At 67.9% G+C, this 115,343-nt stretch carries 82 protein-coding genes, 2 tRNA genes and 1 pseudogene; 33 read left to right on the top strand and 52 right to left on the bottom strand.

Annotated features, from left to right (window positions below; all coding sequences use genetic code 11):
• Positions 1-949: 949 nt before the first annotated feature.
• Together ACGLYG10_RS11505 and ACGLYG10_RS11500 are read right to left on the bottom strand one after the other, a co-directional pair.
• Entirely contained in the window at positions 950-1,813 is an 864-nt protein-coding gene (locus ACGLYG10_RS11505) for a sulfite exporter TauE/SafE family protein (RefSeq protein ID WP_280173615.1), read from the bottom strand.
• A 32-nt stretch (positions 1,814-1,845) separates the two neighbouring features.
• On the bottom strand, positions 1,846-3,273 hold the full coding sequence (locus ACGLYG10_RS11500; protein ID WP_073331963.1) for a replication-associated recombination protein A: 1,428 nt from the start codon (positions 3,271-3,273) through the stop codon (positions 1,846-1,848).
• Between the two features lie 80 nt (positions 3,274-3,353).
• On the opposite strand from ACGLYG10_RS11500, the gene ACGLYG10_RS11495 reads away from it, so the two are divergent.
• Positions 3,354-5,729, top strand: a complete 2,376-nt coding sequence (locus ACGLYG10_RS11495) for an MMPL family transporter (protein WP_073331961.1) — start codon at positions 3,354-3,356, stop codon at positions 5,727-5,729.
• A gap of 35 nt (positions 5,730-5,764) precedes the next feature.
• Here the strand turns inward: ACGLYG10_RS11495 and ACGLYG10_RS11490 are convergent, their stop codons facing one another.
• From ACGLYG10_RS11490 to ACGLYG10_RS11475, 4 genes and pseudogenes are all read right to left on the bottom strand, one after another.
• Positions 5,765-6,382 (bottom strand): L-threonylcarbamoyladenylate synthase, encoded by a 618-nt coding sequence (locus tag ACGLYG10_RS11490; protein WP_073331959.1) that lies wholly within the window; start codon positions 6,380-6,382, stop codon positions 5,765-5,767.
• 73 nt (positions 6,383-6,455) lie between these two features.
• Positions 6,456-7,394, bottom strand: a complete 939-nt coding sequence (locus ACGLYG10_RS11485; protein WP_211483018.1) for a helix-turn-helix domain-containing protein — start codon at positions 7,392-7,394, stop codon at positions 6,456-6,458.
• Positions 7,395-7,472: 78 nt separating this feature from the next.
• Complete coding sequence (locus ACGLYG10_RS11480; protein ID WP_073331957.1) at positions 7,473-8,507, bottom strand: NAD(P)-dependent alcohol dehydrogenase; 1,035 nt, start codon at positions 8,505-8,507, stop codon at positions 7,473-7,475.
• Positions 8,508-8,586: 79 nt separating this feature from the next.
• Positions 8,587-8,961: pseudogene (locus ACGLYG10_RS11475) on the bottom strand (MFS transporter); the annotation flags it as partial.
• 356 nt (positions 8,962-9,317) lie between these two features.
• Between ACGLYG10_RS11475 and ACGLYG10_RS11470 the strand changes: the two are divergent.
• The 5 genes from ACGLYG10_RS11470 (at position 9,318) to ACGLYG10_RS11450 (ending at position 13,416) form a co-directional block, all read left to right on the top strand.
• A complete protein-coding gene (locus ACGLYG10_RS11470; protein ID WP_244542673.1) occupies positions 9,318-10,277 on the top strand; it encodes a DUF4232 domain-containing protein in 960 nt (319 codons plus the stop codon).
• 225 nt (positions 10,278-10,502) lie between these two features.
• A complete protein-coding gene (locus tag ACGLYG10_RS11465) occupies positions 10,503-10,733 on the top strand; it encodes a hypothetical protein (RefSeq protein WP_083565875.1) in 231 nt (76 codons plus the stop codon).
• The gene (locus tag ACGLYG10_RS11460) at positions 10,717-10,962 is read left to right on the top strand and encodes a DUF6290 family protein (protein WP_073331949.1); all 246 of its coding nucleotides are present in this window, start codon (positions 10,717-10,719) and stop codon (positions 10,960-10,962) included. Before ACGLYG10_RS11465 ends, ACGLYG10_RS11460 begins: the two co-directional genes overlap by 17 nt.
• A gap of 190 nt (positions 10,963-11,152) precedes the next feature.
• Positions 11,153-11,866: an ABC transporter ATP-binding protein gene (locus ACGLYG10_RS11455; protein WP_073331946.1), complete on the top strand. Its 714-nt coding sequence runs from the start codon at positions 11,153-11,155 to the stop codon at positions 11,864-11,866.
• A gap of 149 nt (positions 11,867-12,015) precedes the next feature.
• The gene (locus ACGLYG10_RS11450; protein WP_073332155.1) at positions 12,016-13,416 is read left to right on the top strand and encodes a DUF6297 family protein; all 1,401 of its coding nucleotides are present in this window, start codon (positions 12,016-12,018) and stop codon (positions 13,414-13,416) included.
• A gap of 4 nt (positions 13,417-13,420) precedes the next feature.
• On the opposite strand, the gene ACGLYG10_RS11445 is transcribed toward ACGLYG10_RS11450, so the two are convergent.
• From ACGLYG10_RS11445 to ACGLYG10_RS16710, 8 genes are all read right to left on the bottom strand, one after another.
• A complete protein-coding gene (locus tag ACGLYG10_RS11445) occupies positions 13,421-13,981 on the bottom strand; it encodes a hypothetical protein (RefSeq protein ID WP_139240965.1) in 561 nt (186 codons plus the stop codon).
• Positions 13,982-14,222: 241 nt separating this feature from the next.
• On the bottom strand, positions 14,223-15,941 hold the full coding sequence (locus tag ACGLYG10_RS11440; RefSeq protein ID WP_073331941.1) for a dipeptide ABC transporter ATP-binding protein: 1,719 nt from the start codon (positions 15,939-15,941) through the stop codon (positions 14,223-14,225).
• 20 nt (positions 15,942-15,961) lie between these two features.
• On the bottom strand, positions 15,962-16,930 hold the full coding sequence (locus ACGLYG10_RS11435) for an ABC transporter permease (protein WP_073331939.1): 969 nt from the start codon (positions 16,928-16,930) through the stop codon (positions 15,962-15,964).
• Entirely contained in the window at positions 16,923-17,849 is a 927-nt protein-coding gene (locus tag ACGLYG10_RS11430) for an ABC transporter permease (RefSeq protein WP_073331936.1), read from the bottom strand. The genes ACGLYG10_RS11435 and ACGLYG10_RS11430 overlap by 8 nt, the downstream gene beginning before the upstream one ends.
• Before the next feature lie 76 nt (positions 17,850-17,925).
• Entirely contained in the window at positions 17,926-19,539 is a 1,614-nt protein-coding gene (locus ACGLYG10_RS11425) for a peptide ABC transporter substrate-binding protein (protein WP_073331933.1), read from the bottom strand.
• Between the two features lie 149 nt (positions 19,540-19,688).
• The gene (gene aspS / locus ACGLYG10_RS11420) at positions 19,689-21,464 is read right to left on the bottom strand and encodes an aspartate--tRNA ligase (RefSeq protein ID WP_073331931.1); all 1,776 of its coding nucleotides are present in this window, start codon (positions 21,462-21,464) and stop codon (positions 19,689-19,691) included.
• 104 nt (positions 21,465-21,568) lie between these two features.
• Positions 21,569-22,282: a DNA-directed RNA polymerase II gene (locus ACGLYG10_RS11415; RefSeq protein WP_139240964.1), complete on the bottom strand. Its 714-nt coding sequence runs from the start codon at positions 22,280-22,282 to the stop codon at positions 21,569-21,571.
• Between the two features lie 40 nt (positions 22,283-22,322).
• On the bottom strand, positions 22,323-24,227 hold the full coding sequence (locus ACGLYG10_RS16710; RefSeq protein ID WP_234415846.1) for a hypothetical protein: 1,905 nt from the start codon (positions 24,225-24,227) through the stop codon (positions 22,323-22,325).
• A 672-nt stretch (positions 24,228-24,899) separates the two neighbouring features.
• Between ACGLYG10_RS16710 and ACGLYG10_RS11405 the strand changes: the two genes are divergently transcribed.
• Together ACGLYG10_RS11405 and ACGLYG10_RS11400 are read left to right on the top strand one after the other, a co-directional pair.
• Positions 24,900-27,263, top strand: a complete 2,364-nt coding sequence (locus ACGLYG10_RS11405) for a DEAD/DEAH box helicase (protein WP_073331926.1) — start codon at positions 24,900-24,902, stop codon at positions 27,261-27,263.
• A gap of 39 nt (positions 27,264-27,302) precedes the next feature.
• Entirely contained in the window at positions 27,303-28,901 is a 1,599-nt protein-coding gene (locus ACGLYG10_RS11400) for a cation:proton antiporter family protein (RefSeq protein WP_073331923.1), read from the top strand.
• 22 nt (positions 28,902-28,923) lie between these two features.
• Here ACGLYG10_RS11400 and ACGLYG10_RS11395 read toward each other — a convergent pair whose 3' ends face one another.
• The 3 genes from ACGLYG10_RS11395 to hisS are packed head-to-tail and all read right to left on the bottom strand — an operon-like array spanning position 28,924 to position 33,836.
• Complete coding sequence (locus ACGLYG10_RS11395; RefSeq protein ID WP_073331921.1) at positions 28,924-30,636, bottom strand: GTPase; 1,713 nt, start codon at positions 30,634-30,636, stop codon at positions 28,924-28,926.
• Entirely contained in the window at positions 30,633-32,408 is a 1,776-nt protein-coding gene (locus ACGLYG10_RS11390; RefSeq protein ID WP_073331918.1) for a dynamin family protein, read from the bottom strand. The genes ACGLYG10_RS11395 and ACGLYG10_RS11390 overlap by 4 nt, the downstream gene beginning before the upstream one ends.
• A 3-nt stretch (positions 32,409-32,411) precedes the next feature.
• Positions 32,412-33,836 carry a histidine--tRNA ligase gene (hisS, locus tag ACGLYG10_RS11385; protein WP_073331916.1) on the bottom strand — a complete coding sequence of 475 codons (1,425 nt, stop codon included), beginning with the start codon at positions 33,834-33,836 and terminating at the stop codon, positions 32,412-32,414.
• Between the two features lie 380 nt (positions 33,837-34,216).
• Here hisS and ACGLYG10_RS11380 point away from each other — a divergent pair, with 380 nt between their 5' ends.
• The 4 genes from ACGLYG10_RS11380 (at position 34,217) to ACGLYG10_RS16020 (ending at position 42,996) form a co-directional block, all read left to right on the top strand.
• Positions 34,217-35,665, top strand: a complete 1,449-nt coding sequence (locus ACGLYG10_RS11380; RefSeq protein WP_073331913.1) for a serine/threonine-protein kinase — start codon at positions 34,217-34,219, stop codon at positions 35,663-35,665.
• A 346-nt stretch (positions 35,666-36,011) separates the two neighbouring features.
• Entirely contained in the window at positions 36,012-37,520 is a 1,509-nt protein-coding gene (locus ACGLYG10_RS16030) for a hypothetical protein (RefSeq protein WP_139240963.1), read from the top strand.
• Positions 37,521-39,589: 2,069 nt separating this feature from the next.
• The gene (locus ACGLYG10_RS16025; RefSeq protein ID WP_139240962.1) at positions 39,590-41,272 is read left to right on the top strand and encodes a hypothetical protein; all 1,683 of its coding nucleotides are present in this window, start codon (positions 39,590-39,592) and stop codon (positions 41,270-41,272) included.
• Between the two features lie 302 nt (positions 41,273-41,574).
• Positions 41,575-42,996, top strand: coding sequence for a hypothetical protein (locus tag ACGLYG10_RS16020; protein ID WP_139240961.1), 1,422 nt, complete (start codon positions 41,575-41,577; stop codon positions 42,994-42,996).
• A 162-nt stretch (positions 42,997-43,158) separates the two neighbouring features.
• Here ACGLYG10_RS16020 and ACGLYG10_RS11375 read toward each other — a convergent pair whose 3' ends face one another.
• Positions 43,159-43,986 (bottom strand): MBL fold metallo-hydrolase, encoded by an 828-nt coding sequence (locus ACGLYG10_RS11375; RefSeq protein ID WP_073331910.1) that lies wholly within the window; start codon positions 43,984-43,986, stop codon positions 43,159-43,161.
• Between the two features lie 211 nt (positions 43,987-44,197).
• Between ACGLYG10_RS11375 and ACGLYG10_RS11370 the strand changes: the two genes are divergently transcribed.
• A complete protein-coding gene (locus tag ACGLYG10_RS11370) occupies positions 44,198-45,865 on the top strand; it encodes a DUF349 domain-containing protein (RefSeq protein ID WP_073331908.1) in 1,668 nt (555 codons plus the stop codon).
• Positions 45,866-45,975: 110 nt separating this feature from the next.
• On the opposite strand, the gene ACGLYG10_RS11365 is transcribed toward ACGLYG10_RS11370, so the two are convergent.
• The 4 genes from ACGLYG10_RS11365 to ACGLYG10_RS11350 form a co-directional block, all read right to left on the bottom strand.
• Positions 45,976-46,833, bottom strand: coding sequence for a TrmH family RNA methyltransferase (locus tag ACGLYG10_RS11365; protein ID WP_073331905.1), 858 nt, complete (start codon positions 46,831-46,833; stop codon positions 45,976-45,978).
• Between the two features lie 594 nt (positions 46,834-47,427).
• On the bottom strand, positions 47,428-48,066 hold the full coding sequence (locus ACGLYG10_RS11355; RefSeq protein ID WP_139240960.1) for a hypothetical protein: 639 nt from the start codon (positions 48,064-48,066) through the stop codon (positions 47,428-47,430).
• 110 nt (positions 48,067-48,176) lie between these two features.
• A complete protein-coding gene (locus ACGLYG10_RS16015; protein ID WP_139240959.1) occupies positions 48,177-48,806 on the bottom strand; it encodes a hypothetical protein in 630 nt (209 codons plus the stop codon).
• A 14-nt stretch (positions 48,807-48,820) separates the two neighbouring features.
• Entirely contained in the window at positions 48,821-50,845 is a 2,025-nt protein-coding gene (locus tag ACGLYG10_RS11350; RefSeq protein ID WP_073331898.1) for a DUF6571 family protein, read from the bottom strand.
• Between the two features lie 1,507 nt (positions 50,846-52,352).
• Between ACGLYG10_RS11350 and ACGLYG10_RS11345 the strand changes: the two genes are divergently transcribed.
• On the top strand, positions 52,353-52,976 hold the full coding sequence (locus ACGLYG10_RS11345; protein ID WP_073331896.1) for a hypothetical protein: 624 nt from the start codon (positions 52,353-52,355) through the stop codon (positions 52,974-52,976).
• 2 nt (positions 52,977-52,978) lie between these two features.
• On the opposite strand, the gene ACGLYG10_RS11340 is transcribed toward ACGLYG10_RS11345, so the two are convergent.
• From ACGLYG10_RS11340 to ACGLYG10_RS11255, 18 genes are all read right to left on the bottom strand, one after another.
• Positions 52,979-55,342, bottom strand: coding sequence for a RelA/SpoT family protein (locus ACGLYG10_RS11340; protein WP_073331894.1), 2,364 nt, complete (start codon positions 55,340-55,342; stop codon positions 52,979-52,981).
• Positions 55,343-55,391: 49 nt separating this feature from the next.
• The gene (locus ACGLYG10_RS11335; protein ID WP_073331891.1) at positions 55,392-55,946 is read right to left on the bottom strand and encodes an adenine phosphoribosyltransferase; all 555 of its coding nucleotides are present in this window, start codon (positions 55,944-55,946) and stop codon (positions 55,392-55,394) included.
• Positions 55,943-57,046, bottom strand: a complete 1,104-nt coding sequence (gene secF / locus ACGLYG10_RS11330; RefSeq protein ID WP_073331888.1) for a protein translocase subunit SecF — start codon at positions 57,044-57,046, stop codon at positions 55,943-55,945. The genes ACGLYG10_RS11335 and secF overlap by 4 nt, the downstream gene beginning before the upstream one ends.
• Complete coding sequence (gene secD / locus ACGLYG10_RS11325; protein WP_073331886.1) at positions 57,043-58,977, bottom strand: protein translocase subunit SecD; 1,935 nt, start codon at positions 58,975-58,977, stop codon at positions 57,043-57,045. Before secD ends, secF begins: the two co-directional genes overlap by 4 nt.
• Before the next feature lie 67 nt (positions 58,978-59,044).
• Positions 59,045-59,458 (bottom strand): preprotein translocase subunit YajC, encoded by a 414-nt coding sequence (locus ACGLYG10_RS11320; protein WP_073331883.1) that lies wholly within the window; start codon positions 59,456-59,458, stop codon positions 59,045-59,047.
• A 167-nt stretch (positions 59,459-59,625) separates the two neighbouring features.
• Positions 59,626-60,633, bottom strand: coding sequence for a Holliday junction branch migration DNA helicase RuvB (ruvB, locus tag ACGLYG10_RS11315; protein ID WP_073332150.1), 1,008 nt, complete (start codon positions 60,631-60,633; stop codon positions 59,626-59,628).
• Between the two features lie 40 nt (positions 60,634-60,673).
• Positions 60,674-61,297 (bottom strand): Holliday junction branch migration protein RuvA, encoded by a 624-nt coding sequence (gene ruvA / locus ACGLYG10_RS11310; protein ID WP_073331881.1) that lies wholly within the window; start codon positions 61,295-61,297, stop codon positions 60,674-60,676.
• Between the two features lie 57 nt (positions 61,298-61,354).
• Complete coding sequence (gene ruvC, locus ACGLYG10_RS11305; RefSeq protein ID WP_073332148.1) at positions 61,355-61,969, bottom strand: crossover junction endodeoxyribonuclease RuvC; 615 nt, start codon at positions 61,967-61,969, stop codon at positions 61,355-61,357.
• 105 nt (positions 61,970-62,074) lie between these two features.
• Positions 62,075-62,839 carry a YebC/PmpR family DNA-binding transcriptional regulator gene (locus ACGLYG10_RS11300; protein ID WP_073331878.1) on the bottom strand — a complete coding sequence of 255 codons (765 nt, stop codon included), beginning with the start codon at positions 62,837-62,839 and terminating at the stop codon, positions 62,075-62,077.
• A 308-nt stretch (positions 62,840-63,147) separates the two neighbouring features.
• On the bottom strand, positions 63,148-63,783 hold the full coding sequence (locus tag ACGLYG10_RS11295; RefSeq protein ID WP_073331876.1) for an NUDIX hydrolase: 636 nt from the start codon (positions 63,781-63,783) through the stop codon (positions 63,148-63,150).
• Positions 63,767-64,969: a PrsW family intramembrane metalloprotease gene (locus ACGLYG10_RS11290; RefSeq protein ID WP_083565869.1), complete on the bottom strand. Its 1,203-nt coding sequence runs from the start codon at positions 64,967-64,969 to the stop codon at positions 63,767-63,769. Before ACGLYG10_RS11290 ends, ACGLYG10_RS11295 begins: the two co-directional genes overlap by 17 nt.
• Positions 64,966-65,661 (bottom strand): hypothetical protein, encoded by a 696-nt coding sequence (locus ACGLYG10_RS11285; protein WP_073331871.1) that lies wholly within the window; start codon positions 65,659-65,661, stop codon positions 64,966-64,968. Before ACGLYG10_RS11285 ends, ACGLYG10_RS11290 begins: the two co-directional genes overlap by 4 nt.
• A 16-nt stretch (positions 65,662-65,677) precedes the next feature.
• Complete coding sequence (locus ACGLYG10_RS11280; protein WP_073331869.1) at positions 65,678-66,859, bottom strand: glycosyltransferase family 4 protein; 1,182 nt, start codon at positions 66,857-66,859, stop codon at positions 65,678-65,680.
• Positions 66,856-67,860, bottom strand: a complete 1,005-nt coding sequence (locus ACGLYG10_RS11275) for a phosphatidylinositol mannoside acyltransferase (RefSeq protein ID WP_073331867.1) — start codon at positions 67,858-67,860, stop codon at positions 66,856-66,858. The genes ACGLYG10_RS11280 and ACGLYG10_RS11275 overlap by 4 nt, the downstream gene beginning before the upstream one ends.
• Positions 67,857-68,495, bottom strand: coding sequence for a phosphatidylinositol phosphate synthase (gene pgsA / locus ACGLYG10_RS11270; RefSeq protein ID WP_073331864.1), 639 nt, complete (start codon positions 68,493-68,495; stop codon positions 67,857-67,859). Before pgsA ends, ACGLYG10_RS11275 begins: the two co-directional genes overlap by 4 nt.
• A gap of 8 nt (positions 68,496-68,503) precedes the next feature.
• Complete coding sequence (locus ACGLYG10_RS11265; protein WP_395994444.1) at positions 68,504-69,208, bottom strand: HIT family protein; 705 nt, start codon at positions 69,206-69,208, stop codon at positions 68,504-68,506.
• Entirely contained in the window at positions 69,201-71,243 is a 2,043-nt protein-coding gene (gene thrS / locus ACGLYG10_RS11260) for a threonine--tRNA ligase (RefSeq protein WP_073331862.1), read from the bottom strand. The genes ACGLYG10_RS11265 and thrS overlap by 8 nt, the downstream gene beginning before the upstream one ends.
• 92 nt (positions 71,244-71,335) lie before the next feature.
• Positions 71,336-72,589 carry a carboxylate--amine ligase gene (locus ACGLYG10_RS11255; protein ID WP_073331859.1) on the bottom strand — a complete coding sequence of 418 codons (1,254 nt, stop codon included), beginning with the start codon at positions 72,587-72,589 and terminating at the stop codon, positions 71,336-71,338.
• Positions 72,590-72,713: 124 nt separating this feature from the next.
• Between ACGLYG10_RS11255 and ACGLYG10_RS11250 the strand changes: the two genes are divergently transcribed.
• Positions 72,714-73,943, top strand: a complete 1,230-nt coding sequence (locus tag ACGLYG10_RS11250; protein ID WP_073331857.1) for a DegT/DnrJ/EryC1/StrS family aminotransferase — start codon at positions 72,714-72,716, stop codon at positions 73,941-73,943.
• A 13-nt stretch (positions 73,944-73,956) separates the two neighbouring features.
• Here ACGLYG10_RS11250 and ACGLYG10_RS11245 read toward each other — a convergent pair whose 3' ends face one another.
• From ACGLYG10_RS11245 to ACGLYG10_RS11230, 4 genes are all read right to left on the bottom strand, one after another.
• Positions 73,957-74,940 carry a GNAT family N-acetyltransferase gene (locus ACGLYG10_RS11245; protein WP_083565885.1) on the bottom strand — a complete coding sequence of 328 codons (984 nt, stop codon included), beginning with the start codon at positions 74,938-74,940 and terminating at the stop codon, positions 73,957-73,959.
• Positions 74,941-75,096: 156 nt separating this feature from the next.
• Positions 75,097-76,389 (bottom strand): carboxylate--amine ligase, encoded by a 1,293-nt coding sequence (locus ACGLYG10_RS11240; protein ID WP_073331851.1) that lies wholly within the window; start codon positions 76,387-76,389, stop codon positions 75,097-75,099.
• An 80-nt stretch (positions 76,390-76,469) separates the two neighbouring features.
• Positions 76,470-76,541: transfer RNA gene (locus ACGLYG10_RS11235), tRNA-Val, on the bottom strand.
• 1 nt (position 76,542) lies between these two features.
• Positions 76,543-76,615, bottom strand: a tRNA-Gly gene (locus ACGLYG10_RS11230).
• A 158-nt stretch (positions 76,616-76,773) separates the two neighbouring features.
• Between ACGLYG10_RS11230 and glgX the strand changes: the two genes are divergently transcribed.
• Positions 76,774-79,191, top strand: coding sequence for a glycogen debranching protein GlgX (glgX, locus tag ACGLYG10_RS11225; RefSeq protein WP_083565866.1), 2,418 nt, complete (start codon positions 76,774-76,776; stop codon positions 79,189-79,191).
• On the top strand, positions 79,188-81,722 hold the full coding sequence (treY, locus tag ACGLYG10_RS11220) for a malto-oligosyltrehalose synthase (protein ID WP_073331849.1): 2,535 nt from the start codon (positions 79,188-79,190) through the stop codon (positions 81,720-81,722). The genes glgX and treY overlap by 4 nt, the downstream gene beginning before the upstream one ends.
• A 25-nt stretch (positions 81,723-81,747) precedes the next feature.
• Here treY and ACGLYG10_RS11215 read toward each other — a convergent pair whose 3' ends face one another.
• Entirely contained in the window at positions 81,748-82,878 is a 1,131-nt protein-coding gene (locus ACGLYG10_RS11215; protein ID WP_139240957.1) for a lipid II:glycine glycyltransferase FemX, read from the bottom strand.
• Positions 82,879-83,111: 233 nt separating this feature from the next.
• Between ACGLYG10_RS11215 and ACGLYG10_RS11210 the strand changes: the two genes are divergently transcribed.
• Both ACGLYG10_RS11210 and ACGLYG10_RS11205 read left to right on the top strand, forming a co-directional pair.
• On the top strand, positions 83,112-83,666 hold the full coding sequence (locus ACGLYG10_RS11210) for a DUF3000 domain-containing protein (protein WP_073331846.1): 555 nt from the start codon (positions 83,112-83,114) through the stop codon (positions 83,664-83,666).
• A complete protein-coding gene (locus ACGLYG10_RS11205) occupies positions 83,663-84,949 on the top strand; it encodes an HRDC domain-containing protein (protein ID WP_083565865.1) in 1,287 nt (428 codons plus the stop codon). The genes ACGLYG10_RS11210 and ACGLYG10_RS11205 overlap by 4 nt, the downstream gene beginning before the upstream one ends.
• A 114-nt stretch (positions 84,950-85,063) precedes the next feature.
• On the opposite strand, the gene pflA is transcribed toward ACGLYG10_RS11205, so the two are convergent.
• The 4 genes from pflA to dxs form a co-directional block, all read right to left on the bottom strand.
• On the bottom strand, positions 85,064-85,942 hold the full coding sequence (pflA, locus tag ACGLYG10_RS11200) for a pyruvate formate-lyase-activating protein (RefSeq protein ID WP_073331844.1): 879 nt from the start codon (positions 85,940-85,942) through the stop codon (positions 85,064-85,066).
• A gap of 23 nt (positions 85,943-85,965) precedes the next feature.
• Positions 85,966-86,229 carry an autonomous glycyl radical cofactor GrcA2 gene (gene grcA2, locus ACGLYG10_RS11195; RefSeq protein WP_348520452.1) on the bottom strand — a complete coding sequence of 88 codons (264 nt, stop codon included), beginning with the start codon at positions 86,227-86,229 and terminating at the stop codon, positions 85,966-85,968.
• A 53-nt stretch (positions 86,230-86,282) separates the two neighbouring features.
• Positions 86,283-88,400 (bottom strand): formate C-acetyltransferase, encoded by a 2,118-nt coding sequence (pflB, locus tag ACGLYG10_RS11190; RefSeq protein WP_073331839.1) that lies wholly within the window; start codon positions 88,398-88,400, stop codon positions 86,283-86,285.
• 446 nt (positions 88,401-88,846) lie between these two features.
• On the bottom strand, positions 88,847-90,868 hold the full coding sequence (gene dxs / locus ACGLYG10_RS11185) for a 1-deoxy-D-xylulose-5-phosphate synthase (protein ID WP_083565864.1): 2,022 nt from the start codon (positions 90,866-90,868) through the stop codon (positions 88,847-88,849).
• A 228-nt stretch (positions 90,869-91,096) separates the two neighbouring features.
• Here dxs and ACGLYG10_RS11180 point away from each other — a divergent pair, with 228 nt between their 5' ends.
• Positions 91,097-93,103, top strand: coding sequence for an alpha/beta hydrolase family protein (locus ACGLYG10_RS11180; RefSeq protein ID WP_073331836.1), 2,007 nt, complete (start codon positions 91,097-91,099; stop codon positions 93,101-93,103).
• A 26-nt stretch (positions 93,104-93,129) separates the two neighbouring features.
• On the top strand, positions 93,130-95,022 hold the full coding sequence (locus ACGLYG10_RS11175) for a chloride channel protein (protein WP_073331834.1): 1,893 nt from the start codon (positions 93,130-93,132) through the stop codon (positions 95,020-95,022).
• Positions 95,023-95,041: 19 nt separating this feature from the next.
• Here ACGLYG10_RS11175 and ACGLYG10_RS11170 read toward each other — a convergent pair whose 3' ends face one another.
• Positions 95,042-95,521, bottom strand: coding sequence for a hypothetical protein (locus ACGLYG10_RS11170; protein ID WP_073331832.1), 480 nt, complete (start codon positions 95,519-95,521; stop codon positions 95,042-95,044).
• A 102-nt stretch (positions 95,522-95,623) separates the two neighbouring features.
• Here ACGLYG10_RS11170 and ACGLYG10_RS11165 point away from each other — a divergent pair, with 102 nt between their 5' ends.
• The 4 genes from ACGLYG10_RS11165 (at position 95,624) to ACGLYG10_RS11145 (ending at position 102,017) form a co-directional block, all read left to right on the top strand.
• The gene (locus ACGLYG10_RS11165; protein WP_073331829.1) at positions 95,624-97,201 is read left to right on the top strand and encodes a leucyl aminopeptidase; all 1,578 of its coding nucleotides are present in this window, start codon (positions 95,624-95,626) and stop codon (positions 97,199-97,201) included.
• A gap of 186 nt (positions 97,202-97,387) precedes the next feature.
• Positions 97,388-98,740: a dihydrolipoyl dehydrogenase gene (lpdA, locus tag ACGLYG10_RS11160; RefSeq protein WP_170866511.1), complete on the top strand. Its 1,353-nt coding sequence runs from the start codon at positions 97,388-97,390 to the stop codon at positions 98,738-98,740.
• Positions 98,741-98,804: 64 nt separating this feature from the next.
• Positions 98,805-100,175 carry a 2-oxoglutarate dehydrogenase, E2 component, dihydrolipoamide succinyltransferase gene (sucB, locus tag ACGLYG10_RS11155; RefSeq protein WP_073331823.1) on the top strand — a complete coding sequence of 457 codons (1,371 nt, stop codon included), beginning with the start codon at positions 98,805-98,807 and terminating at the stop codon, positions 100,173-100,175.
• Positions 100,176-101,039: 864 nt separating this feature from the next.
• A complete protein-coding gene (locus ACGLYG10_RS11145) occupies positions 101,040-102,017 on the top strand; it encodes a Clp protease N-terminal domain-containing protein (protein ID WP_083565863.1) in 978 nt (325 codons plus the stop codon).
• 126 nt (positions 102,018-102,143) lie between these two features.
• Here ACGLYG10_RS11145 and ACGLYG10_RS11140 read toward each other — a convergent pair whose 3' ends face one another.
• Complete coding sequence (locus ACGLYG10_RS11140; protein WP_073331818.1) at positions 102,144-103,640, bottom strand: serine/threonine-protein kinase; 1,497 nt, start codon at positions 103,638-103,640, stop codon at positions 102,144-102,146.
• A gap of 181 nt (positions 103,641-103,821) precedes the next feature.
• Positions 103,822-104,508 (bottom strand): lipoyl(octanoyl) transferase LipB, encoded by a 687-nt coding sequence (gene lipB, locus ACGLYG10_RS11135; protein WP_073331816.1) that lies wholly within the window; start codon positions 104,506-104,508, stop codon positions 103,822-103,824.
• 153 nt (positions 104,509-104,661) lie between these two features.
• Between lipB and lipA the strand changes: the two genes are divergently transcribed.
• The 8 genes from lipA to ACGLYG10_RS16005 form a co-directional block, all read left to right on the top strand.
• Positions 104,662-105,732 carry a lipoyl synthase gene (gene lipA / locus ACGLYG10_RS11130; protein ID WP_073331813.1) on the top strand — a complete coding sequence of 357 codons (1,071 nt, stop codon included), beginning with the start codon at positions 104,662-104,664 and terminating at the stop codon, positions 105,730-105,732.
• A gap of 36 nt (positions 105,733-105,768) precedes the next feature.
• A complete protein-coding gene (locus tag ACGLYG10_RS11125) occupies positions 105,769-106,491 on the top strand; it encodes a DUF4191 domain-containing protein (protein WP_073331810.1) in 723 nt (240 codons plus the stop codon).
• Positions 106,492-106,670: 179 nt separating this feature from the next.
• Positions 106,671-108,095, top strand: coding sequence for a type I glutamate--ammonia ligase (gene glnA / locus ACGLYG10_RS11120; protein WP_073331807.1), 1,425 nt, complete (start codon positions 106,671-106,673; stop codon positions 108,093-108,095).
• Positions 108,096-108,192: 97 nt separating this feature from the next.
• Entirely contained in the window at positions 108,193-109,140 is a 948-nt protein-coding gene (locus ACGLYG10_RS11115; RefSeq protein ID WP_073331805.1) for an ABC transporter substrate-binding protein, read from the top strand.
• A gap of 8 nt (positions 109,141-109,148) precedes the next feature.
• A complete protein-coding gene (locus ACGLYG10_RS11110; RefSeq protein WP_073332133.1) occupies positions 109,149-110,150 on the top strand; it encodes an amino acid ABC transporter permease in 1,002 nt (333 codons plus the stop codon).
• Entirely contained in the window at positions 110,147-110,965 is an 819-nt protein-coding gene (locus ACGLYG10_RS11105) for an amino acid ABC transporter ATP-binding protein (RefSeq protein WP_073331803.1), read from the top strand. Before ACGLYG10_RS11110 ends, ACGLYG10_RS11105 begins: the two co-directional genes overlap by 4 nt.
• Positions 110,966-111,045: 80 nt before the next feature.
• Complete coding sequence (locus tag ACGLYG10_RS11100; protein ID WP_073331800.1) at positions 111,046-111,381, top strand: CU044_2847 family protein; 336 nt, start codon at positions 111,046-111,048, stop codon at positions 111,379-111,381.
• Positions 111,378-115,343, top strand: a 3,966-nt coding sequence (locus tag ACGLYG10_RS16005) for a tetratricopeptide repeat protein (protein ID WP_211483017.1), incomplete at its 3' end; no start/stop codon positions are given. The genes ACGLYG10_RS11100 and ACGLYG10_RS16005, both read left to right, overlap by 4 nt.

The raw sequence follows: 115,343 nt of genomic DNA, 5'->3' as shown, positions 1-115,343 counted from the left end.
CACGCCCGCGGCGACCAGGCGGTGACGTGTCAAGGTCGGCACACCCGGAGGCGCCTGCGTCGGGATGTACACGAGTTCGCGTCGAATACACGAGTTCTAGAGGTTTGCGAGCGCAGGGCACATGCAAACCTCTAAAACTCGTGTTCATGAAGCAAACGCGTGTGCGTCTGCCGGTGTGTTCGTGCCTCCTCACGCTTGCGGGCGTGGTGATTCGGGCTCGAGCTGCAGTGTGGTGGTCGGGTTCGGGGCTCTGTTCGACGGGGGCCGGCCTACCAGGTGGTCGTGTTCGGGTCGGTGAGGTCGTTCTCGGTGGCTGCCGACCTGCCGAATACGACCTCGTCAGCCCGAAACCCTCCACATTCGGGAGGGTTTCGGGCTGACGAGGTCGTTTTGGCCGAGCCCGGGTCGTTGTCGGGCTGATGAGGACGTTCTCGGGGCGGCGGGGACGATGCCGGGCCGGTCGAGGGTGGCGTCGCGGGGTGGACGGTTCGTGTGTTCCGGTGACGGTTCGTCAGGTAGCACCAACGGTTCGGCATGAACGACGACGGTTCGTACCCCTACCCCACGAACCGTCACCGGATATGCCGAATCGTCGACCAGAACGTACGAACCGTCAGACGAAGGCACCGAACCGCTGGGCGAACACGCGAACCGTCGGGCTAAGGTGCCGAACCGTCAGAGGAACGCACGAACCGTCGGCTAAAGGCGTGAACGTCGGCCTGAACGCACGAGCCGTCGTGCCTGGCCCACCGTGGTCCAGCGCGCACCCCCAGCCAACGCGCACTCCCACCAATCGCGCCACGCACCACGCCGCCGGGACACGTACGCCAACACCACCCGGCGAACCGCCCCATCCGCCCACCAGATGCCCAAGCGCGGGGAGCCGGGCTTGACCGGGGTCGTCAGGCTCGACTTCGACGGACCTCAGCCCCAAGCGCGACGAACCGGGTTACTTCGGCTGCCCCTTGTGCGGGGAGGAGTGACGGGAGCGCAGCAGGGTGGAGATGATCACGTACACCAGGAACAGGCTGAACAGGATCGAGCCCGTGCGCGGGCTGACCAGGCCGGCGACGACGCTCCCCAGTGGAGAAGCCGCGGCCGACGCCACGCCCACGACGAGCCCCACGCGCACGTCGGCCACCCCGTGGCGCAGGTTGGTGACGGTTCCGGACAGGGCGGTGGGGAGCATCACCACCAGGGAGGTGCCGCGGGCCAGCAGGTCACCGATGCCCACGGCCAGCTGGGTGCCGGGCACGATCACGGCGCCGCCACCCACGCCGACGAGTCCCGACAGGATGCCCGCCACCAGACCCACCCCCACCAGGGCGGCGCCGCTGGCGGGCGTGAGACTCAATCCGGCGTCGCGCACCGGCACCATGAGCTGCTGGGAGACGATGACGAAGACCGCGAAAGCCACGAAGATCCACGGCAGGATGCGGGCCGGGAGCGTACGCAGCAGGCGCACCCCGATCTGCGCGCCGGTCAGGGAGCCAATGATCAGGAAGACGGCGGCCACGAGGGACACCTGTCCCTGCACCCCGTAGGAGACCGCCCCGACGATGGAGGTCGGCACGATGGCGACCAGAGAGGTGGCGGCGGCGTGGCGCTGATCCATGCCGGCGAAGGCCATCAGCGCCGGCACGATCACCAGTCCCCCGCCGACACCGAACAATCCCGCCAGGAAGCCGGCCCCCAGTCCCATCAGTACAATCGCCGGCCAGCGTCGGGCGGGCGGGGACCACGGTGCCGGAGCATCGGACCGGTTGCGGGCGGAGTCGGGATCGGGGGCTTCGACGTTGGGGGTTGCGGTCACCTACCGACCCTATCCCCGCTCGCGCGTTCAGCTCACCTGCCCTGCTCCCCTGCGGCGCCGTGGGTGATGCGCCGGATGGCCGCCAGCCGCCGGGTCAGCTGCTCCTCGAAACCGTTCGTGGTCGGCCGGTAGTACTCGGCGCCGGCCAGTTCGTCGGGCAGATACTGCTGGGCGACGACGCCGTGCGGGTAGTCGTGCGGGTAGCGGTAGCCGACGCCGTGGCCGAGGCGCTCGGCGCCCGCATAGTGGGCGTCGCGCAGGTGAGCGGGCACCTGCCCGCCGCGGCCCGCGCGTACATCCGCCGTGGCCTCACCGATGCCGACCGTCACCGCGTTCGACTTCGGGGCGGTGGCCACCGCCAGGGCCGCCTCGGCCAGGACCAGTTGCGCCTCGGGCATGCCGATCAGGGCGACCGCCTGCTGCGCGGCCACGGCCGTGGACAGCACACCGGGGTCGGCCAGGCCCACATCCTCGGCGGCGTGGATGGTGATGCGCCGGGCAATGTAGCGCGGGTCCTCGCCCGCCGCGAGCATGCGGGCCAGGTAGTGCAGGGTGGCGTCGGGATCGGAGCCGCGCATGGACTTGATGAAGGCGCTGATCACGTCGTAGTGCTGGTCTCCCTGCCGGTCGTAGCGGACGGCGGCGACGTCGGCGGCCCGCTCCACGTCGGCCAGCCCGATCCGGGGCGCGGCGGACTGCGCGGCGGCCTCTCCCCCGGCCCCGTCGGTGGGTGCCGGCGTGGCTGCCAGAACCGCGCCGGCGGCCGCCTCCAACACGGTCAGGGCCTTGCGCGCGTCCGAGCCGGCCATGCGCACGATCTGCTCGCGGGCGTCGTCGGCCAGCGTGACCGCGCCGCCCAGGCCGCGTGCATCGACCAGCGCCCGCTCCACCAGCGCACGCACGCAGTCGGCGTCCAACGGGTGCAGCGTCAGCAGCAGGGAGCGCGACAGCAGCGGCGAAACCACCGAGAAGGACGGGTTCTCCGTGGTGGCGGCCATGAGCGTCACCCAGCGGTTCTCCACGCTCGGCAGCAGCGCGTCCTGTTGCGAGCGGGAGAAGCGGTGCACCTCGTCGACGAACAGCACCGTCTCCTCCCCCGCGGCCAGGCGCCGTCGGGCGTCGGTGACCACCTGGCGGACGTCCTTCACCCCGGCGGTGACGGCGGACAGCTCCACGAAGCGGCGACCCGAGCCGCGCGCCACCAGATACGCCAGCGTGGTTTTGCCGGTGCCCGGTGGCCCCCACAGGATCACGCTGGACACCCCCGCGCCGCCGGCCGGTCCACCCGCGTCGGCGGCAGGCTCGACCAGGCGACGCAGCGGGGAGCCGGGGGCGAGCAGATGGTCCTGGCCGACCACCTCGTCCAGGGTGCGCGGCCGCATCCGCACGGCCAGGGGCGCGTGGGCGTCTCCGGGCAGGCCGACGGCGTCGGTTCCGGCGCTCTCAAACAGGTCCGTCATGTGCACGATTCAACACCCGTTTCGGCTCCGCCCGAGTGCCGGGACCGCTCAGCGCCCGGCGGTCTGCCAGACTAGGGCGCATGCTTGCCTGGCTTTCCCGCCGCGTCATCAAAGATGCCTGGATCATCGTCGGTGCGTGGCTGCTTCTCGCCGTCGCGTTGCTGCTCCCTTCCATCACGGGGCTGGGCGGCAACAACCTGTTCGAGCGCGCGGCCGCGGGGAGCACTTCGATTGCCGGCACCAACAGTGCGGAGGGTGAGCAGATCCTGGACACGCTGTCGGGTGATGCCGAGACGGTGACGCTGCTGGTCACCGACATGGACATCTCCGACACCGTCGCCCAGCAGACGGTCGCCGACGCACTGGAGGACGCGCACGCGGATCTGCGGGCGCTGGTCGGCGAGCAGAACGTGATCGATCCCTTCGTGGTCCCCGGCATGCTGAATGAGCCCGCCGCACAAATGCTGGCCTCCACCGACCTGGACGGCTTCCTGCTGGTGGTCACCGTTGATCCCAACGGGGACACGGTCGCCGACGCCGACGACAAGAAGTACGCCGAGCAGGTCGCCGAACTGGTCGGCCGGGTTGAAGCCCGCCTGGAACAGGTCCCGGACGAGCTGAGTCGGGTTGAACCCGGTGTGCGCGGCATTGTCTCCGACGACGCACGCATGTCCGCAGCCGTCAACGATCAGGTGCGCGCCGACCTGGTGCGGGGTGAGCTGATCTCCCTGCCGCTGGCACTGATCATCATGGTGCTGGTCTTCGGCGGCTTCCTGGCTGCCGGCATGCCGCTGATCGGTGCGCTGGCCTCCATCGCGTGCACCATGGGAGTGCTGTACTTCCTGAGCCTGGGCATGGACCTGCAGTCCTTCGTCATCAACATTGTCACCGTGATCAGTCTGGGACTGTCGATCGACTACGGGTTGCTGATCACCTCCCGCTACCGGGAAGAACTTGCTCGCTCCCACGACGCCGCCGGCGAGGACGCCGGGGGGCACCGGCGTCGTCGTCGCAGCGGACGACGGGACCCCCGCCTGGCGGCCTGCATGACGACGACGCTGGCGACGGCCGGCCGCACGGTGCTGTTCTCGGCACTGACGGTGTCGGCCTGCATGCTCGGCCTGGTGCTGATGGGACCGGCGGTGCTGCGGTCCATCGGCATCGCCTGCCTGGCCTCGTGCCTGATCGCGGTGGCGGCGGCGGTCACCCTGGTGCCGGCCGTGCTGGTGCTGCTGGGGCGGCGCCTGCTGCACCCGCCGCTGCTGCAGCGCATTCCGGTCCTCGGCGCCATGCAGCGACACCTGGGGGACGTGACCAGTGAGCGCGGAGTGTTCCGGTGGATCGCCCGGCAGGTGCAGCGCATGGCCTGGGTGGTGCTGGTGGCCTGCGTGGTGGCGCTGGTGGTGCTGGCCTCCCCGGCCCGCAACCTGCACCTGCTCTCCTCCACTACCGAGCTGCTGCCCACCGACTCCGACCAACGCACCTACCTGACGGTGCTGGAGGAGCGCTACTCCGCCGTAACCCAGCAGGACGCCACCATGATCATCGCCGCCACCGGTGAGCGGGTCACCGACTTCATCAACGAGCAGGTGGCTGCCGTCGACGGCGTCCAGGAAGTGTTGCGGGTAGCCACCGCCGGCGACTACACAGTGGTCTATCTGGAGCTTTCCGGTGATCCGACCTCCCGCGCCGCCGAAGACACGGTCACCTCCATACGCGCGTTGTCTGCGCCCGCCGACACCTGGACCACCGGTCAGGCGGCCAGCCAGCTGGACTTCCGTCAGTCACTGCTGGCGTCCCTGCCGTGGGTGGGCACGTTCATTGTGCTGGCGACCTTCGTACTGCTGTTCCTCATGACCGGTTCCCTGCTGGTTCCGCTCAAGGCGCTGCTGATCAACCTGCTGTCCCTGGCGGCCTCCGTGGGCGCGCTGACCTGGGTGTTCCAAGAAGGACACCTGACCGGGCTGCTCGGCTTCGCCCCCATCGGCGGGGTGGAGGCCTACGTGGTGGTCACGGCCGTGGGTGTCGGCTTCGGACTGGCCATGGACTACGAGGTCTTCCTACTGGGGCGGATCAAGGAGTACTGGGACGCCGGCGCCGACAACGACACGGCCGTCGCCAAGGGTCTGCAGCGCTCGGGCCGCATCGTCACCTTCGCCGCCCTGATTATGGTGGTGGTGTTCCTCGGCTTCGTCAGCGGCGAGCTGCTGATCGTCAAGGAGGTCGGGCTGGCGCTGGCAATCGTGGTTGCCCTGGACGCGACCGTGGTGCGCATGCTGCTGGTGCCGGCCACCATGACTCTGCTGGGGCGTTGGAACTGGTGGGCGCCGACGCCGCTGCAGCGCCTTCACGACCGCTACGCGCAGGTCGGCGTGCTCACCGGTGAGCCGGCGCCGTCGGGCCCCGAGTCACGGGGGCCGGCCGAGCCTGAGGCGACTGCGGCCGCCACCGAGTAGCCGCGGGTGGTAGCGCGGGCTACCGGAGACATGGCCTATAGCAGGCTGATGTCGCCCGCACCTTCGCGGGCGACCTCCGGCACGTCCTCGGTCAGGTCGATGACGGTGGTCGGCTCGGTGGAGGTGACCGGCCCCTCGATGACGACGTCGATCAGGTGGCCGAGTGCATCCTCGATCTCCCAACCATTGGACTCCGGCGTGGTTTGTCCCGGACGAATGAGGGTGGAGGACAGGATCGGGGCGCCGAACTCCTTCACCAGCGCCTGCGCGATGACGTGGTCGGGAATGCGCACGCCCAGGGTGTGCTTCTTCGGGTTCAAGGTCATCCGCGGCACCTCCTTGGTGCCCTTGAGGATGAAGGTCCACGGCCCGGGCGTGAGCCGCTTGATGAGCCGGAAGGCGTTGTTGCCGACGATCGCGAGCGGGCCGACCTGGGCGAAGTTGGCGCACACGAAGGTGAAGTTGTGCTTGGAATCCAGCTGACGAATCGTGCGAATGCGCTCCAGTCCCTCCTTGTTGCCGGGGGCGCAGGCAAGCGCGTAGCCGGAGTCCGTGGGGTAGGCGATGAGCTCACCGTTCCGGAGTCTGTCGACGATCTTGGTGACCAGTCGTGCCTGGGGGTTGACGGGGTGCAGCTCAATGTAGCGGGACATGGAGCACATTGTTGCACCGATCACCCCGTGTTGTCGTGCGCCACACGGCGAGCTGAGCCGTCGGCCGGCGCGCTCAGTCGCGGCGGCGGTAGGCGCTGGGCGTGGTGCCGGTCTCTTCCCGAAACCGGCGGTTGAAGTTCGAGAGGTTGGTGTACCCGCTCAATGCGCACACCCGGGTCACCGGCAGGTCGGTGGTGCGCAGCAGGTGGCAGGCCCGCGCGACTCGACGCCGCCGTACCAGTTCGGAGAAGGTGATCCCGGCGGTGGCGTGGAAGAACCGGGAGAACGCCGATGGGCTGAGCGCCACCAGTTCCGCGGCCCGGGTCATGGAGATCTCCTCCGCCAGGTGGGTCTCCACATAGTCCAGGACGGCGTTGATCCGGGAGGCGGTGGCGTCGTCGAGGCTGGGCACGTAGCCGGCGCTGGCGATCGGGTGCGCCTCCGCGGCGGGGGCGGCGAGGAAGACGCGGGCCAGTTCCAGCAGCGCGGCCAGCCGCCCCAGCGGGCCCTGCCCGCCCATGCTCTCCAGAATGGCGGCCGCCCGCTCACGGCTGTCCCCCGACAGCATGATGCCCCGGCGTGCGCGGTCGACCAGCGCCCCCATGGCGGCCAGTTCGGGCAGCTGCCCGGAAGCCGCCTCGAAGCGCGCGGGCAGCACCTGGCACAGCACGTCGCGTTCGGGCAGGCGTTCGCCGGGACCGAGGTCCGAAAGCCAGTTGTGCGGCAGGTGCGGTCCCATCAGAGTGACCTGTCCGGCTTCGAAGTCGATGGCGCGGTCGCCCGCGAGCATCTGCCCGGAGCCGGAGCGGATCAGGTGGAACTCGATCTCGGGGTGGTGGTGCCAGCGGGCAAGCGGGTCGGGGTATCCGTGCGTCCACCAGCGCACCGAGGTGCCGGCGTCGGGGACGATGACTTCCAGGTCGCCGACGTCGGCCTTCGTCCCCGGCGCGGGTTCGACGCCCGGGGTGGAGGGGCGTGGGGGGATGCCGGGGCGGGCCGATGGGGAGGACACGCGCTCATTGTGCGCGCCCTGCCCACCGGCCCGTCGCCGGTCGCGGTGGTTGGCCCTTTGCACGGCTGCGGCCTCGGGTCAGCCCACCGTGATCTGGAGTTTGACGTCGCCGGGGCGGCCCTCGGCCACCCGGTCGAAGACCTCCTTGGCGCGGTCCATCGGGAAGGTTTCGGTGATGAAGGGCTTGAGATTGATCTTGCCGGCCGCCACCAGGTCGATGGCGCGCTGGTAGACGTTGGCGTAGCGGAAGACGGTCTCGATACGGGTCTCGCGGGCCTGCACCTCGGTGACATCGACGGCGACCGGGTCCACGGGGATGCCCACCAGGACGGTGCGGTTGCCGGGGGCGCCCAGCTTCCACAGGTCCTCGTACGCGGACGGGTGGCCGGAGGCCTCGAAGACCACGTCTGCGCCCCAGCCGGCGGTGCGCTCGTTCACGACGTCGAGCAGGCGCTGCTCGCGCAGGTCCACGGTAACGACGCCGGGGATCTGGGAGGCGATCTCCAGCTTGACCGAGGAGACGTCGGAGACGATGGCGGTGGAGGCGCCGCCGGCGAGCGCGGCGGCGGCGGTGAGCATGCCGACCGTGCCACAGCCGGAGACGACGGCGACGTCGCCGGGGTGGATGGCGGCCTTGGTGGCCGCGTGCATGCCGACCGCTAGCGGCTCGAGCAGGGCGCCCTCCCCGTAGGAGACGTTGTCGGGCAGGTGGTAGGTGAAGGCCGCCGGGTGAATGACCTCCTCGACCAGGCAGCCGTCTACCGGCGGGGTGGCCCAGAAGGAGACGGCGGGGTCGACGTTGTACATGCCCATGCGGGAGGCGCGCGAGCTCATGTCCGGGACGCCCGGTTCCATGGCCACGCGGTCGCCGACGGCGAAGTCGGTGACGCCCTCGCCCACCTCCAGCACGGTGCCGGAGGCCTCGTGGCCGAGGATCATCGGCGCCTCGACGATATAGCGGCCGATGCGGCCGTGCGTGTAGTAGTGGACGTCCGAGCCGCAGATGCCGACGGTGTGCGGGGCGATGCGCAGCTGGCCGGGGCCGCAGACGAGGTCTCCGGGGACCTCGCGGACGTTGATCTCATTGCGCTTCTCTAGGACTACAGCCTTCATGGTTTCTTCTCCTCGTGGGTTGGTTGCGGTGACTTGGTGGTGGTGAGCGGGTTTAAGGATGGTCGGCGATTCGGTGGGTTCAGGCGTCCACCTCCGCGACGGGTCGGTCGGCGGTCTCCGGCAGACGCCGCCCATTGCGGTCGAAGCCGGGCTGGTCGGGGTGGATGAAGACGGTGATGAGGGAGCCCAGCAGGTACAGGGCGGTGTAGGTCCAGCACACTCCGGCGACGCCGATGTGCGGCAGCAGCAGGGTGACCAGCCCGGGGCCGACGAAGGTGGTCAGGCCGGAGGCGAGGTTGTTGGCGGAGATGGCCGCCCCGCGGTGTTCGGGGGCCAGGGCGGGGAATACGGCGGCCATGGGGACGAAGGCGGTCACGCCCATGCCCAGGAGGACGGCGGCCGCGCCGAGGGCGATCATGTTGCCGCCCAGGAACTGGGGCACGTAGTAGAAGCCGAGGGTGGCGGCGGCGCAGAACCAGCGATGAGCCCGGGGATCAGGATCTTCGGGGGTGCAAGGCGCATGGGTTCCACTCCGTCGTGTTGGTGCCGCGGCTCATTCCGCGGTTGCTGGCTAAAGCATCGCCCCGGGCGCGCACAGCGGTCTTCCGGCGCCGATGCCGAGCGCCGGTACTTTTTTGACCCCGCCGTGGACCCGACCGGCCCGGTAGCATCGGTCGCAGCCGCTTGAAGGGGGTGCTTATCTTGTCCGGCACGGAACCCGACTCGGGTGCGCCACGCGACGCTCGCAGCACCCGCGGGCCCTGGTGGTGGCGAGCGCTTACTTGGCCATGGCGGCACTGGTTGCCCATTGTGGCGCACCTGGTGGGGATCACGGCCACGCTGTTGACGCCGATAGCCTTCCTGTGGGCCGGTCTGAGCATGCCGACGACCGCCTTCGAGCCTGAGGACGCCGATTACCGGTGCGCCTACTTGCTGGAGCAGCCGGTGGTGGCCGTCCAGGCCCACGAGTCGTGGTTCTTCTCCTCGTGCGACATCCTCACTTCCGGCGGCGACCTGTTGGCGCGGGTACCCATGAGTCCGGGCTGGTGGCCCTGGGCGGCCGGAGGGCTCGTGCTGCTTAGTGCGAGTGCCGTGGTCATGGCAATTGTGGCTCTCGGTCTTCAGGGCGGTGAGCACAGAGCATCCGCCCGCGTGCTGGTGGTGTTGGCGCTGGTGATCGTGCTGGCTACTCCACGCGGCCTCACCTGGCTGGGTGAGCACGCCGAGTCGCCTGATGCCACCGCGTTGGCCCGGGCCCAGCAAATGACGATCCCCGAGCTAGCCGGAAACGGCCGCGTCGTGCCGATGAACAGCTTGATAGTAGAGGAGTGCGACCCCGCAGAGCTGAGCTACTGGCACATTTGGAACTCTGCCGCACTGGGCGGCCACGTCACCGCTGCAATCGCCGTACAGAACGACTCCAAGGCCGCTTGTCTGGTATCCGGCTGGCCCGACGTCGTCGTTGTTGACGAGCAGGGCCGGGACCTTGAGGTCTCTGTACTGCACGTGGACGACCAGGAATCCAGGTCACCGAGCACAAACGACCCGCCCGTGGTAGAGATCGGTCCGCGCGTACGGGCCGTCGCCACCCTGCGGTGGGACAACGACCAGAGCCGCCCCACCGGCACCCACCTGGCGGTGACGACCGCACTCGGCCGCCAGGCAGTCACGAAGGACCCCGACCCCAGGTACAAGGAATGGGGCACCGCCCACGACCTGACGATCCCCGAAGGCCATCTCGTTCTGATCTCCCCGTGGGAGCATGAATAGCCGCACCGCCGCCGACCGCGCGTTTCACGACCACCCGGGGTCGTGAAACGCACCCCAAGGTCGTGTTCGGGCAACACGAACGGCCCTCTTCAACGACGTAAGACGATGTACTACAATCCATGTATGACGCGGTTGTACTGGGACGCTGCCACGGAGCGGTATATTCGGAACCGCGCCAAGAGGTACCCGGGGGCAGTCGGCGTCACGCCAGAGCAGGCATGTGAAGTGCTGGACGACATCGACCTGGTTGCGCTCGAACCTGATCCAAAGTCTCATACTGGCGCCAGTCGCTTCATCGGCTATTCACCGAATGCGAAACGAGTACTTACCATTATTGCCTGGCGGGATCGCGACGGTGATCTGCATCTGGTGAATGCCTGGCGTGCGACCGGCGCAGACCTGCGCCTGTACAACCTCAAGGAGGACGAGGAGGACTTCGATGGCCAAGACGGTTGACGCTGAAATGATCGCCAAAATGCGTGAGGAATCCGAGGTGACCCGCGAAGCGGAGTACCCCGTGAATACCGTTCCTGTACGACCGAACCGGTCTCAGGTGTACTCGGTGCGGTTAACCCCGCAGGAACGCGAGGCGATCGAGGCGGTCGCTGAGGCAAAACATCTGCCCGCCTCGACCCTGGTGCGGGCATGGATACTGGAGCGTCTTGAGGCCGAGCACGCTGCTTGACTGGCGCTGGTCGACGATTCCCAGGGAGCCGCGCGTTTTACGACCTTGGGGTGCGTTTCACGACCACCCCGGGGTCGTGAAACGCACCCCAAGGTCGTGTTTTGCACCGGCAAGGCGGTGAGCCTCCTTCTACGGCGCGGCGTAGGGCCGGTAGCATCGAACGCAACCGCTAGGGTCGAGGAGGACCACGATGCCCAGGACACGCGCACCCGCCGCACGCGGCCAGGTGTTGGTTGCGGCTCGTGATCTAAGTGTTGGCTATGGCGAGCACGCCGTGTGCGGGCCGGCTACCTTCGTCCTCCGAGCGGGTGAGGCGCTGGCACTCGTGGGCGTCAATGGCGCCGGCAAGTCCACCCTGCTACGCACCTGTCTCGGCCTGCTTCCGCCCGTCGACGGCGAGGTGAGACTGCTGGGGCGCATCCCCGATCCGCGTTCGGGTCGGCAGCGCCGGGCGGTGGCACGCGAGTTGGGCGAGGAGTCCTTCTTCCCCGCCCTGACCGTGGCCGAGCACCTGGCACTGGTCTGCTTCGGGCATGCCGTGCCCGATCCGGAGCGGACCGCCAGGCAGCTGCTGGAGGAATTCGATCTCATCGACCTGGCCGACGCCCTGCCCGAAGAGATGTCCTCGGGACAGCGACGTCGCCTGGCTCTGGCCGCCGTGCTGGCCCGACCGCGGCGCATCCTGGTTCTGGACGAGCCGGAGCAGCGCCTGGACCATGTCACGCGCCGTGCCCTGGCACAGCGCCTGGTCGCCGAGCGGGAGACCGGTGTGGCCGTGCTTATCGCCTGCCACGACGCGGAGTTCGTGCGCACGGTCGCCACTAGTGTGCTGCTGGTAGGCGCCGACACCAACCTGCTTGATGTCTCCGCCGGGGTGCGCGCCATCACCGAGGGCCGGCTGTGACCGCGGCCGGCGGCAACTCCTCCCCCGCACCGCCCCCGGGTCGGGAACTACGCCGCTGGGTACGGGGTCATACCGCTAGTACACGCAGCCCCTGGGCGATTCTCGGTGATGTCTATGACACGTTGCTGTCCGCGGCGATCCTGGCTGCCATGACCGTCCCGTACCTGGCGCGGTTGGGGACCGGTGCCCCGGCGTCCATGCCCGGTATGGTCGCCGCAGACCCGGCCTGGGCGGCCATACTACTGGCGCTGGTACTGGTGGGGCTGCTGTTGGATCCGCTGCGGCGGCTGGGCCCGCTGTTCCTGCGGACCTATGAGGCGGCCTGGTGGCTGCCCATGCCCGGCGATCGGCGTGGCCTGCTGGCCCCCGTGGCGTGGGCGGAGATGGCGCTTGCGGTCGTCGCCGGCGGCACGGCCGGATTCTTGCTGGCGGTGGTGGCGGGCGGCGGAGCGGCGACGGCCTCCGGGACAATCCTGCTCGGCGGTGGCGGTGGGGCGCTGTTGTTATTGGCGCTGGTACATGCGCAGGTGGATGGTACCGGCCTTCTCGGTGCGAGAGTGGCACTGCTGGTCATGGCGGCAGCGGTGCTCGCGGTCGGTGCGTTAGGTGTGCCTTTTCCGCGCCGCGCGGCAGGAGTAGTGCTCACGCTGCTGGGCCTATTAGCGGATTTGGCGGCCGCCGCCTGGTGGTGGCGGTTGCGGGTCCGGCTGGTTGACATACCGGATTCGCACCTGCTGGAGGTGGCCGCCCGCAACCTGGGTGCGCAGGTTTCCTGGCTCTCCCTGGACACTCGCGCGCTCGGGCGCCTGCTGTCCGCCCCGGCTCGGCGTCCGGCCCGCCCATCACGCCTGCCGCTGGCCGGATTGTCGCGTCGGCTGCCGCGGGCGCTGGGTCCGGTGTTGGCCGTGGCTCAGGCGGACTGGCTGCTGCTGTGGCGCCAGCCGCGCCGCTTGGTGCAGCTACTGGCGGGCCTGCTCATTGCGATGTTCCCCCTGGTGTCCAGCGGTATCGGAGCGGTCGGCCAGGCCGTCTTCCATCTGGTCGGCGGCTGGGTTGCGGTCCTGGCTCTCGCCGAGCCCGCACGGCGTGCCTGGTTCGACGGCGCGGCGGACGCGTCCTGGCCGGTTGGCCCCATCCTGATCAGGTGCGGGCACCTGCTGGTGCCAGCCACGGCGATGACTCTTTGGGCGGCGGTGGCGGTGCCCGCCCAGCTACGTGAACAGGCATACTCGTTGACGCTTACCGGGGCGTGCAACATCATCGGTCTCGTGGTGGCGGCGGGTTGCGGCTGGGCCGGTGCGGCGTTGCGGTCGGGGTTCCGGCCCGCACCGGATTTCTCCCTGGGCCTGATCGCCTCGCCGGTCGGATCGCTGCCGCCGGGCGCGGTCGCGATGCTGGTAAACGGGCCCGATGCCGCCGCCCTGGCCGGAGCGCCGACCGCACTGCTGGCCGCGGGAGTGTCCCCGACGGCGCGACTGCTAGTCGCGCAGATAGCCGTCAGCGCCGTCGTCGTCACCTGGGGGCTGCTGGCCGGCCGCAGGCTGGTCTGAAGAACTAATCCCGTTGCTGCCAGGTCACCTTGTTCATGACGTCGAAGGAACTGCCATTCCATAAGAAGTCCGCTTCCCCATGCCCGGTGGCGCAGGCGGTACAGGCCTCATCGGTGGCCAGGAACTCACCGGCCCACTCCAGATGGAAACCGTTCTCAATCGACTCGAGGGTGCCCTCGACCGCGCTGATCGCATTGCTCTGGTAGGGACCGGCGGCGATCTGAATCCCGGTCTCGACGGCGGGCGCTGTGGAAGCATCGTCGTAGAAGCCGATGTAGTCGTAGGCCAGGTTCCCGCCGCCCCAGCAGGAGAAGACGACGGCCCGGTATGGCTTGCCGGCGAGGGTCACCACGGCGGTCTGCTTGACCGTCACGCTCATCTGAATAGTGCCGTCCTCCATGCTGGCAAAGCCGTCAACGAGGTTCACCCGACCGTCAGCGCTCCCCCAAAAGGCGCATTGTTCGGGCACGATCACCTCACCGTTAATGAATGCGGCCTCATCCGGGACCGTAGCGTCCGCAGCAAGTGGCTGCGGCGTCGACGTCTCCTGGGCCGGCTGCGCCAAGGGCGCATCCGTGCTTGCGGAAACGGTTGGCTCCTCAGTGCCCGCTGCCGTCCTAGTTGCCGCTGCGGCGGAGCTTGATGGCCCCGTCGCGGATGCAATCGGGGCGGCGTCCCGATTCGCCGGGCCGCACCCCAGAACGGAGCCGGCCATGAGCAGCATCGCGACGACGGCAATGGCGCGCGCCCCCGAAGCACGGTTGCGCGCAGATGATTTACCCATCGCACACCACATTTCTTGCAGCCTAGTCGGTTGCAGCGCGGTACAGGTCGATACCCGCGCCAGGAACCGCCTCGATAAGGCGCTTGGTGTATTCCTCGCGCGGGTGGGCGAACAGCTCATCACTCGGCCCGGCCTCAACGAGCCGCCCCTGCTCCATGACGACGACGTCGTCGGCCAGCAGGCGCACGACCGCCAGGTCGTGGGTGATGAACAGGTAGCTCAACTCCAGTTCGGCCTGCAAGCTCGACAGCAGTTTAAGAATCTGCGCCTGCACCAGCACGTCCAGGGCGGAGACGGCCTCGTCCAGCACGACGATCTCCGGTCGTAGCGCCAGGGCCCTGGCGATGGCCACGCGCTGTCGCTGTCCCCCGGACAATTCGCCGGGATAGCGGCGCATGGCGCTGCGCGGCAGTGCCACCATATCCAGTAGCTCGGCTACCCGGTGCTCCCGTTCCTTGCGCGTGCCCACCCGATGTACCCGCAACGGTTCCTCCACCGAGGAGAACACCGAGTACATGGGGTTCAGGGACCCGTAGGGGTTCTGGAACACGGGCTGCATGACACGCCGTAGCTGGAACAGCTCCTGCTTGTTCAACGTCGATAGGTCGGTGCCGTGGTGGAACACCTTCCCACTGGTCGGGTCGATGAGGTTCAGGACAATGTTGGCGACGGTGGACTTGCCCGAACCGGACTCGCCGACCAGAGCCAGGGTGGTGCCCTTGCGCAACCCGAAGCTGACGTCGTCGACGGCCTTGAGGGTCCTGGCCTGCCCCTTGGCGCCGCGCACCGGGAATACCTTGGTCAGGTGCTCCACGCGCAGCACGTCTTCGGTTGACACTCGGCCCATGCCGGCGCCCAACAACTCATCCTCGGAAACTTCCACGCCCCGGGCGTGCGCCTGCTCAATGCGGTGGGAGGCGAGCGAGGGGGCCGCTTGCACGAGCCGCTTGGTGTAGGGGTGCTGGGGGTCCTTGAGGATCTCGAGGCTGGGGCCGGATTCAACAACCCGCCCGCGGTGCATAACCACCAGGTGCTCGGCCCGCTCGGCCGCCAGCCCTAGATCATGAGTGATCAGCAGCATGGCGGTGCCCCGCTCGCGGGTCAAGGTCTGCAGGTGGTCGAGGATGACCCGCTGGACGGTGACGTCCAGGGCGCTGGTTGGCTCGTCGGCGATGAGCAGGCTCGGGTCGGCGGCCATGCCGATGGCGATCAGGGCCCGCTGACGCATGCCACCGGAGAACTCATGCGGGTACTGCTTCGCGCGGCGGGCGGCATCCGGCAGACCGGCTTCGGTGAGCAGTTCGGTTACTCGGCGATCCAGCCGGCTGCCGGGCACCACGTTGTTGGCCCGCAGTGTCTCCTTGACCTGGCTGCCGATGGACCAGACCGGGTTGAGGTTACTCATCGGGTCCTGCGGCACCAGGCCGATGCGCGCTCCGCGCAGCGCGGTCATCTCCTTGGCGGAGATGCGGGTCAGGTCGCGTCCTTCGAACAGGATCTGTCCGCCGGTGACGCGGCCGGTCCCCGGCAGCAGGCCGATGACGGCGTGGGCGGTGGTCGACTTGCCGGAGCCCGACTCCCCCACGATGGCCACGGACTGGCCCGGGTAGACGGTGAGGTTCGCCTTGCGCACCGCCGGGACCAGGCCGGTGGAGGAGCGGAAGGCCACCTCGAGGTCACGGATCTCCAGCAGCGGCTGGTCCGGATCCGGGAGCTTCTCCGCGGCGGGTGTGTCGGTCATGGGCTTGGCGTTCACTTCATTCACTTGCGGGCCTTGGGGTCGAGGGCGTCGCGCACGACGTCACCCATCATGATGAAGCCGAGCACCGTCAGAGCCAGCGCACCGGCGGGGTAGAAAAGGATCCCGGGAGCATTGCGCAACGAGGACTGGGCGGCGGAGATGTCCGCACCCCAGGACACGATCGTTGCGGGCAGGCCGATTCCCAGGAAGGACATCGTCGCCTCGGTGACAATGTATGAGCCCAGCGACACTGTGGCGGTGACAATGATGGGGGCCGCCGCGTTGGGCAAGATGTGTCGGAACATGGTCGCCCATCTCCCGGCGCCCAGCGCCGTCGATGCAATGACAAACTCGTCGTTCTTGACTGACATGACGGCGCCGCGGGTGATGCGCGCGATCTGCGGCCAGCCGAAGATCCCCAGGACCAGCACCACAGTGAACACCGAACGGTGGGATTTGAACATGCTCATCACCACTATGGCGGCAAGCATGAAGGGCACGGCGAAGAAGATGTCAGTGACGCGCGACAGCAAAGTATCGAACCAGCCGCCGAAGTACCCCGCTATGGCACCGACCATGGAGCCGAGTACCACCACGAGCAGGGTGGTCAGCACCCCGACGCTCACGGATGCGCGTGCGCCATAGACGGTACGGGCGTAAATGTCGCAGCCCTGCTTGTCGAAGCCGAAGGGATGGCCGGCGCTCGCCGGGGCCAAGGAATTACCCAGCTCGCAGAATCGGGGATCGGTGTTGGTGAACAGCCCCGGGGCGACCGCTAACGCCACGGCGGCGAGGATCAGCAGCGCGGCGATCCAGAACAAGGGACGTCGGCGCAGTTGCTTCCACGCCTCACCCCACATCGACGCCGGCGCGGACTCGTCTGCGACGGCGTCCACCGCCCCCAGGCCGGTCTCGTCGATGTCGGAGACGAAGCGCTCCTGGCCGGGGCGGGGGGCAACGGGCGCGCCTGGTTGAAGAGTGTCAGGCATAGCGGATCCTCGGGTCGAGGGCGGCGTAGAGCAGGTCCACGAGTAGGTTGGAAATGATGAAGACGAGCACGAGCACGGTGGTGAAGGACACCACGGTTGTGCCCTGCCCTTGAAGGATCGCCCGATACAGGGTTCCACCGACGCCGTGAATGTTGAAGATTCCTTCGGTAACGATGGCACCGCCCATGAGCGCGCCCAGGTCTGCCCCCAGGAAGGTCACCACCGGTATCAGTGAGTTGCGCAGAATGTGGTGAGTAACCACGCGACGTTCTGAGATCCCCTTGGCGCGGGCAGTGCGCACGTAGTCCGCCGCCAGGTTTTCTCCCACGGAGGTGCGGGTCAGCCGCAGTACATAGGCGAAGGAAACGGCCGACAGCACCATGGCGGGCATGAGCAGGTCCCTTACGCCAGGATTGCTTCCCGCCGTCACCGGCAGCCAGCCGGCCTTGATGCCGATGAGGAACTGCAGCACGAAGCCGATGACGAAGGTGGGAACGGCGATCACCGTCATGGACAGGACCAGCACCGTGGCGTCGAATGCGCCTCCGCGGCGCAGTCCGGCCAGCGTTCCGATGATGATTCCGAAGACGCCTTCCAGCACCAACGCCATCACCGCCAGTTTTATGGTGACGGGGAAGGCCTGCGCCATCACTTCGGAGACGGGCTGGTGGGAGAAGGTGGTGCCGAAGTCGCCGGTGAAGATGCCCTTGATGTACAGCAGGTATTGCACTATGAAGGGCTGATCCAGGTGGTATTCGGCCCGGATCTGGGCGACGACGGCGTCCGACAGGGCGCGTTCCCCGCCCAGGGCGGCAACAGGGTCGCCGGGCAGTGCGAAGACCATGGCGTAGATCAGGAAGGTGGCCCCGAAGAACACGGGAATCATCTGCAAGAGTCTGCGTCCAACATAGCGGAGCATAGTGAGTCTTCCGGTGAGTGGTGTCCATGCTGTCGGGGCCGGACGGGCGCCCGTCCGGCCCCGACAGCTGGGAATGTCAGGCCTTGCTGATGGCGTAGTAGAGCGGAACAGAGTTCCAGCCCCACTTGACGTCGGACACCAGGGTCGAGTAACCGCCGAAGCCGTTCTGGTACCACAGCGGAATGGCCGGCAGGTCAGCGAACAGCAGCGTCTGTGCCTGTTCGTACAGGTTCAGCGCTTCGTCCGCGTCCGTGGTCTGCGCCGCCTGGTTCAGCAGATCATCGAACTCCGAGTTGGAGTAGTGGGCATCGTTGGAACCGGCTCCTGTCTGAAAAACGGCGCCAAGGAAGTTGGACATGGACGGGTAGTCGGCCTGCCAACCGGTGCGGAAGCCCGACTTGATGGTGCGGGCATTGATGTCGTCGCGCAACTCCCGGAAGGTGGGGTAGGAGTTGCCGGAGGCCTCGATGCCGAGGGTGTTCTTAATAGAGTTGCACACCGCGTCCACCCAGGTCTTGTGCGGGCCGTCGGCATTGTAGGCGATCGTGAATTCGCCCTCGAAGGGGCTGATGGCGTCTGCGGCCGCCCATGCCTCCTTCGCCGCGTCGGGATCGTAGGCGACCACCTCATTGCCCTCGACGTCCGCGGTCCAGCCCTCGATCACCGGCGAGGTGAAGTCGGAGGCCGGTGTGCGGGTCTCGTTGTAGATGGTGTCGCAGATCTCCTGTCGGTTGATGGCCAGCGATAGGGCCTTGCGGCGCAGACGTCCCTCCTCGTCCATCTTGAAGTGCTCGGAGTCGACGTCGATGGAGAAGCACTGGACGACGGCGCCGGGCTGGTTGACCGCCCGGTCGCCCAGGTCGTCCTTGAAGGTGGCCAGGGCGGAGTCCGGAATGGCGTCCAGGACGTCGACGGCATCGGACTGCAGATCCGCGTAGGCAGCGTCATAGTCGGTGTAGAACACGAAGGTGACGCCGTCGTTGACGGCCTTGCGCGGGCCGGTGTAGTCGGGGTTGGCAACCAGCTCGGCCCGATCGTTGTGGGTCCAGCTGGACAGCGTGTAGGGGCCGTTACCCACCGGGTTCTGTCCGAAGGCGTCGATGTCGTCGTAGGCGGACTCCGGCAGCGGGTAGAAGGCGGAGTAGCCCAGGCGCAGTGGGAAGTCCGACTGCGGCTCGGTCAGAGTAATGGTGAACTCGGTGTCGGAGACCTTCTTCAGGCCCGTCAGCTCCGAGTCCTTCTCCTCCGAGAACCCCTCAATGGGCTCGTAGAAGTAGTTGGACAGATGCGCGTTGGAGGCCTTTGCGCCGTAGTTCCACGCATTGATGAAGGAGTCGGCGGTGACGGGTGTGCCGTCGGAGAAGGTCCAGCCCTCGTTGAGAGTGACGGTGAAGGTCTGGTTGTCTTCGGTGGTGACGTCCTTGGCGACCTCGTTGACGATGCCGCCGTCGGCGTCGTAGCTGTACAGGCCGGCGAAGAGCAGATCAACGATGCGTCCGCCGCCAACCTCGTTGGTGTTGGAGGGAATCAGCGGATTCTGCGGCTCGGTGCCGTAGGCGAGCACGGGATTGCCTGCGGTCGAGTCGTCGGAGGTGTTGTTGGATCCGCATGCGGCCAGTGACAACAGCACGGCCGTTGAGGCCGCCCCAATGCCGAAGGCGCGGCGCGAGATGACAGTTGTGGTGTTCATCGGTCCTCTATGGTGGTTGTACCGGTTGGAGTGAGCGCGTCGGCGCGTCCGCGGTGACGCGTGCAGGCGCCGATGCTGCCACATCGACGGCTGAGACTATTCACATGCGCCTGAGAATACACACGTCGACGTGGTAACAAATCAGATTGTCAGACGTCGGCGTCCGGGACGGCGTCGACGCCGGCCTCCTTGCGCTGCTCGGGTGTGATCGGCGCGGGCGCGTCGGTGAGCGGGTCGTAGCCGCCGCCGGACTTCGGGAAGGCGATCACGTCGCGGATGGAGTCCGCGTGGGTCAGCAGGGACACGATGCGGTCCCAGCCGAAGGCGATGCCGCCGTGCGGCGGGGCGCCGAACTTGAAGGCGTCCAGCAGAAAGCCGAACTTCTCCTGCGCCTCCTCCGGCCCGATCCCCATGACCTTGAAGACGCGCTCCTGCACGTCACGGCGGTGGATACGGATGGAGCCACCACCGATCTCGTTGCCGTTGCACACGATGTCGTAGGCGTATGCGAGCGCCGAACCGGGGTCGGTGTCGAAGGTGTCCAGGCACTCCGGCTTGGGCGAGGTGAACGCGTGGTGAACCGCCGTCCAGGCGGACTTGCCCAGGGCCACATCGCCTTCGGCCTTGGCCTCGGCCGACGGCTTGAACAGGGGCGCGTCCACCACCCACACGAAGGACCAGGCGTTGTCGTCGATCAGGCCGCAGCGCTTGCCGATTTCCAGGCGCGCGGCACCCAGCAGGGCCCGGGAGGCATCCACGGTGCCGGAGGCGAAGAAGATGCAGTCTCCCGGCTTGGCCCCGGCGGCCTGCGCGAGGCCGGCGCGCTCGGCGTCGGTGATGTTCTTGGCGACCGGCCCGCCGAGAGTGCCGTCCTCGGCGACCGTCACGTAGGCCAGGCCGCGGGCTCCGCGCTGGCGGGCCCACTCCTGCCAGGCGTCGAAGGTGCGACGGGATTGCGAAGCCCCACCAGGCATGACCACGGCGCCGACATAGGGGTTCTGGAAGACCCGGAAGGTGGTGTCCTTGAAGAACTCGGTCAGGTCCACCAGCTCGAGTCCGAAGCGCAGGTCCGGCTTGTCGGTGCCGTAGCGCTCCATGGCGTCGCGATAGGTCATGCGCGGAATCGGGGTGGGCAGTTCGTAGTCGATCAGCGCCCATACTTCCTTCAGGACGTCCTCGGCTACGGCGATGACGTCCTCCTGGTCGACGAAGCTCATCTCGACGTCCAGCTGGGTGAACTCCGGCTGGCGGTCCGCGCGGAAGTCCTCGTCGCGGTAACAGCGGGCGATCTGGTAGTAGCGCTCCATGCCGGCCACCATGAGCAGCTGCTTGAACAGCTGGGGGCTTTGCGGCAGGGCGTACCAGGACCCCGGTGCGAGGCGCGCGGGCACCAGGAAGTCACGGGCGCCCTCCGGGGTGGAGCGGGTCAGCGTGGGCGTCTCGATCTCCACGAAGTTGTGGCCGTCCAGCACGCGCCGGGCGGCCTGAGACACCTTGGCGCGCAGCCGCATGGCATGCTGCATCGGGGTGCGGCGCAGATCGAGGTAGCGGTACTTCAGGCGGGTCTCCTCCCCCACCTGACCGGAATCCTCGGCATGGTCGGAGACCTGGAAGGGCAGCGCCGCCGCGGGATTGAGGATCTCGACGTCGGAGACGACAACCTCGATCTCCCCGGTGGGCAGGTTGGGGTTGGCATTGCCGTCGGGGCGTGCGGAGACCTCACCGGTCACCTGGAGCACGTACTCGGCGCGCAGGTCGTGGGCGACCTCCTCACGGATGACGACCTGGGCGATGCCGGAGGCATCACGCAGATCAATGAAGGCGACACCGCCGTGGTCACGGCGGCGATCCACCCATCCGGCGAGGGTGACGACTTCTCCGATGTCGGCTGCGCGCAGAGTCCCTGCATCACGGGTTCGCATCACGGTGCTGTTTTCCTTCCGTTGGGGACGCTGAGCCGGCGTCCGGCGGGGCGCACCGCGAGACGGGCGGGCGCCGGCGGCGATACTACGCCGGGCGCCCGGCGCATTCAGCGCCTGGCCGCGTATTCGAGCTCGCGCTCGTAGGCGAGCAGGCGACGGCGCTCGATCAGCATGATCACGCTCAATACCAGCAGCACCGCCGCCAGCGCGAGCAGCACTGTGGTTACCACCGGCAGTGAGACCGAGGCCCAGCCGGTCCTTGCGGCGCCGGCGTCTCCCGAGTCGCCGCCGGCGGCGACGGCGGGGGCGGTGGGCTCGACCGAGGGGGTGGCGACGGTGGTGGGCGTTGGCGTGGAGGGCACCGTGGAGGCTCCCCCGCCAATGATGGTGACGTCCGCGACGGTGAAGTAGGGGCTCTTGTTGGTGTAGTCCAGAGTGCGCACGGTGTTGGTCGGAATGTCCTCCCCCGCCGTCACTATGAAGCGCAGCCAGTGGGCGCCCTTGGCCACATCGGCAGGCAACTCGACCGCGCCGGCGTAGGTGCCGTCTTCACCCACGGTCAACTCGCCGACCACACCGGGCTGACCGCCTGGGCCGGGGTCGGCGTCGTCGATGAGGATCGCGACTTCGGCTCCCTGGGGGAAGCCTGAAAGCGTGAAACTCAAGGTGCCGCCGACGGCGATGGTGGACGGACTCACGGTGGAGGCGGTACCGGTGGTCGAATCGCCCGTGAATGTGTCGGCCTGTGCGCCGACGGAGGGCAGCAGAACGAGCGCCGTGGCTATCAGCACCACCAGCGTCCGCAACCATGCACGTGGCACGGCCCCTCCTCCCGTTACCCGACTGTAACGAGCATACATGTTATCTGCTGCGGACTCGTGTCTTTGCGCCGCCGAACGTGGGAACCGCGAGCAGTATGAATGACGCCGCACCGATCACGAGCAGTCCCGCTGCACCGGCGAGTTTCCACCCGTCGGCGCCCAGCGCACTGTGATCGGCCAGGTCCTCGCCTGTGAGCAGGGTTACGCCTGCGGGTTCACCGCCCTCGTCGTTCGCAGGCTCGGTGATTTCCAACTGGGCCCAGCCCAGCAGTTGGGAATCGCGGTCCCCTACGGCAATCTTGTAACTGCCCGGATCCAGCGTGGAGATGTCCAGCGACACGGAATTGTCTGCGTCAACCTGGACCCACCCGCCGGTGGTGGCGCCGGGGTAGACGAATACGGCCACCCAGTCGCCCTCCTCGACCTTCGCCGACGGGAAGAACAGGGTGATGGTGGTGCCTTCACGGGTGCCCGATAGGGAACCGGCGTTACCGGGTACCAGTTCATTGGGGCTCCGCACGGGGGACGCCGGGGCGGTGCTCGGCCGTACGTTCGCGTCGGTGGCCGCTGGTTCCGCCGCCGCATCGACGGACGTGCCCGCGTCAACGGCGGCTGCAGCCGACCCCGGTGCCCCGGTGGTGGAGGGCACCTGCACGACCAAGGGGTCGACGTCGACGCCCTCGTTGAGAACCTCAAACCCAGAGCGGGGATTAACTGCGGTCGCCGAGCCGGCACTCGACGGGCCACCCGTGCCCTGGCCGCCCGGATGCTCCGCCGCGGTGCCGGTCGCGGCCGCCCGCGGTGTGGCCGCCGGCGTCGGCGCGACCGCTGCCGCAGTGGGTACCGTCGCAGTCCCCGGAGTAGTTGGGACGGGGGAAGTGGTGGGCTCCGCCGACGCCTGAGCGGTTGGCTCTACGGCGGGTGCGGTGCTGGGCGCAGCCGTTGGCTCCGCGGTGGGTGAGGCGCTCGGCAGCGGCGTCGGGGCCTGCGAGGACGCAGGCGAGGGCACAACGGTGGGTTCGACGCTCGGCACCGCGGTGGGTTCCGCGCTCGGCTGGGCGCTCGGCTCCCCGCCACCCGAGCCGGAGATGTGCACGACGATGGGTGCGGCCCCGCCGGCGGGCGTAGCAGAGATCGTGTACCCGTCGCCCACAGTTACGCCGGCGGCAGCCAGGGCCGCCGCGGAGACGGTGAATTGCCTGCCGGAGAACTCGGCGAGCACGGTCACCGAATCGGTATGCCCATCGGCGTCGGTGACGTCCAGTGCGACCTTGAAGGCACCGCCGATGTTGGTGCTGCGCCCGAATGTCCAGCCCGTACCGGTCAGCGTGCCGTCTGCGTAGCTGAGGGTCGAACCCGCTGTCGCCTCGGGCAGGCGCACGTCGACGGTGAAGGTATCGATGCTCTGCCAGTCCTGATCGGCCGCCCGGCGCCACTGCATGGTGAAGGTGTCCACATGCGGGTCCATGGCCTGGGTGAAGGGCCACAGGGGCAGGGCGTAGTCCGAGCGCCCATTGGTGAACACGGGGTAGATGGTGGCCGACTGTGCCGAGCCGATGGCGCTCACCAACCGCACCTGTACGGGGACCGACACACTGCCAGCGCTGCCGAGCGGCTGCCCCTGGGCATCCTGCCAGCCGGAGAACACCAGAACCGGCCGGTCGGTGCTGGAGGATGACACATAACTGGCGCCGGGGTTGCGCACGGTCACGGTCGCGCCTGCGGCGCGCTGCGGAGTCGTGGTTGCGGCGGGAGCGGCCAAGACCGCCTGCGCCGGCGTGGGAGAGGCCATCTCGCCGTCCGCGTCGTTGCCGATCGCGGCGGTGACGCTGGCGGTCACTGCGGCCGGCCCGCCCTGAAGCTCGGCCGCCTGCCAGTGGCCGACGGCGACCGCGGCGCCGGCGCCAACGGAGGTCGCCAGGATCACTCCGAGCGCAGCTGGCACCGTGAACGCGACCCGCAGCGCTGGTCTGTGGGTCGCGCGGGTTGACTTGCTGTGGCGCGGGAGATGGGTCATCTATTCGGAACTCGTCTGTTGGCCTTGGTCTGGTCGGAACCGCGCCGGCAAAATCGCCGTCGCGGCGTCGACGGGACGTAGCCCGCATGCACTTCCGGGCGGCCTCGGGAATCCTGACATACAGGACCCTCAGGGGCTCGGAGGAAATGCCGTGGGCTACCCCAACGGGTTTCGATAGTATCGCCCAATTTGCTTGCGCGACACTGAAATGCCGGGAGCGTGGGCGGATTCACCTGCTCGTTCCGATTCGGCTCGGTTCACCACGGCGTCGCGGGCCGCACCGCGAGACCGGTGTCACGTGTGACCTGATGCGCGCAGCGGCGGGGAGTCCTCAAATCGTTACCATACGTCCGTAAGCTATGACTCAGGAGTGATCCGTGCTGTGAGCCCCGTTCGCGGCTCGTTCTGCCGCTCCCCAATTGTGCGGCACCGAGCGTGATCCCGTGAGTTAGTACGTGAAGCCCGCAAGTCCCCGCCGGTAAGTCCACGCGGGTGCCGGGCGAGTGTGGTGGGTGCGGCGCGGCAAGAGCGGAGGCCGCCCGGTCTCCCCCACACTCCGCGACCGGTTCCCCAAGCGGAACCAGATACGGGAAACAGACGATGACAGCCACCCCGACTGGGGCATCTGCGCCCTTCGGCCCCTCCGACGACAACACCTTCGGCTCCGCCCTCGGCATCGACGACCTGTTCAGTGCCGAAATCGGCGGCGCCACTCCAAGCGCCCCCGCCGACGCCGACGACCAGGTAGCCGCACCCCACTCGACCCCCGACTCACCGCAGTCCGCCGCATCCTTCGACACGCCCGCATCCTCCGACTCTCCGGAGGACCCCGAGGGCCTGGAGGACGAGGACGAGGCCGACGATTTCGACCTGAACCTGCCCGAGTCCGATCCCGAGGACCCCGACTCCGACATCGACGAGTCCGATGAGGTCGACGACGACGTCGCCGACGATGAGGAGGATGTCGACGGTCACACCCCCTTCGTCGATGACGCGCAGGACGAGGACGCGCAGGACGAGCCCGCCCGCGCGCCCGAGGACGTCACCTTCGACGACCTGGGCCTGCCCGCCGACCTGCTCAAGGCCGTAAAGGACATGGGCTACACCACCCCCACACCCATCCAGCGCGAGGCGATCCCCGTTCTGCTGTCCGGCCGCGACGTCGTCGGTATTGCCCAGACCGGCACCGGTAAGACGGCCGCCTTCGGGCTGCCGCTGCTGGACGCCGTCGACGCCCATGACGGAGCGGTGCAGGCCCTGGTGCTGGCACCCACCCGTGAGTTGGCCCTCCAGAGCGCCGAGGCGATCACCGATATGGCCGCCCGCTCCCGCGGGCTCGACGTGGTAGCCGTCTACGGCGGCGCCCCGTACGGTCCCCAGATCGGGGCGCTCAGGGACGGTGCGCAAGTAGTCGTGGGCACGCCCGGGCGCATCATCGACCTGATCGAGAAGGGCGCTCTGACCCTGGATGAGGTGAAGTACTTCGTCCTGGACGAGGCCGACGAGATGCTGCGCATGGGCTTCGCCGAGGACGTGGAGACGATCGCCGCCACCATTCCGGCCGAGCGCCGCACCGCCCTGTTCTCCGCGACCATGCCGCCCGCCATCCAGGCGGTCGCGCGCCAGCACCTGGACAACCCGGTGCGAGTGGAGGTCTCCCGCCAGGCCTCCACCGTGGACACCGTCCGCCAGACCTACGCGGTGGTGCCCTTCCGTCACAAGATCGGGGCGGCCGCACGCGTGCTGGCGGTCACCGATGCCGAGGCCGCCCTCGTGTTCGTGCGCACCAAGTCCACCGCCGAGGACGTGGCCATCGAGCTGGCCGGCCGCGGCATTCAGGCCGCCGCCATCTCCGGCGACGTGCCTCAGCGCGAGCGCGAGCGGCTGGTTGAGCGCCTGCGCAACGGCACCCTCGATGTGCTGGTAGCCACCGACGTCGCCGCCCGCGGACTGGACGTGGACCGCATCGGCCTGGTCGTCAACTTCGACGTGCCCCGCGAGGCCGAGGCCTACGTGCACCGCATCGGCCGCACCGGCCGCGCCGGCCGCCACGGTGAGGCCGTCACCTTCCTGACTCCCAAGGAGAAGGGCAAGCTCCGCCAGATCGAGCGCCTGACCGGCGCCCGCCTGGAGGAGATCACACTGCCCTCCCCCGCGGACGTGTCCGAGCACCGGGCCGGCAAGCTGTTGGACCGGGCCGCCGCTCGGCACGAGCGCGGCCGCCTGGACATGTATGCCCGGCTGGTGGCCGCCAAGAGCGAGGAGCTCGGAATCGACGCCGACGAGCTGGCCGCCACGCTGCTGGCCCTCGCCGTCGGCGACGAGGGACCGCGCCGTCGTGACGACGGCGAGCGTCCGCGCCGCGGGAACCGCGAGGAGCGCCTGGACGACGACGGGACCTTCGTCTCCGCCTCCTTCGAGGGTGACCGCCGTGGCCGCCGCGGGGACCGCATCGAGGGCAAGCCCGGCGCCAGCCGCGGCGGCCGCCGCTATCACGACGAGGGCTCCGGCACCGTCTACCGCATCGAGGTCGGCCACCGCGACCGGGTGCTGCCCGGCGCGATCGTCGGGGCGCTGGCCAACGAGGGCGCCATCTCCGGCTCCGACATCGGCAAGATCGACATCCTGCAGTCCTTCTCCCTGGTCGAGATTCACACGCCGCTGAGTGAGGAGCAGTTGGAGCGTATGCGGCACGCCACCTTCGCCGGCCGGGAGCTGCGCATCCGCGTGGACGAGGGGCCGGGTTCCGGTTGGGACGAGGACCGCGGCGGCCGCTCGGGCGGTGGCTTCCGCGGGCGGAACAACGACCGTGGCTCGGGACGTTACGACCGTGGCGGATTCAAGCGGCGCTACGACCGCGATGACCGTCGTAACGACAGGAACGACAGGAACGGCCGCTGGGGCAACCGCGGTTGGAACAACGGTCGCAAGGGCGGATTCCGCGGTAATCGCGACGGGCGGTGACGCCCCCGGCCCGGAACCCGACCGTGGGGAGGAGAATGCATGATCCCTGCCGTGTATCTGCTCGCGGTGGTGGTGTTCGGCTTCGCCGCGACCCTGCTGCGTCTGCCTCCCCTGGTCGGGTTCCTCGCCGCCGGCTTCGTGCTGGGCTCCTCGCCGCTGCCGAACCTGGAGTTCGTTGAGGTCCTGGGCGACCTCGGCGTGGCGGTGCTGCTGTTCACGATCGGGCTCAAGCTCGACCTGCGGGTGCTGCGTCGCAAGGAAGTCGCGGGTACGGCGGTCATCGTCATGACGGTGCTTTCCGTCCTGAGCGCGGCCGTTGTGGCCGCGCTGCTGGCCCTGGGCCTGGACCTCGGCGCCACCACGCCGGGCGGTATCGCCGCCGTCGGCTTCGCCCTGTCCTTCTCCTCGACGGTCGTGGTGGTCAAACTACTCGAGGACCGCGACGACGCCGGTTCCCTGTATGGGCGGATCGCCATCGGCGTGCTTGTGATCCAGGACATCGCCGCGGTGGCGTACATGACGATCGCCTCCGGCCGGCTGCCCAGTCCCTGGGCCGCCGCCCTGGTGTTGCTGTGGCCGGCATCCCGACTGTTCGGCAAGGTGCTTGACCGCATCGATCACCGGGAGATGCGCGCCCTGTTCGGCATGTCGATGGCCCTGCTGCCCGGCTATCTGCTCTTCGACCTGGTCGGTATCGACGGGGATCTGGGCGCGCTGATCATGGGAGCGCTGCTGGCGTCACACCCGGCCGCGAAGGAGCTGTCCAGCGCCCTGTTCACCATCAAGGAGATCCTGCTGGTGGGGTTCTTCCTGGCCATCGGCCTGGACGGGGTCCCCGACACGGCCGCCTTCGAGTTCGCGGGCGCCCTGCTGCTCCTGTTGCCGGTGCGCTCACTGGTTTACACGCTGGTGGTGCGCGCGCTGGGTATGCGGCGACGCACCTCGGTGCTAACCGGCCTGGCGCTTACGGCCTACAGCGAGTTCGCGCTCATCGTGGTGGGCACCGCCGCCGACCACGGGCTACTCGGCGCGCAATGGCCGGCCGCCGTCTCCCTGGCCCTGGCACTGTCCTTCGTGGTTTCCGCACTGGTCAACCACAAGCCGGTCTCCCTGGTGCGCTGGCTGTCCGGGCTGCTCCCCCACCGCCCCGCCAGCACGCTGCACCCCGACGAGCAGCCGCTTCGGCTCGACGGCGTTTGCACCGTCGTCTTCGGCATGGGACGGGCGGGACGCTCCACGTACACCAGGCTGTACGCCGACGGGGAGTCGGGCGTGCTCGGCATCGACAACGACGCTACGAAGGTGGAGGAACTGACGCGCCAGGGCTTCAACGTGCTGGAGGCGGACGCCACCGACCAGCAGTTCTGGGAGCGGCTGGAGGCCGTGCACGTGTCCACGGTGGTGCTGGCCATGTCCGAGCCGGGCGCCAACGTACACGTACTGGACTGGTTGGACCGTTCACATTTCGAGGGCCGGGTTCTGGCGATCGCCCGCTACGACGACGAGGCCGCCTCGATGCGGGCGGCGGGCGTCGACGTGGTGATCAACCTGTACGAAGGCGCCGGTGAAGCGCTTGCCCGCGCGGCCGAGTCGCTCGATTCTGGATCATCAGCGCCCGACAGTAATGCCGGGCGCTGAACCGGTGCGCTGAGGCTCCGGTTCAGCGCACCGGCGGTGAGCACAGGCCGTCCAGCAGTGCCCGGACCTCCCCGATACGTGCAAGCTCCACATCCAGCGGCTCGACCAGGGTGGTTGCTAAGACCTCGGCCACCGCTTGGCGCAGGCGCCCGTTGACGCGTCTGCGCCGGCGTGCGGCGCCGACTCGCGCCAGGGCCGTACCGCTCAGCCCGAGTACCAGGCCGATCAGAAGGCCACCGAGCAGCAGCACGGTGGGCCAGGGCAGGTGCCCCCAACGCGGCGGCTCTGCCGCCAACAGCAGGTAGCGGTTCATAACGCGTAGGACCAGGAGCCAAAACCCACCAACCAGCGCCGTGAACGCCAGCAGCACCTGCAGCGCATTCGCGCACGTCCACCAGCGGGGGCGACTGTTCTGCTCCAGGTCCGTACGCCCGACGGCGGCGTCCAGCCGGTCATAGAGCTGCTCCGCCCGCGGGCTCAGCCGCTCGCACACCTGCTCCTGGGCGGTGGCCGGAAGCCGACTGGTCCGTGCTGCCATGTAGCCTCGGGCGGTTGCGCGCAGGGCAGCGTCGGCGGCCGCATCGGGAGCGGGCAGGGAGGTGCGCGGAACCGGCGGCGCCGCGGAGCCCGACGACGCCCGGCGGGCGTGGACGTCGTCTCCCAGATGCAGAGCCCGCAACGGGTCTCTGCGCAGACGTGCGAGCCAGCGCGCCGGCAACCAGCCCACGCGGACTGCCGCCCCCAGTCGCATGGAGTCGCCGACCGCATCGGCGACTCGATCCGTGCCCACCGCGCGGCAGGCCGCCTCCCGAAGGGCCACGAGGGCCTCACGCTCGCCGCTACCGGAGGATCCCGCTGCAGCCGCGGAGTCGGACTCCAGCCAATTGCGGATGCGAACGGCCAGCGCCCGAGCGTCGGCGGCCAGACGCGCCCGGCTCACGTCCTCGGCGGCGGCGACCTCACGGATACGGGCCCGCAACTCCTGCACGCCCTGCCCGGTGCGGGCACTGACTTCGATGACATCCACGCCCTCCAGGCCCTCGCGGGCCAGGAGGCGGGCGAGGTCATGGGTGGCCGCCGTCCGCTCGGCCTCGTTCAGGCGGTCGACCTGATTGAGGGCCACGACGGATACGGCGGCGTGCGCGGCCATGGGCGCTATGAACTCGTGGTGGATGACGGCGTCGGCGTACTTCTCCGGATCCAGGACCCACACCAGCACGTCGACCAGGCCCGCCAGACGCTCGGCAATCACCCGGTGCCGCCGGACGTCGGAGTCGATGTCCGGCAGGTCCAGGAGAATGGTGTTCTCCCCGACCCCGACGGAGGCGGGTCCCCAGGACGGGGACTCGGGCAGCCGCACCCGTGCGTCGACCGCGAGCCAGTCCAGTAGCCGCCCCGCCGCGCCGTCCGCCTCCGGTCCCGGTGAGGCGGGCAGTGCGGCCAGCGGCTGGGTCGTCGTCGGCCGGGTAACCGCGGTGGGTGCCGCGTCGACTCCGCAGATCGCGTTGAACAGGCTCGACTTGCCCGAGCCCGTCGCCCCCAGGAGCGCGACCACACTGATCCCCGGGGCGATGAGTCGGCGCTGTCCGGCGCGGTCAAGCAGGGCGCGGGCGGCCTCAAGGAGGTCTGCGGGCAAGAGCCCGTCGCCGGCCTCCACCAGGCGGGCGAGCATGACCAGCGGGTCCTCAGGGGTGTCGACTCCCGCATCGACCGGGGTGGGCTTGCGGATTCTCATCTGGCGTCCTCCCCCGTCAGCCGCCCGACGGCGCCGGTGACCTCCTGCAGGTGCTCCGCAAGCTGCTCGGGGCGCGGCGAGGGAGCCGGCAGCGCCTGGGTGAAGACGGCCTGCTCCTCTTGGAGGAAGGCCGCGACTCGCTCGTTGAGGGCTAGACGGGAGCGGCGGGCAAGGTCACGCATGGCCTGGTCGCCGAAGACGGCCTCCAGCAGTCGCTGTGCGACCACGGCGGCGCCGCCTGCAATCCCAACCTCCACGCCCGTCAGGCCGCCGGTGTGGGCGAAGACGACCACCATGAGGGCCACGCCGGTGCCGTTGACTCCCAGTGACACCAGCCGCGCGGTCAGGCGCTTGTCCGCTCCTTCTGCGCGGACCAGGTTCAACACGTCGCCCTGCCAGTCCCGTACCAGCTGTTCGGCCCGCTGCGTGCGCTCCGCCACCGTCGGCAGCGCGGAGATGGCACACGACAGTGGGTAGGCGGCGGTGCCGGCGCGCCGCCAGGTCTGCTCCGTCTCCAGGCGGGCGCGCTGTGCCTCGTTCACGAGCAGCATTGTCAGCGAGGACTCGATGGCCTCCTCGACGCGCTCGGCGGGTGCGGGGCGCCCCAATACCGCCGCGGTAACGCGGTCGCGCAGGCGGCTGACCTGGGACTCGAGCCCGCGCAGGAGCTCGCCCGTGCCGACCAGCTCCTGCCAGCGGGCAAGCACCTCGCCGCGCAGCATCGAGCCGTCCTCGGTCGCCTGGGTGACCCGGTCCAGGGCCTCCGCATGGATCGTCGCGGTGGCGTAGGCCAGACGGCCGCGTTCGGCCTCCTGGGCGCGGACCGCGTCCAGCACGCCGTCCATTCCGGCGAGGGCGGAGCCGAGTGCCCCGGTCAGGGTGCGTCGGGCCACGTCGCGCCGCGCCGCGGCGTCGACCGCAAGTGCGCCGAGCCAGTGCCGCAGCGGCGCCACATATTCGTCGGACAGGAAACCATCCGGGTCGAGTCTGGTCTCCGGGATTACGAAAACCGGGCAGGAGGACAGGCCGGCGGCGTCCAGGCGGCGGCGCAGGTCCTTGCCGACCGCCTCGTCGGCGCCGGCGGGAACGCGGTCCAGGACCACCGCCGTGACGATGTCGCGCGCGGCGGCGGCACGCAGGTGCTCCCATACGACGGCGTCGGCGTAGCGGGAGGCGGTGGTAACGAAGATCCACAGGTCGGCAGCAGCCAGCAGCGTGGCGGAGAGTTCCCGGTTCTCGTCGACGACGGAGTCCACGTCGGGCGCGTCCAGGAGCGCGAGCCCCGCGGGCAGGGTCGAACAGGAGCGAACCTCGACCTCGCGCGGCGTGTGCAGGCCCGCCGCCGTCGGCTCCGCGCCCTCCGCGACGCGCACGTGGGCGAGCGATCCGAGTACCCGGGATCCGTCGAACCAGGCGTCGTCGCCGGTGGCGTGCAGCAGCAGGGGACGGCGCGTCGTCGGGCGGATCGCGGAGGAGACGGCCACCCGTCGGCGCACGAGCGAGGACACCAGCGCGGACTTGCCGGCCCCGGTGGAGCCGCCGACCACGGCGAGCAGGGGCGCGTCCATCGCCTTCAGGCGCGGCAGGACGTAGTCGCCGAGCTGATCGCGCACGATCCGGGCCGTGCGGGCGGCGGTGTCCGCCCCCGCCAGCGCGTACGGCAGGCTGAGGCCGGACAGGTCGCCGCGCAGGCGGCTCAGGGCGGCCTCGGTGTCGCCGATACCGGCGGTGCCGAGCGGAGGAGGCGGCGCGGCCCCCGCGTCAGCACTCACGACTCAGCCCTGCTCACCCGCTTGGCCTGCCGCCGCGCCGACCGGGCGCAGACGCGGAGCGAGGTCGGCCTCGTCGGCGGGGAGCCAGGTGGCGGCGTCGGCGGGCACCTGCTCGCCGGAGCGGATGTCCTTGACCGAGTCGGGCTCGCCTTCGGCGCCGGGGAACCACACATAGGGAATGCCCCGCTTGTCGGCGAAGCGGATCTGCTTGCCGTACTTGGCGGCCGTCGGGGACACGTCGGCGGCAATGCCACGGGAGCGCAGCGCGTCGGCCACGGAGTCGGACACATCGCGGTGCTCCTCGTCGGTGACCGCAACCAGCACGGCCGTGGGCACGGCCCGAGTCACCTCCAGCATGCCGGCGCCAATCACCCTGGCCAGCAGGCGGGACAGGCCGATCGAGATGCCCACGCCCGGGAAGGTGCGCTTGCCGTCGGAGGCCAAGGAGTCGTAGCGGCCGCCCGAGCACACCGAGCCCAGGTCCTCGTGGCCGGCCATGAAGGACTCGTAGACGGTGCCCGTGTAGTAGTCCAACCCGCGGGCGATCTTGAGGTCGGCGACGATGGCGCCGGGGCGGCGGCGCGCGGCGGAGCGCAGCAGCTCGGACAGCTCGTCCAGGCCCTGGACCAGCAGCTCGCCGGGGTCGGCGCCGTTGAGCGCGGACAGCACGTCGGCACGTACCCGCTCGGCGTCGGCGCCCGTGATCTCCGCCAGCCGCAGGGCCGCGTCGGCCTGCTCCGGGGTGATGCCCACGACGTCGACCAGCTCGGTGGCGACCCGGCCGGCGCCGATCTTGTCGAGCTTGTCCACCACGCGCAGCACCTCCGCCAGCTGATCCTCGCAGACACCGACCGACTGGTAGAAGCCCTGCGCGACCTTGCGGTTGGACACGTGGATGGTGACGGCGGGGATCGGCAGCGCGCTCAGCGCCTCGTGCATGATCAGCGGCATCTCCACGTCGTGGTACAGCGGCAGGGCGCCATCCCCGACGACGTCGATGTCCGCCTGAACGAACTCGCGGAAGCGGCCCTCCTGCGGGCGCTCGCCGCGCCAGACCTTCTGGATCTGGTAGCGCTTGAACGGAAAGTGCAGGGTGCCGGCGTTGTCCAGCACGTAGCGGGCGAAGGGCACGGTCAGGTCGAAGTGGAGCCCGAGCTGCTTGGCCGGGTCGGTCTCCTCCGCCTCGCTGGGGTCCGCCTGGAGGCGGGAGAGCAGGTAGACCTCCTTGCTGGTCTCGCCCTTGCGGGTGAGCTCCGACAGCGGCTCAACGGCGCGGGTCTCGATCCCGCTGAATCCATGCAGCTCGAAGGTGCGGCGCAGGGTGTCGATGAACTGCGTCTCGACGATGCGGGCCGCGGGGAGCCACTCTGGGAAACCGGAGAGGGACGATTGTGCCTGTCGGACCTGGGCTGCTGTCATGGGCCGCATTGTGTCATGCCATCTCGCGAAACGTGGGAGCCGGATGCGCGGCCGCATGCGGCGAATCGTCGACTCCAACGGGACAGCAAGGCCCGGTCCCATGCCGGCGTCGGCCAGTGCAACGTGGTTGAGCTCCCGGAGGTGATCCCAGATCGCCCGCCGACCCCGGCACTCTGCCTGCCGCCCCGCCAGCACCCCATCCAGGCGGCGACGGCACCCGCGCCGCGGTCCCGTAAGCACACCAGAAACGGCGCCATCGCCCAACCGCACACCACACCGAACCTTAGTGTGCCACCCACCGTTGCCGTACCGAGACCGCAACACGCGCAATTGAGATACTTGCACCTGTAACATGCCTGCAAGCACGAACTCACCCCAACGAGGTTTCAATGACCACTTCGCCCATGTCAGCCTCACCAACTACACAGAGTTCTTCAGAGCCTTGGCTCCACCTCACCAAAGATACGACGGTCAATAACGGACGATATACAATCACTAGCGACGGCCCCATCCACATCTCCCCCGCCCATCGCCGCGCCGTCTATTATGCCATCGACAACCGTACCCAACCCCACACACAAGCGGCGATCAAACTATTGCCGCTCCATGACCCGAACTACCGCGATGAACTCGTAGGACTTCAACAAGGCGCCGATAGTCCATATATCGTCAATCTGCTGAACAACACTACTGACGACACATTGCACTGCCACTTGCTCGTCACCGAGCTAATCAATGGGCAAACACTTGGGGAATTACTTCAAGCCACCGACTCCGGGAGGTTGGAACCCGCACGTGCGATCCGCCTAACTCTGAATGTACTGAGCGCACTAGCGTGCCTCCATGGATCGAACAGCAGGACATCCCCTGTAATCCACCGCGACATCAAGCCTGCAAACATCATGGTAACCGGGCGAGGCACAGAGGAGCATGCCGTCCTGATCGACCTCGGGATCTCCGTCACCGAGCAGGCTGCACCATTCGCGCTTCCAGAGGGCTCGCTGCCATATACCTCCCCAGAACATAGCGTCCCCCACAAATTGACCCCTGCTTCCGATGTATTTTCAGTAGGCATCGTCCTATACGAATTGCTCACAGGCTCCTCCCCATTCGGCAGCGAGGGCGGAATGCAAAATCCGCTGCCGACCCCAGAACCTCTCCCCAAGGAAATCCTATACACCCTCGGAAACGCTGCGCCCCAGTTGCAAACAGTGCTACACAAGGCACTGTCACCTGACCCGGCTGATCGTTATCCTACGCCTCACCAGATGCAGGACGCCCTTCGCGAAGTACTTCGTGGATTCGATCCCTCTGCGACCACTTATATAAACGCCCCGACCGAGAGAATAGAGCACAGCACGGTCAGGTTTAACCCGGCCACAAACGCGGATGGGCGGCTCACTGCGTCGCCGGAGGCGGAACTGATCGCACATGACCTATACAACCAGATCGTCAACTCGCGCACAGTAGGGGAACGCGAGTTAGACGTAATGGCGTGGGTGCATTCTAAACGCGCTAGCACTGTCAGCGAGGAGTTCTCCAATACCGGCATCTTCAGCATCGCCAGTAAGGCCCATCTTGACAGCCCGATCGCTAAACATGTCGCGAGAATAGTAAACACCCAACTGGATAGCTTCACACTTACCGATCTTGAATCCGAAGAGATACGTGAGGCTGTGCGCCCATATACGCTCGCCGCACGCCTTGCGCAGCAGCTGGACGAAGACCGAACCATCGCCAGGTCCGAAGCTGAACGTCAGTTCCGGCGCCTCATTGCACCATCGGCACTGATTCTACTCGTTCTAGTATTCCTGGTCGTCCTCATAGTAGCGATCTGATCCTACGCAAACGAAACTAGTCAAGGAGCCCAACGTGCCAGCGAGCCAGACGCGGACACCCGATATCAAATGCGAACTATGCGACAGTCGCCGGAGTTGGTTACGGATCGACGTCTTTAGCGGAATCACCAAGAGCGTACGCATTTGGCAACAGCATCGAGGCCTCGGCTTCCAGCCCGATCAACCCCGATGCGAATCACGAGCACACGGCCCCACAGAACAACCCGATAAGGCATACGACGTCTGCTATTCGGGTCACATAACGCCCGTCGGCTCAGAGTCAAGCCTTAACAAGATATGCCTAATCGGGCCCGTTGGCTCAGGAAAGTCTCAGCTACTCTACGGAATGCTGAACCTCGTTCCGCCGCCATACGATACGGCCCCTCTACCAGGTGCCATACAGCGTCGCATCGTCAAAACACGCACCACCGTTCCCTACGGTGCGGTGATCCCCGTGCACCGAGAAGACATCCGTGCAACGGCCGCAGGAATTGAAAATAATCTGCGCGCAGGCCTCATACGTTTACTTGACGACGTCGGCATCACTCACATCGACTTCGTCGATAACGGTACTATCAGAACAAACGAGGCGACGAGCGTAGACGACGCCCTCGACATGTTGCTCGAGTCCGCAATTTTGAACACGCCGCCGTTCCTCGGGGCGCAAACACCTTCCAACATTGACGACATCGTCCAACAATGGGGCGGTAACCGCGCGCCGTTCATAAGCGAATTGGACGTCAAGCAGATAACGGCACATCAGTCTACCAGCACCACGCACAGGGTGGCGATCATCGACCTGCCCGGCGAAGCGACCAGCATTCTCGGCAGGCAAGTCCCGCGGGAAGACTCAGCATTCGGGTTCAAGGCCGACCGCGACCAGTTGGTGAGCTCCGCATCGTACCTAGCGGCAGTTGACCCGCTGGCATCGACGTGGTGCTTCAAAGCTGCTAGCGACTACAATCCTGCAATCCTTGAACTATCTCTGCGCACAGCCCAAGGCGGCAACGACACCGGGCGTATCAGCGACTCGCGTGTGACAACCCGCAACATGATATCGTCACTCATAACGCAGGAACACGATCGTGCCACGTCAATAACAGTCGCCGTCACGAAATGCGATGTCATTCGTGCACTATTGGCCTCTACGCCCGGCCCGATCCCTAATTCCCTGCTTGGACGTTGGGCGGCTCTGATCTCTAATAGCAGAGACCGAAAGGTTTTCCTCGACTCCGCCTCACTGCTTCTACGCTTACTTGCAAACCGGCACCAACGACAGCAGTACCGCAACACCTCATCGGACGCCCGCGCCGTACTTCGCGCGGTCGAAGCAGCAACGAACATAGACAGTAGCGCACGGGTAAGTGATGCTCTTCACGGCAACGCAGAAGTTGACCGCATCGCTTCGCAGATCCTTGCGCAGCTAGCAGATCCGGAGCACTTTTGGAACCTAGTAAGTACCGGGGATGCATTCAGCATTAGCATCCCCTGCGTCCGCGACACGGTCCGGTCGGCCCAACCACAAGTCGCAGAACTAATCGTCCCTTCATCCGACTCAGCCTGGCATCAAGGAATGGGCGAGGAACGGTTGCAGCTGACGGACGTCCTTACCACCGCAGTAGGCGGAGCGATCGTAGGGACCGTTGTTGGTGTACGTGCAATTGGAGCACTCGCCGAGAACCGGTTAACCGCGTTCGTACTTACTGCCGCATGGGAGAGGGTCGACGAGGACGGCGCAGAACAACGATTTGGCGAAGACGAGTCGTCCGGCTGCCTGCAGGCGTATCGGCACCTACTCGCTTCTCTTCTTCAGGGCCCGCCGCTGCGCGACACACGGCTGGAGGCGACATCATAGTGAAAGCATGGTATCTCCGAACAATGAGGGATGATCCAACGCGGGGGGTTGCCGGCTACCAGCTGGATCGTCAGTTGTCTTCGTCTAATGTGCCACCTGACGTGTCTTCAGCCCTCTCATCGATCCACCGAGAGCTCCCTCAGCTCACGTCGGACATCAGCACCGCCTCCACTCCGATTTCGCTGCTGACTTTTCTCTTTCATACTGGAACTCAGCGTTGGGCTGTATGTCTTGACGGATCTGGAGGCGACTATGGAGCTGCGGGAACGAACCAAGTAGCTCTCGCGCCGGTCGGCGTCGGACTTCCGGACGTCATTCGCTCCGTGCGCGAAGCCATGCGATCGTCATTTCCTTTCTTGACAGAGCACTCACTCGCCACTGGGTTAGTGACCGCTCAGCAAAGCAGCAAGACGGGAGCTCCGAAGATCGCGCACGCAGGCCAAGCGTTGCTTTTGACTATAGGCACGATACTCGCAATGGATGACGACCATCGTTACGTCAGTTTGGCATATGACTCCGGCGGCCCAGTATCAGCCCTTTTGCAACTGTCCTTAGTATTGCCGGAATCGTTGGCCAGAATGGCTCGTTGGTCCACCGGGTATCCATTTCCGAAGTCGAGGAGGTCACAACGCATCATCACATGCCCGTGGCCACGTGAGCTTCTCGAGCGGCACGGTGATGTCTACGATCGGGCGCTTGGAAGAGTCAGTTGGGCGCATGCTGTATCCGCCGACGCGATCCCCGGTCCGCTTCATTGGTATGTGGATGAGTTGGCGGCCGGGAGGCGTAACAGGGAGATCGACATTACACTCACACGTGGAGTCGACAGGTATCAGGCCCGTATTCCGTGGCAGGGCGTTATAGATCTTTGGGTCTCCGCAATCGCACAGTATATGCCGCTCTCCAATCAGGAGGTACGTGATGTTATCGCCTCTGCTTCGGGCAGCGGCGTGCGCGCCTCGAGCCACGATCCCGAGAACGTGCTCTCCCGGTGGGATGTCCGTGCGGCGCAACGCGCCCTTGACATCCAGCCGTCTCAGCAGGCGAAGCTCGACGCCATGAACGTGATGCTGCATCACGCAGACCAACGGGTATCTCAGTCGGCGCTCGCGCTTGCGCGAGGCGACATTTCTTCGCATCCTACGATGGTAAGCGCTCAGACAGTCGCCATGCTCCAAGGACTCGCGGCGCCGGCAGCGCTATGCGGCGCACCACTCGAAAGCAAGATCGGATTCGCCAACAAGGTTGTGGCCGAGGCTAAGCGTGCGCACCCTTCAGATCATTCGTGGGGCGGGGCGGCTGAGGAGTGGCTCGGGTCTCTCGGTGTAGGGGCTGATCAGTTGTCTGTGCCATTGCCGCTGACACCAAGCCGGGTTGTCGCCATGATCAGCGATAATGACGTACTGAACGACCCTGAAGCACTTGCTCCCTTTACTGAGTACGTTACCGTGCAGCGCATCGATCCCCCCGAGTCCATGGGACTCGCCGTGAGGATCGTAGAAGAAGTGCCAGACAGTCTAGTTCCGCTGCTACTGCTGCTCATGAGTCAGAGTCCCCGAGGACTTACCTGGCAGCGGCTCGTCTCCGCGATGCTTCCCCGCCCGCAGCAGGTGACCGAAACAGTGAAGTTCGTGGAACAAGTGGATCGGGGGCTTAGTAAGGTTGGTGACGGACTGATCAGTGCATCGGAGTCTAGCTCTGACGGTTCATCTCGGGTTACTCGGGCGCATGAGAACAACGCGTCAGTTGCTCTACGTTTCGCGCTTGTGGAGTACCTCATTGACAAACGGTATGTTCCTGAGCTAATCGGTGATCCTGTTCGTGAGTATCCCGCATACTCATCTCTCCCCGTTGTACTGCTAGCTTTCCAGCACCGCCGAGTACTGCCAGCGCCGCATGACTCGGGTCTTAACCACGCTGTTAGCGGGGCCGACTCTAGTTCTGGACGTAGCCCGTCCCGCCGGGCGAGTCGTTACCGCCGATGGCAGCGTTACGCCATCGTCTTGCAAATCTTGATCGCTGCCGTGCTTTGCCTGTTGCTCCTCCTCCGATGATCTACTGGTGTCAAGATGATGCAAACTTCAGCGAATATACCGGCACCCTCCGCACTGCAATCGGCAATCCGGGCGAAAGCCAGTCTTGACGCGTCGCCGGACTCCGGTTCATTAGCTGGAATTGCCAGAACTCTGTTGGGGTGCGCCGCCGAGGTACTTGCCGATGCCGAGCAGTGCGATGACAAGGCCGCGCAAGGTGCCTGTTGGGCTTTACTCGCAGATGGCTTGGATGCACTCGGGGAGCCTATGCGCGCATGGCACGCTAGGCAGCTTTCGTTCGCGTATTTCACTCAGCGGACTGAGGATCGGACAGCCGAACAGCGCAAGCTCTCAGATCGCGCATATGAGCTTCTTGTTGCCATTTCTGCTAAGTCGTCGGAGCGGACCGACGGTCCGACTCTTCTCAACGACGCGCGCGAGCTCGTGAGGCGGCTCGGAGAAGTGCAACCTTATGAAGCGAGCCAGCTCATTTCAAACGTTGCGCGGTCAAGCTCAACCCAGGTGGAGCCGTCAGTTAGCGACGGCGGCGAAATGCCGCTCCCGATAACCGAGTCCGTTCGGAGCCAGGGCAGTGAGCGCTCGGTTAACGATGAACATATTGACGTTGTTCGTCGTGACCCTAGCGTTCATGCCACGGATGTACACTCGGCACGTTCGGTACATTCGGCGCCGGCGCCGGCCGGGGCCGCAAAGGATGACGGCATAGCCGCGTACTCTGGCTCGACCTACGGTGAACGAGACAGGAAGATAGACGAGGCGATCTCGCGCATAGAGGAGACTATAGAGGAGACTCATGACAGTTTTGCTTATGACTCCCTCGTGGAGCTCCTCGAAGATGAGGCGTCTCCCGAGGGGAAGATTCGGTGCACCGCAGAGACCAGCTGGGACAATCTTCTCGGCGAATCCGTCGACCTTATACGCAGCGGTCGTTTCGACAACACGACTGGGAGCTTCAGACGTGCTTACAACATCCTCACAAGCTTAGACGACTCGGCGTTACCGGTACATGTGCTCCAGCACGCATGGCATAGGCGAAATCGAGTACGCGAGCTATTATTGGCCCACGTTCGCAAGAAGATTGATGCATTGCATGACTTCTTTTGGGAGGGAAACGAGGGCACCGGTTTTGGGTTTGTCGTCGCTTTTTTCCTTGTCGCATTAACCGCAGCCACCACTATTTCAATGCGGATTAGCCAACAACTATGGCCGGTGACCGACATATCACAAATGGGCGAGTATTGGTGGGGTTGGCGTTCGACCTGCGTATTTTCGGCACTCTTCGTTCTTGGTGCTGCAGCCGTGATGGAACTCGGAACGGTTTTTGACCATATGTGGAAAAGATGGGTAATCGGACAGGTTAAGACGGAGGCGGTAGTGTCCGATGTGGCCGCTTTCGACGCTCTTCTTCGCCGTATAACGCGGGCGCGATTCATCTATGTCGCAGGGCTGAACATCATGAACGCATCCGCTACTGTCGTTGCGTGCTGGTCTTTAGCGTCATGTCCCGTTTTTCCGCAAAGCGGCTGGGATGGCCGTTTGCATGCGCTCATTGTGGACATTGGATTCGGCGAGTACCCGGTGCGTTGGCTGTGCGCTGCGCAGTTCTTGGCGCTGTTCACCACGTTGATTTATATCGGCATGACTTCAGGTGTCCCAGATCCCCTCAAACCGCTTGCGTCGTTACCTGACAAGCCGTGAAGAATCCCCGCGTTCGTATACGGTTTTTCAGACAGGCATGTCTTGTTCGTTTGAGTCTGACTAGGGGATGGTGATGTCGGAACTGGCTGGTGGTTACCGAGTGACTCTAGGGCTTCACGCAAGCAGCGGTAGACAGTCGCTGGGGACATGCCGGCGGCGCAGGCGGCGGCGTGAAGTACGCCGGCAGTGGCATGACAGTGCAGTACGCGGAGTTCCCTACCGAGCTCGTTTTGCTCGGTCGAACACGCAGGCGCCGGAAGACTCGGCGTGCACGCGCCTAGCCGCACCACCCCAACGATCCCGTGCTCACCATCCTCATCGCCGATGACAAACGCTCAACACATGGAACCGACATGAACGACCTAAGAAGAGGTACGCCGATGCCCCCAATAAAGATCAACGCGAATGATGCGCTCATCAGGGCCATTGACATCCGACTGCGCCTCTGGCGATCAACAGATCCCGCCGGTAAAGAGAAAGCCGCGCACGAGCTGCTGAATGCCGGTTCGAAAGCCCTCACCCGGGCGGAGAGAACGGACGGCGACAATGCAGCGGCGGGTCTATGCTGGTTGCTGCTCGCAGACGGCTACACGGCTTTAGATGACGATTTGCGATCGGTGCGCTCACGGCGGCTCGGCACGGAGTACCTTTCACTGGTCGAGGGTTTGCTCGCAAGTGGACAGATGAAGTTATCTAGGCAAACGCGAGCAGCTATTGTCGCGTTCTTAGGTACCAACAAGAGGCTTGCAACAGACTTGACTCTTGTACGTGAAGTACTGAGATCCGAACAACGATATTCGAATTTGCAGTCGATGGCGCAGGCCATCATGGATTCTAAGACCACTGAGGAAATACACTGGCTACGATCCGTGGGTGAGATTGGTGACCTTATTAAGGATGCCGAGCGCAGCCTTCCGGATCTGCCTAAGCGGGGACTATATGTTCAGATACACAGGAGACTCACCGAGCTAGACCCATCCCAGCTAACCGAAAACACTCGGCCTGGCTTCCTCATCTGGCGCTCCGACTGCCAAACTCGCCTTAAGAAGGCAGTTGTCTCTCTTTATTCGTATGACATTAGACTGCGACTGCTACTTTTGTTTCTCTTACCACTGTTTTGCGCTGTGGTAGCTGGGGCGACACTTGGCATATTGATCGCGTCGGCGGCCTTACAGATAGCTGCAGAACGCGGGTACGGGAGCGGCTTCGCTAACGTCGTGTTTTTCCTCTGCTTGCTGACTGGCGCGCTAGTCCCGACAATTACGGTAATCTACGATTGCCGCTCGCTTTCCGAGAAGAATAAGCTCAACGTGGCCCCGTCCGTATTGATCAAGCTCCTACAATTCCTCGCGACTCGCCGTTTTCGCCGTTTAGACATGGACAGGCTCTTCGGTAGCGATCAGGAGCGCAGGAGACTGGCGATGCACCTGCGCAATAGGAGTTCGCTGTTGTTCCTTATCGAGCTCTCGGTGTGGGCGATCGGGTTGACCGTTTTCTGTCGAGTCTCCTGGTGGAGTACACAGCTATTTCATTCTTTGGGGTACTTTCTCGACGACCGGTCAGGTGTATGGTTCCACGATCACCTCACCGCTCTCGGTGTTCCAGATCAATTCGCGGCTTGGTTGCTGTTCGCCTGCACTGCTGCCTTTTTGATGTCTGTGGCATATAGGTCGCTACTGCGGTGGTGGACACCGACACTAATAACGGCATTAAGAGGCCATTGAGTTTAGGGGTTTTGTGGTCGGCTGTTGTCTGAGGGCTACGGCATGGACGGCGCCGCGGGCGGCAGTCGTTGGCGAGGTTTCTACACCCCAGAACAATGCCGGGCAGGTGTTCTATGCGTCTGATCTCGCGGTGTCTTGCGCCGTGCCCGCCCCGACCGGTGCTCACGCACCGGTCTCGCCGCCCCGGACCTTGGCCTCGGCCAGGTAGGGGTTGGCGTGGTGCTCATGCGCCATGGTCGTCGCGGCGCCGTGGCCGGGCAGCAGCACCGTGGCCGGATCGACGGCGCTGGCCAGCAGCCTCAGCGTCGCCCACATCTGATACTGGTCCCCGCCCGGCAAATCGGTGCGCCCCACACTGCCCTTGAAGATCACGTCCCCGGACAGCGCCACCAGGTAGTCCTCCTCAGGGATACTCGCCGGATCGTCCAGTACCTCCGCCTCGAACAAAAGCTGGTTGTCGCCCAGGCGCGCGTTGAAGAAGAACACCGTGGAGCCCTCCGAATGGCCTGGCGCGGGCACCGCCTGCAAGGCCACTCCCGATACCAGCTCGACGGCGGCACCGAAGCCGGCCTGCGGGAAGGGACGCACATCTGCGGGGCGCAGCCACTCCGTCCCGGTCAAGTCGGCGAAAGTCCGGCCATCCACACTGATGCCAGTGGTGCCGTCCGGGTCATCCAGGCGGTACAGATCCGGCTGCGGGATATACACCGGCACACGCGTCGGGTCCTCCGGCGCGCCGGCCAAACCGGTGGTTACGCGCCCCTCGGTCACCGCGGTGTCAATCAGTCGCTGGGTATCCCACACGTGGTCGGCGTGGCCGTGGGTGAGCAGGATGGCACCCAGGGTCAGGTTGTACGAACGCAGCAGAGCCATCGCACCGCGAGCGGCACCCGCACCAGGGTCCACAACCAGGGCGGACCCACCCGGCTCAGCGGCCAGGACGTAGCAGTTTGATCCGAAGACTGCGGCAAGAGTGCGCTCGATGAGCATGACGGCATGCTAGCCGACCCCTCCCCGGCCATTTGTCCGCTCCTGGATGATTCACGCGTCTCCGCGACGGTTTCGCCGTGCCCTGCCGACGGGTAGGCTCGGGTCTAACTGCCGCCTTCCGGCGGCGTGTCGTCGTCCGGCCGTGTGCCGGACGTGAACGGAACGGAGCGGGACCGCTCGCTCCACCCCGTCAGATCCGTGAAGGAGCGCAATGACCGAGCAGACACAGCCCCAGGCCGAGTCCACCACACCCGAGGTGGAGCCCGCGGCCGCCGCCGGGCAGGCTGCTACCCCAATCACGCCGACGGCGCCCGCCGCCGACGAGCAGGCCACCACCACCGACGCCCCCCAGCCCGCACAGTCCTCCGCCGCATCGACGTCGGCGCCGGCGGAGGCCTCGGCGGAGCCGTCAGCCCAGAGCGCGACCGAGGCCGCCCCTCAGGAGGACGCGGCGCCGCAGCCGGCACAGCCCGATGCGTCCTCTTCGCAAGCGGGCGCCTCCGAGTCGGCGGGCACCGCCTCAGCGGCCGAGACCCAGCCCGCAGCGGACGGCGAGCGGGCCGACAACCCGCCTGCGGACGGTCGGCAGACAGCCGAACCGGCCGCACCGACCGAGCCGGAGATCGACCCCGAGGCCGCCATGGATGCCGCCAAGTGGGGCCGGGTCGACGGCGAGGGGCGCGTCTATGTGCAGGACGGCGGCTCCGAACGCGAAGTCGGCCAGTTCCCCGGCGTTCCGATCGCCGAGGCGATGGCCTACTACGTGCGCCGTTACCTGGACCTGAACTCCAACGTCGGCCTGTTCGCGGCCCGGCTGCCGCACCTGTCGGTACGGGAGATCGACTCCACCATCAAGAACCTGGAGGAGTCCCTCAAGGAGCCGGCCGCCGTCGGCGACCTGGAGGCGCTGCGGGCCCGGTTCGCGGCCCTGAAGTCGGTGGCCGTGGAGCGTCGGCAGGCGGTTGCCGCCGAGCGTGCCGCCGCCAAGGAGCAGGCGCTGAAGGACCGCACCGCGATCGTGGAGCGCGCCGAGGCCGTGGCTGCTCAGGACCCGGCCCGCACCCAGTGGAAGTCCTCCGGTGCGGAGCTGCGCACCCTGCTGGAGCAGTGGAAGGAGGCACAGCGCCGCGGCCCGCGTCTGGACCGCCCCTCCGAGGACGCCCTGTGGAAGCGCTTCAGCCACGCCCGCACCACCTTCGACCGTCACCGCCGTCAGTACTTCAGTGAACTGGACGCCAAGCAGGCCAAGGTGAAGGCGGCCAAGGAGGCGCTGATCAAGCGGGCCGAGGAACTGTCGCATTCGACGGACTGGGCCGGCACGTCTGCCCGCTACCGCGAGCTCATGGACGAGTGGAAGAAGGCCGGTCGCGCCTCCCGCAAGGAGGACGACGCCCTGTGGGAGCGGTTCCACGCCGCCCAGCAGGTCTTCTACGACGCCCGCCGGGCCAAGGATGAGGCCACCGACGCCGAATACGCCGGCAACCTCAAGGTCAAGGAGGAACTCGCTGCCAAGGCGGAGGCGCTGCTCCCGATCAAGAATCCCAAGGCCGCCCGCAAGGCGCTGCGCCCCATCCAGGAGGCGTGGGACGAGGCCGGTCGGGTACCCCGCAACGCGGTGCGTCGGCTAGAGGCCCGCATGCGCGCCGTCGAGGATGCGCTGCGCCGGGCCGAGCAGGCCGAATGGCGCCGCACCGACCCGGAGACCCAGGCCCGCGCCCAGGGACTGGCCAGCCAACTGGAGGACTCCATCGCCGAGCTGGAGGCCGACCTGGCCGCCGCGAAGGAGTCCGGTGACACCAAGGCGCAAGCGCAGGCGGAGGCGGCGCTAACCGCACGGCGAGCCTGGCTCGATCAGGTGCGCCGCACCACGCGCGCCTGATCCGCACGGAACCTTCGGCCACGACGACGGCGGGCCCCACCCCTCACGCAAGGGTGGGGCCCGCCGTCGCGCTGTGGGCCGCGCATCGCGGGGCTGCGGCTCGGTGCCGGCTACTGGGCAGCCGGGGCCAGGTTGCGCCAGGCGCGGCGGTGCAGCAGCACGCCGGCGGCAACGGATACGTTCAGCGACTCCACCGCCGGGTTCATCGGGATGCTCACCGTCGCCTGCGCCAGTGCCCGCGCCTGCGGCGTCAGCCCGGTGGTCTCGGCCCCCAGGATCAGGGCCAGTCGTCCCTCCCAGGCCGACAGCCGGTCCAGGGAGCCCGTCGCCCCGGCGTCGAGCGCGGCCAGGTGCCCGCCGGCACGGGTGAAGTCGGTGGCCAGCGCCTGCACCTGAGGCCAGTACATAAGCGCCACCGGCAGGGAGAAGACATAGCCGCGGCTGGCACGGATCAGTCGGCGGTCCGCAATGGAGGCCAGCCCGGAGTCCACCAACACGATCCCGGCGGCCCCGAAGGCGTAGGCACTGCGGGCGATCGCCCCGATGTTGCCGACGATCCGCACCCCGTCGAGGATCAGCAGGTCGCTGGAGGCCTGCAGTAGGTCCTCGGGCTGCACCGGTGCGGGTACGCGGGCAACACCGAAGATCTCCGGTCGCTTGTCGGAGCGGAACAGGTCCGTGGCCAGCGCCGCCGCCATGACGGTGACGGGGACGCGCCTGCGCGCACACTCGTCCAGTAGCTCACGGGGCGGGCGGGTCGAGTCGAGCACGTACACGTCGGAGAAACGCAGCCCGGCACGCAGGGCGTTCAGCAGAGGCTCATAGTCCTCCACCAGCACGGACTTGCTGGGACGCCCGGAGACCTTGGCCAGGTCGGCGATCCGCTGGGCAGCGGGCGCCGCCCGATCCACCATGACCTCTCCCTCGGGGACGTCCCCGTCTCCGCCCTCGGCCGCCTTCCCGGTCATCTTTACGTCCTCCCTGCGTGGCCAACTTCGTGCGCGGTGAGTCTAGCCGGTCAGTCATCCTTGAGCTTCATCGCACAGGCGGCGCCTGGGAAATCGGCACTGCGCGGTCTCGGTGTTCTCGGAGTAATCATCCCCTTAAGTACTCCTACGAGCACCACGGAGTGTACCAGTAGCCCTCCGTGTCGGTCCGCATAGGAGTCATAGTCGGGGTGCTCAGACTCGACATACGACCGGACACCACTTCAGCCGCCGTGGACCGAGGTCTCCTTCTCCGCCTGCCCGGATTCAAACCACTCCGCCCGCTCCACACCCATCCTGTCCGGCTCATACCAGCACACCGGATGCACCGCGGCGGTCACCGACAGCGACCACGCCGTAGCGCCACCACCAGAACCAGCCGAGCCATCCGGCGCCGCCGACGTGAACTCCGCATACACCGCTATATCAACCGAACCATCCCCACCCTGCACCACCGAACCAGAAGACGAACCCGAACCTTTGGAACGTGGTCATTAGCGGATGCGGCCGAGGCGAGAGCCGACAAACACATCACTGCCACCAATGCGGCAGAAACAACACGACGGTTCTTCGATTTCATGGGCCTACCGTGCATTCATTTGTAGACAGTGTCGCTTCGTTTGAAGTCACCCAACCTGAACCCTCGTTGACCATGGATATAAGCACCTCGTATCGCCCCTGAAGTGCAGCCGGATCAGTGTTCTCTTGCCCTGAAGCGTCATACGACGTAAGGTCGGACTGGTCGTCACACACAATAACTTGGGCCTCGGTGGGACTCATAGCGAACACCTCCGTGACCGATATGCGGACCACGCCTCCCACAGTTTCACCCTTGACATCTTCGTAATTTCCGTATACGTATTGGTATTCTTCAGCAGTGGTGAGTGGTTCGGCGTTTTCTACGCCGGTGCCGGTGAACCAGATGTTCCAGGTGACCTGGTCGTAGTTGACGAAGGCCTTCAGGATCTCGGTCTGCTGCTTATCCAGGTCCTCAGGGATAGAGGTAACCACGTAGCGGTCGGTGGACATCGACTCCGCCGTCACCACACCCGCAGCCTCAGCAGACGCCTCAGCAGCGGCGGCGGACTCCGAGGCCTCCGCCGACGCTGCAGCCTCCGGATCATAGGTGGGGATATTCAGGGGGTTGTCATCCGACTCCGATGAGCACGCCACCAGCGGCCCACACGCCAACAGCAATATGAGCAGACCCGTCAACGAACGGCGTAAACGACCCCGTAACGCAGCAGCTAGATGTCTCATATTTACGATCTCTTTAACAGTAGACAGACCAGCGACAGGCAATACAACACAAGCGCCCGGGCCACTCACGGCGTCCAGTACGGATCAGGCGTAGGCGACGGCGTAGACGTAAACCCAACATCATCCAAAAGCACCGCACCGTGCCTAACCACAAGCTCCTCAAGGATGTGAGCCTGAGTCGCAGCAATAGCATCATCATTGGTTCGAGTGGTGGAGAAGATCACGGCAGCAGTTCCCTCGAACCAGCCGGCGAAGGCGTCCCCTCCCTGAATCCAGCACACCACAGTCGCATCCCCAACCGACCGAACACGAGCCCCAGGCCTCGCAGACACAGTATCCACCACCGACACACCTATATCCTTATAGTTGACGAGCACATCATCTGCATCCCGAGCCGCCTGAATGTAGAGACCTCGCTCATGAGCGCCATTGACTCCACAGGTCCAATAAGATTCGATCATTTGCTCGTCGAGACCATATACGTTCGTTGCCTCGTCTAAAAGTGGGACAACATCCTCTTCGCTGAGCACCAAACAATATGGTTCGCTGGGACGCGGAGGAGGAATCTGCTGGTACCCCCACCAAGCCAAACGCCCCACCAGCACCAACACCACAATCATCAAAGAAACCACAAAAGGCGCACCCATACGATTAGCCAACACCCACAGGCGATCGGAAAGCTTTAACGACATCATTCAATTTCCCTGATCTACTCGTCGACCTTGCCATGACCCTTCTCGACACCCACGTCGAACTGGATCTCCAAATCAGACGAGGGGACGTCGGGGCTCTCCATCCAGTGGTTGAACTGCTTCCTGTAAGTGGAGTCGGATAGCAACATGGTCATATCGATCTGATGGTCGTCGTCCATCCAGTCGTAGAGATCGCCGAGATCCTTCTGGTTATAGTCGATGTAAGCGGAGTCGGGCAGTCGTCCCGCGTTCGAGATCTGCGCCATGGCCCCCTGGAAGGCCTCCTGCTGGGCGGCCTCGGACAGGTCCTCGGTATCCTCTACCTGTGTCAGGTCGAACTGGCTCATCTGCTCGGTCAATCCCGGGGTTGCAGCAGTGACCGCAACCGACGCGGCCTGGGCGCCCGGATGCGGCACTACCGACAAACCCGCGCCGAAGGCACCCAGAATAGTCGAGGCGGTAAGCTCATTTGCATGCGCCTCACTTTCACCATGAGCAGTCAGTGCATTGACGGCTGACTGCTCAATGAACCCCAGGAGTGCCCCGTCATTCCTGCTGGCGGTCTTTAACGCCTCGTCCATCCCCGATCCGTCACCCAAAGTGGCGTCGGGGTACTCGTCGAGGATGGCCTGGTTGCGAGCCGTGGAGTAGCGGCCGACCGCGTTCGACAGGATCGACAGCGAACTCTCCTCCATACCGACCAAGCGGGTCAGTGCGCGGATGTCTGACTCGTGGTTGTCGGGCAGCGCGGCGGGCCGCGTCGCATCCCCAACAAACACCGCACCTGAAGAGTCCACATTGCCGTTGATGACGTCCTCAATTTCCGCCATGGAGTTGCCAAGAATAATGGCGGTGTTGTCCCTACCCGTCTGGGTGAATGCTTCCTCATCTAGACCGCTGAGGTAAGTCATCGCCTCTCCGGTCGCCCACGCGGCGCGCTCGTCCGTCGAATCATCAGACGGCATGCGCTGTGCAGAGGCCCCTGCCATCGCGGTCGTCAAGGCCTCGTTGCCCTTGTCAGGGTCCCAGGTGCGGTTGGTAAGCAACTCCCAGCGGTCCACCGAGGCCTGGCTGGGAACCCAATGACCTGAGCCGTCGACCGATCCCCCATCCTCGGGTGCCAGGTATCCCAGCGCGGCCTCGGTGTTGGTGCCCATCGCGGTCAGCACGCCCTGAAGCGGGTCCAGGCTTTCGCGCGTGTACACGCGACCGTATTCGTCAACCTTGTTGGCGGGCATGGGATAGGTCGGCCGGGTTCCGTCATACGGCAGCTCCTCCATCCGATCCGCCAAATCAACCAAGAAACCCGTGTCGTAGTACAGACCATCAACCGACAACAACGCATTCATCGCCGCGGTGCGGCCCTTGTGACCGTCCTCGGTCACCGCCGTCTCCAACGCGGCCGCAAGTCGAGGACCCGTGACATCATGGTAGGAAGCCGCCGCCAGGACATGCCCCATCGTATTCACAACCGAGTCGGTCGCCTCCTCATCCTCGGCCTTCGGATGAGCATACTGAGAGGTGCCGCTACTCGCAGTAGAGTAAGTGTTATCCGCCTGCACCTGCTGGACCATGTCCAGGAAAGTATCTACTCCCACGGTGTTTACGAAGGCAGCACCGTAGATGTCAATATCCTGCTCCTTCGACATGGCCTCGGCGATTTCCTCGACGGTGCGGCCGTCTTCCGCGGTCCCGTCCTTACTGGCCAGTGCCTGCTTCAGTGACGTGGCATCAGCCTTAGCGTCTGCAACCGACTGGCTATTGTAAGTCTTGACGTTCTCCGGGGTGTCCTCCACCCCATCAGGCAGGTAGTAACAAACGGTGCCGTCGGTGGAGCCGAAGGTGATGCCGGAGTCGTTCATGGCGATCGCCTCATCCAGACGGGTCTGCAGATCATCGATGATTTGCTGGAGACCGCCCAGCAACCCCGACATACTCGCTGACGTGCCACCCAGGGTAGCCAGGCCAGCGGTGATGGGTGTGGCCGTGTACGCCGCCGCGTAAGGAACGCTGCCAGAGAGCATGTCCTCGACACCCTCCACCGGCTCCTCATCCTAGCTATTACTGAGGTTGTACAACTCAGAACGCTCAACCTCGGCATTATCGGTCCAGGACTGCAGAGCATCAATGAAACCCTGCACCCCCTCAGCGTCCATACTCACATACGCCACTGCCATCCACTCCCATTAACAGCTACAAGGTCAACACACCATCGTCACCAGGCGAACTCACACGCCCTATCAACCCGCAAAGGCCATACCCCATTGCCGCCGTAACACACGCCGACCGGATACTACAGCCACTTAGAGTCCGCCTCGTCACTACCCTTGGGAACCCTGTCCTCCTCACCCCAGTATGCGCTCGAGACCATCTGATAGATGTCATCAGCGAGATCACGAGTCGCGGTGACAGTCAAATCAATACTGGTGCCAATATCATCGGCCAGCGGTGAAGACCACACCTTGCCCAACTGCCCGCTAGGTCCTGTTGTGTAAGTGCTTGGGTGGCGGTGCGCGGTTGGGTGTCTGTGTGCGCGGCCGTCGAACCTGTCAGTTGGACCCCTGTTCCCCCGTTGGACCCCTGTTCCCCCGTTGGACCCCTGTTCCCCCGTTGGACCCCTGTTCCCCCGTTGGACCGCCGTAGCCGCCGGTTACAGTGGTCCAACGGGGCGTGGGCGGTCCAACCGGGGCGGTACAAGACCCACTCGCCCCCTTCGACTGTCGGCAACCAGGCCCCCGACACCGCGGGAACGCCCTACGCGCCTGACTGCGCACACCAATCCTCGCTAAGCACACAACCGGCCCGCCCACAGGCACCCACGTCGACAACCCGGCTCCGGGACGACGCTCCCAACAGCGCGAGCGTGCTCACGAAGGCGACTCCGCGTCCCCCACGGGCACACGCAGCCCACTCAAACTCGGGCCCCACAGCCACCAGACACGACCAACTCACCATCCGCCACCAGACCACCACCCACATCGCCAGCACCGCCCCACCACCACAAACGACTTACACAACACGACCTAAACGCGCTCAAACCGCCCGCGGCGCCATAGGAAGAAGACGGTATGCCACCCGCGGCCACGACGGCGCCCACAACCAACGCCGAAGCCAGAACCTGCGGATCATTCGCAAGACCCTCCCGCACGGTCCCCGCCCGGCCCATGACCTCCTCAATCGCCTGCTTCTTCAGGTTCTCCGCCAGATCTGACGAACCGTCGTCGTCATCGCCGTCAGCGCTTGCGTCTGCGTAGGAGTTGTATGACATGACTAGCTCAGGGCCCCTTCCCCCGGGCAGGACCCGGGTAACCAAACACAGCCACACTCCACACGCCACCAGTGCGCTGTACGGAACATGACCGACTCCAAAAAGTTTCCACACCGCCATAACTCGGCAAAGCGTCCGTAGACCGATCTGTTCCCGCGCCGGCTGGGACAATGCTCGTGCTGTCGCGAGCGACCGTGCCGGCGACCCTGGCTGTAGCGAGGTTTTCCACAGGCAGCCGTCGGGCACTGGTGCCGGCGCCCGCGCCCAGGAAGGATGAGGCCATGCCCACGGCCCCTTCCACTCCCCCGGCTCCGTCGTCGTCGCCGGAGCCGCTGGTCGACTTCGCCCCGGGGGCCCGGACCCGCACGGTTCCCGCCCGGGCGGTGCTGGCGCGCCTGCTGCACGGCCCCGTCGAGCCGATTATGGATGTCCTGCCCATGCAGGAGTTGGCGCTGCTGCGCTGCCACGGTCTGGATGAGCGGGTGTTGGTGGACGTGTACGGGCAAGCGGTGCCGGCGGACCTGCTCGGCAACCCGGCCGCCCGCGCCGCCGCACTCGCGCCGCGGCTACCGGCCAACCGGGTGGTGGCCGGGCGCACCGCCCTGTGGGTGCACACCGGCGGGCAGGTACCCGCAGGACCAGAACTTGTGCGCAACGCGCCCCCAGCCGACGTCGTCACCCTGGAAGGGGTGATCTGTCTACGGCTCCCCCGGACGGTCGTCGACCTGGCGCGCACTGCGCCACCCGCGGTGGCCGTCGATGCGGTGCTGCGTGCCCGCCGCGCCGGGCTGACCCGCCGCGACCTGGAGCCGGCGCTGCTGGCCCGCCGCGGCGGCGGCATGCGGGGCCTGCGGCGAGCCCGCCGACTGATCGACGAACTGTACGCGCCGATTGTGCCGGACTGAGTTCAGGCGTCGGCCTGAGCCGGGCGCTCGTGCTGGTGCCGATTGGTGGAGGAAGTCAGCCGCCGCGCCTCGAACACGCCGTCGATGCGCCGCAGGGAGGCCAAGGTGTGGTCGAGGTGGCTGGCCTCCGCCAGCTCGACCACGAACCGGCCCACCACCACCCGGTCCCGGGAAGTGCTCACGTTGGCACTGATCATGTTGACGTGATTGTCGGCCAGGACGCGGGTGATGTCCGCCAGCAGGCCGCCACGGTCCAGGGACTCCACCTCCAGCTGCACCAGGTAGGCGCTCTGGGCGTGCTCGGCCCAGTGGACCTTGAGCAGGCGCTCGGGCTGCTGCCGCAGCTGCTCAACGTTCTGGCAGTCGGCGCGGTGTACCGACAGACCGGAGCCGCGGGTGACGAAACCAACGATCTCATCCCCGGGCATGGGGGTGCAGCACCGCGCCAGTTTGACGAGCATGTCGCCCTCGTTCATGCCCTCGACGACGACGCCGGGGTCACCGGCGGAGAGGGCCCGCTTCCCGGTGGGTGCCGCCCGGGTGGGCAGCACCCCCTCCGCCAGGGTCTCCTCCGCGCCGGCCTCCCCACCGACAGACGCGACCAACGTGTCGACGACGTGCTGGGCGGAGATATGCCCCTCGCCCACCGCCGCATACAGGCCGTCGATGTCCTGCTTGTTGAGCGTCTCGGCGACGTTCATCAGCGAGTCGTGGCTCATGAGCCGCTGGATGGGCAGATCCTTCTTGCGCATGGCGCGGGCGATGGCGTTCTTGCCGTCCTCGATCGCCTCTTCGCGCCGCTCCTTGGAGAACCAAGACTTGATCTTGTTGCGGGCGCGGGTGGAGCCCACGAAGTTCAGCCAGTCGCGGCTGGGGCCGGCGCCCTGCGCCTTGGAGGTGAAGACCTCCACCGTGTCGCCGTTCTCCAGCTTGGTGTCCAGCGGCACCAGTCGACCGTTGACGCGGGCGCCGACGGTGCGGTGCCCCACCTCGGTGTGCACGGCATAGGCGAAGTCAACGGGCGTCGACTCACTCGGCAGTGCCAGCACGTCCCCCTTGGGGGTGAACACGTACACCTGCCCGCCGGACATTTCATAACGCAGGGAGTCCAGGAACTCGGCGGGGTCCTGAGTCTCCTTCTGCCAGTCGACCAGTTGCCGCAGCCAGCCGAGTTCACCGGCGTCGGAATCACCGGGGGCACCCCCCAGGGGACTGGGGCCGGTGGCGTTGGGATCCTCCTTGTACTTCCAGTGCGCCGCCACCCCGTACTCGGCCATGCGGTGCATCTCGTGGGTGCGGATCTGAATCTCTACCGGCTTGCGGCCCGGACCGATCACAGTGGTGTGCAGCGACTGGTAGAGATTGAACTTGGGGACGGCGATATAGTCCTTGAACCGGCCGGACATGGGGGTCCAACGCGAGTGCAGCGCGCCGAGCACCGCATAGCAGTCCTGGACGGTATCGACGATTACGCGCACCGCCACCAGGTCGTAGATGTCGTCGAAGTCCTTCCCGCGCACGATCATCTTCTGGTAGATCGAGTAATAGTGCTTGGGCCGGCCGGTGACGATGCCCTTGATCTTGTTGACCCGCAGGTCCTCCTCGATCTGCAGGCGCACCTGCCGCAGGTACTCCTCGCGGGCGGGAGCACGCTCGGCCACCAGCCGCTCGATCTCGTCATACACGCCGGGGTACAGGGCCTTGAACGAGCGGTCCTCCAGCTCCCACTTAATGGTGTTCATCCCCAACCGGTGGGCCAGGGGCGCATAAATCTCCAGGGTCTCCTTGGCCTTGCGGGCGGCGGTCTCCTCCGGCACGTACTTCCAGGTGCGGGCGTTGTGCAGCCGGTCGCCCAGCTTGATCACCAGCACCCGGATGTCCTTGGACATGGCCACGATCATTTTGCGCACGGTCTCCGCCTGAGCGGCGTCCCCGTACTGGACCTTGTCCAGTTTGGTGACGCCGTCCACGAGCAGCGCGATCTCGTCACCGAAGTCGGCGCGCAGCCGCTCCAGGGTGTAGTCCGTGTCCTCCACCGTGTCATGCAGCAGTGCCGCGGCGAGAGTCTGCGGGGTCATGCCCAGTTCGGCCAGGATGGTGGCCACGGCCACCGGGTGGGTGATGTACGGCTCCCCGGACTTGCGCACCTGCCCGGCGTGCGCCTTCTCCGCAACCCGGTAGGCGCGCACGATCAGGCTGGTGTCCGCCTTCGGGTGGTTGGCGCGCAGCGCCCGCATGAGTGGCTCAATGGCCGGTGGGGTGGAGTGGCCGCGCGCCCCGAACCAGGCCAGGCGACTGCGCACACGCGACCCCGGCACCACCGTCTCATCGGCGGTGCCGGTCCCATTGCGCGTGTCCGTCGTCATACCCGGATCATAGCCGGGTCAGCGGTGTTTTATGCCGCCCGGCGCCAGGTCAGGCGGATTCGAAGACGACGACGGAGTCGATGTCCCGGCCGGCGAGCTTCTCGCGTCCACCCAGCCCGGCCAGCTCCAGCAGCATGCAGATCGACTCGACCTTCGCACCGGCCTGCTCGAGCAGGTCGATCGATGCGGCCGCGGTACCCCCGGTTGCCAGCACGTCGTCGATCACGAGGACGCGTGAGCCCTCCTCCACGGTCTCGGGCCGCAGCTCCATGCGGGCGGTGCCGTACTCGAGCTCGTAGTCCACACCCAGCACCGGGCCGGGCAGCTTGCCGGCCTTGCGCACGATCACCATGCCGATGCCCAGGTGCACGGCCAGTGGAGCGGCCAGGATGAAGCCGCGCGACTCCAGTCCGGCGACGGCGTCGATATGGCCCCGGTAATGAGCCGCCAGGCCATCGATCAGGTTGGCGAAGGCCTCCCCGTTGGACAGTAGCGGAGTGATGTCGCGGAACAGCACGCCGGGCTCGGGGAAGTCCGGGATCTCCCGGAGGTTATCCAGGACAAGCTGCGTGAGTTCCTTCGGGAGGGCGGGTGAGATGGTCATGACCGCTTCTTCTTCCTCTTGGGCTGGGCGGAGATTCCGAGATGGTGTCCGGGGATGACGGGGGAGGCTGCGGGCGTGGCGGCAATGGCGGCCAGTGCCTCCGGGTCGTCTCCGGCGGCGGCCAGGCGCTCCCCGCGGGCGCGGGCGACCCGGGCCGCCTGCTCCTTGACGGCCGGCTCGCGGCTGCGCAGGTCCACCAGCAGCGGCGTGGCCAGGAACAGCGAGGAGATGGTGCCGGCGATCATGCCGATGAACAGGGTCAGGGCGATGTCGCGCAGGGTGCCGGCGCCCAGGATGAACGCGCCCACCACCAGCAGGGAGGCCACCGGCAGCACGCCGACCACGGAGGTGTTGATGGAGCGGATCAACGACTGGTTGACCGCCAGGTTGGCCAATTCACCATAGGTGGAGCGGGTCTGGGTCTCGAAGCCGTCGGTGTTCTCCCGGACCTTGTCGAAGACGACCACCGTGTCATACAGGGAGTAGCCGAGGATGGTCAGCACACCGATGATCGTTGCCGGAGTGACCTCGAAGCCACTGGCGGCATACACGCCCACGGTGATCAGGATGTCGTGGCACAGGGCCAGTAGCGCGGCCACCGCCATCTTCCAGGTACGGAAGTATGCCCAGATGAGGGCTCCTACCAGCGCGAAGAAGATGACCAGTCCGCGGATGCCCTTATTGGTCACGTCCGCCGACCAGGTGGGGCCGATGGTGGTGGCGGACACGTCGGCGTCGGTGACGTCATACGCCTCCGCGAGGGCGGTGGACAGTCCGGTCAGCTCGGTGTTGCTCAGTTCGTTGGTCTGCACCCGCACGGACGAGGAGCCCACGGTGGTCACCGACGCACCGGAGGACAGCCCCTGCTCGGCCAGCACATCATTGGCTGGGCCCACGTCGGGCTCGGCCAGCGCGGTGATGGTGACTTCCGAGCCGCCGCGGAAGTCGATGCCGGGGGTCAGCCCGACGGTGGCCAGCAGCACGATGGACGCCGCCACCACGACGCCGGCGATCGCATACCACAGGCGGCGCCTGCCGATGAAGGGGAAGGAGGTGGTGCCGGAATAGAGCTCGTTACCGAGCTGGGCGAGGGACTTCATGCCTGCTCATCATCCTTTCCGCTCGCGTCTTCGGCTTCGACGGCGTCGGCCTGCTCTCTGGCACGGCGCGCCTCAGCCCGACGGCGGGCCAGGGAGCCGCCCGCGCCGACCGCACTCGCTGCCGCCCCACCCCGGTAGACGGCGCCAGAGCGGGCGCCCAGGTGCTCAGGGTCCAGTCCGGACCAGCGGTGCCCCTCCCCGAAGAAGCGGAACCGCAGGATCCACACCAGCATGGGGTGGGTGAACAGAATGATGACCGCCAGGTCGACGACGGTGGTCACCCCGAGGGTGAAGGCGAATCCCTGCACGCCGCCGACCGCCAGGAAGTACAGCACCACGGCGGCCAGCAGGTTCACCGAGTCGGACACGATGATCGTGCGGCGGGCGTGTCGCCAGCCCTCGTCCACGGCCACCACCAGCGTGCGCCCATTGCGCACCTCGTCGCGCACGCGTTCGAAGTAGACGATGAAGGAGTCCATGGTGATGCCGATGGCGATGATCAGTCCGGCCACGCCCGCCAGTGACAGGCGGTAGCCCATCAGCCAGCTCAGCAGGGCGATCACCAGGTAGGTGCCGGCGGCGGCCATCAGCAGTGAGGCGACTGCCACCACCCCCAGGCCCCGGTACTGCCAGGCCAGGTACACCACGATCAGGGCGAAGCCGATCAGCCCCGCGATCAGTCCGTTGCGCAGCTGCTCGGTTCCCAGGGTGGCGGAGATGTGCTGCTCGGACTGCACGGTGAAGGACAGCGGCAAGGAGCCGAAGGACAACTGGTTGGCCAGGGTGTTCGCCTCGGACTGGGTGAAGTCGCCGGAGATCTGCACGCGACCGTCGGTGATTGCGGTGGTGACGGTGTCGTTGAAGCCGGAGGCCATGATCGTCAGCCCGTCGAGCACGATGGCGAACTCGGCCTTCTGGGAATCGGTGGAGGTGGCGTCGGAGGCGGCGGCGGCCGCATCGCGGTAGGCGATTAGTCGCCTTGAAACCTCGGCGAACAGGTCGCTGCCCTCGGAGTCGAATTCCAGGTTGACCACCCAGTTGTTGGTGGTGGTGCCCTGGCTCGTGGTCTCCAGACCGGAGGAGGCCGCTGCGATGTTGGTGCCGGCGATCTCCGCCGGGCCAAGGATGTAGATGGTGCCGCTGCCGTTCCGGGCGCAGGAGATGACCGCGGCGTCAGGGTCCTGGGCCTCGCCGGACAGGGCGTCCTCGGAGGTGCAGTCGGTCATGTAGGCGTCGTAGATCAGCTGTTCGGAGATCCAGGCGTCCGAGGAGTTGTCGTCGCTGGTGGACTCCAGCGGATCGGAGGAGATGGTGCCGTCGCCGTTGACGTCCGCCAGGCTGGTGGCCATCTCCTCGGCGGTTACCGGGGCAAGCGTGGCGTCAGCGGAAGCTGCATCCCCGTCAGTCTCTGTACCCTCTTCTGTGCCGTCTGTACCTGTACCCGATTCCACGCCCGTTTCCGTGGCGCCGTCGGTCGCGGCCGCGGAGGCAACGGAGTCGGCGTACTCGTTCTGCATGTCTGCATAAGCCGCTGCGTTCATCTGCAGGATTCGGATCACCGGGCGGAAGTACAGCACCGCGGAGGTGCGTACCAGGTCCAGCGTGTCCTCGCTGGGCGTGCCGGGCAGGGAGACCATGATGTTGTTGCCGCCCTGGCGGGAAATCTGTGCCTCGGAGACGCCGGTGGCGTCCACGCGCTGGCGGATGATCTCAATGGCCTGTTCGATGTCCTCGTCGGTGATCTCCGAGCCGTCGGAGGTGGTGGGTGTGAGGATGATCTGGGTGCCGCCCTCCAGGTCCAGGGCCAGCCCCGGAGTCATCTGGGTGCGCCCGGTGGCCGTACCGACCGCCAGGGCCACGTAGCCCAGCACAATAACCAGGAGCGCCACCAGCAGGCGCCGGCCCGGATGCTTGAGTTTTTTGGTGGACACTTGGGTCCTCTCCTCGGGAAGGGCGGTCGGTGCCTCCGCCGTCGTGGGGCGTTGGCGCGTGTTGGTCTCAGGCCTGGGGCTGTGTCTCGGCCGGCTCCTCGGGGGACTCGTCCGCGGCGCCTGCGTCTTCGCCGTGCGCAGCATCCGGGTTCGCGGGGACAACGGTGTCAGATGCCTCCTCGGCAACCGCATCCTCATCCTCCGCGGACGCGAAGGGCGGCTCCTCGGCACCGACGATCGCGCTCTTGTTCCACAGTGACTCGTCCCCCAGTGGGGTGGCCAGAGTGACAACGTCGCCATCGATCTCGACAACGGTGCCGTAGAAACCGGCGCGGGTCCGCACCCAGGTTCCGGGAACGAGTGCTTCCTCGGTGCGCCGGTTCTGCTCGTCCACCATTCGCTGCTGCTGCTTGCGGGCGAATCTGGACATGAGCCAGAAGGCCAGCAGCATGATGATCAGCATTAGCAGCATGGGGTCCATCGTGATGACTCCGTTCGTGAGGAATCCCGTCGTCGCCTCGGCGTCGGGCGTGTGCGAGTCTAGGCCACCGGGGGCGGTGCCTGCCCGGACGTTAGGGGTGCGCCGGTGTGACACGCGCCCCTTATCCGTGCCTACGCGGGGCCTTTAGGTGCCCATTCAAGTGGTGTTTAGGTGAATAGGGCGCCGTCTTCGGGCGGGCGCAGGCCCAGGTGCGTGTAGGCGGCGGGCGTGGCCATGCGGCCGCGCGGAGTGCGCACGAGCAGCCCCTCGCGGAACAGGTAGGGCTCGGCAACCGTCTCGATCGTCTCCGGCTCCTCCCCCACGCTCACGGCCAGCGTGGCCAGCCCCACGGGCACGCCCGCGAAGCGAGTACACAGGGTCTCCAGCACCGAGCGGTCCAGCCGGTCCAGGCCCAGCTCGTCGACCTCGAACACCTCTAGCGCCCCGCGGGTGGCGTCCAAGTCCAGCTGTCCGGGCGTGCCGTGCACCTGCGCCCAGTCCTGCACGCGGCGCAGTAGCCGGTTGGCGATGCGGGGGGTGCCGCGGGAGCGGCGGGCGAGCTCACCGGCGGCATCGGCGTCAATGCTCACTCCCAACAGGCCGGCGGAGCGGGTGACGATGCGGGTCAGGTCGCCCGGCCCGTAGTAGTCGAGGTGGCCGGTGAAACCGAAGCGGTCGCGCAGCGGGGCGGGCAGCAGGCCGGCGCGGGTGGTGGCACCGACAACGGTAAACGGCGGCAGGGTCAGTGGGATGGAGGTCGCTCCCGGCCCCTTGCCGACCACCACGTCGACCCGGTAGTCCTCCATCGCCAGATAGAGCATCTCCTCGGCGGTGCGGGCGAGCCGGTGGATCTCGTCGATGAACAGCACATCCCCCTCCTCCAGGGAGGACAGGATGGCGGCGAGGTCTCCGGCATGTTGGATGGCGGGGCCGGAGGTGATGCGCAGGGCGCCATCCACCTCGTTGGCGATGATCATCGCCAGGGTGGTCTTGCCCAGGCCGGGCGGGCCGGACAGCAGCACGTGGTCGGGTACGGCGCCGCGGGCCAGGGCGGCGCGCAGCACCACGGAGAGCTGGCCGCGCACCACCTGCTGGCCGACGAAGTCCTCCAGGCGCTTGGGGCGCAGGGCGGCCTCGGCGGCGCGTTCGGCGTCGTCGGCGCCGCCACCGACCATGCGGCCGCCCCCTTCCGGGACGGCACTGGCAGCGGGGTAGTCAGCCACGGGCTCCTCCTCCCAGTTGCCGCAGGGCGGCGCGCAGCAGTTCCGGCACCGGCAGCGGCGCGTCCGGCTCGGTTTCCGCGTGAGCGGCCTCGACGGCGGCGACGGCGCGGGTGGCGACGGTCTCGTTCCAGCCCAGTTGGATCAGGGCGGCGACGACGTCGGGGTTGGGTTCGCCGGCGGGTGCCGTCGGCGCGGGCTCCGGTGCCGTGCCGGTGGGCGGGCCGAGCTTGTCGGCGACGTCGATGATGATCCGCTGGGCGCCTTTGGGGCCCAGGCCCGGTACGCGCTTGAGGGCAGCCACGTCCTCGCCGGCGACGGCGCGGCGCAGCGCGTCGGGCGTGTGCACCGCCAGGATCGCCAGTGCGAGTTTGGCCCCTACACCCTTGGCCCCGAGCAGTACCTGGAAGCAGCGGCGTTCGTCGGCGTCGGCGAAGCCGTACAGGGTCAGGGCGTCCTCCCGCACGATCAGTTCGGTGTGGACGAAGCCCTCCTCGCCGACGCGTAGCCCCGCCAGGGTGGCGGGCGTGGCCTGGAAGGACATGCCGACGCCGCCGACCTCGATGGTCGCGGCGGCGAGGGAGACCTCGAGGACGGTTCCGCGCAGTGACGAGATCATGCGGCGTGGGCTCCTTGGAATGTGGGCGTCGAACACCTGTTCAGCATGGGGTCGACTCTAGCGGGTTCGGCGGCGCGGGTCGACGGCGCCGGTGCGGCGCGCCCTCGCCTGTGCGGCCGCCCACGCCTGCTGGGCGGGAGTGCGGGCGGAGGCCCGGATCGAACCGCCCGCGGAGACCATGTCCGTGCTGCCGTCGACGCCGGTGCCGCCACCGCGCCAGGCGTGGCAGATGGCCTGGGCCAGGGCGTCCGCCGCGTCGGCGGGGCGGGGCGGGGCGTCCAGGCCGAGGATGCGCCGGACCATTGCCTGCACCTGGGCCTTGCCGGCGGTGCCGGAGCCGGTCACCGCCGCCTTGGCCTCGCTGGGGGTGTGCTGGGCGACCTCCAGTCCGGCGCGGGCCCCGGCCACCATCGCCACCCCGATCACCTCGGCCACGGGAACCACCGAGCGCAGATTGTCCTGGGCGAAGACGCGTTCGACGGAGATGGCGGTGGGCGCCAGCCGGGCGATCCAGTCGTCCAGGGCGTCGGCGATGGTCAGCAGCCGCAGTTCGGGACTGGCAGAGGCCGGGGTACGCACCACCCCGACCTCCACCAGGCGGGCGCGGCGCCGCGCATCGACGTCGATGCAGCCCAGTCCACAGCGGGTCATGCCGGGGTCGATGCCCAGCACGCGCTGCTCGGCGACGGCGCCGCGACGGCGGCCGCCCCGTCCAGGGGCCCGCTCGGTGGCCAGCGGGGACGGTTCGCTCATGGCTGCGCCTGGCGGTGGCGAGGTCTAATCGTCGTCCGCGTCGAGCTGGGCGGCAACCTCGGGGGTGATGTCGACGGAGGTGTAGACGTTCTGCACGTCGTCGAGGTCCTCCAGGGCGTCGATCAGCCGCATCACCTTGCGGGCGCCGTCGAGGTCCACCGCCACGGTGGTGCCGGCGACGAACTGGGACTCGGCGGACTCGTAGTCCATGCCGGCGTCGGTGACGGCCTTGCGCACCGCCACCAGATCGCCGGGCTCGGAGATGATCTCGAAGGATTCGGCACCCTCCACAACCTCCTCGGCACCGGCGTCGAGCACGGCCATGAGGATCGTGTCCTCGTCCACGCCATCACCCTTGGCGACCTCGACCACGCCCTTGCGGGTGAAGTTGTAGGCCACCGAGCCGGGGTCCGCCAGGGAGCCGCCGGTGCGGGTGAAGGCGACGCGCACGTCCGAGGCGGCGCGGTTGCGGTTGTCGGTCAGGCACTCGACCAGGAAGGCGACGCCCTCGGGGCCGTAGCCCTCGTACATGATGGTCTGCCAGTCGGCGCCGCCGGCCTCCTCGCCGCTTCCGCGCTTGACGGCGCGGGTGATGTTGTCCGCCGGGACCGAGTTCTTCTTGGCCTTCTGGATGGCGTCGTACAGGGTCGGGTTGCCGTTGGGGTCGCCGCCGCCGGTGCGGGCGGCGACTTCAATGTTCTTGATCAGGCGGGCGAAAAGCTTGCCGCGCTTGGCGTCGATGGCGGCCTTCTTGTGCTTCGTGGTGGCCCACTTGGAGTGACCCGACATCTGTTCTCCTTGCAGTCTTCCGTTCCTCCCGGCGGCGAGGGTCGGGAGGCCGTATGCGAACATACCTACGTCAAGTCTAAGGGGTCGGTCAAAACGCGCCGGCCCTAGGTCGCGTTGTGTAAGTCGTTTGTGGTGGTGGGGCGAGTGGGTCTTGCACCGCCCCGTTGGACCGCCCACGCCCCGTTGGACCGCTGTAACCGGCGGCTACGGCGGTCCAACGGGGGAACAGGGGTCCAACGGGGGAACAGCGGTCCAACCGACAGGCTCAACAACCACACACCGCCACCCAAGCACTTACACAACCGGACCTAGTGCTCGACGACGTGGCGCACCCGGCCGTCCCAGCCGTCCAGGAGTTCACGGGCGAGTGCCGGAAGGATATGCGGGTAGACGGTCATGCCGGCAGCTACGGCGGCGTCCAGCTCGTCCAATTCCCACCAGCGCAGCGAGTCCAGCACCTGCCGCTCGGTGTCGGTCCAGCCGGAGCGGTCCACGCCGACGCTAGCCTCGAGGTGCGTCAGGTAGAACAGCTCGTCCTGGCGGCAGGTGACCTGGTTGAAAGTGAACAGCGCCCTGCGTTCCACCACCGGTCCGGTCAGGGCCGCCTCGGCCAAGGTGATGCCGGTCTCCTCCGCGAGCTCGCGACGCGCCCCACCGATGGGCGTCTCCCCCGACAGCAGGCCACCGCCCGGCGTGAATCCCCACGCATGGGTGGTGTCGCCGAAGTCATGGCCGACGACCAGCAGGATGGCGGGCCGGGGCACACGCCGCAGGGCGATCACGCGCGCCGCCTGGCGGAACGGCAGGCCGGCGGCGTTCAGGTGCCACTCGGAGGCGTCGAGCAGCTGGGTCCAGTTGGGCGGTACGCGCAGCGGGTCACGCCCGTCGGCGGCGAGGGTGGGGGCGGGCCAGGGCAGGTCGCTGGCGTCAGCGGGTGAAGACATAGCGTTGCTCGACTATAGCCGCCAGCAGGGCGGACTCCTGTACCGCAAAATCGGCGTCGGCGTGCCCGTCGATCGCCTGCTGACGCAGCTGCGCCAGGGAGGCGGCCGCCTTCAGGAACGCCTGCATGGCCCTGGCGGCTGCCGGACCGCGACTCATGGCCCAGCGGCGGGCGGCCGCCCGCCCGGCGCCGGTGGTAATCATGGTGACCTCGGCGGGCGAGAGCCAGCCCGCGCGCTGATAGTCCGCCAGCCGCTGCCGCATGGTCATGCGTTCGCTCCAGCGCAGCCACAGCACCAGGCCGATCGCGGCGATGAAGAAGGGGACTGCGACATAGAAGTACAGGGACGGTTCACTGGCCAGCACGCCGTTCCAGAAGGAGTGCATCACGATCGCGCAGGCCAGCCCCAGCGGTGTGGTCCACATCCACGCCAAGTTTGACCGCATGCGCACGCTCGCCCCGATCGCCAGCCCGGTGCAGGCGGTGAAGGTGACGTGGGCGAAGGGCGAGGCGATCCCGCGCTGGAGGAAGACGAACAGCAGCTCGTCGGAATACCGCACGAAGTACAGGATGTTCTCGGCGAAGGCGAAACCGGCGGCTACCACCGATGCGTAGACGATCCCGTCGACGGCGCCGTTGAAGGTGCGCCGCCACAGCAGGAAGATGATGAGCACGCCCAGACCCTTGGTGGATTCCTCCGCGATCGGTGCGGTAACGACCGCGGAGACGAGCTCGCCGCCGGACACCGTGCCGGTGGTGGATGACACCAGTAGGGAGGCAGAGGTGTTGATCACCATGGAGACGACGGTGGCCACGCCGGCACCCCATAGGAAGGCGGCCACCAGTACGCCGGGCGGTTCGGGCTCCCAGCGGTCGATCCAGCGGACCGTTACCAGGACGATGCCCAGCGGTACCAATGCCAGCAGGATGGGCTCCATCAGCTCGGAGGCGGCTCCGGTGGTGGAGGAGAAAATGATCCACAGCATCACCGCCAGCCCTACCGCTCCCAGGCAGGCCATGATCCAACTGACAATGGTGCCGCGGCGGCGGTGCACCATCGCCTGCGGTGTCCATGTCGGGGCGGAGGAAGGCTGTACGGGGCTGACCGCCGGGTAGCCGTTGCGTCGATACCCGGGGCGGGGTGCCCAGGCGTTGCCGGGGCCGGGGTAGGAGGACGGGGTGCTCATGATGTCACCTGCGTGTTTCCGGATGGGCTCGGCGCATCGGTGGCGTCGTCAATGTCGAAGGTACGTGGCAGGGGGGCGTGGCCTGCCAGGTGCAGCGCCCGTACGTCCAACGCCGCACGCAGGCGCCGGGCCTCGGCCACGTGCGTGTTGTGGAAACGGCGGGCCAGCACCATTCGGTAGGCGGCCTTGTCCAGCCGGTCCAGGGCGTCCTGGCCCCGCGGGTCGGCGGCGAGCGCGGCGCGCGTGGGCGCGTCGACGACGGTGCGGATCACCCGGGACAGGTCGGACTCGATACGGGCACGGCTGCGGGTGCCCTCGCCGGTCGGCTGGGCCGGGGTGTCCGTGTCCAGGCCGTCGTCGACGATCGGGCCCTCGGCGTCGAGCGCGTCGTGTGCGGCCTGCGACAGCAGCAGCGCGGAGGCGGGGTCGAGCAGACCGGAGGCCGCCAGGTCGGCGGCGGCCTGTGCCCGGTGGACCAACTGTGCCTCCAGAGTGGCTCGCGATCCCAGCACCTGCCGGTGCAGTCGGTCCACGCGCAGTGCCTTGGCATACGCCGACCAGGCGATCGCCAGAAACACCAGTGCCGCGGCGAGCACGACGACGGCGGGTCCCAGCCAGGTGGGCGGCCCACCCGGCGGGTCCGCAGGCGGGGCCGGCAGCTGCGACCCTGCAGCAATGATCGGGTTGAGCATGGCTTTACTCCTCCGGTCAGTCCTCAAGGGCGTCGCGCAGTCTGCCCACCATGGTGCGCGAGCCGGGGGCAATGGTTACGCGCGTGTGGGCCGTGGACAGGGCCATGTCGTACACATCCAGCACGGCGTCGGTGACCGCGGACCAGTCGTAGCGGCCCACCACCGCGGACGCGGCGGTGCGGCGAGTGTCGGCGGCGGCGGTGTCGGTGAGAGTGTCGATGATGGCGCGGGCCAGGTCGTCACTGTCACCGTTGTGGAACAGGGCGCCATAGGTGCCCTCGCCGAGGACGTCGGAGAACGCGGTCAGGTCGGAGGCGACCACATGGGTGCCGGCCGCCATCGCCTCCACCAACACAATGCCGAAGGACTCCCCGCCGGTCTGTGGGGCCACGTAGCAAGAGCAGGAGGCGAGCATCGCGGCCTTGTCGGCGTCGGAGACGCCGCCGAGGAACACCACCTGGTCGCCGAAGCGCTCCAGGGCGGCGCGCTCCTCCGCGGCGTCACCACGGCCGGCGATGAGGAAGCGGGCGTCCGGGATGGCGGCCAGCACCGTGGGAATGGCGCGGGCAAGTACCTGCAGGCCCTTGCGGGGCTCATCCAAACGGCCCAGGAAGGAGATGGTGGGGGCCTGCGTGGTGCCCACGAAGCGCGGATCATGCTTGGGGGCGTCCGCGAAGGGGGCGACGTACACGCCGTTGGGGATGACCACCGCGTCGCCGCCGTGGTACTGGATCAGGGTGCGGCGCGCCTCCTCGGAGACGGCGATGCGGGCGGTGAGCTTCTCCACCAGCGGCACCGCCACCGGGGACAGCAGTTCACGGGCCAGGGAGCGGTCCATGGCGGCGTGGAAGGTGCCGACCACCGGCCCGTCGGACGCCTGCAGGGCGAGCATGCCGACGCTGGGGGTGATGGGCTCGTGGATGTGCAGCAGGTCGAAATCGCCGGCGGCCAGCCAACGGTGGGCGCGGCGAGCCACCGCGGTCCCGAAATTGAGGCGGGCGATCGAACCGTTGTAGGGGATGGCGATGGAGTCGCCGGCACTGGTGACCCAGTCCGGCAGCTCCAGGTCCGACGAGGCGGGCGCCAGCACCTGCACCTCGTGTCCGCGGCGCATCAGCTCACGAGCCAAATCCATGACATGCACCTGCACGCCGCCGTGCGCGTCCAGCGAGTAGGGGCATACGATCCCGATTCTCATGCGCCGGCCTCCGGCTCGGCCTCGCCCGCCGGCTGCCTCGCGGACTCGGCGGCATGCCTGCGCGCGAGCCGCTCGGGATCGAGGTCGGCGTCGAAAACCGCCTGCAGCATGTGCCAGTCGACGGCGTGTTCCATCAGGCGGGGGGCGACGTCGGCCACCCAGGCGTGGGTGAGAGCGGTGACCCGCTCACGCCCCACCAGGCCGGCGGGCGCGTCCACCGGGCGGATGGTCAGCACGATGCCCCAGCGGGATCCGGCCCGGCGGCGGCGCTCGCCGTCCAGGCGCTCGTAGTGCAGGGAGGCGTCGTACAGGGGCACGCCGAGCCTGCCGGCCAGGGCCGCCGGCCCAGCGGCCACGCGCGCCGGGTGCCCGGCCAGGTCGGTCAGGATGCCGGAGCTGGACAGGTCGCGGTCGGCCAGTAGGGCGACCACGTAGTGCCCCTGGCCGGCGGTCTCGACCAGTCGGTCGAAGACCTTCTCTCCCCGGCCCTGGCCGATGACCTTCATGCCCAGGCCCTCGCGGAAGTCCACGAACTGTTCGAACAGGTCCGCCGGCTCGAGCTTCTCTGCGACGGTGAGTACCTGGGCGAGCTCCTGACTGGCCCAGGCGCCGGCCAGGTCCCAGTTGCCCATGTGGGGCAGGGCGATCACGATGGAGCCGTGTTTGAGGTCGGCATATGCGCGCGGGTCGATGTCGGGGCGCACGCGGGCGCCGATCTGCTCCAGGCTCATACCGGGCAGGGCGAAGGCCTCGTAGAAGTAGCGCATGTAGGAGCGCATGCCGGCGCGGGAGGTACGGCGCACCTGGCGGGCGGAGGCGCCCGGCATTATCCGCGCCAAGTTCTTCTCGAGTTGGCCGACGCCCTTCTCGCCGCCGCGCAGCCGGTGCCAGGCCCAGGCGGCGTCGGCCCCGGCGGCGGCCAGGGCGTACCCGATTGGCGCGGGCACCTTGCGCACATGCCGCCACGCCAGCCGGTACAGGTCCTCGATTCCGATGCTCATGGACGCGCCTCCGCCGCCGGTCGGGTCAGCTGCCGGTGGACGGTGGTCACCCGCTGAATGACGGTGATCAGGGAGCCGACGGCCACGAGCGCCAGGGCGGCGGTGAGCACCCATGCGGGCGTGCCCAGGCCGACGGCGAGGACGCCGACGGCGGTGATGATCAGCCGGTCGGTGCGCTCGGCGATGCCTACTGCCGCGGTGGCGCCCACGGACTCGGCGCGGGCGCGGGCGTAGGGGACGGCGGCCGCTAGCACCACGGTGGTCACGGCGACGGCGACCGTCCAGGTGCGCAGCGGCCCGGCCTGAAGGTGCACGGCGGCCCATACGGCCAGGGAGCCGAAGACGGCGCCGTCGGCCAGGCGGTCCATGGTGGAGTCCAGGAACGCGCCGAAGGGCGAGCTGGTGCCGGTCAGGCGGGCGAGGATGCCGTCGAAGGAGTCACCGATCAGCACGGCCGCCAGCAGGACGGGACCGAGGATGAAGCGCCCCTGCGGCAGGGTCAGCACCGCCACCGTGACCGTGGCTACCGTGCCGGCGACGGTGAGCATATTCGGGGTGACGCCGATCCGGGCCAGCCCCCGGGCGGGGGCGGTGAACAGGGCGCGGGTGATGCCTCTTCCGTGTTGTCCGAGCATGCGGCTCCTCAGCGTTCCGGGTCGGGACGGCCCGTGTCCAGTGCGGTGGGCGCGCTGTCCCAGGCCGCGGCGAGCTGGTCACGCTGGTCTCCCAGCAGCTGGGGCACGGGTTTGGTCTTGCCGATGATCGGCATGAAGTTGGCGTCACCGGTCCAGCGGGGCACCACGTGCTGATGCAGGTGGGCGGCGATGCCCGCGCCCGCGACCTGACCCTGGTTCATGCCCAGGTTGAAGCCATGCGGGTGGGAGACGGCGCGCACCACCTCCATGGCGCGGGCCGTGAGCACGCCGATCTCGGTGCGCTCGGCGGCGGTGGCCTCGGTCCAGTCGGAGATGTGCCGGTAGGGACAGATCAGCAGGTGGCCGGTGTTGTAGGGGTACAGGTTCATCAGCACGTAGGCGGTCTCGCCCCGGTGGACGATGAGGGCGTCCGTGTCCGACCGCCCGGGGGCGGCGCAGAAGGGACACTGGTCGGCGGAGTCGTCGGAGGGCTTGTCCTGCCCGCCGATGTAGACCATGCGGTGTGGGGTCCACAGCCTTCCGAAGGGGTCGGGGGTGTCGGCGGGCTGGAAGGGCGCCTCGATACGCACGCCGTCGACGACGGTGCCCTCCAGGCGCGTCAGCGCGGGCGCCTGCCCGGACGCGTCGGTGCCCGGGTCGGCCGCCTCCGGGAGGTACTCCTGCGCGGCTGTCTGGCCGGTCATGTCAGTCACGGGTGAGCTTCTCCCCCGCCGGCTCGTTGATGCGCTCGGCAATGACGCGGGTGATGTGCTCGATGGCCTCGTCCACGGGCACGCCGTTGGTCTGGGCGCCGTCGCGGAAGCGGAAGGAGACGGCACCGGCGTCGGCGTCATCCCCGCCGGCGATCAGCGTGAAGGGGACCTTCTCCTTGGAGGCGTTGCGGATCTTCTTGCCGAAGCGGTCGTCGGAGTGATCCACCTCCACGCGCACGCCCCGGGCCCGCAGCCTAGCGGCCACGTCGTCGACGTATGCGTCGAAGGCCTCCGCCACGGGCACCAGCCGCACCTGCACGGGAGCGAGCCAGGCGGGGAAGGCGCCGGCGTAGTGCTCGGTGAGCACGCCGATGAAGCGCTCCACGCTGCCGAGCTTGGCGGCGTGAATCATGATGGGGCGCCGGCGCGTGCCGTCGGCGGCCGTGTACTCCAGGTCGAAGCGCTCGGGCTGGTTGAAGTCGTACTGGATGGTGGACATCTGCCAGGTGCGGCCGATGGCGTCCTTGACCTGCACGGATACCTTGGGGCCGTAGAAGGCGGCTCCGCCCGGGTCGGGCACCAACTCCAGCCCGGTGGAGGTGCACACCTTCTCAAGGGTGCGGGTGGCGGCCTCCCAGTCGGCGTCCGACCCGATGAACTTGTCCTTCTTGGCGCCGTCCTCGTCGCGGGTGGACAGCTCCAGGTAGAAGTCGTCCAGGCCGAAGGCCTTCAGGATCGACAGGAAGAACTCGATCTGCCTGCGGATCTCCTCCCCGGCCTGCTCGGGGGTGCAGTAGGTGTGAGAGTCATCCTGGGTGAAGCCGCGCATGCGGGTGAGCCCGTGCACCACGCCGCTCTTCTCGTAGCGGTAGTCACGCCCCATCTCGAAGAACCGCAGCGGCAACTCACGGTAGGAGCGTCCGCGGGAGCGGAAGATCAGGTTGTGCATGGGGCAGTTCATGGCCTTGAGGTAGTACTCCTGGCCGGCCTTGGTGATGTTGCCCTCGGCGTCGCGCTCCTCGTCGGCGAGCATGGGCGGGAACATGGTGTCCGCGTAGTAGGGCAGGTGCCCGGAGGTGTGGAACAGGCCGCCCTTGGAGATCTCCGGGGTGTGGACCAGGTCGTAGCCGGCCTGGATGTGCCGGTCGATGACGTACTGCTCGATCTCGTGGCGCAGGATGCCGCCCTTGGGGTGAAACACGACCAGCCCGGGGCCGATCTCCTCGGGGAAGGAGAACAGGTCTAGTTCGGCGCCGAGCCGGCGGTGGTCACGGCGGGCGGCTTCGGCCATACGGGTCTGGTAGGCCTTCAGGTCGTCCTTGGTGGCCCAGGCCGTGCCGTAGATGCGCTGCAGAGAGTCGCCGTTCTGGTCGCCCTTCCAGTAGGCGGCCGAGGAGCGGGTCAGGGCGAAGCCGTTGCCGATGAGCTTGGTGGAGGGCAGGTGGGGACCACGGCACAGGTCCTTCCAGGCCACGGTGCCGTCGCGGCGCACATTGTCATACATGGTCAGGCCGCCCGCCCCGACCTCCACGGAGGCGGACTCGGCACCCGCCCCCTTGGTGGTGATCAGTTCCAGCTTGTAGGGCTGGTCGGCCAGTTCGGCCCGCCCCTCGGCCTCGGTGATGTCGCGCCGCCGGAAGGTCTGATTCTCCTTGACGATGCGCTTCATGCGCTTCTCGATTTCGCGCAGCAGCTCGGGGGTGACGGCGTCGATCCCGCCGAAGTCGTAGTAGAAGCCGTCGGTGATGAAGGGGCCGATGCCGAGGTTGACGTCGGGGAAGAGCTCCTGGACGGCCTGCGCCATGACGTGCGTGGCGGAGTGCCGCAGGATGTTCAGCCCATCCTCACTGTCCAACGTGATGGGCTCGACGACGGCCCCCGCCGGGAGGGCGCGGTCCAGGTCCCAGGGCTCGCCGTTCACCTTCATGGCGACCACCTCACGGGCGTCCACGAACAGGGTGGTGCCCGTGGTGCCCGCCTCGATGCTGCGGGTGGCGCCGTCGAGGACAATGTCGAAGGTGGGCTGGTTGGACACGGGGACTCCTTTTGATCAATCGATCAGCTCAGGCGGGCTGTACTGGTGCCCGCACGCACCGGATCATACCGAGTGACGCAACCGGGCCCGGATCAGAAGCCGGTGTCGGTGGGCTCGGGGTAGAAACGCCGGAACTTGCGCCACTGGTTCAGCTCTCCCGCCAGCCGGTAGGCACGGCGTCGCGCAGAGGCATCCTTGGGGTTGTTCAGCGGGTTGATGACGCGCCCCGAGCGGCGCAGTTCCCACACGCGGCGGCTCAGGGCCTTATCGCGCACGTAGCGGTCCAGGAGACGCCCGGGCACCAAGGTGTACAGGCATCCGGCCGTGAAGCGGGCCGGCGCCGTCGGCTCCCCGTCCACCACGTCCGCGACCAGTACCTCCATCGGGTTCACGCCCGCACCCACGCAATAGAAGCTGTTGCGCCCGATGCGCGGGTTGACCTCCAGGAAGAAGAACTCGCCGGTGCGCGGGTCCTGCTTGATGTCGAAGTTCGCGAAGCCCCGGTAACCGGTGGCCGTGAGGAAGCGCTCGGCGGCGGCGAACAACTCCGGCGCGTCGAAGGTGATCATGGCGCAGGGGTTGCCGAGTGTCGCCGGGGCGTGCTCCTCCAGCAGCACGCGGGCCGCGGCGCTCATTGATACCTGGCCGCGGGAGTCGACGTACGCCGTCACGGAGTACATCGCCGTGTCATCCCCGGGAACCAGTTGCTGCACCACGAAGCGGCTGCGGAAACCGGCGTCCGCCAGGGTGCGCCACAATTCCTCCAGTGCGGCCGCATCCTGGATGAAGTAAACCTTCTTGCGGCCCTCGAACTCCAGGGTCTCGTAGGTGGAGGAATCCGCCGGCTTGGCCACCAGGGGGAAAGTGAGGTCATCCGGCAGCGGCGCCGGCCTCCAGTCGGGTGCGTCGGCGCCGGATAGGTCCTGGTAGAAGGAGCGGGGCACCGGCAGATCCTGCTCCGCGGCGACGCGGGCGAATCCCTCCTTGTCGCTTACCAGGTCGATGGTCTCCAGCGACGGGATCGGCACCAGGTAGAACCGCTCCAAGCGTTCCCGGTGCTCGGCCAGGACGCGGATCCGCCAGTCGGTGTTGGCTATCAGCAGCAGCGGCACGCCGGGGTTCTCCTCGCTCAGGCGTGCGCCCAGGGCCTCCAGTTCCACAACCAGTCCCTCGGCGTCGTCGGCGCGGTCGCACTGGTGCCGGGTGACGATCGCGGAGTCCCGGATCGCCAGCGGGTCGTACTTGGTGACCAGCACGGACACCACCCCGTAGGCGTCGTTGAACTGACGTGCCAGCGCATAAGCGCCAATGTCACCACCGACGATGACCGGCTGGAACTTCTTCATAAGCATGCTCCTGAGACTGAGGGGCGGCCCTCGTGGGCCTGCTAGCGGATGGTACCGGCTGCCGACCCGTTACACTCGCCTACACCCGCCGTTACCAACCGCGGGTCGCGTGGAGGAGGTCACCATGACTAAACCCGACAGCCGTTTCCCGGAGCTGCGCGCCGAACTGGCCCGCCTGAGCGGGACCAGTGCGCAGGATTGGTATCCGGTTTTCAAGGCGCGCTACGGCATGCAGGTGGCCTTCGAGCAGATTCGTGCCGTGCACGGTGACGGGGCGGTACTCACCCAGTTGTTCACCTGCTGCACCGCAGTGGTACCAATCATGGCGGCGGGGCTCACCCCGCGCTACGCCGACATCGACGCCGACACCCTGGCGCTGGCCCCCGGCGCCGTAGACGCGGCCACCGCCCCCGACAGCGGGGGCGGCCCGGTCGTCCCGCTGCGCGGCCTGGTCATCCAGCACACCTTCGGCATTCAGGGGGGCGAGGAGGCCGGCCGGCTGGCGCAGCAGGCACGCGACCTGGGCGCCGCCGTCATGGAGGATGCAGCCCACTGCGTCACCCGACTCGCGCGTGGAGACGACGGGCAGCCGCTCGCCGACGTGTCCTTCCACTCCTTCGGCGTGCAGAAGATCCTGCCGACACACTTCGGTGGGGCGGTCTGGGTCAACCCTCAACTGGCACGCCGCGATGCCGCCCTGGACTCCGCACTGCGAGTTGCGCTGGCCTCCTTGCCGGACCTGAACCACCGCCTGGGCGCCGCCGCCCGTATGTACCGCAATCAGGCCCGGGTCCTGGCTCACCTGCCACGCGCCGTCTCGGCGCCCGCCCGCGCCGCCGCCTCCCGCACCGGCCTGTTGGAACCGCCGATCGCCACGGCCGAGGAGGCCGGTCGACTGCCCTACGCACCGATGGTTCCCTCCGGCTGGGTTGCCCGCACCGCCACCGCCGCCCTGCGCCGCCTACCCGAGGCCGACGCCGCCCGTATCCGGGTAGTCGACCGCTACCGCGAAGCCCTGCCCGGACTCGCGGGTGTCACCGTTCCCGGCGGGGTACTGCGCGGCGACCCGGCCCCCCTGCTGCGCGTCCCCTTGCTGCTTCCCAACACCGACGAGGCCGAGCGGCTCATCGCCGGCATGCGGGCCATCGGGGTTTTCGCGGAAAGGTGGGGCCGCCCGCTGCTGTATCCGGGAGTAGATGATGAGGCCGCTTTCTGCGTGCCCGCGGCCCCCGGCAGTCTGCCGGTGACGCGGGACGTCTCGGCGCGCGTGGTGGTACTGCCGACCGAGCTCGACGACGCCCACGCCGCCGACGCGGTCCGCCTGGTCCAGGAGTGGTCGCGCCATCGCGCCTGATGCCGCGCCGACGTCAGCGACCCAGCCACTTGCGCACCAAGTGACGCGTACGCCGCGCCCGCCCCAGGGCCTGGTACACCACGGGCCGGGTCGGTACGTCCCAGGCGCCATCGACCTCGGTGGGATGCTGGGCGAAACGGCGCTTGTAGCGGCCCACGCCGTACAGTTCCGGGACCCGGGTGGACTCGGCCCCCATCAGGTCCAGGCTGCGTATGCCCTCCTTGGCGAGGGTGCACGCCACCGCCCAGTCCAACGCCTCGGCGCCGCGGAAGCTGCGTGAGGCGTTGGAGGAAGCGCCGTAGTAGGTCGCCGCGTCCTTGCCTGCAACGGTTACCAGGTCCCAGCAGTGCGGAACGCCATCACGCCGCAGTACGAACAGCCGAGCATGCTGCGGCCCCAGGGTGGTGAGCATATCCCAGTAGACCTGGGAGGGATGGGGCCGGAATCCGTCGCGCTCTGCGGTGGCTATAAGCACTTGGTATACGCTCTCGAACTCCTCTCGACTCAGACCGGTCTCCTCGGCAATAGTGCAGCCCGCCTCGCGGGCCACGCGCTCGGCCCGGCGCACGCCGCGACGCCCGTCCTTGGGCATGGCCGCGCGAATGGCCTCAGGGGTGCCGGGGCGCAAGTCAATAACATAGGTGCGGTCGTAGGTTATGGAACTCATGAGCGGCAGGGTGTCTCGCGCGCAGAAGCGGGCGTGCATACGGATGAAGACGACACGCTTGTCGCGCCGCCGCACTTCGCGCACGAGCAGCTTACGCAGCTCGGCCTCGCGGGTGGGGGACTGTTCGCCGAGCCATACCGGCCCGTGCTTTGCCCATAAGAACGGCCATCTCGCCATCGAGTAGCGGTACAGGGCGATCACCGCTACCGTTTTGGAATCAACTTCGTAGGCGTAGCGACCGAACAGGGGTCTGCCTTGGCTGCGTTCGAAGTCCTCCCAGGGCTCCAACTGCTCCAGGGGCGCGGGACTGCCTCCGATCGCGATACGCATTTGGCGTGCGTCGAGGGCGATGAGACGGCCACGGGCGGGTGATGGCGTAACGGCCATAAGCACACTCCTGAGAGAAATCTGTGTTTTTCACATGTTATTGGCCGCTCTGATCGTCTGACATCCTTCGCGGGGATGATCGGCCACCCCGGCTCCTCCTCAGGGAGAGTTCCCCGTCCTCCTCCGGGCGCAGGACCGTGACGCGTCGCCGCGCCGACGCAGCAGCGGCTTCGGGTGAAAGCGGTGGAACTTACGATCGTGGTTGAGTTTCTGGATGGCTACCAGCACGCGGCGACGCAGTGAGCGCTCGGCAGGATCCAGAAGCGGGTCGACGGCCCGCGGTGCCAGCCGCACCACCCTTCGGCGCAGCGCCGGGTCGTCGAGCTGATGCAACAGAAGGTGATGTGGCAGCAGGCTGTAGAGCACTTCGCGGCGAGCCTCCCGACGAGGGCCGGGGCGGCCGTCGACGAGGTCGGAGATCATGGGGACCATCGGGTTGACGCCGGCGGCACTCATATAGAAGGAATTCCGGCCGATACGGGGGTTCACCTCGAAGAACACGGGCTGCCCGTCGCGGGGGTCGATCTTGATGTCGAGGTTGGCGAAGCCCCGGTAATCGACTAGGGACAGGAGCCTTTCGGAGGCCTCCCACAGCATCGGATGGGGCTCGGTGATCATTGCCACCGGGTTGCCGATGAGCGATGGCGCGTGGTCTTCGAGCAGGACCCGCGCAGAGCCGATCATGGTGGTCTCACCGGTGGAGGCGACATATGCGGTCACCGAGCGCATGGCGTCGTCGTCACCCGGTATGTACTCCTGTATCAGGAAGGTGGAGGCGAATTCGGCCCGCCGCAGGTCCTCCCACAGGCCGTGTAGCTGCTCGGGGCTGTCCAGGAAGTAAATCTTGCGCTTCCCCGCGAAGGTCAGCTCATCCCAGTCGGAGCCGATGGCCGCCTTGCCCACCAACGGAAAGGGGATGTCGATCTTCGGATCACCCGCGGCCAGGTCGGCACCGGTGATCACCGCCTGTCGCGGCGTGCGCAGTCCCAGACTCTCGCAGGCGGCGCTGAAGCCGACCTTGTTGCTCAGCTGCTCCATGGCCCGCAGGGAGGGGAAGGGCACGACGTAAACCGGTTCGAGCCGCCCCCGGTGGGAGGCGAGCGTGTGGGCGACCGAATCATGGTTCGCCATTACCACCGCGCTGTGCGCGGCACGGTTGGCGGCCAGTCGCTGCAACAGGGCAATCAGGGCCTCGCCCTCGGCCTCCTGAAAGACGACGTCGATGTACGAAGACAACACGATGGCTTGAATCGGCCGGGACGCGATGAGGGTCACCCGCTGGCCGGTGGCCTCATGAAGCTGACGAGCCAGAGCGTATGCGCCGATGTCTCCGCCGATGACGACTGGCAGCAGTCCCGGCCGGTTGGACTGGTCAAGCTGCGCGCCGGTCAAAACAACCTCCTGCTGGTGTACCCGTGTCGGGGTGCGTCCACGAAGAAGGCCCCGAACCACCCGGTCCGGGGCCATACGCGTGGGCGATACTGGGATCGAACCAGTGACCTCTTCCGTGTCAGGGAAGCGCGCTCCCGCTGCGCCAATCGCCCGAGCGGATGACGGGACTCGAACCCGCGACCCTCACCTTGGCAAGGTGATGCTCTACCAACTGAGCCACATCCGCATGCCTGGCCTCCCGCGGGAGGCGCACAGGAAAAGTTAGCAGAGCAGTCCGGAAGCTGACAAATCCTACCGGTCCCGGCACGTGATGACCTCGCTCACGCTCGCACGCCGTGCTCGGTTTCCGCCGCTGGAGCATCAATCCGTGGCACAGTTGTGCCCATGCACAGTTCCAGAAACGCTTCTGCCGACGTCTCTTCGCCGTCCGCAGTACCCTCCGCACCCCGGCCTGCCCGGGCTCAGTCGGCGTCGGAGGAGGAACGCCCGGAGTCGCCCAAACTGTCGACATGGCCGGGCCGCCCCTACCCGCTGGGTGCCAACTACGACGGCTCCGGCACGAACTTCGCCCTTTACTCCTCAGCAGCCGAGGCCGTGGAACTGTGCCTGTTCGACGACGCCGGTCGGGAGACCCGCATCCCGTTGACGGAGGAGGACGCGGACGTGTGGCACGCCTATCTGCCTTCCGTTCAACCCGGCCAGCACTACGGCTACCGGGTGCACGGCCCCTACGACCCCGCCAACGGGCACCGCTGTGACCCCTCCAAACTGCTGCTGGACCCCTACGCGAAGGCGATGTCCGGCCAGGTGGTCGGATCGCAGGCGCTGTACTCCTACGACTTCTCCGACCCCTCGACCCGCAACCAGGAGGACTCCGCGCCCGACACCATGCGCTCGGTGGTGGTCTCCCCGTACTTCGACTGGGGCCGGGACCGGCCGCCCAGCCACGAATACCACAACACCATCATTTACGAGGCACACGTCAAGGGACTGACCAGACTCAACCAGCACATTCCCGAGCACCTGCGCGGCACCTACGCGGGCCTGGCCGAGCCCGCGGTCATAGACCATCTGAAGGATCTCGGCATCACCGCGATCGAGCTGATGCCAGTGCATCAGTTCGTCAACGACGCCTTCCTGCAGGACAAGGGACTGTCCAACTACTGGGGCTACAACACCATCGGCTACTTCGCCCCGCACAACGCCTACGCCGCCCACGGCACCGACGGTCAGCAGGTGCAGGAATTCAAGGCCATGGTCAAGGCCCTGCACGAGGCCGATATCGAAGTGCTCCTGGATGTGGTGTACAACCACACGGCCGAGGGCAACCACATGGGGCCCACACTGTCGTTCAGAGGCATCGACAACGCCGCCTACTACCGGTTGGTCGACGGCGACCAGGCCCACTACTTCGACACCACCGGCACCGGCAACTCACTGCTCATGCGCTCCCCGGCGGTATTGCAACTGATCATGGACTCACTGCGCTACTGGGCCACCGAGATGCACGTGGATGGCTTCCGCTTCGACCTGGCCTCCACCCTGGCACGGCAGTTCCACGAGGTCGACAAGCTCTCCGCCTTCTTCGACATCATCCACCAGGACCCGATCCTCTCCCAGGTCAAGCTGATCGCCGAGCCCTGGGACGTGGGTGAGGGCGGTTACAACGTGGGCGAGTTCCCCGCCCTGTGGAGCGAGTGGAACGGTAAGTACCGGGACACCGTGCGCGACTTCTGGCGGGGCGAGCCCTCCACCCTGGGCGAGTTCGCCGCCCGGATCACTGGCTCCTCGGACCTGTACCAGCGCTCGGGACGCACGCCAGTGTCCTCCATCAACTTCGTCACCGCCCACGACGGCTTCACCCTGCACGACCTGGTCTCCTACAACGAAAAGCACAACGAGGCCAACGGAGAGAACAACGCCGACGGCGCCTCCGACAACCGCTCCTGGAACTGCGGTGCGGAGGGGTCCACGGATGACCCCGACGTGCTGGCTCTGCGCGGGCGGCAGGTGCGCAACTTCATCGCCACCCTGATGTTCAGTCAGGGCGTGCCCATGCTCTGCCACGGCGATGAGATGGGCCGCACCCAGGGAGGCAACAACAACGGCTACTGCCAGGATAATGAGACCACCTGGGTCAACTGGGACCTGACCGAGGAGCAGGAGGACCTGCTGCAATTCACCCGCAATATGATCCGCATGCGCCGGGAGCACCCGGTGCTGCGGCGCCGCCGCTTCTTCACCGGCGAGGCCGCGCACGGCGGCGAGTCCGAGCTCGGCGAAATCGAGTGGCTGAGCCCGTCGGGTGCGCGCATGACCGACGAGGACTGGGACACCTGGTACGCCCGGGCCATGGCGGTCTTCCTCAACGGCGACGCCATCCATGAGCCCGACGAGCGCGGCCAGCGCATCAGCGACGACTCCTTCCTGGCGCTGTTCAACGCCTCCGGCGAGGACATCGTCTTCACCCTGCCCGGCCCCGACCACAGCCCCCGCTGGCGCACCGTGCTGGACACCGCCCCGAGCACGGCTCCTCGACCCCAGCAGGTGGCGACCGGTTCCGGGGAGGAGTGGGAGGCCGGCCAGCAGGTGACGGTGGAAGCCCACTCCATGCTGTTCCTCATGTCCATCCCCGCGCCCGAACCGGCTACCCCCCAACCCGTGGCCGAGGAGGAAGCGCCCGCCGCACCCCAGGTCGCGGTGGAGGCACTCGCCGATACCGCTGCGGCGGTGACAGCGCCCGCCGCACCGTCCGAACCGGCGACAACCGTGGTCACCGAGCAGGCAGGAGAGCTCGCATGAATGACGACGACGCCGCCCGTCACCTGCCCGATCCGTCCAAGCGCACCCCGGTTACCACCTACCGACTGCAGTTGGGAGAGTCGCTGACCTTCGACGACGTGCGCGCCCAGCTGCCCTACCTGCGCAGACTGGGCGTGACCGACCTGTACCTCTCCCCCGTCCTGGCGGCCAGCCCGGGCTCGACCCACGGCTACGACGTCGTCGACCACACCCACATCAGCGCCGTGATGGGCGGTCGGGAGGGCCTGGAGAAGCTTGCCCGCGAGGCCCACGCCGCCGGCATGGGCGTCGTGGTGGACATCGTCCCCAACCACATGTCGGTGCCGACCCCGGTATGGCACAACCCGCCCCTGTGGTCCGTGCTGCGGGACGGAGCGGACTCACCGTATGCCGCCTGGTTCGATGCCCCCCGCGGCGAGAAGCTGCTAATGCCGGTGCTCGGTCAGCGGATCGGGCAGGCCCTGACCGACGGCGAGTTCACCGTGGAGCGCATGGTCATACCCACCGAGCCGGAGCGGGGCGAGCAGTGGGTGCTGCGCTACTACGACCACGTCTTTCCGCTCGCCGCGGGCACCCACGCCCTGCCCTTGCCGGAGCTGCTGGGCCGCCAGCACTATCGGCTCGCCTACTGGCGGGTGGGTGACGAGGAACTGAATTACCGGCGCTTCTTCGACATTGCCACGCTGGCGGCCGTGCGCGTGGAGGACCCGGAGGTCTTCGCAGGCTCGCACGCACTCATCCTGGAGCTGGTCGACGCCGGGGCGATCGACGCCCTGCGGGTGGATCACCCCGACGGCCTGGCCGACCCGGAGGGCTACCTGGATCGGCTCGCCCAGGCCACGGGCGGCGCCTGGGTCGCGGCGGAGAAGATCCTCGCCCCCGACGAACTGCTGCCGTACTCCTGGCGCGCCGCCGGCACCACCGGATACGACGCCGCCTGGCGCATCGACCAGCTACAGGTCGATCCCGCAGGAGCCCGCACGCTTGGCGCCCTGATGCGAGAACTCACCGGTAACGTGCCGATCGACTACGCTCGCGTTTCCGGAGACGCCAAGCGGGAGATCATCGCCGGCTCCCTGGCCTCAGAAGTGAACCGGCTGGTGGACCTGCTGCACGCCATCACCTCCCGGGACCTGTATCTGTCCGACCACACCTTCCGGGACCTGCGCGCCTGCGTGGTCGAACTTCTGGTGGCCGCTGACCGCTACCGGGCCTATGTGCTTCCGGGACGGCAGGCCGACGCGGAGCAGGCCGCCGTGTTGCGGGACACCGCCGCACGAGCGCGCGCCCACCTGACTCCCGACCAGTTCCCCACACTCGACCTGGTGGTGGCGCTCCTGCTGGGCGAGCAGGTTGGCTCCGGTGAGCCCTCGGACTCACCGGAGCGGGCGGAGATCATCACCCGCTTCCAGCAGGTGTGTGGCGCGGTCACCGCCAAGGGCGTGGAGGACACCACCTTCTACCGGTGGACGCACCTGACCAGCCTGACCGAGGTGGGCGGCGACCCCGCCGGTTTCGCCCTACCCGCCGATGAGGCGCACGCCTGGGCCGGGCGCGTCCAGCGCAGCTGGCCCGCCACCATGGTCACGTCCACCACCCATGACACCAAACGCAGCGAGGACGTGCGCGCACGCATCGACGTGCTCGCCTCCTACGCCGCCGAATGGGCCGAGGTAGTTCATCGGCTGCGTGATCTGACCGCGGGTATACGCCCCGCCGATCTGGATGGGGCCACCGAGAATCTGTTGTGGCAGACGCTGTGGGGCACCTGGGCTCCCGACTCCGGAGACCCCATCACCGGCGAGCGGCTGGGGGCCTACCTGATCAAGGCGGCCCGCGAGCAGAAGTCGTGGACGACGTGGACGGCACCGGACACCGAGCGCGAGGGCCAACTGGCCTACTACGCAACCGCCCTGCTGGCGCGCGCGGACGTGGCCGAGGAGCTGAACGACTTCGCCGCACTGACGTCCCGCGCCGTGCGGGACACCATCCTGGCGAACAAGGCGATGACGCTCACCTGGCTCGGAGTCGCAGACGTCTACCAGGGCAGCGAGGTCACCCGCACCTCACTGGTGGACCCGGACAACCGCCGCCCGGTCGACTATGACTCCGACGGTGGTCTGCGTGCCGCCCTCGACCGGGTGGAGCAGGCCGAGCCGCATGCCGAACTGACGCTGGATGAGGCCAAGCTGCGCCTGACCAGCCGACTGTGTCGGCTGCGCGCCGAAAGGCCCGAGACCTTCGTCGGCGAGCGTTCCGGCTACATGCCGCTGCCGACGACTACCGCCTGCGCCTTCGCCTACGCCCGTCTGTTGGACGATCAGGCCGATGTCGTCGTGGTGGTGCGACGCCTGGGGCGTCGTCTCGAACGACTCGGCGGCTGGGGCGGCCACACCATTGTGCTGCCGCAGGGCGAGTGGACCGATGTTCTCACCGGCGCACCGGTGTCCGGCGGCACCCGGCTCCTGGCCGACGTCGTCGGCGGGGAGTCGGTGGTGGTCCTGGCCCGCCCGCACCGCGAGCAGCCCTGAGGCTCGCCCGCGCCGCGCGGCCCGGCTACTGCTGCGCCGCGGCGTCCGAATCGTCGCCAACGCCGCCGCGCAGCGCACCGATCCGGCTGCGCGCAGCGGCCACGCCCGCCTCCGCACGGTGCTTGAGCTCCAGCGCCTTCACCAGCCCGGCGTACACGCGCGACCGCACCAGCAGATCCCACGGTCCGGGCACGGATACTGGACCGTCGGCGGTGAACTTGGCCTTGAAACTGCCGACGCCGTTCAGTTCGGGGGTTCGCTCGGACCCCACCCCCATCAGGTCCCAGGTGCGCGCGCCGCGCTCGCGCAACCAACAGCCCGCCTTGTACACGAGCGCGTCGGCGGCCAGGCTGCGCCGCCCCTCGGCGGTGGAAGCGGCATAGTAGTGCGCCGCACCGTCGCCCCACAGGGTGTCGATGCTCCAGGCCAGCGCCTCCCCGCCGTTCCGGCGCACCACGTACAGTCGGCAGTGGTCGGTGCCGAGCGTGCGCAGCATGGTCCGGTAGGTGTCCTCCGGGGCGGCGTGGAAGCCGTCACGGTCGCCGGTCTCCAGGAGGATCTGGTACAGCTCCCCGAATACCTGCTCGGCCCGGTCCGTCTCATCGTGGAAGGTCAGCTCGGTGTTACGCAGCGCCTTGCGCACGTCCCGGCGCCCGCGTGACTTGAAGGATGCCAGGAAGGCCTCGTCGTCCTCCCGGTCCAAGTTCAAAATGATGGTGCGGTCGTGGGGCATGGTCTGCAGCAGTTCGTGCAACTCCGGGGCGGAGTGGGTGCAGTGCAGGCGCACAAAGACAATGGCCGGGTCGTGGAAGCGCACGCCCTGAACCAGCAGTTCCCGCAGCTCGGCCTCCTCCTCGGCGGTCGGCTCTGCGCCCAGCCACACCGGGGCGTGCCGGGCCCACAGGTAGGGGAAGCCGCGCACGGACATGCGGGTTAGCGAGATCAGGGCGCGGGGGGTGCCGTCGGAGGCGGAGTAGACCAGTCGTCCCCAGGGCTCGCGTCCGTCCACGGCCGCGTCGAAGGCGTCCCACGCGGCGCTCTGCTCGATGGGCAGCGTGGTGTCGGCGTCGGCGGCGATGTGCCGGAAGGTCTCCCAGTCGATGCGCCGCATGGTGCCGCCGGATGCGCGGGGGGTGGCGTTCTCGGGCAAGGTCATGGATGGGGTTCCTGTCCTGTCTTGGGGCTGATGGTGTCGCCGCCGCGAGCTGCGCCCGCCTGGCCGGTCTCACGATAGACCAGGAGACGGGCCTGCGGTGCGCTTGCGCCTGAGACGTGTCCGACGGCGGCCCTTGACACGGCGTGGCGACGCGGTGGGCGCACGCGCGCCGGTAGCCTGGGGCGGTGGCTGATATCCCCCGCGCGTCGGCCCCAGAGTCGGCCGCATCCTCGATGCCGGAACGTTTCCGCACCGCTCTGCTGTCACTGCGCGAAGTCGCCCGACCGCGCGGCCTGATTCTGGAGGAGGTGCCCGCGCCGTCTCGGCTCGCCCCCTACGCCGCCGCCCTCACGGCGGAGACGGTTCAAACGGAGGCGGGCACGCCGCTGGCCTCTGGACGCTTCGTGGTGCTGCACGACCCGGCGACGCAGCGCGCTTGGGACGGCGACTTTCGGCTGGTGGTGATGGTGCGTGCACGGGTCGATGAGGCCATCGGCGCGGACCCGCTGCTCAGCGCCGCCGCCTGGTCCTGGCTGACCGACGCGCTTGAGCATGCCGGCGCCGGCCGACACGCCCTGGTCGGCACCGTCACCCGGGTCCTGTCCGACACCTTCGGAGGCCTGGAACTGACCGACGCCAGTGCCCAGGTGGAGATCCGCTCCTCCTGGACTCCGGCCACGCCCGACCTCGGCCCGCATTTGCAGGCCTGGTACGAACTGATTCACTTGGCGGCGGGGCACGAGCCGGAAAGCGCCGTCCCGTTGGGCCTGGCGGGAGCGACGCGATGACCGCCCCCGCACCCAGCCCGGCCGCCGTCCCGGGCACAACCGACCGCCCGGTCCCCGCCGACGCCGTCGTCGCCTATCAGCAGCCCGCCGAGGGGCTGCCCGCCGTGACCGACACGCCTGCCGCACTCGCCCGCCAGGCCGCCGCCCTGGCGGCCGGCACCGGGCCGGTTGCCGTCGACGCCGAGCGGGCCTCCGGTTTCCGCTACGGTCAGGACGCCTACCTGGTGCAGCTGCGCCGCGCGGGCGCCGGGACGGTGCTGGTGGACCCGCAGGGCGCGGGCGAGCTGTCAGCCCTGGCCGCCGCCCTGGACGGCCCGGAGTGGGTGCTGCACGCCGCCGACCAGGATTTGCCCTGTCTGACGGCGTTGGGGCTGTCCACCGAGCGCCTGTTCGACACCGAGTTGGCGGCCCGCCTGCTGGGGCGCGAACACGTGGGGCTGGGCGCCGTCATCGAGGAGACGCTGGGACTGCGTCTGGCCAAGGACCATGCGGCCGCCGACTGGTCGACGCGGCCGCTGCCGGAGTCGTGGCTGGTTTACGCGGCGCTCGACGTCGAACTGCTGTTGCCCCTGCGCGACGCACTCGCTGAAGAACTGCATGCGGCCGGGCGCGCCGAGTGGGCGGCCGAGGAGTTCGCCTACGAACTGGCCCATCCTGCCCGGGCGCCCCGTCCCGATCCCTGGCGGCGCACGCCCCGCTCCGGCCCGGCGCTGCGTTCGCCCCGCTCGGCGGCGGTGCTGCGTGAGCTCTGGATCGCGCGCGAGGAGCTCGCCCGGCAGTTGGACGTGACCCCGTCGAAGGTGCTGCCCCACCGGGCCCTGGTGGCGGCGGCGGTGATACGCCCGACGTCGCCGCGCCGGCTGGCCGGCCTGCGGGAGTTCTCCTCGCGCACGGCGCGCCAACACCAGGAGCTGTGGTGGCGGGCCGTGGAGCGCGCCCTGGAGCTGCCGGAGGATCAGCTGCCGCCCGTGCATGCGCCACTCGCCCCGGGAGAGCTGCCACAGCCGCGCTCGTGGCCGCGGCATCATCCCGAATCGGCGGCGGCACTGGAGCGGGTACGCGGCGGCGTGCGGGAACGCGCCGAGCAGTTGCGGATCCCCCACGAGGTACTGCTGGGCACGGACGCACAGCGGCGTCTGGCGTGGGAGGTCGGCGAGGCCGAGGCCGCTGGTCGGCGCGTCGACGTGTCCGTGGCGGGTGTGTCCGCCCTGTTGGCCTCCTTCGATGCGCGTCCCTGGCAGATCGAGCAGGTGGCCCGGTCGCTTGCCACCGCCCTGCACTGATCCGCACCAGACCTCCGTCCCCTCGCCGAGGCCGGTCGAAGTAGCAGCGCAAAGCCGAACCGCCCCCGGCACGCGTTACGTGCCGGGGGCGGTTCGCGCAGCGGGCGCAGAAGATCAGTGCACTGTGAACCCGTGCGCGCGGAAGATCTGGCGGGTGGACTCCACCAGTTCAGGCTCGGGCGGACGGGTGTCGCGGAGCTTGTACTCCAGCTTCAGCGCATCCCATTTGTCGGTGCCCATCTGGTGGAATGGCAGCACCTCAACGCGGGAGACCACCGGCCGCCAGCGCTCCACGATGCGGGCAACGTTCTCCACGTTCTGCGGGTCATCCGTCAGCCCCGGTACCAGCACGAAGCGCACCCAGGTCTCGATGCCCTTGGCGGCCAGACGGTCGCCGAAGTCGATCGTCGGGGCGAGTTCGCGGCCGGTGACCTTCTTATAGGTCTCCTCGTCGCCGCTCTTGACGTCCAGCAGCACCAGGTCGATGTTGTCGAGCATCTCATCCGAGGCGTGCTGGCCGAGGTAGCCCGAGGTGTCGATGCAGGTGTGGATCCCCATGGCCTTCGCGCCGGCGAGGATGCGTGCGGCGAAGGCCGGCTGCATGAGCACCTCCCCACCGGACAGGGTGATGCCGCCGCCGGTGGCCTTGAAGACGTTCCGGTAGCGCCCGATCCGGCGTAGGAGCTCGTCGGCTTCAACCGGCTCGCCGTCCCGCATGAGGAAGGTGTCCGGGTTGTGGCAGTAAAGGCAGCGCAGCGGGCAACCGTTGAGGAAGATCGTCATCCGGGTACCCGGCCCGTCGACGGCGGTAACCAGCTCCCAGGAGTGGATGGACCCCAAGGTGCCCTCACGCATGCGGGCGAGGCGCTCGGATCTCTGAAGGTCGGTCAGCTCCTCGAGCCCGCCGATTCCGGCCCCGCGCAGACGGGCGGCCGGGGCCAGAAAGTCCTGGTCCCGGCCGCCGGTCTGCTCCGGGGTGATGGTCTCAGTCATCTGAGTCCCTCACCCGTGTCGGTTCAGGCGCCGGCGTGGAAGGTGCGGTTGAGCACGTCGAGCTGCTGCTCGCGGGTCAGCTTCACGAAGTTGACGGCGTAGCCGGAGACACGCACCGTCAGGTTCGGGTAGTTCTCCGGGTGCTCCATGGCGTCCTCCAGCGTGCTGCGGTCCAGCACGTTGATGTTGGCGTGGTACAGGCCCTTGACTCCGCCGTTGTCGTCGCGCTGAGCCTTCATGGACTCCAGGCGCTCTTCGTATGTGGGCATGTGCGGCCCCTTTCTAATGGTGAGAATGAGTTGATTCAGATGGTCTGGTGGCAACCGCCGGGGCGACGCGATCAGGCCTCGACGTTCTCGGGGACGAACCCGGCGTCGAGGATGCCCACGAGGTTGGACACGCGCTCGTCGAGCGTGCGGCCCAGGCCCTGGGGCGTGATGGTGTTGGTCAGGGAGATGCCGTCGAGGGCGTCGTTGTAGTCAAGCTTGCCGACGCTCAGCATGGAGGCGACCATGCCGTGCGTGTCCATGCCGTTCTCCGGGTTGGCGCCCGGGGAGAAGGGGGTGCCCTTCTGGTGGCCGGACGGGAAGGAGCCGGTGGCCTTGCCGTAGACGACGTTGGAGGTGATCGTCAGCACGGACTGGGTCGGGATGGCGTCCCGGTACAGGGGCTGCTCCTTGATCTTGGACATGATGGTGTGGACCACCGTCGCGGCGATCTCGTCGGCGCGGTCGTCGTCGTTGCCGTAGATCGGGAAGTCGCCCTCGGTGACGTAGTCGACCACGAGGCCGGTCTCGTCGCGCACCGGCGTGACCTTGGCGTACTTGATGGCACTCAGCGAGTCGGCGACGATCGACAGGCCCGCGATGCCGCAGCCCATGGTGCGCACGATGTCGGAGTCGTGCAGCGCCATCTCGATGGCCTCGTAGGCGTAGCGGTCGTGGCAGTAGTGAATGATGTTCAGCGCCTCGACGTAGGTGCCGACCACCCAGTCGAGCATCTTCTCGTACTTGTCCCAGACCTCGTCGAAGTCGAGCGGGGCGTCGCCCTCGATGCCGGGCAGGCCGGTGACGACCTGCTTGCCGGTCATCTCGTCGCGGCCGCCGTTGATGGCGTACAGCAGCGCCTTGGCGGCGTTCACGCGGGCACCGAAGAACTGCATCTGCTTGCCGACCCGCATCGGGGAAACGCAGCAGGCGATGGCGGCGTCGTCGCCCCAGTGCTCGCGGATCTGCTCGTCCGCCTCGTACTGGATGGCGGAGGTGGTGATGGAGATCAGGGCGCAGAAGTCCTTGTAGCCCTTGGGCAGGTCCTCGTTCCAGAAGATGGTGATGTTCGGCTCCGGGGCCGGACCCAGGTTGCGCAGGGTCTGCAGCAGCCGGAAGGAGGTCTTGGTGACCAGCGGGCGGCCGTCCTCGCCGAAGCCGGCGTCGGACCAGGTGGCCCAATAGGGGTCGCCGGAGAAGATCTGGTCGTAGTCGGTGGTGCGCAGGAAGCGGGTGATGCGCAGCTTCATGACGATGTTGTCGATGAGCTCCTGGGCGCGGGACTCGTCGATGACGCCGTTCTTCAGGTCGCGCTCGAAGTAGATGTCGAGGAAGGCGGACAGGCGACCGATGCTCATGGCGGCGCCGTCCTGGGACTTCACGGAGGCCAGGTAGGCGAAGTAGGTCCACTGCACGGCCTCGTGGGCGTCCTTGGCGGGGCCGGAGATGTCGAAGCCGTAGGAGGCGGCCATGTTCTTGAGCTTCTTCAGCGCCTTGATCTGCTCGGCGTGCTCCTCGCGGTACCGGGCCCAGTGCTCGGAGAAGGGCTTGTCGGCAACGGCGTCCTTGGCCTTCTGCTTGAGCTCGATGAGGCGGTCGACGCCGTACAGGGCGACGCGGCGGTAGTCGCCGATGATGCGGCCGCGGCCGTAGGCGTCGGGCAGGCCGGTGATGATGTGGGAGCTGCGGGCGGCACGGATGCGCGGGGTGTAGATGTCGAAGACCGCGTCATTGTGGGTCTTGCGGTAGCGGGTGAAGATCTTCTTGACCTCGGGGTCGACCTCCTTGCCGGCCTCCTTGATCGCCTGCTCCACCATGCGCCAGCCACCGTTGGGCATCATGGCGCGCTTGAGCGGGGAGTCTGTCTGCAGGCCGACGATGACGTCGTCGTCCTCGCTGATGTAGCCGGCAGGGAATGCGTCGATGTCGGACGGGGTGTGCGTGTCGACGTCGAGGATGCGCACCTTGCGCTCCTCAGACAGGTAGTTCTTCTCCAGGGTGTCCCACAGGCGCAGGGTCTTGTCGGTGGCGCCGGCAAGGAACGACGCGTCGCCCGCGTACGGGGTGTAGTTACGCTGGATGAAGTCCCGGACGTCAATATCCTCGGTCCACGGGCCCTTGGTGAAGCCCTCCCACGCGTCGCGGCTGGTGGTCTCGTCCGCAGTGGCGGATGCTGTGACCTCGGTTGTCATCCGTGCCCTCCTATAGGGTGGGTGGCTCACGCCACCCGATGGTGTGCGCCCTTGTGAGGCGTGGCGGTACATCGTTGCGCCGTCGAGTTAAGACTAGGCCAGACGTCCCGCTTTGTGTCATGCCGATTCAAAACCACCCGGTGGGATGACTCACAGCCACTACCCAGCCCAACCTAACCTAGGACGTTAGTCCTAGGTGTCGGCGCAACCTGTTCCTCCGGTCACCACTCCCCGTGAACACCCAAGAACCGCACAATCACGGCGATCCGCGCCCGCCCCGGCAATCTGCTCTAGATACCCTCATGCCAGTCCGTCGCGCGCGCCGACTCCGGTCGCGTGCCGCTCGTTCAACCGGACGACGCCGACGCATCGCCCCGAGCCACGCTCCACCCCCAGCCTGGGACTGGTGTCCTACATCTGCGTGGGTGCGCCGGTCGGGGCCGAGATCAGCCCCTGCCGTCCGGGGCCGTGTCCGGATTCACGAGGCGACGCACCGCTGCGCAGATCCCCGCGCGGTCCATGCCGAAGTCGGCCAGCAGCTGCTCGCGCGTGGCCGTCGGCAGGAAGCGGCGCGGCACACCCAGCCGGGCTACGCGGGGGACCTCCGCGACTCCGTCCGCAAGGGAGGCGTCCTCGACGGCGTCGCGCAGCTGCGAGCCCACGCCGCCCTCCACGAGCCCGTCCTCCACCACCACCGTGCCGCTCGCGGCGCGGGCGAGCTCGACCAGCGCGTCCGGCACCGGCACGGGCCAGCGCGGACACACCACCCGCACGGCAACCCCCTCCGCAGTCAGGCTCCGCCCGGCGTCGAGCGCGTTCTCGGCCATGGCACCCACTCCAACCAGCAGCACCGGCCGCTCCCCCGCCGTGTCTAGCAGAACGTCCACGGCGCCGAAGGGCCCGTCGTCCTCCCCCACGGTGCGCACGGCCGGCAGCGGGGCGGGCAGGGAGCCCTTCGGATAGCGCACCACCGTGGGCGCATCGTCCACGTCGACCGCATCCCGCACGGCCTGGCGCAACGTGGCCTCGTCGCGGGGCGCGGCCAGATGCAGGCCGGGCACGTGCGCCAACAGCGCCATGTCCCACATGCCATTGTGGCTGGCGCCGTCGGTGCCGGTGACACCGGCCCGATCCAGCAACACGGTGACGCCGGCCCGGTGCAGGCCCACGTCCATGAGCACCTGGTCGAAGGCCCGATTGAGGAAGGTCGCGTACAGCGCGACCACCGGATGCAGGCCGGCGAAGGCCATGCCGGCCGCACTGGTGAGCGCGTGCTGCTCGGCGATGCCGACGTCGATCACCCGATCGGGCAGCGCGTCGGCCAGTGGCTGCAGACCGACCGGCTGTTGCATGGCGGCGGTTATGCCCACAACCCGCTTGTCGGCACGAGCCAGCGCCAGCAGCTCCTCGGCGACGACGGCGGTCCACCCGAAGCGGGAGGGCACCACCGGCAACCCGGTCTCCGGGTGGATGCGGCCGACGGCGTGGAAGCGGTCGGCGGCGTCCTCCTCGGCCGGGGTGTAGCCGCGCCCCTTCTCGGTGATGACGTGGACGATCACCGGTTCGGTGTAATCCCGCGCCCGGGCCAGGGCGAACTCCACCGCGGTCTCGTCATGCCCGTCGACCGGCCCGGTGTACTTGATGCCCAAGTCCTCGAAGAAGGCCGAGGGCACCAGGATGTCCTTGAGACCGCGCTTCAGGCCGTGCAGCGCATCGAAGGCGGCGCGCCCCGGAGCACCTTGCGACAGCAGCGTGTGCTTCACACTGGACAGCATGCGCTCGTAGCCGGGATTGGTGCGCAGCGCGTCCAAGTGGTGCGCCAGTCCACCGATGGTGGGCGCGTAGGAGCGACCGTTGTCGTTGACCACGATCACCAGGTGCTTATCGGCAGAGTCGGCAATATTGTTCAGCGCCTCCCACGCCATGCCGCCGGTCAGCGCCCCGTCACCGATCACGGCGACGATGTGCCGGTCGCGTCCCTGAAGGTGGTTGGCGCGGGCGATGCCGTCCGCCCAGGACAGGGCGGTAGAGGCGTGGGAGTTCTCGACGACGTCGTGAATGGACTCCTGCCGGGAGGGGTAGCCGGATACGCCGCCGCGTTCGCGCAGCCGACTGAAGTCCTGCCGACCGGTGAGCAGCTTGTGCACGTAGGCCTGGTGGCCGGTGTCGAAGACGATGGTGTCGCGCGGAGAGCGGAAGGTGCGGTGCAGGGCCAGGGTCAGCTCGACGACCCCGAGGTTGGGGCCGAGGTGCCCGCCGGTGCGCGCCACCGTGGCCACCAGGTAGCGGCGGATCTCGGCCGCGAGCGCCTCGATTTCGTCACTGGTCAGGCCGCGCAGGTCGGCTGGGCGGTGGATGCGGCTGAGCAGTGGCGTAGCGGGCAGGGATGAGGGGGTGCCGACGGCGTCGGGAACACCACCTGTGCGGTCAGCACCGGCCGCGCCGAGGGTGGCAGGGGTCTCACTCATCGGCGCGTCTCCTCCTATTGCCGGTCGGGTTGCGGCGGCACGCGGGGAACCGCTGCCACCACGGCGTCCCAGCATATGCACATCCGCGCCGGGCGGGCCGCCACGACCCGCGGCCCACTAGGCGCCACAAGCGGACACCGTGCAGCCGGGAACACGTAGGGTTGGCCCCGGACCGTGCGCACCGCCCGACGGGCGCCCCGCGCCGACCCACCGCCTTCAGGAGGAACGATGAGTACCAAAGCGCCGTACGGGACCTGGCCCTCGCCGATCACCCCCGGCACCATCACCACCCGCACCCTGTCCCTGTCACAGGTGCGCGTGGATGGCGGGGACACCTACTGGGTGGAGCAGCGCGCCTCCCAGGCCGGCCGCCAGGTCCTGCTGCGCCGGGACGGCGACGGACAGATCGGTGAGGTACTGCCGCTGACGCCGGCCGACGAGCTGGTGGACGCCCGCACCCGTGTGCATGAGTACGGCGGGCGCGCCTACGCCGTCGACTCCGGCATCATCGTCGTCTCCCACGCCGGCGATGGGCGTCTGTACCGCTACGACGTCGCCCACCGGCTGCGCGGCCTGGTGCCGCTGACCATCTACGGGGACGTGCGCCACGGCGACCTGGAGATCGACACCGCCCGCGGCCTGGTCTACGCGGTGCGCGAGGACCATCGCGGCGACGGCGAGCCGGTCAACACGCTGGTGGCCATTCCGCTGGACGGCTCGGCCGCCCGCGACGACGCCGTCTGCACCACGATCGTGTCCGGCACCGACTTCGTGGTCTCCCCCACGCTGTCACCCGACGGGGAGCACCTGGCCTGGATCACCTGGAACCACCCGGACATGCCCTGGGACAACGCCACCCTGCACGTGGGTGACCTGCTCCCGGACGGCACCATCGGCTCCCAGACCGTCGTCGACGGGGGCGCCGGCTATTCCGTGTCCGAGCCGCGCTGGACCGAGGAGTGCGAACTCGTGCACGTGTCCAACGCCTCCGGCTTCTGGAACCTGTACCGCACCGAGGGATTCCCGCGCCGCGGCACCAACCGCGAGGGCTGGACCGAGTCTCTGCGCACCCGCCCGCTGCACCCGATCGACGCGACCTTCACCTCCCCCGCCTGGGTGCTGGGGCCGCACCACTTCGACGTGCTCGACGGCGAGCATTTGATCGCCTCCTGGGCGCGCGACGGCGTGTGGCACCTGGGCACGGTCAAGCTGGCCAATGGGGAGCTGGAGGAGTGGAACGTCGGCTGGCAGCCGATGGGCAACGTCGCCTCCTCCGGGGGACGCGTCGTCATGCTGGCCGGCAGCGAGACCGAGCTGCCCAGCATCGTGGAGGTGCGTGGACGGCAGGTGGAGATTCTGCGCGGCTCGGGTGACTTCTCCGCTCACGACGCCGGCATCTCCTTCGCCGAGCCCGTCTCCTGGCCCACCACCGACGGCGCCACCGCGCACGGCTTCTTCTACGCCCCGGCCTCCTCCGCCTATGTCGGTCCCGACGACGAGCTGCCGCCGCTGATCGTGGGCGTGCACGGCGGCCCCACCGCCATGGACCGCACCGGGTATGACCTGCGCATCCAGTTCTGGACCAGCCGCGGTTTCGCCTATCTGGCCGTTAACTACCGTGGTTCGACCGGCTACGGCTCGGACTACCGGCGCCTGCTGAACGGCAAGTGGGGCGTGTACGACGTTGACGACGTCGTCTCAGGGGCCCAGTTCCTGGCCGACTCCGGCAAGGTGGACCCGGCCCGCATCGCGGTGCGTGGTGCCTCCGCCGGCGGATTCACCGCCCTGGCGGCGCTGGCCCGCTCCGACGTGTTCAGCGCCGGCACCTCCCTGTACGGGGTGGCCGACCTGGCCCAGTTGGCCCGCACCACTCACAAGTTCGAGTCCCGTTACATTCAAAGGCTGGTGGGCGCGGACGACCTGGATGACCCGGTCTACGCCGAGCGCTCCCCGATCAACCGCATCGACGACATTCACGCCCCGCTGTTGCTGTTGCAGGGCAGCGCCGACCCGATCATTCCGCCCGCTCAGGCCACCGGCATGTACGAGGCGGTCAAGGCCAAGGGGCTGCCGGTCGCCCTTGAGGTCTTCCAGGGCGAGGGGCACGGCTTCAGCCTCGCCGCCAACGTGCACCGCGCCTACCAGGACGAGCTGAGCTTCTACGCGCAGGTGTGGGGCCTGGCCTCCCCGGTGCTGGAGCGGGTCGCCCTGCACGTGGACAACCTGGACCGCTGACAACCGCGCCGGCCGTGACTGCACTCGTGCCCAGAAATGCAGGCGGCCGGCTGCGGGAACACGCCCTGAATCTGCTGCGCTACCACCGCACCGGACTGTTCATTCTGGCGGTACTCACCGGTTTGACGGCCGGGGCCGGTGCCGTCGTCTTCCGGGCCGGCATCGACCTGTGGACCCGAGTCCTGACCGGTACCGACGACTACACCCTGATTCTGGGGCCGTCCACCGGGGTGCTGGCGGGCCTGGGCCGTGGGTTCGTGCTGGCGGCGCCGGTGCTGTCCGGTCTGTTGGTCGGGGTGCTGATGAGCCGGCTGGGTGCAACCGCCACCGGCCACGGCGTGGCGGGGGTGATCTGGTCGGCCCGTCGGTCCGACGGCACCATGGCTCCCCTACCCGCCGGCGCGAGCGTGCTCGCCGCCACATTGACCATTGGTGGCGGCGGATCGGTGGGGCCGGAGGGACCGATCGCCGAGCTGGGCGCAAGTACGGCCAGCGTCTTCGGGCGGCGCCTGGGGCTGCCGCGGCGCTCCGTGCGCCTACTGGCGGCCGCGGGCACGGCCGCCGGGATCGCCGCCGCCTTCAACGCCCCACTGGCCGGGGCATTCTTCGCCCTGGAGGTGGTGCTCATGGACTTCACCGTGGACGCCTTCGCCTTCGTGGTGCTGGCCTGCGTGGCCGCCACGGTGCTGGCGCACCACCTGCTGGGGACCACCCTGTCGGTGTCGCTGCCGGCGCTTGACCTGCACGGCGACGCCCAGCTGCTGTGGGTGGCGCTGCTGGGCCTGGTCGGCGGCGTTGTCGGGGTGCTCTTCTCCCGCTGTCGCTACCTGGCGGCGGACCTGTTGGGGGCTGTCGGCGACCGGCTGCACCTGCCCGCCTGGGTCCGGCCCGCAGTGGGCGGGCTGCTGGTGGGGGCGCTGCTGCTGGCGGTGCCGGAGGTGTACGGCGAGTCGGCCGCGGTGCTGGATCGTGCCCTGGGCGGCCAGTACACGGCGGCAGCACTGCTGGGACTCACGGCCGCGAAGATCCTGGCGACCTCGGTGACCCTGGGGGTCGGTATGACCGGTGGCGTGTTCGCGCCGTCGCTGTGCATCGGGGCCACCCTGGGGGCGGCCTGGGGCACCGCGCTGGCGCCGAATCGGCCCGAGGCTGCGGCCGTGTTCGGAGTGATCGGCATGGGCGCGGTCTTCGCGGGCTCGGCGCGCGCACCCATCACCGGCACCGTGCTGATCATCGAGATGACCGGCCAGTACCACCTGCTGCTGCCGCTGATGCTGGCGGTGGCGCTGTCCACCACCATGAGCCGGTTCCTGACCCGCACCACGATCTACACCGAAGAGCTGCGCCGCCGCGGCGATGACATTGACGACCCGGTGCGTGCCACGCTGGTGGGCCGGGTGGACGCCCGCGGCCTGATGCACGCGCCCCCGGCGGTGCTGGAGGCCACCGCCTCGCTGGCCGAGGCCGCCGAGGCGCTGCGTGCGGCCGGCGCGGTGCGCCTGCCGGTGGTGGGGGACACCGCCGCTGGGAAGCCGGAGTCCGGCGCCGGGGCCCCTAAGCCGGTCTGGCTGGGGTGTGTCTCCGCCGTCGCCGTCGCGGAGGCGCGCTCCCACCCCGACGCCGGCGAGGCGTCCGGTTCTCCGCGATGCGTGGGCGGGCTGCCCCTGGACCGGGAGCACGTGGACGGCGGCGCGGACGCGCACCGTGTGCTGGGGGCGCTGATCGAATCCCACCTGGAGGCGCTGCCGGTCACGCAGGCGCTGCCGGACGGTGGACTGGAGCTGATCGGCTGGGTGAGTCAGGAGGACATGGTGCGGCGCCTGTACCGGCAGCAGCGGCGTGCCGTCGAGGCCGCCGAGCAGCGCACCTCCCTGGGGTCGCGCACGCAGGCGTGGCTGCGCCGTCGCCGCACACGTTGAGCGCGCCCCTTGAGGGCGGTTACTTGCGGTCGCGGTGAACGGTTCCCTGGATCGTGTCGGAGATGTCGGTGATGCGCTCGGCATTGGTGACGATGCGACGCGGATCGGCCAGCCACAATTGCGCGCCGCCGACCAGCGGCAGGAGCACCGGCAGGTACCACCAGGCACTCCCCCACACCGACCAGGCGGAGCCCGTCAGGCCCACCACATTGACGGCGACGAGCCCCACCAACTCAACTACTAGGCAAGCCCATCCGACACGCCGCATGCGCCGGCCGTTGTGAGCCACGGCAACCGACAGCACCACGTAGCCCACCCCGCATAGGCCACTGAGCCCGGCCGGCAGGCGCATGCCCGCACCCGACCGGGCCAGGTCGACGAAGGCGGGCAGCGCCACCGCCAGGCCGAAAAGCGCGAAGACCCCCACGAGTGCGCGCCCCCAGCCGTGCGCGGGACGGCGCGTGTCGTTGAGGGACCGCGCCTGGGAAGACTCATCCATACGGTTACTGACCTCGTGGTGCACTGATTCGGAGCCGGGCCGTTCCCGGATGGCGCCCGGCGGGCCCGGCAGTGGCCGGCGCTGTGACGTTACCATTCCCGCATGAGTGAGATTACGACCTCCAGTCTGTCGGCCGCAGAGGTGGGCGGCGATGTCCTGGTATTGGCGGCCCGCGCGGAAGCCGACGCACCGGTTCTGCTCGGTGAGGAGTCCGGACTGGGCATCCTGCCGGATCTGAGCGCGCTGCCGGCACTGCTGTCCACTCTCGGCTTCACCGCGGCCCTCGACGCCGTGGTGCGGGTGCCCACGGCGGCGCTGGAGCACTCGCGCCGGGATTCGCTGGCCCCCACCCTGCTGGTGGTCGGCACCGGTGACGGCGACGACGTCGCCGCACTGCGCCGGGCGGCCGGACGCGCCGCCCGCGACCTGGCCGGAACCGAGCATGCGGTCTTCGCCCTACCCGCGGACACCACCGAGCGCCTGGCCGCAGTAGCCGAGGGCGCGTTGGAGGGCGCCTACGTCTGGTCACGGCGGATCCCGGAGCCGACAGCACCCCTGGCCCGGATCACGGTGCTGACCCCGCTGGGCCCACTGCCGCGCACGCTGCTGCGCCGCAGCCCAGCGGATGGGGCGGCGCCGGTGCTGCAGCGCGCCCGCGTCCTGGCCGAGGCGGTGGCCGCCACCCGGGACCTGGTCAATGACCCGCCCGCCTCGCTCACCCCCACCGCCTTCGTCGAGTACGCCCGCCGAGCCGCCGCCGCGGCCGGGCCCGGCCGCAAGGACGGCCGCTTGGAGGTTGAGGTGTATGACGACAAGCGCCTGGCAGCCGACGGCTTCGGCGGGATTGCGGGAGTCGGCCAGGGGGCGGTGCATCCGCCCCGCCTGGTCCGCGTGGCCTGGACGCCGCGGGTCAAGGACGCCGAGCACGTCGCCCTGGTGGGCAAGGGCATCACCTTCGACTCCGGCGGCCTGTCACTGAAGCCGCCAACCTCCATGCCCACCATGAAGTCGGACATGGCCGGGGCGGCCACCGTGCTGTCCGCGACGCTGGCAGCGGCCCGGCTGGGGCTGCCGGTCAAGACGACCGCCTGGCTCGCCCTGGCGGAGAACCTTCCCGGTGGGGCCGCCCAGCGCCCGGGCGACGTGGTCACCATATTCGACGGCACTACCGTTGAGGTGACCAACACCGATGCCGAGGGCAGGCTGGTGCTCGCCGATGCCCTGGCCGCCGCCGTCGCCGAGGAGCCCGACGTCGTGGTGGACGTCGCGACCCTGACCGGCGCACAGATCGTGGCGTTGGGCGAGCGCGTCGCCGCGGTGATGGGTAGCGAATCGGTGCGCGACGGCGTCATCGCCGCGGCCGAGCGCGCCGGGGAGGACTTCTGGCCCATGCCGTTGCCGGCGTATCTGCGCGCCAACCTGGAGTCCCCCTTCGCGGATCTGCGCAATGCCGCCGTCGGCAACCGGGCCGGCGGCATGCTCGTGGCGGGGCTGTTCCTGCGCGAGTTCGTGGGCCGGACCCCGTGGGCGCACCTGGATATTGCGGGGCCTGCCTACAACGAAAAGTCCGCCTGGGGGCTGACCCCCACCGGTGGGACCGGCTTCGGCGTCGCCACGCTGTTGGCCTTCCTGGAGGACCGGATCACGGGCGCGCGGCAGGGCACCGACCGAGCTGAGTAAACACTCGCCGTGCAGGTGATCCATGCCGTAGGCTACCCGGGACTCTCGTCCCCATTCGCGGGACCGCGGCCATCGCTGGCCGCCGAACAACACCGCCGCTCACGGCCGACTTTGAAAGGAAGCATGCACGTGACACAAGCAGGTGCGATCGACGGGGCCGGAACCGGTCAAGACGCCGTTTACGACATGGTGGTGCTCGGGGGCGGCTCGGGCGGGTACGCGGCGGCGCTGCGCGGCGCCCAGCTCGGGCTGCGCGTGGCACTGGTTGAGGCGGACAAGGTGGGTGGCACCTGCCTGCACCGCGGCTGCGTGCCCACCAAGGCCATCCTGCACGCGGCGGAGACCGCGGACGCGGTTCGGGAGGCCTCCGCAGTCGGCATCCGGGCGGCCCTGGAGGGCATCGACATGCCCGCCGTCCAGGAGTACAAGAACAGCATCGTCGCCCGCATGTACAAGGGGCTGCAGGGGCTGGTCTCCTCCCGCGGCATCGACCTGGTGGGAGGCTGGGGCCGCCTGGTCGCGCCGGACGCGGTCGAGGTGGCGGGCCGGCACTACCGGGGCCGCAACGTGGTTCTCGCCTCCGGCTCCTACTCCAAGACCATGGGGCAGGAGATCTCCGGGCCGGTGATCACCAGCGAGCAGGCCCTCGAACTCGATCACGTGCCTGCGTCCGCGGTGATCCTGGGAGGCGGGGTGATCGGGGTGGAGTTCGCCTCCGCCTGGGCCTCCCTGGGCAGCCAGGTCACCATCATCGAGGCCTTGCCGCACCTGGTTCCCAACGAGGACGAGGCGATCTCCAAGCAGCTCGAGCGCGCCTTCCGCAAGCGGCGCATCAACTTCCGTATCGGCACCCGCTTCGAGTCCGTTGAACGCACGCATAGCGGCGTGCAGGTGCGCACCGCCGACGGTGCCGTCACCGAGGCCGAGGTGCTGCTGATCGCGGTGGGCCGCGGCCCGGCCACCGCCAACCTGGGCTTTGAGGAGGTGGGCGTGGCCATGGACCGCGGCTTTGTGCTCACCGACCCGCACGGGCGCACGAACGTTCCCGGGGTGTGGGCCGTGGGCGATATCGTGCCCGGCGTGCAGCTGGCTCACCGCGGCTTCGCGCAGGGAATCGCCGTCGCCGAGCGGATCGCGGGCCTGGATCCCGAGCCGGTCGACGACGTCAAGGTGCCCAAGGTGACCTTCTGCGAGCCGCAGATCGCCTCCGTGGGGCTGTCCGAGGCGCGCGCCGCCGAGTTGCACGGCGCGGAGAACATCGTCACCAGCCAGTTCAACGTGGCCGGCAATGCCAAGTCCCAGATCCTGGGCACGCAGGGCTTCGTGAAGCTGGTGTCCCTGAAGGACGGTCCCATCCTCGGCTTCCACGCCATCGGCGCCCGCATGGGTGAGCAGGTCGGCGAGGGCCAGTTGATCGTGTCGTGGGAGGCCGACGCCAACGACGTCGCCGCCCTGGTGCACGCCCACCCCACCCAGAACGAGACCATCGGCGAGGCCGCCATGGCCCTGGCCGGCAAGCCGCTGCACAACCACGGCTGACCGCATACTCGCGCCACCCGAATTGAACTAGCAATCAGCAAACCAACGAGGAAGGCAAGCTCTAATGGCTGAGTCCGTGAAGATGCCCGCCCTGGGCGAGTCGGTAACCGAGGGAACCGTCTCCTCCTGGCTGAAGTCCGTGGGAGACACCGTCGAGGTCGGTGAACCCCTGCTGGAGGTGGCCACCGACAAGGTCGACACCGAGGTCCCCTCCCCGGTTTCCGGAACCCTGCTGGAGATCCGCGTCGCCGAGGACGAGAACGCCGAGGTCGGCACCGTCCTGGCCATCGTGGGCGATCCGGCCGAGGCCGGCGGCGCGCCCGCCGAGCCCGCGCCTGCCGCTTCGACGCCGCAGGAGCCCGCCGCGCCGACACCCGAGCCCGCCGCGGCACCGGCTTCAACGGCACCCGCCGCCCCGGACGCATCGCCGTCGGTCGGCTATGTCACTCCGATCGTGCGCAAGCTCGCCCGTGAGCGGGGCGTCGACCTGGCCACCGTCACCGGCACCGGCGTCGGCGGACGCATCCGCAAGCAGGACGTGGAGGCCGCGGCGGCGGCGCGGGCGGAGGCCGCCGCGCCTGCACCGCAGGCCGAGGCCACGCCGGCACCGCAGGCCGAGCCTGCTGCACCCGTCTCCGCACCGCAGCCGGCGGCGTCTTCGGCCGCTCCCACCGCGGCGAGCCCGACCCGCCCCGCGCCGTCGGCCGGCGAGTCCGAGCTGCGTGGCCGCACTGAGAAGATGAGTCGTCTGCGTCGTCTGATCAGCGAGCGCATGCTGACGTCGTTGCAGACCTCCGCGCAACTGACCACTGTTGTGGAGGTCGACGTCACCCGCGTAGCGGCGCTGCGTGCTCGTGCCAAGGACGAGTTCCGGGCACGCAATGGCACCAAACTCACCTACCTGCCGTTCTTCGTCGCGGCCGCCACGGAGGCGCTCAAGGCCCACCCGAAGCTGAATGCCACCATCGGCGACGGCCAGGTGACCTACCACGACGTCGAACACATCGGCATCGCGGTCGACACGCCGCGCGGCCTGTACGTGCCCGTGGTTAAGAACGCCGGTGAGCTGAACATCCCGGGCCTGGCCAAGCGCATCAACGACCTGGCCGCACGCACCCGGGACAACAAGGTCGAACCCGGCGAGCTGTCCGGTGCCACCTTCACGATCACCAACACCGGCTCCGGCGGCGCCCTGTTCGATACCCCGATCATCAACCAGCCCGAGGTCGCCATCCTCGGACTGGGTGCCATCACCCGGCAGCCGCGCGTGGTCAAGGACGCCGATGGCAACGAGGTGATCGCGGTGCGCTCGGTGTGCTACCTGTCGCTGTCCTACGACCACCGGCTGATCGATGGCGCCGATGCCTCCCGGTACCTGATGACCGTGAAGAAGCGCCTGGAGGACGGCGACTTCGCCGGCGAGCTGGGGCTGTAGCACAGCCGACACCCTTAAAGGCAGCCGCGGGGCCCGCACGCGTTGCGTGCGGGCCCCGCCGTGGTTGCGGGCCTGTCGCCCTAGACAGCCAGGCCCCGTCAGGTCGGTACGCGGGCCCACCGTTGTTTCGGGTTCGCGCGCCGCAGGCCCTATTGGGTCACCGCCCTCCCCGTTTGGACCGCAGTCCTCTGTTTGGTGTTCGGACCGCTTCTCTCCGTTTGGACCGCCGTAGTTTGTGCAACTGGGGCGGTCCAAACAGACGTAAGGGGTCCAGACTGGCGAAGTCGTGAACCGCCCGGTCGCGAACCCCTCCGAGCCGGGCCTGGGGTGTGCCGCGCCATCGGGTGGCCGAGACCCCGCATCTCCGGCGCAGTTGTCCGGCCCGGGCCGGAGCATTGCTAGTCATCCCGGACCCACACGACGCATCGCGAACCGTCTGCGGGAAGCGCGCCGAGTCACGCACTACCCGATCAACACCGGCTTCCCCTGGCGTCGCATCGAAAGCCTTGATCCTGCAGATGCATGTACGTCCAGAACCCACGGTCGCATATCTGCGCAACTTTGGTTGACAAGCCACCACCTGTCAACGTAAGTTGCTTACGTGGCTTTGAAAACGACACCTACACCCGACCAAGTGGCCGCTGCGGCAGCCGATACGACAGAGCCGATAACCGGTTTGCGCGCCGTGGCCGCCTTGCGCAGACTCACCGAGACTCTGGAGCTTGCACAGGTTGAGGCTGCTCTGCGCGCTGGCATGGGCTGGACGGAAATCGCGAACAACCTCGGCGTCACCCGCCAAGCCGTCCACAAGAAGTACGCGAAACGAGTCGCACCCGGACTGGCACCCACCAGGAGGAGGAACCGATGACAATATCGAGCCGTACCCATCTGTGGTCCTGGATTAGTTATGCGCGACATGAGGCCGGGCGTTTGCAGCACCCTGAGATCGACATCGACCACCTGCTGCTGGGGCTGCTCGCCCAGGGCGGTGAGGCGGCGGCGCTGCTCGGCACGCACGGAGTCACCCTGGCGAACGCCCGACGCGCCATGTACGAAGTATCCGCCGCGGACCTGGCGACCCTCGGCATAGACGCAACCGCCATACCGGCTTCGCTGCAGTCGCCCGGCCAGGAGGCGCAGAGGCTGGCCAACCTCGGCGATATCCCCTTGTCCGGCCAAGCTCAGCAGTTCGCCGGCGATCGTCGTAATGATTTCAGTACTTCCCTATCAGCTCTGAAAAGCCTGCTGGAGACGGAGGGCGGGACGCCGATGCGCATACTCGCCCACCTCGACGTGGATACAGAACGACTGCACGCCGATCTGGCCACACACGACGGGGGCCACCTCCGCTCCCCAGGCGTTACTAAAGTCGACCGCGGCCTGTTGCCGGAGACGCCATCCGGAGCCCTGTGCCTGAGACGATTCATCTCTGCACCACCGGTGCTGGTGCACGCGGTGCTGGCCGATCCGGGGATGCTCACCGGATGGGCCGTATTGCCAACAGAGGTGCGCGAGCAGCGTCTGGATGGGATAGTCAGTATGCACCGCTCGCGCAACGGAAGCCGCCACCTGGATTTGCGCTGGAGACACCTCGAGCTTGGGACCGACGTGGTGTGCTGGGTGAAGACCATCCTCACCGGGCCGTATGACGGCCAAACGCACTCCTATGACAGCTTCGTTCTGCGACCGGCACCCGGCGGGTGCGAGCTGACCTTCACGCGCGCATACCGTGTCTGGCGCCTGTCCGGGCGTCTACTACACCCGGTGACCCGGCGGCTGACACGCATAGGCATGGTCAACGCCTTCGGCGCCATCGCCAGGACGGTCGCCGCCTCTCTATGAGACCCGGCCGGCGTTGCACCTGAGCGCCCTAGATGATCGATTCCAGAAGTGGGCAACTGTCGTCGCTGGATGACGGCCTGAGCCCCGCGAGCATCAGAGCCTCACGAGGAAATCGACATTGGCGCTCTACGCAGCGCGCACCTCGGCCACGCGCCACGGGTCGGGGACGAGGATCAGTATCACCTCGCGTGCCGCCAGCGCCGGCACGGTGCGCACGGCACCGTCCGCGCCCGTGCGAGTGGAGGCCGGCTGGGACTGACGGATGCGCACGGCCCGGGCGCCCACCCAGGTCTGCTCACAGTCCTCCGGCACGTCCACCTCGGTCACGCCGAGCACATCGGTGTCCAGCCCGTCGACGCTCTCCCCCGCCGCGGCCAGCGCCTCCAACACGGCCGCATCGGCGTTCGCCGCCGGCGAGTGCGGCACCGTGGTGTCGGCCAGGGCGACGCCGTCACCGTCATTCAAGGCGGCGTCGCGCCGCCCGGTCAGGTCCACCACCACCTCCAACAGGCTCTCCTCCGCGACTTGCGTCGGAGCAGGGACCGTGGCCGGGGCGCCGGCGGTTGCGCCGGTGCCGGGCGCCGTGGCCCGTGCCGCCTGGCCGACGCCGAGTAACCCGACGCCCAAACCCAACACGCTCACCAGCGCCACCAGGCCGACTAGTGCGGCAGCCAGCCGCCGTCGCCCCGTGCGAGATCGGCCGCGCCGGCGCCCGCGTCCCGCTTCGGACCGCGCTGCCGGCCCCCGACGACGGCGCAGCGCGCGGCGGGTGGGGACCACGCGGGTGGGTCGGGCCGCCGCGGCACGCAGGGCGCCCGCGGCCAGGCGGGCGCCCTCGGGCAGGACCAGGCGGCCGGGCTGAGCCAGTTCATGCGCCCGGGCGGCCAGGGCACGGGCGGTGGGACGACGGGTCGGATCGGCGTCGAGCGCGTCGGGCAGGATGCGTTCAAGGCGGGCCCACAGCAGCGCCGACCCGGAGGCGCATTCGCGCAGCAGGGCCGCCAGCGCGTACACGTCCGATGCCGGGGTCGCGGGGCCGCCACCGTGGCGCTCGGGGGCGGCGCAGCGGTCGGTCCCGGACTCGAGGATGCCGCCGAACAGGTCAATGAGCACCAGCCCGCCATCGGTGGTGACCATGACGTTGGCGGGTGAGACGTCCCCGTGTGCCAGACCGTGGGCATGCAGGTGTGCCAGCGCGCCGCCGACGTCGTCGAGCACCCGCGCTGCCTCGGCGCGGGTCAAGCCACCACGCGCCCCGAGCACCACCGCCAGGTCGGCGCCCGCGATCAGGTCGACGACGACCGCCGCGTACCCGTCGGGCAGGAAGATGACGTCTCGCACGGGGGCGATCGCGGGGTGGGTCAGCCCGCGCAGCTCGTTCAGGCGGCGCAGCGTGCGGGCCCCCGCGGCGTCGTCGGGCAGTTCGAGTAGATGGATCACGACGTCGCGGCCGGCGCCATCCAGGCCGCGGCGGGGCGCTAGCCGGCCCGGTGCGTCGCCGCCCAGGGGCGAGCCGACGGCGAGGCCCGCCTCTATGAGTGCGTCCTGCAGTTGCGGCGCGAGCGCGTCGGGATCCTCCGCCTGCTCGTCCCGCCGGCGGCTGCGGTGCTGGTTGGTGCCCATGACCTCCATGTTCGCCGGAGCGGCACCAAGGTGCCAGGGTCAATGCGTCGCCTGTGGAAAACCCGTCACACCTGTCACCGCCCGCCGTTGAGACCGGCACCGGTTACGCGCCCGGACCGGTCGAAGTCGCTGAGGCCGGCCCGGCGGGCGACCACGCAGCATCCATCGCCACGGCTCCGGGCTAGGCGTCGGTCATGAGTGGAGTCAAGTGGGTCTCCAGCGCCGCCATCACCGGATCGGCCAGTTCGGCCGTCGCGTAGTGGATGCCGGTCACGGCTGTCAACGAGGTGACCCCGGCGTCGGTAATGCCGCAGGGGATGATCCGGTCCAGGTCGAATGCGGCCAGGTCGGGGTCCACGTTCAGGCCGATACCGTGCATGGTGGTGCCGCGCGCCACCCGCACCCCCAGGGCGCAGACCTTGCACTCGCGCGCCTCGCCGCGGCCCGGTTGTCGGCCCGGCGGCACCCACACCCCCGAGCGCTCCGGCACACGCATAGTAGTCACGCCGAGGTCGGCGCATACGTCCATCACCGCCGCCTCCAGGGCGCGCACATACTTGATCACGTCGATCGGCTCGGCCAGGCGAATGATCGGGTAGACGGTCAATTGCCCGGGACCGTGCCAAGTCACCTTTCCGCCGCGGTCTACGTCCACCACCGGCACGCGCTCGGGCCCAGCCAGCGGGCCGGCCGGACGCTCCCATGAGTGCGTGCGCCGCCCCACCGTGTAGACGCTCTCGTGCTCGAGCAGCAGCACCGTCGCGGGACGGCGGCCTGCGGCGACGTCGGCGTGCACGGCGCGCTGAAGCGCCAAGCCCTCGTCAAAGGGCACCAGGCGGGTCCCCAAACCGACGTCGACGCGTTCCAATCCATGCACCTCACCAGCCTAGATGAGACCCGTGCGGGGGTGCGTTGCTCGTGCCGGTAGCGACGCGGGGTGGCGGATGAGTGACGACCGGGGCGGACCGCATAGACTACGGGCCGATGGTCCTACGCCAATGGTCCTACGGGAGGAGTTCCAGTGCCCGACGCCGTCGCCCCTGAGGGCCGCCGCCTGCTGCGTGTGGAGGCCCGCAACGCCCAGACGCCGATCGAACGCAAGCCCGGCTGGCTGCGCACCCGCGCCGTGGTGACCGACACCTACCAGGATGTGCGCGGCCTGGTGCGCAGCCACGGCCTGCACACGGTCTGTGCCGAAGCCAACTGCCCCAACGTCTACGAGTGCTGGAACGACCGCGAGGCGTCCTTCCTCGTGGGCGGAAGCATTTGCACCCGCCGCTGCGACTTCTGCGACATCGCCACCGGCCGTCCCACCGAGTACGATCCGGACGAGCCGGCCCGGGTGGCCGCTTCGATCAGGGAGATGCGCCTGCGCTACGCCACCGTCACCGGGGTGAGCCGCGACGACCTGCCCGACGGCGGCGCTTGGCTGTACGCGGAGACCGCCCGCCAGGTGCACGAACAAGTGCCCGGCTGCGGCATTGAGCTGCTGGTGCCCGATTTCAGGGGCCGGGAGGAGTCGCTGCAGGAGGTCTTCTCCTCCCGCCCGGAGGTGTTCGCCCACAACCTGGAGACCGTGCCGCGCATCTTCAAGCAGATCCGCCCCGCCTTCTCCTACGCCGGCAGCCTGGACGTCCTCGCGCGCGCGTCGCAGGCCGGACTGCTGACCAAATCGAATCTGATCCTGGGGATGGGCGAGACCCGCGAGGAGATCGAGCAGGCAATCGCGGACCTCGTCTCGGTCGGTGTCAACATCCTGACCCTGACCCAGTACCTGCGCCCGTCCAAGCTGCACCATCCGGTCGACCGGTGGGTCAAGCCGCAGGAGTTCCTCGAGCTGGCGGCGCTCGCGGAGGACCGGGGCATCGATGCGGTCATGAGCGGACCCATGGTGCGCTCCTCCTACCGCTCGGGGATGCTGTGGGCGCGGGCGATGCGTGCCACGGGCCGGGAGATTCCCGCCAACATGCGCGACCTAGCCGAGCCGAGTACGGCCCGCCAGGAGGCCGCCGCCCTGCTCGCCGCCGGGACCGCCGCAGGCTCCGCGGCCGACCGGGCGACGCCGAGCCCGGTGGGCCGGGCCGCCTCCTGAGGGACGGCGTGCGCCGTCGTCGGCTAAGGTGGGATCGTGAGCACAGCCCAGAGCGCCCAGCCGAAGAAGAAGCGGCGCCTCGCACAGGTCGCCCAGAACGTCAAAGACTCCTACACGATCTCACGGCGCAGCTATCCGTGGATCGGCTGGGCCCTGCTCGGCATCCTGGTGGCCCTGGTGGCACTGGCCGTTGCGCTGTCCGCCGTCACCAGCCAGGCGCTGTGGTACTGGCTGCTGATGGGCGTGCTGCTGGCGCTCATGGCGGACATGGTGGTTCTCTCACTGGCCACCCGCCGTGCCTCATACATGCAGATCGAAGGCCACCCCGGTGCGGTCAAGGCCGTGCTCGATCAGGCGGGCCGCGGCTGGTACGTGGAGTCGGATCCGGTCGCCTTCAGCCCCAAGGGCCAGGACTTCGTATGGCGCCTGGTGGGACGCCCGGGCATCGTGCTGGTGGCCGAGGGTGCGCCGGGTCGTACCCAGCGCCTGGTTGAGGATGAGAAGAAGGTGCTGCGGCGCATCCTGTCCACGGTTCCGGTGCACGTGATCAGCGTGGGCACCGCGGAGGGACAGACACGCCTGATCCACCTCGAGCGCGAGTTGCGGCGCCTGCCCACTAAGCCCACCAAGCTGACCAACACCGAGATCGACCGGGTCGCCAAGCGGCTGTCGTCCCTGTCCTCCAAGGGCCTGCCCATCCCGAAGTACATGGACCCGAACAACATTCGTCCGGACCGCCGCGCCATCCGCGGCCACTGAACCGCCGCCGCCCCGGCCCGAGGCTGGCGCTCTGCAAGTCTGCGGACCGGCTCGGCCATGCAGCCGAAACACGGCGGACATATTCGCGGCACCGCCACGACACCGCGCCCACCTAGCCTGCATACCCACGCCCGGGATCTTTCGGGCAAACAACACGCACACCCTGACGGAGGGACCACATGTTCAGTGACGCTGCGGAAGCGCTGGCCTACATCGAGAAGGAGGATGTGCAGCTGGTTGATGTGCGCTTCTGCGACCTGCCCGGCGTGATGCAGCACTTCACCATTCCGGTTGCCGCCTTCAAGGATGAGGCGCTCACCGAGGGGCTCATGTTCGACGGTTCCTCCATCCGCGGCTTCACCGCCATCCACGAGTCGGACATGAAGCTCATCCCGGACGTCACCACCGCCTTCCTGGACCCCTTCCGTGAGCAGCGCACACTGGTAATCAACTTCTCGATCGTGGATCCCTTCACCGACGAGGTCTACGCCCGCGATCCCCGTTCGATCGCCGCCAAGGCGGAGGACTACCTGCGTTCCACGGGCATCGCCGACACCTGCTACATCGGCGCGGAGGCCGAGTTCTACCTGTTCGACTCCATTCAGTACGAGACCACGCCCGCCTCCACCCGCTACCTGATCGACTCCGCCGAGGCGGCCTGGAACACCGGCCGTGACGAGCCCGGCGGCAACAAGGGCTACAAGACCGCCTTCAAGGGCGGCTACTTCCCCGTGTCCCCCAACGACCAGATGGCCGACATTCGCGATCGCATCGTGCGCACCTGCATTCAGTCCGGCCTCGACATCGAACGCGCCCACCACGAGGTCGGCACCGCCGGGCAGCAGGAGATCAACTACCGCTTCGCCTCCCTACTCGCCGCCGGCGACGACATGATGAAGTTCAAGTACATCGTCAAGAACGAGGCCTGGCGCAACGGCAAGACCGCCACCTTCATGCCCAAGCCGATCTTCGGCGACAACGGTTCGGGCATGCACACGCACCACTCCCTGTGGAAGGACGGCAAGCCGCTGTTCTTCGACGAGCGCGGCTACGGGCAGCTCTCCGACCTGGCCCGCTGGTACATCGGCGGCATCCTGCGTCACGCCCCCAGCCTGCTGGCCTTCACCAACCCGTCGGTCAACTCCTTCCACCGGCTGGTGCCGGGCTTCGAGGCGCCGGTGAACCTGGTGTACTCGGCGCGCAACCGCTCCGCCTGCATCCGCATCCCGGTGACCGGCTCCTCCCCCAAGGCCAAGCGGATCGAGTACCGCGTGCCCGACCCGTCGGCGAACCCCTACCTGGCCTTCGCCGCCACGCTCATGGCCGGCATCGATGGCATCCGCAACCGCATCGAGCCGCGCGAGCCCGTGGACAAGGACCTGTACGAGCTGGCCCCCGAGGACTACCACGACATCGACAAGCTGCCGGGCACGCTGGACGAGGCGCTTGACGCGCTGGAGGCCGACCACGACTACCTGGGCGAGGGCGACGTCTTCACCCCCGACCTGATCGAGACCTGGGTGGACTACAAGCGCACCAACGAGATCGCCCCGATGCGCCAGCGCCCCCACCCCTACGAGTTCGAGCTGTACTACGACCTGTGAGCGGCCTCTCGTGCCGGCCCGCCCCAACCATTTGCATATCTATGCTCTGATGTGGATATCCTGGCGGTGGCCGTAGTCCTCGATTCGAAGGAGCCGCATGAGATCCGCACGCACCTTGAGCGCGCGCGTCGCCGCCGGGCTGTGCCTGGCGCTGACGGCGACGGTGCCGCTGACCGCCTGTACCGACGCCGCCGATTGGAAGGCCACCCAGACCGGCGACGCCGCCGCCTTCACGGGCTATGACACCTCCGGCATCCAGGCTCAGCAGGACATCATCGACATGCTCCCCGAAGGCGCCCTGGCCGACGGCGTGCTCGACGTGGCCGCCTCCACCGACTATGCGCCCGCCGAGTTCCTGGACACCGACGGCACCGCCATCGGCTACGACGTCGATCTGGCCAAGGCCATCGCCGCCGTGCTGGGCGTCGACTCGACCACCCACACGGCGGAGTTCGACTCCATCATCGCCGCCGTCGGCTCCAAGTACGACGCCGGCATCTCCTCCTTCACCGTGACCGCCGAGCGCGAGTCGGCCATGGACATGATCGCCTACATCAACGTCGGCTCCCGCTTCAACGTGGTGGCCGGCAATCCGGAGGGCGTGGACCCCTCCGACCACCTGAACCTGTGCGGCCTGACCATCGGGGTGCAGACGGGGACGGCCCAGGAGGAGGCCATGAACGCCGATTCCGCCGCCTGCACCGAGGCGGGCTTGCCGGCCATCGCCGTGCGTTCCTACTCGACCCAGTCGGAGGCGACCACCGGTCTGATGGGGCACGTGATCGACGCCGTCTATTCCGATTCGACCGTGGCCGGCTACGCCATCGAACTGACCGACGGCGGGGTGGAGACCGTCGGCGAGATCGAGGACGCACTCCCCCAGGCCATCGTCCTGGCCAAGGACGATCCGCAGTTCAACGCCGCCATCCAGGCGGCCGTCCAGTACCTCATGGACTCCGGCACTTGGGAGGAGATCCTGGACGCCTGGGGCATTGAGGATGCCGCGCTCACCACCGCCGAGCTGAACCCGAACGTGGAGCAGTGATCACCACCATGAGACCTCCCCAGCCCACCCAACCCGCTTCTGCTGCGGCCGCCTCCGGCGCCGACCAATCGGTCCAGCTGAACCGTCTGAAGCCGGTTCCCCGGCCCGGCACGTGGATCAGCGCCACCATCGTCGCGATCCTCGGTGCGATGCTCATCCACGCCCTGGTGACCAATGAGAAGTTCCACTGGGGCACGGTCTGGTTCTTCTTCCGTGAGGTGCACGTGGTGCGGGCGGTCGGCTGGACGCTGCTGCTGACGTTTCTGGCGATGCTGATCGGCATCGTGCTGGCGGTGACGACGGCGGTCATGCGCCAGTCGTCGAACCCGGTGCTGCGCGGCGTGTCACTGGCGTACCTGTGGTTCTTCCGCGGCACCCCGATCTACACGCAGCTGGTGTTCTGGGGGGCGCTGTCCGCCCTGTACCAGTACCTGAGCTTGGGGGTTCCCTTCGGGCCGGAGCTGATCACCTTCCGCACCACGGCGGTGTTCACGCCGTTCGTCGCCGCCGTGCTGGGGCTGGGCATCAACGAGGGCGCCTACCTGTCGGAGATCGTGCGCTCCGGCCTGGCCAGCGTGGATCCCGGCCAGACCGAGGCGGCCGGCGCACTGGGCATGAGCCGGGGGCAGATCCTGCGCCGCATCGTCCTGCCGCAGGCCATGCGCGTGATCGTGCCGCCCACCGGCAACGAGACCATCTCCATGCTCAAGACCACCTCGCTGGTACTGGCCGTCCCCTTCACGCTGGATCTGACCTTCGTCACCAACTCCTACGCCTCCTACACCTACCAGACGATCCCGCTGCTTATCGTGGCGGCCCTGTGGTACATCATCATCACGTCCATCCTGATGGTCGGCCAGCACTTCATTGAGCGCTACTACGGCCGCGGCTTCGACGGGTCCGCCGCCACCGCCGGGAACCGCACAGGCCGCGGCCTGTCAGCCCGTCAGCAGGCCATCCTCGACTCCCACACCACCAAGGACTCCCCCTTCCTGGAGGTCACCCCGTGAGCAGCACGAACTCGACCACCGCCCAGCCCGTCCCGCCGGGTACGCCAAAGGTCCGCATCGCCGGACTGCACAAGTTCTTCGGGGAGCTGCACGTACTCAAGGGCATCGACCTGACGGTCGAGCCCGGCTCCGTGACCGTGCTGGTGGGCCCGTCCGGATCCGGGAAGTCCACGCTGCTGCGGTGCATCAACGAACTGGAGACCATCGACGCCGGCCGCGTGTGGGTCGACGGCGAGCTGATCGGCATGCGGGAGGAGCAGCGCCCCGACGGCTCCGTACGGCTGCACGCCCTGACGGACAAGCAGCGCGCCGCCCAGCGCTCCAAGATCGGCATGGTCTTCCAGCGCTTCAACCTGTTCCCGCATATGACCGCGCTGGAGAATGTCATTGAGGCGCCCGTCCACGTGCGTCACGTACCCAAGGACCAGGCCCGCGCACGCGGCATCCAGCTACTGGATCGGGTGGGGCTGGGCGACCGGCTTGACCACTACCCCTCACAGTTGTCCGGCGGGCAGCAGCAGCGCGTGGCAATCGCCCGGGCGCTCGCCATGGACCCGGAGCTGATGCTCTTCGACGAGCCCACCTCCGCCCTGGACCCGGAGCTGGTCGGAGAAGTGCTCCAGGTGATGAAGGACCTGGCCGCCGACGGCATGACCATGGTGGTGGTCACCCACGAGATGGGCTTCGCCCGGGAGGTCGGCGATCAGCTGGTGTTCATGGACGGCGGAGTAGTGTGCGAGTCCGGGGACCCGGTTGAGGTACTGGACCACCCCAGTCAGGAGCGCACCAAGGCCTTCCTCGCGTCCGTATTGTGATCAGGTTGCGTGTACCCCCGCTCCTACGGCCACTAAAGTGATGTAAGACACGCTCATTCCTCTTACTTCCCTGGAGCCTCATGGACACGCAGCTGATCAAAGGTCGTATCGGTGATCAAGAGGTCCTGATTGAGGTTGTTCGAGCCCCCGGAAGCCAGGAGCTGTCAGGTGTTCGGGAGCGGGCCGCGGACCTGTTCGAGCGGGCAGGGGATGTGGTTGATGCCGCGGCTAAACAGGCCGCGGGCATGGTCCGTCGGGTGTGCGACCAGGCGGAGCCTCCGGATGAGATCACGATCCAGATGGGACTGAGCCTGTCCACCACTGGCGCGATCGTCGTCGCCTCCTCCACCACTACGGCTTCGCTGGCGGTGTCCATGAAGTTCACTACCGCCGCCGGTGATCGGGGCGAGGCGTGACCTCCGGAGTGCCCGGCTACCTCGGGATGGTTCTGGACGATTCCGATCAGGCCGTTGGCACCTGCTGGCTGGTGAGTCCCGGGAAGGTGGTCACTGCGGCGCATGTTATGGAAGCCGTCGGCGTGAGCCTGGTGCAGGCGCGCGCCGCCTTGGCGGGACCCGACGCCGCAGCACCCGCCGCTGAGGGGAACTCCCCCGCTCCGCGGATCCGGCTGCGGCCAGGGTTGAGCTCTGCTGCGGCCCCGCTTGGCGCTCGCATCCTGCACCTCGACCTGGATCTGGACCTGGCCCTGCTGGAGGTGGACGCCGCGTCTTGGTCGTCTGAGCCGGCGCGGCTCGCAACCACTGCCGGGAAACAAGCCGGTGCTGCGGTACGCATTACCGGTGTCTCCAGACGCCCCGATACCGCTGCCGAGCGCGTCGTCACTGCATCCAGCACCAGCGGACGGTGGGATGGCTGGGATTACTACGACGACCGTACTTTTGAGCTACTGACTGTGAATGCCTCCGGCGCACAGCCGGGAATGTCGGGAGCGCCGGTTGTGCTGGCCGAGGGCGGGGCCGTCATCGGGATGGTGACGGGGCGCTACAACTCCGCCGACGGCTGGAGCCGCGACCTGGTGTTCGCCGTCGGAGTGGAGTCGCTGGTCAGGTCATGCGGCGGCTGGCTGGAGGTTGAGCTTGAGGGCGAGCCGCGTCCCACCGAGGCCTTGCAGGTGACGATGCGCCTGGGCCCGGGTGACTCGGTGACCGTGTCCTGTCCTGCGCTGAACGTTGAAGTGAGCGTAACGGTCGGCTCTAAGGCCGAGCTGTTCTCTCCTACGCAGTGCCTACGGCTGGCTCGGGCGGGCCGCCCGCTACTGAAGAACCACTCGCCAGCCCAGGATCGGGACCGCACCCCACTGTTGGATGCGCTGGATGAGATGGGCGCAGTGCTCACGCGAGTCTTCCTGCCGGGCGAGGCCGGAGCAGCGCTCTCCCAAATCATTGCTAAGGCTGAGGCTCAGACGGTGCCCGTGGAGCTGGCGCTTGACGTGTCCGCGCGTCATGACCTGCGTGACCTACCCTGGGAGGCCATGCATGTGCCGGGAACCGGGCAGCCATTGGCCCTGCATCACCTGGTTACCTTCTTCCGCAAGGCGGTGGCCTCCCCCGCACCACGGCGCGTGCCCGGGCCACTGCGGATCGTGGTGGCGATAGCCTCTCCGATTGAGGGCGGGGCCGGCGCATTGGACTACCAGGCGGAGTTGCGTGCTATCACCACCGCCGTCCGCGAGGCGCGTAGCGCCAATGCGCGGGTCCGGATAGTCCAGTTCGCCACCACCAGGGAGATCCGGCGGGCTCTGGAACAGGAGAAACCGCACGTTCTGCACATCTCAGGGCATGGTGCCGCTGGCCTGCTCGTGCTTGAGGACAAGGACGGTGCCGCCCGGCGTATCAGCGCGCAGGAGCTGATTGAGGAGGCAATTCCGTCTGGTGGTATGCCGCCGCTGATTTGCCTGGCTGCCTGTGAGTCCAATGCGGCTGCTGGTGCCGAGGCTGCTTCCTTCGCCGATGAGCTTGTGGCTGCGGGGGCGCCGATTGTCATTGGCACGGAGGACGCGGTCTCTGACCACTATGCCACCCTGGTGTTCTCCAAGGTATACGCCGAGCTTGCTGCGGCACCGTACCCGGATCCCGTTTACGCCCTGGCCCAGGCGCGCCGCGAGGTCCGACGGATATGTGCTGAAAGCTCCAATCCACGCCAACAAACCGAGCAGGTACTGGCGGGCTGGAGCGTAGTAACGGTCCAGGCCTCCAGCTGCGGGCAGCAGATTGCTGCGCCACCGGAGAAGGATGCGCAGGCGTCGGCGCCGTTGGCTTCCGTGCGCGCAATGAACTCGCTGCCCTCGTTGGGCACCGGATTGTTCGTCGGACGGCGCCGGGAGCAGCTGCGCGTGCCCCAATTTCTGCTCTCCGATACCCATGCCGGCGTGGTGTTTCACGGGATTGGCGGCATCGGAAAGTCAACACTGACAGCTGAGGTGCTTCGCCGTACCGCTGAGCTGCAGCCGGTGCTTGTGGTTGATATGCGTGGCATAGTACGAGTTGAGGAGCTCTTCCAGCGAATCGTGTCCCGCCTGCGCGTCAGCTTCAGTGATCAGCTCACCGACCCCCAGGTGAACCAGCTGCTGGGGCTGCTGGCCAACACCGAGATCGCTTGGTCCGAGCGCCTGGACCTGCTGCAAGGCACCCTGCTGCAGCAGATTCCCCTCATCCTGGTGCTGGATAATTTCGAAGACAATCTCACCTTCACCGACGGCGCCTATCGCCTGACCGATCCCCTGCTTGCCGAGTTCTTAGTGCAGTATCTGACTGTTACCGGCCGTGGCAGGCTGCTGGTGACCTGCCGTTACCGTTTCAGCCTGCCCGAGGACGCTACGGCGGCGCTGGAGTGGATTGCCCTGGAGCCCTTGAGCTTTGCCGAGACCACTCACCTGGCCTGGTCCCTGCCGCAGCTGGACGCCCTGGAGGCCGCCGATCTGCAGACCCTGTGGGCAGGTGTGGGTGGGCATCCCAGAACCCTGGAGACGGTAGATGCGCTGCTCAACCGCGGAAGGGGGCGCCTACCACGAATCACCCGGGAGCTGCGGGGGCGGCTGCGCAGCAGCCTTCCCGAAGGCGTCCGTCCAGAGAACTGGCTGGCACGCAGCCGCACGCTTGATGCCGCCATTGCTGACTCCGTCACGGTCGCGGCCGACGATGTGCTCCTGCCGCAGTTGCTGGCGACTCTTAGCAGCGACGCCCAGCGCCTCCTGCTGGGCATGTCCGTGTTCCGGGAACCGGTCAATGCGGCCGCAGTATTCTTCGCCGTTGGTGACGACGTTCCACCCGCCAAGAACTCTGCCGATGATAATTCCTCGCTCGGTCTGCCGAGTACGGATCTGCCGCTGAGCGATCTGCTCCATGAGCTAGTTGGATCCACGCTGCTCACGGTCATCCCGCCCGCCGATGGCGAGGACACCATGTTCTTCGTCCACCGGTGGCTGGCAGAGGCGCTGGAACGCGTTGTGGCGAGCGCTCGCCCGAAAGACGAGGTTGAGCAGCTTGCCGCCGAACAGCATCGGCGCGCCGCCGAGTATTGGCGTTGGAGCTATCGGATGCGCCCGCAGGGTGCGAGTTCTGGTCCCATTGATGCGCACGACTTGCTCGAGGCGCGGCACCATCACTCCCGCTCTGGCGACGCGGAGGCAGCCGATGACGTTGCACGGTACGCTGCGGTTATTCTTCACACCGTCGGTTGGTGGGATGAGGATTTCTCTCTCGCACATCAGCAGCTTAGCGGCAGTAACCTGTCCGACATCCGCCGTGCCGCCTGGATACACCATCTCGGTATCCTCGCCCAGGCCCGTGGCGACTACCAGCAGGCCGAGAAGCACTACCACCACTCCCTCAAGATCGAGGAGCAGCTGGGCGACCAGTCCGGCATCGCCACCACCCACCACCAGCTCGGCAGCCTCAGCTATCTCCGTGGCGACTACCAGCAGGCCGAGAAGCACTACCACCACTCCCTCGTGGTCTTCGAGCAGCTGGGCAACCAGGCCGGCATCGCCACCACCCACCACCAGCTCGGCATGCTCGCCCAGGCCCGTGGCGACTACCAGCAGGCCGAGAAGCACTACCACCACTCCCTCAAGATCGAGGAGCAGCTGGGCGACCAGTCCGGCATCGCCACCACCCACAACCAGCTCGGCATGCTCGCCCAGGCCCGTGGCGACTACCACCAGGCCGAGAAGCACTACCACCACTCCCTCGTGGTCTTCGAGCAGCTGGGCAACCAGGCCGGCATCGCCACCACCCACCACCAGCTCGGCATGCTCGCCCAGGCCCGTGGCGACTACCAGCAGGCCGAGAAGCACTACCACCACTCCCTCAAGATCGAGGAGCAGCTGGGCGACCAGTCCGGCATCGCCACCACCCAC

The organism is Actinomyces glycerinitolerans, assembly GCF_900098745.1.
Lineage (GTDB): Bacteria > Actinomycetota > Actinomycetes > Actinomycetales > Actinomycetaceae > Actinomyces > Actinomyces glycerinitolerans.
The sequence above is the reverse complement of the archived record's forward strand: the minus strand, read 5'-3'. Positions and strand labels throughout refer to the sequence as shown.

Excerpts from the sequence above, each read along its gene's own strand:
- ACGLYG10_RS11500 (WP_073331963.1), bottom strand. The coding sequence starts at position 3,273 with ATGACGGACCTGTTTGAGAGCGCCGGAACCGACGCCGTCGGCCTGCCC.
- ACGLYG10_RS11495 (WP_073331961.1), top strand. The coding sequence starts at position 3,354 with ATGCTTGCCTGGCTTTCCCGCCGCGTCATCAAAGATGCCTGGATCATC.
- ACGLYG10_RS11490 (WP_073331959.1), bottom strand. The coding sequence starts at position 6,382 with ATGTCCCGCTACATTGAGCTGCACCCCGTCAACCCCCAGGCACGACTG.
- ACGLYG10_RS11480 (WP_073331957.1), bottom strand. The coding sequence starts at position 8,507 with ATGAAGGCTGTAGTCCTAGAGAAGCGCAATGAGATCAACGTCCGCGAG.
- ACGLYG10_RS11460 (WP_073331949.1), top strand. The coding sequence starts at position 10,717 with ATGGCCAAGACGGTTGACGCTGAAATGATCGCCAAAATGCGTGAGGAA.
- ACGLYG10_RS11455 (WP_073331946.1), top strand. The coding sequence starts at position 11,153 with ATGCCCAGGACACGCGCACCCGCCGCACGCGGCCAGGTGTTGGTTGCG.
- ACGLYG10_RS11450 (WP_073332155.1), top strand. The coding sequence starts at position 12,016 with ATGACCGTCCCGTACCTGGCGCGGTTGGGGACCGGTGCCCCGGCGTCC.
- ACGLYG10_RS11440 (WP_073331941.1), bottom strand. The coding sequence starts at position 15,941 with ATGACCGACACACCCGCCGCGGAGAAGCTCCCGGATCCGGACCAGCCG.
- ACGLYG10_RS11435 (WP_073331939.1), bottom strand. The coding sequence starts at position 16,930 with ATGCCTGACACTCTTCAACCAGGCGCGCCCGTTGCCCCCCGCCCCGGC.
- ACGLYG10_RS11430 (WP_073331936.1), bottom strand. The coding sequence starts at position 17,849 with ATGCTCCGCTATGTTGGACGCAGACTCTTGCAGATGATTCCCGTGTTC.
- ACGLYG10_RS11425 (WP_073331933.1), bottom strand. The coding sequence starts at position 19,539 with ATGAACACCACAACTGTCATCTCGCGCCGCGCCTTCGGCATTGGGGCG.
- ACGLYG10_RS11405 (WP_073331926.1), top strand. The coding sequence starts at position 24,900 with ATGACAGCCACCCCGACTGGGGCATCTGCGCCCTTCGGCCCCTCCGAC.
- ACGLYG10_RS11400 (WP_073331923.1), top strand. The coding sequence starts at position 27,303 with ATGATCCCTGCCGTGTATCTGCTCGCGGTGGTGGTGTTCGGCTTCGCC.
- ACGLYG10_RS11395 (WP_073331921.1), bottom strand. The coding sequence starts at position 30,636 with ATGAGAATCCGCAAGCCCACCCCGGTCGATGCGGGAGTCGACACCCCT.
- hisS (WP_073331916.1), bottom strand. The coding sequence starts at position 33,836 with ATGCGGCCCATGACAGCAGCCCAGGTCCGACAGGCACAATCGTCCCTC.
- ACGLYG10_RS11380 (WP_073331913.1), top strand. The coding sequence starts at position 34,217 with ATGACCACTTCGCCCATGTCAGCCTCACCAACTACACAGAGTTCTTCA.
- ACGLYG10_RS16030 (WP_139240963.1), top strand. The coding sequence starts at position 36,012 with ATGCTGAACCTCGTTCCGCCGCCATACGATACGGCCCCTCTACCAGGT.
- ACGLYG10_RS16025 (WP_139240962.1), top strand. The coding sequence starts at position 39,590 with ATGATGCAAACTTCAGCGAATATACCGGCACCCTCCGCACTGCAATCG.
- ACGLYG10_RS11375 (WP_073331910.1), bottom strand. The coding sequence starts at position 43,986 with ATGCTCATCGAGCGCACTCTTGCCGCAGTCTTCGGATCAAACTGCTAC.
- ACGLYG10_RS11370 (WP_073331908.1), top strand. The coding sequence starts at position 44,198 with ATGACCGAGCAGACACAGCCCCAGGCCGAGTCCACCACACCCGAGGTG.
- ACGLYG10_RS11365 (WP_073331905.1), bottom strand. The coding sequence starts at position 46,833 with ATGACCGGGAAGGCGGCCGAGGGCGGAGACGGGGACGTCCCCGAGGGA.
- ACGLYG10_RS16015 (WP_139240959.1), bottom strand. The coding sequence starts at position 48,806 with ATGATGTCGTTAAAGCTTTCCGATCGCCTGTGGGTGTTGGCTAATCGT.
- ACGLYG10_RS11345 (WP_073331896.1), top strand. The coding sequence starts at position 52,353 with ATGCCCACGGCCCCTTCCACTCCCCCGGCTCCGTCGTCGTCGCCGGAG.
- ACGLYG10_RS11340 (WP_073331894.1), bottom strand. The coding sequence starts at position 55,342 with ATGACGACGGACACGCGCAATGGGACCGGCACCGCCGATGAGACGGTG.
- ACGLYG10_RS11335 (WP_073331891.1), bottom strand. The coding sequence starts at position 55,946 with ATGACCATCTCACCCGCCCTCCCGAAGGAACTCACGCAGCTTGTCCTG.
- secF (WP_073331888.1), bottom strand. The coding sequence starts at position 57,046 with ATGAAGTCCCTCGCCCAGCTCGGTAACGAGCTCTATTCCGGCACCACC.
- ACGLYG10_RS11320 (WP_073331883.1), bottom strand. The coding sequence starts at position 59,458 with ATGGACCCCATGCTGCTAATGCTGATCATCATGCTGCTGGCCTTCTGG.
- ruvB (WP_073332150.1), bottom strand. The coding sequence starts at position 60,633 with ATGGTCGGTGGCGGCGCCGACGACGCCGAACGCGCCGCCGAGGCCGCC.
- ruvA (WP_073331881.1), bottom strand. The coding sequence starts at position 61,297 with ATGATCTCGTCACTGCGCGGAACCGTCCTCGAGGTCTCCCTCGCCGCC.
- ACGLYG10_RS11300 (WP_073331878.1), bottom strand. The coding sequence starts at position 62,839 with ATGTCGGGTCACTCCAAGTGGGCCACCACGAAGCACAAGAAGGCCGCC.
- ACGLYG10_RS11295 (WP_073331876.1), bottom strand. The coding sequence starts at position 63,783 with ATGTCTTCACCCGCTGACGCCAGCGACCTGCCCTGGCCCGCCCCCACC.
- ACGLYG10_RS11290 (WP_083565869.1), bottom strand. The coding sequence starts at position 64,969 with ATGAGCACCCCGTCCTCCTACCCCGGCCCCGGCAACGCCTGGGCACCC.
- ACGLYG10_RS11285 (WP_073331871.1), bottom strand. The coding sequence starts at position 65,661 with ATGCTCAACCCGATCATTGCTGCAGGGTCGCAGCTGCCGGCCCCGCCT.
- ACGLYG10_RS11280 (WP_073331869.1), bottom strand. The coding sequence starts at position 66,859 with ATGAGAATCGGGATCGTATGCCCCTACTCGCTGGACGCGCACGGCGGC.
- ACGLYG10_RS11275 (WP_073331867.1), bottom strand. The coding sequence starts at position 67,860 with ATGAGCATCGGAATCGAGGACCTGTACCGGCTGGCGTGGCGGCATGTG.
- pgsA (WP_073331864.1), bottom strand. The coding sequence starts at position 68,495 with ATGCTCGGACAACACGGAAGAGGCATCACCCGCGCCCTGTTCACCGCC.
- ACGLYG10_RS11255 (WP_073331859.1), bottom strand. The coding sequence starts at position 72,589 with ATGAAGAAGTTCCAGCCGGTCATCGTCGGTGGTGACATTGGCGCTTAT.
- ACGLYG10_RS11250 (WP_073331857.1), top strand. The coding sequence starts at position 72,714 with ATGACTAAACCCGACAGCCGTTTCCCGGAGCTGCGCGCCGAACTGGCC.
- ACGLYG10_RS11245 (WP_083565885.1), bottom strand. The coding sequence starts at position 74,940 with ATGCGTATCGCGATCGGAGGCAGTCCCGCGCCCCTGGAGCAGTTGGAG.
- glgX (WP_083565866.1), top strand. The coding sequence starts at position 76,774 with ATGCACAGTTCCAGAAACGCTTCTGCCGACGTCTCTTCGCCGTCCGCA.
- treY (WP_073331849.1), top strand. The coding sequence starts at position 79,188 with ATGAATGACGACGACGCCGCCCGTCACCTGCCCGATCCGTCCAAGCGC.
- ACGLYG10_RS11215 (WP_139240957.1), bottom strand. The coding sequence starts at position 82,878 with ATGACCTTGCCCGAGAACGCCACCCCCCGCGCATCCGGCGGCACCATG.
- ACGLYG10_RS11210 (WP_073331846.1), top strand. The coding sequence starts at position 83,112 with ATGCCGGAACGTTTCCGCACCGCTCTGCTGTCACTGCGCGAAGTCGCC.
- ACGLYG10_RS11205 (WP_083565865.1), top strand. The coding sequence starts at position 83,663 with ATGACCGCCCCCGCACCCAGCCCGGCCGCCGTCCCGGGCACAACCGAC.
- pflA (WP_073331844.1), bottom strand. The coding sequence starts at position 85,942 with ATGACTGAGACCATCACCCCGGAGCAGACCGGCGGCCGGGACCAGGAC.
- pflB (WP_073331839.1), bottom strand. The coding sequence starts at position 88,400 with ATGACAACCGAGGTCACAGCATCCGCCACTGCGGACGAGACCACCAGC.
- dxs (WP_083565864.1), bottom strand. The coding sequence starts at position 90,868 with ATGAGTGAGACCCCTGCCACCCTCGGCGCGGCCGGTGCTGACCGCACA.
- ACGLYG10_RS11180 (WP_073331836.1), top strand. The coding sequence starts at position 91,097 with ATGAGTACCAAAGCGCCGTACGGGACCTGGCCCTCGCCGATCACCCCC.
- ACGLYG10_RS11170 (WP_073331832.1), bottom strand. The coding sequence starts at position 95,521 with ATGGATGAGTCTTCCCAGGCGCGGTCCCTCAACGACACGCGCCGTCCC.
- ACGLYG10_RS11165 (WP_073331829.1), top strand. The coding sequence starts at position 95,624 with ATGAGTGAGATTACGACCTCCAGTCTGTCGGCCGCAGAGGTGGGCGGC.
- lpdA (WP_170866511.1), top strand. The coding sequence starts at position 97,388 with ATGGTGGTGCTCGGGGGCGGCTCGGGCGGGTACGCGGCGGCGCTGCGC.
- sucB (WP_073331823.1), top strand. The coding sequence starts at position 98,805 with ATGGCTGAGTCCGTGAAGATGCCCGCCCTGGGCGAGTCGGTAACCGAG.
- ACGLYG10_RS11145 (WP_083565863.1), top strand. The coding sequence starts at position 101,040 with ATGACAATATCGAGCCGTACCCATCTGTGGTCCTGGATTAGTTATGCG.
- ACGLYG10_RS11140 (WP_073331818.1), bottom strand. The coding sequence starts at position 103,640 with ATGGGCACCAACCAGCACCGCAGCCGCCGGCGGGACGAGCAGGCGGAG.
- glnA (WP_073331807.1), top strand. The coding sequence starts at position 106,671 with ATGTTCAGTGACGCTGCGGAAGCGCTGGCCTACATCGAGAAGGAGGAT.
- ACGLYG10_RS11115 (WP_073331805.1), top strand. The coding sequence starts at position 108,193 with ATGAGATCCGCACGCACCTTGAGCGCGCGCGTCGCCGCCGGGCTGTGC.
- ACGLYG10_RS11110 (WP_073332133.1), top strand. The coding sequence starts at position 109,149 with ATGAGACCTCCCCAGCCCACCCAACCCGCTTCTGCTGCGGCCGCCTCC.
- ACGLYG10_RS11100 (WP_073331800.1), top strand. The coding sequence starts at position 111,046 with ATGGACACGCAGCTGATCAAAGGTCGTATCGGTGATCAAGAGGTCCTG.